The following is a 96,857-nucleotide window of genomic DNA, read 5'->3' as shown; positions in this document are numbered from 1 at the left end:
TCACTGAACACCACCTTCGCCAGCAAGCCGGCTCCTACACAGGTATTCGAAACCTCCTACATCCCTCGCAGCACAAGCCCTGCAGCACTTTGTAACAAAAACTACAGACTTTCTGTATACAGGTTTCGTTCCGATTTTTAATAACAAAATCGAATATAACTTTTGTTTTCAGAAATAAGAACACAGAGTACGGTGTCGCTCCCTTTGCGCATGTCCATGGAGAGTGACCTTGCTCGTACGCAACACATTCAAACGTTTTTTCCAGTTGGAGGCGGCTGGCGGTCTCCTGTTGATCGCTGCGGCCGCGCTTGCCCTGCTGGTCAATAACTCGCTCCTTTCTTCGCTTTACAACGGGTTACTCGAAGTGCCGGTGGTGGCGCAGATCGGCGCCCTGAAAATTGCCAAGCCGCTACTGCTGTGGATCAACGACGGCCTGATGGCACTGTTCTTCCTGCTCATCGGGCTGGAGGTCAAACGTGAGGTGATTCAGGGGCATCTGTCCCGCCCTTCGCAGATCGTCCTGCCTGGCGCCGCAGCGATTGGCGGCATGGTGGTGCCAGCGCTGTTTTTCTGGGCCTTGAACAAGCACAACCCCGCTGCCATGAGCGGTTGGGCGATTCCCATGGCGACCGACATCGCCTTTGCTCTCGGCGTGCTGGCCTTGCTCGGCAAGCGCGTACCAGTGTCGCTCAAGCTGTTCCTGATGACGCTGGCCATTATCGATGATCTGGGCGCGATCATCGTCATCGCGCTGTTCTATTCGGGCGAATTGTCCAATCTGTCCCTGGCACTCGCCGCTGCATCGATTGCCACATTAATCGGCATGAACCGGCTGGGCGTGGTGAAACTCGCACCGTATCTGCTCGTAGGTCTGGTGTTGTGGGTCTGCGTACTCAAGAGTGGGGTCCACGCCACGTTGGCGGGCGTGATTCTGGCATTCTGCATTCCACTCAAGACAGCGAGAGACGTACCCTCTCCCCTGCAACAACTTGAACACGGGCTGCATCCCTGGGTCGCGTACGGCATCCTGCCACTGTTCGCCTTTGCCAACGCCGGGGTGTCGCTGAGCGGCGTGACCCTGGACAGCTTTACCCACCACGTGCCGATGGGCATCGCGCTAGGGCTGCTGTTGGGCAAAACACTGGGCGTGTTCGGCCTAACCTGGCTGACGATCAAGACCGGCGTGGCGGCGCTGCCGACCGGGGCGAACTGGGGTCAGGTGATGGGCGTGTCGATTCTGTGCGGAATTGGCTTCACCATGAGCCTGTTCGTTGGCTCCCTGGCGTTCGTACCGGGACAAAGCGAGTTTGCCGGCATGGACCGCATGGGCATCCTCACAGGTTCCGTCTTCGCCGCCTTGATCGGCTATGCCGTAACGGCGATAGCCAGCCGAAAACCGGTGGTCCGAAAACATTGATCCGCGGACAAAACCCTGAATCCAGAAACGAAAAACGCCCCGACTGATCGGGGCGTTTTTGTGTAAGCAGGTACTACATTCAACCCGCTTGGTGCATCTTCAAGGTGGATCAGCGAGTGACGCGGCTGGTGCCATTGACGGTCACGATGCGTACACGATCACCAATGCGGAAGACTTCGTTTTCCTGCACCTGCTGCACATACGCACGCATGCTGCCGTCATCTTCACGCACGGTAATCTCGACGCCCTGAGTACGTGTCAGGCCTTCTTCGGTCATCGAACCGAGCAGACCACCGGCTACCGCGCCAATGACCGCAGTCACGATACTGCCGCGCCCGCCACCAATGGCACTACCGCCAACACCACCGACAATCGCACCGGCACCGGCGCCGATCGGAGTTTTGGTCCCCTCGATCTTCACTGGACGCAGCGATTCGATGGTGCCCAGGCGCACGGTCTGCACTTGGCGAGCTTCTTCACGGGAATACGAGTCGCCGGTCAGGCTCGAGGTACAGCCGCCTAGCGTCAGCGCCATAGCGGTGAACGACGCAACCAACAGAACAGACTTACGCATAACAATTGCCTCCAGAGGAACAGGTGGTCATTAGACTCTGCAGCACCGAGCGGTGTCACGATCCTGTACCGATAATTTACGTTCATTCAGGCGCCATACAGAAAGCCGCCGACGTCTATAAGTATGGACGACGGCTTGCCGTATAGATTCAAAGAAAACGTCTTCCAAGCCGCTGATCTGTTACGGCGCAAGACGCTCGCGGATCCACTGCCCATCAATCAGGCGGTAGTTCAGGCGGTCATGAAGACGACTTGGGCGGCCTTGCCAGAACTCGATGCGGTCCGGTAGCAGGCGATAGCCACCCCAGTGATCCGGGCAGTCAGGCTGAGTGTCGCTGAAACGTTCTTCGGTGGCCTTGAGCAAACCTTCGAGTTCCGCGCGATCAGCGATCACCTGGCTCTGCGGCGAGGCCCAGCCCCCCAGACGGCTGCCCAGCGGACGAACCTGGAAGTAAGCGTCGGATTCTTCATGGGAGACTCTGACGACCTTCCCTTCAATGCGTACCTGACGCTCCAGAGTTGGCCAGAAGAAGCTCATGGCCGCATAAGGCCGAGCTTCCAACTGCTGTCCCTTGGCACTCTGGTAATTGCTGAAGAAGGTAAAGCCTTGAGCGTCGACGCCCTTGAGCAACAGGACCCGACAGTGAGGACGACCATCAGTGTCGACGGTCGCCAGTGTCATGGCATTGGCCTCGACCGGCGCCTGTTCGGTCTTCACCGCCTCGTCGAACCACTGATGGAATAACGCAAAGGGTTCTTCAGGCGCCTGCGATTCGGTCAAACCTTCGCGAGCATAGTTGCGACGCATATCAGCCAGACGCTGGCTCATCACTGCCTTCCTTAATCGGTATCCGTAAGCGGGATACCGATATTACCCTCAGTTGGCGTTCGCTTGAGCATCGGCAGCCGGTTTCTTGGTGGCTGCCTTGGCTGGAGCGGCCTTGGCCTTGGCGGGCGCTGCTTTCTTGGCCGGAGCCTTTTTGGCAGCTGGCGCCTTGGCGGCAGCAGCTTTCTTCGCCGGTGCCGCCGATTTGGCCGGTGCGGCGGCAGCCGCTGGAGTGGAAGCAGGAGCAACGGCAGGCTTGGCTTGCTGAACGGCGACCAGCGTTGGCGACGGCGGCAGGTTGTACCTGGCCATCAACGCGACCATGGTGTCCTGCGGCGTCATGATGATTTCTACACGGCGATTCAGCGCACGACCTGCTGCACTGTCGTCCGCCGCGCGCGGCATTACCGCACCCATGCCGCGCAGGTTCAGGCGATTGCGCTCCAGACCGCTCAGACGAAAGATCGCGGCGACCGACTGTGCGCGTTGCTGGCTGATCTTAAGGTTGGTATCGCTGGCGACGTCGCTGTGACCCAGTACCAGAATCGCGGTTTTCTGATCACCTTCCACGACCTTGGCCATGCGGGTGATCGGGCCGAGGTTGATCGGCAGAAGCATTTCCGGTCGGTCAGGGTTAAAGGTGCTGTCTACCGGGGCGGTCACGACCAACACGTCCTCGCGGCGTTCGAACTGGAATTTGCTGTCCTTGATGGCTTCACGCACCTTTGGCTCGTACTGGTCGAGCCAGGCCTGGGTGACTTTAGGGTCAACCTTGGGCACCTGCGCTGCATCTTTCTTGGCCTCAGCGTTACCGAACGGCCACCACCACTTGCTGCCGTCATCGGCCTTGGCTACCGCTGGCTTGGCGGTAGGCTGGGTGGCAGCCAGCTCAGGTTTCTTGTCGGTGGTGCCATGGTCGGAACCGAACGGCCAGTACCAGTGTGTGCCCGTTTCGGCTTCTGTCTTGGCGACTTCGGCGGCGGCCGGGCTGACGGGTTTCACTGGCGCCGCAGCAGGTGCAACATCGGTGCTTTTGCCGGAGCCGAACGACCACCAGTGATCGTTGCTGGCAGATTGATCCTGAGGCGTTTGTGCGCAGCCGGTAACGGCGAGGCACAGGGCAAATGCGAGACTTTTATTGGCAGACATGAGTGGCTCACACAAATAATTGATCAGAAAATGAACGAAGCAGCGCCCATATAACACGCATAAACGCCGATTTGGAAAAGGAAACTGCCCTACGGTTCCGATATGGGCGATTTAACTGACAGTCGGTAGAACAAGCACTTATCGGCGATAGTTATTGCAAACACTCACCAAGCGCGCGGACCAGACCCTGTGCTCGAGGATCCATTAGCACGTAAGGGCCGAGAGTGTTGGTCACGAAACCGAACGCCACATCATGCTCAGGGTCGGCGAAGCCCACCGAACCGCCTGCGCCCGGATGCCCGAAGGATTTGCCACCCAGCCCGAAGGTCGCGTTGGGAACCGTCGACTGGTCAAGCATGCAGCCCAGTCCGAAACGGGTCTGGGTGAGCAGGGTCTTGTCCTGACCCAAGCTGTGTTCGCGCGTCAGCTCGTTGATCAGGTCGGCATCGAGCAAACTGCCGTCAAGCAGCGCGGCGTAGAATCCGGCGAGGCTGCGGGCATTGCCGTGGCCGTTGGCGGCAGGCTGTTGCATGCGTCGCCACTCCGGTTTGTTGGTGCTGGTCATGATCGATGGCGGATTGGTAAATGCTCGTGCCGTCATGGAGGTTGGCTCGCGCATGGTGGCCTGCAGCAGACGCTGGGCGGCTTCATCGCCGACACTCCCTTTGCCACGTGCGATATGGGCGACGCGATGAAACTCCTCATCGGGCAGGCCGACATGGAAATCCAGCCCCAGCGGACGCGAAATGCGCGCGGCAATGGACTCACCCGGTCCACGCCCGTCCGCGCGGCGAATGAGCTCACCGACCAGCCAGCCATAGGTAATCGCAGCGTATCCGTGGCCTTGGCCCGGCGTCCACCAGGGTTCTTCGGCAGCCAGCGCGTCGGTCATGGCGTGCCAGTCGTAAAGTGCCTCGGCAGCCAGCATGTCGCGGATCGCTGGCAGACCGGCCTGATGGCACAACAACTGACGCAAGGTGATGGACTGTTTGCCAGCGGCTGCAAATTCGGGCCACAGGCGCGCGACGGGTTCGTCCAGATTCAGTTTGCCCTCGCCGACCATCTGCAACGCTGTGACGGCGGTGAAGGTCTTGGTGCAGGAAAACAGATTCGCGATTGTGTCGCTGTGCCAGACCTCGGCACCGTCCTTGTCAGCAGTACCCGCCCACAGATCCAGCACGGTCTGTCCGCCGACCTGCACGCACAACGCCGCGCCGCGCTCTTGCGGATCGTCGAAAAGCGCCGCAAATGCCTCGCGTACGGCTTCGAATTGAAGTTCGAAATGACCTTGAATCTGCACGGTATCTCTCTCCGGCGCGGCTGCACAAAATGTCGTGCATTGTTCCAGCGATTGGGAGATTTGGGAACAGCGACGCGTCGTCGGGCGCACAGCAAAACCTGTAGGAACCGGCTTGCTGACGAACATGTCAGGTCAGACACATCGATGTGGACTGATCCGCCGCGTTCGCCAGCAAGCCGGTTTCTAAGGGATCAGCGCGCTATTACTTCCCCAACCTGCCCATTGGCCTTGCGCACGGCCTCGATGAAGCCCTGATAAGGCACATCGGTAATCCCTACCAGCCCCAGATGCCCGTTTTCGCCGTCGAGCAGGCGCCCGGTCGCGGGCTGGTCCAGGTACTGGAACCAATGCACGCCGACGATGGAAGGGTCTGAAAAGGCGCTCTTCAGAAAGCTGGCGTAAGCCGGGCCACGATCCTCCTCGCGGGGGACCTCCATGACGCCACCCCAGAACGGTCCGCGATCACGCGAACCGAAGTGGAATTCGCTGACCAGCACCGGTTTGTCGAGCACGCGCAGTTTGGCGAAATCCACGCCATCCTGCGGTTTGGGCGTGTAGAGGTTGAAGCTCAGAACGTCGCAATATTTGGCGCAGGCCTCAATCGCTTCCGGCGTACTGACACTAAAGCGACCGCCCAGCAGCAGGTGGTTCGGCGCGTGCCATTTCAAGGCGTCGGAAATGGTCTTGAAGTAAGTTTCGGCGAACACGCGCTGGAAGTACTTGAGGTCATTTTCGATTTCCGGATGCTCCGCGCTTGGTAATGGCGGCTCGAAGCCCGGATCTTCCATCAATTCCCATGCAGGCAATTCGATGCCCCAGGCTTTGGACAGCCCCTCCTGATTACGGTACTTGTCGCGCAACTGTTTTAGAAAAGCACGCTTGGCCGGGACATCCGTGGTCAGTTTCAGGGTGCCGTAGGCCAGCGCATAGCGGTCTTTCGGGCCATCGCCCGGCGCGGCCCACGCCAGTTCGTTGTCCGCGAAATAACCGATCAGCCAAGGATCGTCGCGATGATCGCGGGCGGCAATGGCGACGGCACGTTCAGTTGCCATGGCGAAGCGCGGGTCGAACGGATCGGGCATCCCACCCCACCAATCGTGGCCGGTGCTGATGCTGACGTAATCGCCGACAATGGACAGCGGCAGGGTAAAGGGCACGCGCTCCCTGCTTTCAAGGGCAGGTTCGCTCCAGTTGCCGATGGTATTGAAGCCCCAGGCCTGCAGGCGTTGCAGGGTGTGATCGACCCAGCGTTTGCTGTCCAGATTCACCGGTTTGCATTCCACGGAGGGTTGTGGCGCGGCGGGTTCTTCAGGCGAAGGCGCAGGATTCTTCTGATCGTCAGGGGCGTCGGTGATCGAGGTTTCGGGGTTTTCATCTTCGTCGACCACAGGTGCAGGTCTGAAAACCTCGACGCACTTGGGCACACCATAAGTGCGTTGCAGATTGGCGCCGTAGAAATCGAACCAGCGCCCCTGATCGAACTGCCGATCCTTGTTGGCACCGGTGTTGCGGTTGTCATCATTGGTGCCGTAAAACGCTGCCAGCGGATCGTCGTTGCCAGGCAGGCTGGCAAACATCGATTCGCGGCCTTCGACATAGGTTTGACTGTCATCAGCAGCGATGGCATTGATCCCCAGCGAATAGAACGGATGGCCCTCCGGGGTCACCAGATACCAGCGATCATTGCGTTTCTCGGCGCGGAAAAAACCTTTGGCCTCGAAGACTGGTCCTTTCAACAGCCCGCCATATTTGTCGTGGGCCGGACGATCCTTCAACCATGCCTTGAGTTGTTGTTGCTCCTGACTTGCCAGACTCTTGAGCTGATCGTCGCGGGTGATCTTTTCCGGCCATTTGCCACGGGTGTACTGGCCGTATCCATCGAGCAGATTACTGTAGGCAGCCTTTTGAATCATGTCGTCTTCCTGTACCCCGAACTTCTCGATCAGCACGCTTTGCGCGACTTGGGGTTGCGACATGGACACCGTGACCGACGTTACCTGACTCGCATTCAACTCGCCGTTGGTGTTGGCCAGTAACACGCGCTGGCCTTCATAGGTCCACGGCATTGGCGGTCCGATACGCATGCCTTCGCTCAGCGCAGAACTGGCCTTGAGCGGCACAATCAGGGTTTGCGCAGGGCCAGCGGGCAGGTCGATTCGGCTGTTGAGGGTTTTGCCGTCACTGCTCTGGACTTGTACATAAAGCGTCAGCGCCCAATCCATCGCGCTTTGCACGCGCAAGGTCATGGCACTCTCGCCACTCCAGTCCCAGACGCCGCTTTGCGGTGACAGGCGCAGGCTGGGTCTGGTGACGGGATTGAACGTCACACGACGCAGTACCTCGCCCTCGGCCGTCTGCTCGGCGTTGGCCTGGGGCAAACTCGCATCCTGGGTCGTGACCTGCACCACATCAGCCGGCCGGACGAAATTGAACAGCGTCTGCTGGCCGTCGGGCGCGGCACGTACGGATCCTGCGCAGGCAATGGCCAGGGCGGCAGACAACCAACGACGAACCATGTGATCTTGTGCTCCTTGATGATGGGCGGGCCCTAACCTCAGCTCACTTGCACAGATCGGATTCCGTTAGATGCAAAATCGAAGGCGCCACGCACTGTGAGAGTGAGTTTGCTCACGAAGAGGCCATGACTGACTCAACAGGATCAAGACCACTCGGCGCCAGTTAAGACCCGATCAAGTGCGTTTAATCCCGAACACCACTCAGGAAATTTCCCGGCGAAACGGCGGTAATGCGTTGAGGATAGCCTTGCCGTATCGCTGGGTGACCACGCGCCGATCCAGCAGGGTAATGATCCCGCGGTCCTTCTCTGTACGCAGCAGCCGACCGCAGGCCTGAATCAGACGCAGTGAGGCATCGGGTACGGCGATTTCCATGAACGGATTGCCGCCCCGGGCTTCGATCCATTCGGCCAACGCGGCTTCGACCGGGTCGTCCGGCACAGCGAACGGAATCTTGGCGATAACCACGTGCTCGCAGTAGGCGCCCGGCAGGTCGACACCTTCGGCGAAGCTGGCGAGGCCGAACAGCACGCTCTCGTCGCCGCCATCGACCCGCGCCTTGTGCTTGTTGAGCGTTTCCTGCTTGGACAGATTGCCCTGAATGAACACCCGCTTGCGCCAGTCGCGCTCCAGGCCGTCAAAGACTTCCTGCATCTGTTTACGCGAGGAGAACAGCACGAGCGTGCCCTTGGAGCCCTCTACCAGATCCGGCAGTTCGCGAATGATCGCCGCCGTGTGATCGGCAGCGTTGCGCGGGTCGGCCTTGAGGTCCGGCACCCGCAGCACGCCGGCGTCGGCGTGATGAAACGGGCTTGGCACCACTGCGGTGACCGCGTCCTTGGGCAGCCCGGCGCGCATGCGGAAGCGGTCGAACTTGCCCAACGCGGTCAGGGTTGCGGAGGTTACCAGCGCACCGTAGGCCACATTCCACAGGTTCCGGCGCAGCATCTCAGCTGCGAGGATCGGGCTGGCGTTGACTTCGATATCGAACAACGAACCACTTTCGGCCAGCGTCAGCCAGCGCGCCATGGGCGGACTGTTTTCCGGGTCTTCAGCGGTGAATGCGGTCCATAGCTCCCAGTTGCCGTGAGCCCTGGCCAGCAGGCTGCCGAATAGCGGATACCACTCCTCGGCCTGATGGCTGGCGATGCCGATGTTGACCTCGCCGTCCATCCCTTCCTTGAGCAATTCGGTCAGACGGGTGAACAGGTCATCGAGTCGGGCAAAACCTTTTTTCAGCTCGATGCCCATCTCGCGCATGTGCTCGGGAACCACGCCACCGACGAAGCGATGACGCGGGCGCTCACGGCCTTCCATGTCCTCGCCGGCCTTGAAATCGGCCAGCTGTTCGCAGGCGGTGAACATGAACTGCTGATGGGTCTTGATCTCACGGGCGAGTTCCGGCACCTGCTCGATCAGCTTGCCCAGATCGCCGGGTAGCGGGTGTTGGGCCAGCAATTTGGTGAGATTCTTGGCAGTCTGCTCCAGCCAGTCCGCAGTCGAACGCAGGCGACTGAAATGCGCGAAGTGGCCGATGGCTTTGTCGGGCAGGTGATGACCTTCGTCGAACACGTACAGCGTGTCGCGCGGATCAGGCAGCACCGCCCCGCCGCCCAGCGCCAGGTCGGCCAGCACCATGTCGTGGTTGGTGACGATGACGTCGACTTTTCCCATGCCTTCGCGAGCCTTATAGAAGGCGCACTGCTGAAAATTCGGACAATGCCGGTTGGTGCATTGGCTGTGATCGGTGGTCAGCCGCGCCCAATCCTGATCGGCCAGCTCCTGGGGCCAACTGTCGCGATCACCGTCCCATTTGTTACCGGCGAGCTTTTCGATCATGTTGGTGAACAGCTTCTGGCTGGCTTCATCGACCTCGATCTTGAAGCCTTCTTCCTCGAACAGCTGGGCGGTGGCGCTCTGCGCGTTACCCTCCTGCAGCAGCATGTCGAGCTTGGACAGGCACATGTAGCGGCCACGCCCCTTGGCTAACGAGAAGGTGAAACTCAGGCCGCTGTTGCGCATCAGGTCGGGCAGGTCCTTGTGGACGATCTGCTCTTGCAGCGCGACGGTTGCCGTGGCGATCACCAGACGCTTGCCCGCTGCCTTTGCTGTGGGAATCGCAGCGATCGCATAGGCCACGGTCTTGCCGGTACCGGTCCCCGCCTCCACCGCGACCACCGCCGGGTCGCCCGAACGTCGGCCTTCCTCGTCGGTGTCTATATCTCCCAGCACCTTGGCCACCTCGGCGATCATCAGACGCTGGCCGTAGCGAGGCTTGAGGCTTTTGGCTTCGAGGAAACGCGAATACGCGCCCTGAATCTGGGATTTGAGTTCGGTACTGATCATGGGCTGGGTCGTTGGCTCGGCATCACACGGTTACAAGTAAAAAACTGCTGGATAAATTATCAGTGGTTGCAGCGGGCGGCTATCATACCGCGCTAATTCTTTCTTCGCAGATCGGAGTTCTCGATGTCACCTGTAGCCTTTGTCTACGTCTTGCACGTGCTATCCGCTGTTTTGTGGGTAGGCGGGATGTTTTTTGCATGGATGGTTCTGCGACCAGCGGTCATCGCCGCTCTTGAAGGCCCGGCCCGGTTGAAGCTGTGGGTGCAGGTCTTCCCGCGATTTTTTGCCTGGGTGTGGGGCGCGATCATCATGCTGCCAGTGACCGGGATCGGCATGATCAACATTAACTTCAGCGGTTTTCAGACCGCACCGCGCTACGTGCAGGCGATGATCGGGCTGTATGTGGTGATGGTGGCGTTGTTCCTGAGGGTGTCGACGCTGAACCTGCCGCAATTGCGCAAAGCCGTGGCTGCCGAGCAGTGGGCTGAAGGGGTTGCCGCGCTCGGGCGGATTCGGCGTTTGGTGGGGATCAATCTGCTGGTGGGCATTGCGGTGATTGCGATTGCAGCGGCCCGACCTGGGTTCTGAGTGCTTGTTGGTATTGTAGGAGCCGGCTTGCTGGCGAACGCAGAGTGCCAGACAACACGTCGATATCTGACCCACCGCATTCGCCAGCAAGCCGCTCCTACGATTTGACGCTGTGCCTTACAGCCTGCGCAGGCTCACCGAACCCGCCGGCCCGACGGCGCCTGACTGACCCTTCTCACCGTTCTTGCCGGATTTGGCCCCGTCGGCGCGATAGACGAGACAGCCCTTGGACGCCCCGCCCTTGCCGCCGCGACCGCCTTCGCCGCCAATACCGCCGGCACCGCCCTGCACATCGACCTTCACCCGCTCATCGGGGAACGTCTGAGGTAGTTCCAGCCGTACCAATGCGCCGGCCGCGCCGTCATGACCATTGCCGCCGTCATCGCCATCGAAACCCCGGCTGGCTGCGCCCCAGGTACAGCCCGGATCCTCACCGTTGCCGCCGTCCAGCCCTACGTAACCGGGCGATCCCGCACCGCCACGGGCATCGATGGACAGCACGTCGGCATTCAACTCCTCGAGCCGCAGGTTCAGGTTACGGCCGGGCGACGGCGCTTTCTCGAACGTCCCCGGTGCGCCGCGCGCAGTGATCTGCGCACCACTGCCCAGATCGCCCTGCTTGACCTGCAACTTGAACGGCTCGGCGCTTGGCACGATAGCGATGCGCGACTCATGACCCATCACCAACTGTCCGACTCGCACTTCGGTCAATCCGGCCGGGATCAGCAGGGTTCCGTAATCGGCCACTTCCAGACGGTCCAGTTGCACGACGCTGGCATTGCTCGGCAGGCGCATCAGCGAATGCGACTCCACCGAGATGCTCTGAGCCATGACCAGGGAGCTGCTCATGGCCGACAGCAGGCCTGCCGTCATCAGTAACGCGTTACGCATGGTGAACCTCCGCCTGGCGGCGACCGAAGGATTGCAGGTGGAAAATACCGAAAATCAGAATCTGCACGCGGTCGAACCAAGGATGCGAACGCCCTCGCAGGCTGCCGCTGAAGAGAACCAGTTCCATTACATGGGTCAGCAGCAAAAGGCTACCGGCCAGTTTGATCAACATATCGAAGGGAATCGGCAAAACGGCGGTCTGGTTGACCAGTACCACCGCCCAGAATCCCAACGTCAAGACTTTCCCCAACCCCCAAACCACCTTCATGACACGCCCCTGCTGTTTTTTTATTTCAGTGCTGCAAAAAATGCTTTGCGCACAGTACGGCGACGGGAGCGACTATGCCAGAGGATGGTTTCAAATGCCGCAGGTTTGATGGGGATGCGGGGTGAGAACGATCTTCGCGCGGCGCAGTATCTGCAGGGGCCGGCTTGCTGGCGAAGGCGGCGACTCAGATACATCAACGTTTAATGACCCACCGCGTTCCCCTGCAAGCCGGCTCCTACAGTAAATCGGGGTGATAGCGAGAGTTGTGTTCGGCATTAAAGTGGTGAAGAGCGTTAGCTCCAGCCCGTATTGCTCTTCTTACGCGATAGTCCAAACGACACAAAGACGCAGAAAAAAGAAAACCCCGGCACAAAGGCCGGGGTTTTCCTGACAACACAAAACTCAATCAACGATTGATCTTGATCTCAACGCGACGGTTCAAGGCACGACCTTCAGCAGTCTTGTTATCTGCGACAGGACGACTCTCACCATCACCCTCCACCGACACAAACGTGCTGCGAGCAATACCCGAACTGATCAGATAATCAGTCACCGAATGCGCACGTTTTTCCGACAGCTTCTGGTTATAGGCATCGCTGCCCACGCTGTCGGTATGGCCACTCACATGCAGCTGCACATTAGGCGCCTCGGTTTTCAGCTTGGTCGCCACCATATCCAGCTGCTGCTTGTCGCCCGGAGTCAGCGTCGCCTTGTTGAACTCGAAGTGCACGTCACGGATGGTGATCACTTCTTCTCTCGGAAGCACGACTGGAGCAGCTACCGGCTCGGGCGCAGGTGTCACGATCGGGCAGCCAGTGGCATCGACCGGTGTACCTTTCGGCGTATCCGGGCACTTGTCGACGCTGTTCAGCACGCCGTCGCCGTCATCATCGCCATCACCATGAGCCCAGCAGTAGGCACCCGCCATCACACCGACTGCACCACCCAGGCCTGCGGCTACGGAAGCCGACTGGAATGCGCCAATCGCCGCACCGCTAAGCACGCCGCCAGCAGCACACAGTGGCCAGTCGGTCTTTTGCAAGCCGGCACAACCCGTCAATACACTGGTAACCAAAATCAGAGGTAACGCTGTCCGAATCATGCTCATACAGTTCTTCTCCTTTGGTATCGGCTAAAACCGACTGAAATGGAGTAAAGACGCCGTTGGGGCCACTTGCCACCCTGAAATCAGGGGTTTTATGGTTTTCAACGAGCAGAGGGGCGGGTTCTTTTAGAAATAGCCTTTTGCCTTCACTCCGTAGGCTTTGTCATGGTGATCGATTAAAAAGTTCAAGCGTGGGGCTGTTCCCTATGCCACGAAGATTCGGCAGGCTACCCTTGCTGGCTCAATTGAGGGATTTCGATGACCGACAGTTTTTCCACCCGCACGCCACAACAGGCGTTGGCCGCCCTGCTCGACCGCTATGCGCCCAAGCGTTTGCTGCTGATTGGCGCGAACAGCTTTCCGGCCCTGCAAGCCTTTCAGGATGCCCACCCGGACACCGAACTGGCGCAAGCGGCACCCGGCGTATTGCCTGCTGACATCGCGGCCCAACGTTTTGATCTGGCGCTGGTCGTCGATTGCCTGGAGCACATCCCCAAACGCGCGGGACTGGAACTGCTGGGCGGGATTCGCAACCTCAACGCCAGCCGGATGGCCGTACTGGCCGACATGAAGGCGTGCGGCTGGCAGACCACGGATTTTTATTCGCTGGCGCTACAGGCCAGTGAACGTTTCGCCAGGGACGAGCAGGTGCTGACCCTCTTCACCTACGACCTGCGCGAGTACAAACAGGTGCCGGACTGGCTGAACGCGAAGTTCTGGGCGAATCCGGAAAATTTCGGCAAATATTGGTGGTGAGACCCGCATCATGAGCAGTGCAATTTGTCCTTGTGGCAGCGGCAATCTTCTGGACGGCTGCTGCGGCCGTTATCACGCTGGCTTGCCTGCGCCGTGCGCCGAGGCGTTGATGCGCTCGCGCTATAGCGCCTATGTATTGGGGCTGGTGGATTACCTGCTCGACACAACGTTACCGGCGCAAAAGAACAGTCTGGATCGCGAATCGATAAGCCAGTGGAGTGCGCAAAGCACCTGGCTAGGGCTTGAGGTAGAGAGCGCGGAGCTGCTGGGTGGCAAGCCGGAACACGCCTTCGTCACGTTCACCGCGCGCTGGCACGATGCGGCAGGCGAACACAGCCACCGGGAGCGTTCAGCGTTCGTGCAGAACAACGGCCGCTGGTATTTCATCGACCCCACCGTGCAACTCAAGGCAGGACGCAACGATGCGTGCCCGTGTGGCAGTGAGCAGAAGTTCAAGAAGTGCTGCTCGGCCTATATGGCCTGAACCATGCTGAACCTGTAGCAGCACGGCGTGCCGGCGGTGGTGCCTCTCGAATTGCTGCCGCCGGCAAGCCGGAATGCAACAGAGGACGCGCGGCACTGCGTCAGGCCAATTTGAGGTGGGAGATATCGGGCACTATCACATGCTCGACCGATTTGATCTCGCCCATGTCGCTGCCTTCAGGCGCCAGGCTCAGGCCTGACAGATCCAGGCGGGGCGGGACCGGCGCGGCCTTCGGATCCTGGACATTCTTGCCCAGTTCAGACAGCGTGAAGTCCGGCGCCTCGACGTCGGCAAACGCCGCCATGTAGACATCCCGCGGCTTGAGTTTCGAGGCCCTTTCGGACTTCGCCCCGGATGCAGGTGCGGCTTGCGGAGCGCGACGTGTCCAGCTCGGCTCATCGGGCGGCGGAGCCAGCTCGACTTCTTCGACCTCGACCTGTTGCGATTGCGACTCGACTTCAACCTGCCCTGGCATCGCCACCACTTCGGCCCGCGCCCCGGCGCGCTCCAGGGTCGAGCGATACTTCTCGGCACCTGCCTGATCGAGGTTGTTCTTCAGCACCAGGCGCCGACCGGAGAACAGTAGCGCGATGCGTTGAGCGTCGGCCTGAAACAGCTTTGCCAGGTTGGCCTTGACCCGCTCGACTTGTGCACCAGGTATCAATTGGCCAGAAAAAACAATTTCGTACAGCTTCATGGGTCAATACTCCTTCGACACATAGCGTGAGTATGGCGCAGGCTCTATGGAACAGCGAGTTGCCCTGCACCGGGCGCTTGCTAGACTCAAGCCCGACAGGGAGTGAACCAATGGTGTTTCAGGCAAGCGTAATCAGAGTCGTCGGCCTTTTCATGGCGCTGGCATTATCCGGGTGTTCGTCGCTGCTCACCGGGGGTGCCGAAGACCCCGAGGTCAAACTGCTCAAGGTCGACGTGGTCAAGGCCAAGCTGCTCAAGCAGGACTTGAAGCTGCGATTTCGCGTGGACAACCCTAACGACTCCAGCGTACTGGTGCGTGGATTGCGCTACAAAGTAGTGCTCAACGACATCTTGCTCGCCGACGGCGATTACAGCGACTGGTTTATCGTCAAGGCCAACAGCCACCGGAATTTCACGGTGCCGATCCGCACTAACCTCTGGGAACATCTAAAGGAGGTCACACAGATGCTCGGCAAAACCAATCAGCCTATTCATTACCGGCTGGAAGGCAAGCTCAAGACCGGATTTTTATTCGGGCATAACGTGCGTATTGGTCGCAATGGCGACATAATCCCCGCCGATTTGATTCCGGAGTGACCCCATGAACCAGCAAGCCCACGTGCACGGTCCTGATTGCGACCACGATCACGACCACCACGATCATCACCATGACCACGGCCACGTTCACGGCCCGCATTGCAACCATGAGCCTCAGGAGCCGGTCCGCAACGCGCTCAAGGACGTGGGTCGCAACGATCCTTGCCCATGCGGCAGCGAGAAGAAATTCAAGAAGTGCCACGGCGCTTGATCGCTCCGTGATCCCTGTGGGAGCGAATTCATTCGCGAAACTGTTTCAGGCGACAGACAAGACGTCGCCCGTGCTGGCCCTCGCGATGAATTCGCTCCCACAGACGTTTTGCAATCCCTCACGATCTCGAAAATCCTGAAATAAACTCCCCACCCCCGCTTGCTTAGCGACTACCTGCTCTCTAACGTAGCGCGTTTCCAATGCCTACCCCCCCGCAGGAGCTACATCATGGCCTCGCCAGCCCTCTCCCCCCTGAAGACGCGACTCAGCACGACCGCTGCCATGTTGGGGCTGTTGAGCCTCGCAGGCTGCCAACTGGGCGGCGAAGACCGTGACAATCTGCCGCCCACCAGCGGTGTTTACGCTATCAAGGGCCTGGCGCAGAACGTTTCCGTGCGCCGCAATAACCTGGGCATGCCGCTGATTGAAAGCAGCACCTTCCACGACGCGCTGTTCACCCTCGGCTACGTTCACGCCAGCGATCGCATCTCGCAAATGGTGCAAATGCGCCTCTTGGCCCAGGGCCGCCTGTCGGAAATTGCCGGTCCCGGCGCGCTGGATCTGGATCGCATGATGCGTGCCGCCAATCTCAAGCAAACGGCGGGGGATCTGTACAACGCCTCGTCGCCGCGCCTGAAACGCTTTTTCGAAGTCTATGCCCGGGGCGTCAACGCCTACCTGTTCCGCTATCGGGACAAACTGCCGTCCGATCTCGTGGATGCGGGTTACAGGCCTGAATACTGGAAGCCCGAAGACTCGGCGCTGATCTTCAGCCTGTTGAACTTCAGCCTGTCGGTGAACCTGCAAGAGGAAATCTCCTCCCTGGTGCTGGCGCAGAAAGTCGGCGCCGACAAGCTCGCCTGGCTGCTGCCGACCTATCCCGACGAAGAACTGCCGTTTGCCGAAGCCGACAAACTCAAAGGTCTGAATCTGGGCAATCAGATGCCGGGCCTCGGCGATCTGCAAAAGGCCGCGCTGCAACTTTCCGATCTCAATCTGCTGGGGGTTTCGGCGTCCAACAACTGGGTAATCGCCCCGCCACGCGCTCGCGCTGGCAAGAGTCTGTTGGCTACTGACAGCCAACTGCCGGCGACGCTGCCGTCGATGTGGAATTTCGTGCAGATCCGTGCGCCGAAGTACCAGGCCGCAGGCGCCACTGTCGCCGGTCTGCCGTTGGTGCTCTCCGGTTTCAATGGCAAGCTGGCCTGGGGCATGGGCCCGGCGATGGGCGACAACCAGGATCTGTTCCTGGAAAAGCTCAAGCGCGAAAACAATCGCCTGATGGTCTTGGCCGACGGCAAGTGGGTTGCCGCGGGCGCCCACGAGGAAACCTATTTCATCAAAGGCCAGAGTCCGGTACGCGAGCCCGCCTACGAAACCCGACATGGACCGCTGCTCAACGCCAGTTCCGCGCAACTGGCCAGTGGTCTGGGCATCGCATTGCAAACCCCGAACGCCAAGGACGACAAGTCCCTCGATGCGCTATTCGACCTGACACGTGCGCAGAACGTCGAGCGGGCTTTCGACAACACCCGGGAAATTCGGGCGATTACGTTGAACATGGTTTTCGCCGACGCCTCGAACACCGGTTGGCAGGTCACCGGGCGCTATCCGAATCGCCGGGAAGGCCTGGGGCTGATTCCATCACCGGGCTGGGACGGTCGTTTCGACTGGGACGGGTACGCTGACGCCATGCTTCATCCATACGATCAGGACCCGCAGCAGGGCTGGATCGGCACTGCCAACCAGCGCACCGTGCCAAAGGGTTACGGCATGCAGCTGTCCAACTCCTGGGACTATCCGGAACGTGCCGAGCGCATTGCCGAGCTGGCCAACAGTGGCAAGCAGGACACTCGCAGCACGATCGCCATGCAGTATGACCAAACCACGACCTTTGCCGCCAAGCTGAAGAAGATGTTCGAGGCGCCCGGCATGGCCAGACCTCTGAAGCAAGCCATCGACGCGCTTCCTCCAGCGGATCGCGAAAAGGCGCGAGAGGCGCTGAGCCGCTTGATGGCGTTCGATGGTCGCTTGTCGCCAGTGTCGTCCGATGCAGCGATTTATGAGCTGTTCCTGCAAGAGAGCGCCAGGCAGATCTTCATCGATGAACTGGGTCCTGAAAGCAGCCCTGCATGGAAAGCGCTGGTGCAAAGCGCGGACCTTTCCTACTCGCCCCAGGCCGATCACCTGCTTGGTCGTGAGGACAGCCCGTATTGGGACGACGTGAAAACCCCTCAAAAGGAAGACAAACCCGCAATTCTGGCGCGCAGCCTCGCTGCCGCTATCACTGCAGGCGAGAGTCAGTTGGGGGGTGATCACAAAGCTTGGCAGTGGGGCAAACTGCACCAGTACAGGTGGACATCGCAGAGCGCTCAGTTGACGGCAGCCATCGGTGGCAGCAAGGCCAGCGTGGTCAAAGGGCCAATGGCGGCGGGTGGCGATCACACCACGCTGAACGCATCGGGCTTTCACTGGGGGCAGGATTTCGACGCGGCGGTGATCCCGGCGATGCGCATGATCGTTGACTTCGCCCAACAGGAACCGATGATGGCGCAGAACGCGGCGGGGCAGTCGGGTAATCCGGCGAGTCCGCATTTCGCCGACGGGATCGATCCGTGGGTGAAAGGGCTGTACATGTCGGTTCCGATGCAGCCGGAGAATTTTGAGAAGGTGTATGGGAAGCAGCGGTTGACGTTGACACCTGGGAAATAAGGCTGGCGCTGCGGTCTCGGGCGGCGCTGCGACGGCGGCGTCAGCGAGATCGCTACCACCGGCGAGCCGGACTGCTACGGTTTTTTTATGGGTTCGCAAGGTTGAGCGAAACCGCAAAACCTGTAGGAGCTCTGGTGAACGCGGTGGGCAGTCGTGGATGCGTTGTCTGACACACCGGGTTCGCCAGCAAACCGGCTCCTACGGTCGGCCCCATCCGGACGTCAGGGCATATCCCGCAACATTGGCCCCTCCTTGCACCCCAAAAAACAAACCGAACTTCCCCCGATTTCTGCCGCTCTACCTGACAAGCCCCCAAACCGGTCATGCCCATGGATCTTGTCATCGCCCGCCCCGAAGGCCTCTACTGCCCGCCGGGGGATTTTTATATCGATCCCTGGCGTCCGGTCGAACGCTCGGTCATCACCCATGGCCATGGCGATCATGCCCGTACCGGCAACCAACGTTACCTGGCGGCCGCCCCCGGCGAAGGAATCCTGCGCTCGCGTCTTGGCCAGGACATCAACCTGCAGACCCTGCAATACGGCGAATCCCTCACCCACCACGGCGTAAAACTGAGCCTGCATCCCGCTGGGCACGTGCTCGGATCAGCCCAGGTTCGATTGGAATACCAGGGCGAGGTCTGGGTCGCGTCAGGCGACTACAAAGTCGAACCCGATGGCACCTGCGAGCCGTTCGAGCCGGTGCGCTGCCACACCTTCATCACCGAATCCACCTTCGGCCTGCCGATCTACCGCTGGCAGCCGCAATCTGAAATATTCACCGGCATCAACGACTGGTGGCGCGCCAACGCCGCGGTCGGCAAGGCCAGCGTGCTGTTCGCCTACTCCTTCGGTAAAGCCCAGCGCATCCTGCACGGCATCGACCCCGGCATCGGCCCGATTCTGGTCCACGGCGCGGTCGAGCCGCTCAACCGCGTCTACCGCGAAGCTGGCGTGCGAATTCCCGAAACTCAATACGCAGGTGACTTCAAGAAGACCGACCCGGCTTTGCGCCAGGCCTTGATCGTCGCCCCGCCATCAGCCGGCGGAAGCACTTGGATGCGCCGCTTCGGCGAGTTCAGCGATGCCTTCGCCAGCGGCTGGATGATGCTGCGCGGCACCCGTCGGCGGCGTGGCGTGGATCGCGGTTTTGCCCTTTCCGACCATGCCGACTGGCCCGGTCTGTTGTGGGCTATCGAAAACACCGGCGCCGAACGGGTGATGGTCACCCACGGCTCAGTCGCGGTTCTGGTGCGCTACCTGCGCGAACTGGGCCTCGACGCTCAAGGCTTCACCACCGAATACGGCGATGAAGAAGACGACGCACCGGCCAAACCCGAAGCCAGCGAGCAAGAGGCCGCGTCATGAAGGCCTTCGCCGAACTTTACGGGCTGCTGGACGCCACCACTTCAAGCAATGCCAAACTCGCCGCGATGCAACGTTATTTCGCCCACGCGGCACCGGAAGACGCGGCTTGGGCCGTGTATTTCCTGTCTGGCGGTCGTCCGCGGCAATTGGTCCCGACTCGTCTGTTGCGCGAACAGGCCATGTTGCTCTCCGGGCTACCCGAGTGGCTGTTCGAAGAGAGTTATCAAGCGGTCGGCGACCTCGCTGAAACCCTGTCGCTGCTACTCCCGCAGGCCGAGCACAGTTCCGATGAGGGCCTGGCCAGTTGGATGGAAAACAAGCTGCTGCCGCTTCGCGGTCTGCCACCCGAAGAGTTGCTGGAACGGCTGCCGACCTTCTGGGCGCAGCTTGATCGCCAGAGCCTGATGGTCTGCCTGAAGCTGATCACCGGCAGTTTTCGCGTCGGCGTATCGAAACTGTTGGTCACCCGCGCCCTCGCAGGATTGGCCGACATCGACAGCAAGCGCGTGGCCCAGCGGCTGGTGGGCTATACCGATTTGTCTCATCGCCCGAGCGCCGAAGGCTATCTCAAGCTGATCGCAGAAGAGTCAGAAGACGAACACGCCCAGCGTGGTGGCCAACCTTATCCGTTCTTCCTCGCCCACGCGCTTCAGCAGCCAGTGGATCAGTTCGAAACGTTGCTCGGCCCGGTCGAGAACTGGCAGGTGGAGTGGAAGTGGGACGGGATTCGCGCGCAGGTGGTCAAGCGCGAGGGGCGGCTGTGGATCTGGTCACGCGGCGAGGAACTGGTCACCGATCGCTTCCCGGAGCTGCACAGCCTGGCCCAATGCCTGCCAGATGGCACCGTGATCGATGGTGAAATCGTGGTCTGGAAGGCGCCCACGCTCCAAACCCCGGAAGACGACGCTTTCGAACTCAGTCCCCCCGCGCCGGGCACTCCTGACCTATCGACCCCTTCCGTTCAGCCCTTTGCCTTGCTGCAACAACGCATCGGTCGCAAGACACTGGGCAAGAAAATCCTCGAGGATGTTCCTGTGGTGGTCCTCGCTTATGACTTGCTCGAGTGGCAAGGTCATGACTGGCGCAGTCGTCCGCAACATGAACGGCGTACGCAACTGGAGCAGGTGATCACTGAGGCGCAAAGCCCGGTTTTGATGGCCTCCCCAGTCCTGAGCGGCCAGGATTGGCTCGATCTGGGCCAGCAGCGCGAGGCGTCCCGCAGCCTTGGGGTCGAAGGCATGATGCTCAAGGCACGAGATTCGCTGTACGGCGTTGGACGAACCAAGGACATGGGCGTTTGGTGGAAGTGGAAAATCGATCCATTCAGCGTCGATGCAGTACTGATCTATGCCCAGCGCGGCCACGGTCGCCGCGCCAGCCTGTACAGCGATTACACATTCGCCGTGTGGGATGGCCCGCCGCAGTCGAGCGAGCGCACGCTGGTGCCGTTCGCCAAGGCCTATTCGGGGCTGACCGACGAAGAAATGCGCAAAGTCGATGCGATCATCCGCAAGACTACCGTCGAGAAATTCGGCCCGGTCAGAAGTGTTACCCCAACCCTGGTTTTCGAGTTGGGGTTCGAAGGCATTGCTCTGTCGAAGCGCCACAAGAGCGGGATCGCGGTGAGGTTTCCGAGAATGCTCCGATGGCGACAGGACAAGCCTGTGGCCGAGGCTGACAGCCTGGCAACCTTGCAGGATCTTTTATCGTGAGCACCATTTCAGTGCGCCAGATCGAAAAGCGCCCACGCTCGTGCTCTCTGTCGCAGCATGGCTTGCGCCCCTTGATGCATCGGCAATCGCTACTTCCGGCAAGCCGGACTGCTACAAATCTATGCAAATCGGCACTAAGGCGGGAACACACCTCTGTGATGAAGATAATTTCCGCACTCTTATCAGCCGTTTCGGCTACTCTCCCCCCTGCCTCCGGCGCCTGAAAAAAGACAAGAGATGGCTCAAAGTCATCATTGCGACAACTCCGTACATTTAAAACGCACGTTCGTCTCTTTGGTTCGGAAATTGCTATCTTTTTGCGGTCTGGCACCTGCCGGTAGCAAGCCTTCGCGTGTTCCCAACGCTCAATTTGGTTTTAAGGACTGAACGATGAAAAAAGCATGGCTGACCCTTTCCGCACTCGCCATCTGTCTGGCCGCTGGCAACGCAATGGCCAAGGAATACAAGGAGCTGCGTTTCGGCGTCGATCCTTCGTACGCTCCATTCGAATCGAAAGCCGCTGACGGCAGCCTGGTTGGCTTCGACATCGATCTGGGCAATGCGATCTGTGCTGAACTGAAGGTCAAGTGCAAGTGGGTCGAGAGCGATTTCGACGGCATGATTCCTGGCCTGAAAGCCAACAAGTTCGACGGCGTGATCTCATCGATGACCGTGACCCCGGCGCGCGAGAAAGTCATCGACTTCTCCTCCGAGCTGTTCTCCGGCCCCACCTCGTTGGTGTACAAAAAAGGTTCCGGCCTGAGCGCTGATGTTGCTTCGCTCAAAGGCAAAACCGTCGGCTACGAGCAAGGCACCATTCAGGAAGCCTACGCCAAGGCCATCCTGGACAAGGCTGGCGTGAAAACCCAGGCCTACGCCAACCAGGACCAGGTTTACGCTGACCTGGTATCGGGCCGTCTGGACGCTTCCGTACAAGACATGCTGCAAGCCGAGCTGGGTTTCCTGAAGTCGCCACAAGGTGCTGATTACGAAGTCAGCAAGCCAATCGACGATCCACTGCTGCCAGCCAAAACCGCAGTCGGTATCTCGAAAGGTAACAAAGACCTGAAAGCGCTTTTGGATAAAGGTATCAAAGCGTTACACGATGACGGCAAGTATGCCGAGATCCAGAAAAAGCACTTCGGTGATCTGAATCTGTACAGCGGTAAATAAGTAAACAAGCGCCCGTGTCTTCAGCGATCATCCGAATCCCCCGCTGAAGTTCATGGGCGTTTTTATTGACTGTATAGGTTGCACATGTTCGAAACTCTTCTGCAAAACCTGGGACTGTCCGCGTTCAGCCTCAAAGGCTTCGGCCCGTTGCTGCTTCAGGGCACCTGGATGACCGTCAAATTGTCGGTAATGTCGTTGCTGCTGGCCATCGTGCTCGGCCTGCTGGGCGCCAGTGCCAAACTCTCGAAAACCGCGATCCTTCGCGTTCCGGCACAGGTCTACACCACACTGATCCGTGGCATCCCGGACTTGGTGCTGATGCTGCTGATTTTCTACAGCCTGCAGACCTGGCTCACGACCCTCACCGAAGCGATGGATTGGGACTACATCGAAATCGATCCTTTCGCTGCCGGCGTCATCACCCTGGGCTTCATCTATGGCGCGTACTTTACCGAGACCTTCCGTGGCGCGATCCTGTCGGTGCCCCGCGGACAAGTCGAAGCCGCCACCGCTTACGGTTTGAGTCGCTCCCAGCGTTTCCGCTTCGTGGTGTTCCCGCAGATGATGCGCTTTGCCCTTCCCGGTATCGGCAACAACTGGCAAGTGGTGCTCAAGGCCACTGCGCTGGTGTCGATCATCGGTCTGGCCGATCTGGTCAAGGCCTCTCAGGATGCAGGCAAGAGCACGTATCAACTGTTCTATTTCCTGGTGCTCGCGGCGTTGATCTATCTGGTCATCACCAGCGTTTCCAACATTGCCCTGCGCTGGGCTGAACGGCGTTACGCCGCAGGCAGCCGGGAGGCTCAACGATGATCGAATTGCTTCAAGACTACTGGCGCGCCTTCCTTTATACGGACGGCCAGAACATCACCGGACTGGCCATGACCCTGTGGCTGCTCAGCGCCTCCATCGCCATCGGTTTCATCGTTTCGATCCCGCTGTCCATCGCCCGGGTTTCACGTAACCCGCTGGTACGCTGGCCAGTGCAGTTCTACACCTACCTGTTCCGTGGCACGCCGCTCTATATCCAGTTGCTGATCTGCTACACCGGCATCTACAGCATTGCGGCGGTACGCGAACAGCCAATGCTCGGCGCGTTCTTCCGGGACGCGATGAACTGCACGATCCTGGCGTTCGCCCTCAATACCTGCGCCTACACCACCGAGATTTTCGCCGGTGCGATTCGCAGCATGAACCACGGCGAAGTCGAAGCGGCCAAGGCCTACGGTCTGACCGGCTGGCGTCTGTATACCTACGTGATCATGCCGTCCGCGCTGCGTCGTTCGCTGCCCTACTACAGCAACGAAGTGATCCTCATGCTGCACTCGACCACCGTGGCGTTCACCGCCACCGTGCCAGACATCCTCAAGGTCGCCCGCGATGCGAACTCGGCGACCTTCCTGACGTTCCAGTCGTTTGGCATCGCCGCGCTGATCTATCTCACTGTCACCTTCATACTGGTCGGCCTGTTCCGACTGGCCGAACGCCGCTGGCTGGCCTTCCTCGGCCCGTCTCACTAGGACCTGCTCATGCGACACCAGACCCATGACTTGCTGTCGCCGGTGCCAGGCACCGCGCGGCAGATTCATAGCTTTCACTACGGCCCGGAAAACGGCGCCTGCAAAATCTATATTCAGTCATCCCTGCACGCAGACGAACTGCCGGGGATGCTGGTGTCCTGGTATTTGAAACAGCGTCTGGCGGAGCTTGAAAACGCCGACCAACTGCTGGGCGAAGTCGTCGTGGTGCCGGTGGCAAACCCCATCGGCCTGGAACAGGTGCTGATGGACATCCCGCTGGGCCGCTACGAGCTGGAAAGCGGACAGAACTTCAACCGCTGGTTCGTCGATCTGAGCGTGCAGGTAGGCGATGAGATCGAGCCGCTGCTGACCGATGATCCGGAACATAACGTCGGCCTGATCCGCAAACACCTGCGCGCGGCGCTACTGGCACGTACTGGCGCCACGCAGCTGGAATCGCAACGCCTGGCCTTGCAACGGCTGGCCTGCGACGCCGACATGGTGCTGGACCTGCATTGCGATTTCGAATCGGTGGAGCATCTGTACACCACACCCGAGGCCTGGTCGCAGGTCGAGCCGCTGTCTCGTTATCTGGGTGCGCAAGCCAGTCTGCTGGCGACCGACTCCGGCGGGCAGTCGTTCGACGAATGCTTCACGCTGGTGTGGTGGCAATTGCAGCAACGCTTTGAAAAGCGCTTTCCGATTCCACTGGGCAGTTTTTCCGTGACCCTGGAATTGCGCGGCCAGGGCGATGTGTGTCACGCCCTCGGCAGTCGCGACTGCCAGGCGATCATCAGTTACCTGATGCAGTACGGCGCCATTGCCGGAGAACCGGCGGCGCCACCTGAATTGATTTACCCGGCGACGCCATTGGCGGCGGTCGAACCGGTTGCCACGCCTGTCGGCGGCCTGCTGGTGTTCTGCACACTGCCGGGCGAATACGTCGAAGCGGGGCAACTGATTGCTGAGGTCATCGACCCGATCAGCGATGCGGTGACCCCGATCCACACGGCCAGCGCTGGCCTTATGTACGCCCGCTCCTTGCGACGCATGGCGACCGCTGGCATGGTCGTCGCCCATGTCGCCGGCACCGAAGCCTTTCGCAGCGGCTACTTACTTTCTCCTTAAGGATTGCCAGTCATGTACAAACTGACCATCGATGGCCTGCATAAAAGCTACGGCGACCACGAGGTGCTCAAAGGCGTGTCGCTCAAGGCCAACGTCGGTGACGTGATCTGCCTGATCGGCGCCAGCGGCTCGGGCAAGAGTACCTTCCTGCGCTGCATCAACTTTCTCGAACAACCCAACGACGGTGCCATGAGCCTGGACGGCCAGCAGGTGCGCATGGTCAGCGATGCCACCGGTATGCGAGTGGCCGATCCTGCTGAACTGCAGCGCATTCGCACCCGTCTGGCGATGGTGTTCCAGCACTTTAATCTGTGGAGCCACATGACGGTGCTGGAAAACATCACCATGGCGCCACGACGAGTGCTAGGCGTGTCGAAGGCCGAAGCCGAAGACCGCGCTCGCAAGTATCTGGAAAAGGTCGGCCTGCCGGCACGGGTTGCCGATCAGTACCCGGCGTTCCTGTCCGGCGGCCAACAACAGCGCGTGGCGATCGCCCGGGCGCTGGCAATGGAGCCGGAAATCATGCTGTTCGACGAACCGACCTCGGCGCTCGACCCGGAGCTGGTGGGCGAAGTGTTGAAGGTGATTCAGGGCCTGGCCGAAGAAGGCCGCACCATGATTCTGGTGACCCACGAAATGGGTTTCGCCCGCAAAGTCGCCAACCAGGTGGTGTTCCTGCATCAGGGGCAGATCGAGGAAATCGGTCACCCCGACGAAGTGCTGGGCAGCCCGAAGAGCGAGCGGTTGAAGCAGTTCCTTAGCGGGAACCTGAAATAACTCATCGCACCAGCAAACGGGCGTGGTGCTCTGTGGGAGCGAATTCATTCGTGATGCGCTAGTGCAGTCGACAGGTCTCTGTCGTCTGAGCAATCGTTCGCGAATGAATTCGCCCCACAGAAAAGCGCCCACCGGATCACCGCGAACAGTCATCTAAACCAAACTAATCCCCTCCCCCGACGGTCTCTGACTTATCCCCCATCAGAGCCTGCGCATGCCCAAGAACGTCAATTTTGCCCAGCGCTGGTTCGCCGCTCGTGGCTGGAAGCCATTCCCGTTTCAGAAAGACGTATGGGCAGCGGTGGCACGTGGGGAGTCCGGACTGCTGCACGCCAGTACCGGCGCGGGCAAGACCTATTCGGTGTGGTTCGCAGCGCTCAACCGCTTCGCTAGACTGGCTCCTGCCCCAAGCGACGATAAACCTCGCAAACGCAAAACCCCGGCCGCCCCGCTGAGCGTGCTGTGGATTACGCCGATGCGTGCCCTGGCGGCCGACACCGCACGTGCGCTGCAAGCACCACTGTCGGACTTGCACATTCCCTGGAGCGTCGGCCTTCGAACCGGCGACACCAGCAGCAGCGAACGCGCCAAACAGGGCCGTCGCCTGCCTACGGCGCTGATCACCACGCCTGAGAGCCTGACGCTGCTGCTGACCCGCGCCGATGCTCAGACGACTTTCTCGACCCTGAAGATGATCGTGGTCGACGAATGGCACGAGCTGATCGGCAACAAGCGTGGCGTGCAACTGCAACTGGCGCTGGCGCGTCTGCGGCAGTGGAATCCGCAGCTGATCGTCTGGGGTCTTTCGGCAACGCTTGGTAATCAAGAGCACGCTCAACAGGTGCTACTGGGTGACGGCGGTACGGCTGTGCAAGGCAAGGTCGTCAAAGAGTTGATCGTCGACACCTTGATCCCGCACGGCATCGAGCGTTTTCCGTGGGCGGGGCACATGGGGTTGCGCATGCTGCCGCAAGTGCTGACCGAAGTGGACAGCAGTACCAGCTGCCTGCTGTTCACCAACACCCGGGCGCAATCGGAAATCTGGTATCAGGCCCTGCTCGAAGCCCGCCCCGATTGGGCCGGGCTGATCGCCCTGCACCACGGCTCGTTGTCCCGCGAAGTGAGGGACTGGGTCGAACGCGCGCTGAAGGAGGGACATCTCAAGGCCGTCGTCTGCACGTCCAGTCTCGATCTGGGTGTGGACTTCCTTCCAGTGGAGCGCGTGTTGCAAATCGGCTCGGCCAAAGGCGTGGCGCGACTGATGCAACGCGCCGGACGCTCGGGCCACGCCCCCGGCCGACCTTCCCGCGTGACACTGGTGCCGACCCACAGCCTGGAGTTGGTGGAAGCCGCGGCTGCACGCGCTGCGGTCGAGGCACGATTGATCGAACCCAGAGAATCGCCGCACAAGCCACTGGACGTTCTCGTACAGCACTTGGTGAGCATGGCGCTTGGCGGAGGCTTTTTACCTGACGAGTTGCTGGCGGAAGTCCGCACTGCCTGGGCCTATCGCGAGCTGACCGATGAGGAATGGCAATGGGCACTGGCTTTCGTTCGGCATGGCGGTCTGTCGCTCACTGCCTACCCCGACTACCGCCGCGTCGAGCCCGATGAACACGGCGTCTGGCGCGTACCCGACGCTCGACTGGCACGCAGGCATCGCATGAGCGTCGGCACCATCGTCAGCGATGCCAGTATCAACGTGAAATATTGGAGCAAAGGCGGCGGCGGTGGTTCGCTGGGAAGCGTCGAAGAAGGATTCATCGCTCGGCTCAAACCGGGTGATGGCTTCCTGTTCAGCGGTCGGTTGCTGGAGCTGGTGCGGGTCGAGAACATGACCGCCTACGTGAAAAGGGCTACGAGCAAGAAAGCCGCAGTCCCACGCTGGAATGGCGGACGTATGCCGCTCTCCAACGAACTGGCTGACGCGGTAGTCGACAAATTCGATGCCGCCGCGCACAACCTGTACGACAGCCCAGAGATGCACACGGTCAGCCCGCTGCTCGAAGTACAGCGCGAATGGTCGGCGCTGCCGCGCAAGGACACGCTTCTGGCCGAGGTACTGAAGTCCCGAGAGGGTTGGCATCTGTTCCTTTACCCGTTTGCTGGACGCCACGTTCATCTGGGGCTGGCGAGCCTTTTGGCTTGGCGCCTGAGCCGTGACACGCCACTGACCTTCTCCATCGCCGTCAACGACTACGGTTTCGAATTGCTGAGCGCGACCGAAGTCCAATGGTCCCAACACCTGAATGCAGCGCTGTTCAGTGAGGACAATCTGCTGGCCGACATCATCGCCAGCCTGAACGCTGGCGAGCTGGCCCTGCGCCGCTTCCGTGAGATCGCCCGAATCGCCGGTCTGGTGTTTTCCGGCTATCCCGGCGCGCCAAAGAGCAATCGCCAGTTACAAGCTTCGAGCGGGCTGTTCTTCGAGGTATTCAAACAGTACGACGCAGGCAATCTGCTGCTTAGCCAGGCTCAAGAAGAAGTCATGCGTCAGGAGTTGGACGTCGACCGCCTGGAGCAGACGCTACGGCGCATCAACGAACGCACGCTGGATCTGCACATGATCAAACGTCCGACGCCCATGGCGTTTCCCCTGCTGGTCGAGCGCATGCGTGAAAGCCTGAGTACCGAAAAACTCTCGGATCGCATCGCACGCATGGTGCGCGACCTCGAGAAAGCCGCTGGCCCTGAGGTAACCGTGTGAGACCCTATTTATCGATTCAACTGGCAGGCGCAGAACTGTGGCTGCTGGCCGAAAAAGCCATGTATTACCCTGCCGAACGCGCCTTGCTGATCGCCGATGCGCATTTCGGCAAAGCCGCAGCCTATCGCAAGCTCGGGCAACCTGTGCCCCACGGCACCACGGACGACAATTTGCAACGTCTGGACAATCTGCTGGCAGGGTACGACTGCGAACGCCTGATATTTCTCGGCGACTTCCTGCACGCCCCCGAATCCCGTGCCGCAGGCACTTTGTCAGCGATACAGGCATGGCGCGACAGGCATGATGCATTGGCCATTACGCTGATTCGCGGCAACCACGACAAACGCGCCGGTGACCCGCCCGCCGATCTGCGCATCGAGGTCGTGCCGGAGCCGCTGCTGCTCGGCCCCTTTTCTCTGCAACACGAACCTGATCCGCATGGGACTCATCATGTCCTGGCCGGGCACGTTCACCCCGCTTACAGGCTGGTCGGCAGAGGGCGACAACGCCTGCGTCTGCCCTGTTTTTACCTGCAAACGCACATCAGCTTGCTGCCCGCATTCGGCGCATTCACCGGTGGGATGAACATCGACAGGGCAGAAAACAGTAGGGTGTTTGTGGTCGGAGAAGGTGCAGTCTGGGAAGCCTTGTAGCGAGGGTGCCGAAGGCGATCCGCAGAGAGGTTCCGATGAGAGACGCCTGCCGATGCCGCAATACCGGATCGGCAGGCTCTCGGGAGTCAGGCGACAGGAGCAGGAGGTGGCTCGTCAGGCAACGTGGGTTCGCCTGGCTCTTCGGGCTGAGGGAATTCATTAGGAGTATCAGGATTTGGTTGGCCTGGAATGCCACCCGCAACCATGTTGTTCAAATGGGGATGCGCTAACAGCGACCACGCCAGCAACCCGACCTGATTCTGTCCGGGGTCGGCTTCCTTGCTGCTGGTATTGATTTGTCTCTTCATAGGGCACTCCTGAGCTTTGGCCCCATCCGCATAGTGCGGATGGGAACAGTTCAGTCAATAGAGTGCGGTTTTCGCGACTAATTCAGTTTCGAAATGACCAACGGTGCAATCAGGTGCGCGGAAGGGTGACGCCGCGTTGACCCTGGTACTTGCCGCCACGGTCCTTGTAGGACACTTCGCATTCTTCGTCGGATTCTAGGAATAGCATCTGTGCGACGCCTTCATTGGCGTAGATTTTCGCCGGCAGCGTGGTGGTGTTCGAGAACTCCAGCGTCACGTGGCCTTCCCACTCCGGTTCCAGAGGGGTCACGTTGACGATGATGCCGCAGCGCGCATAGGTGCTTTTGCCCAGGCAGATGGTTAGGACATTGCGCGGGATGCGGAAATATTCGACGGTACGGGCCAGCGCGAAGGAGTTGGGCGGGATGATACAAACGTCGCTTTTGATGTCGACAAAGCTCTTTTCATCGAAATTCTTCGGATCGACGGTCGCCGAATTGATGTTGGTGAACACCTTGAATTCGTCGGCACATCGTACGTCGTAGCCATAGCTGGAGACGCCGAAGGAAATCAAACGGTCGGCGCCCTCGCCGCGCATCTGGCGTTCCACGAAGGGCTCGATCATGCCGTGCTCTTGCGCCATGCGGCGAATCCACTTGTCCGATTTGATGCTCATGGCGGTGTCCTGAATAGCGAGGTGAAAAAAGATGTCCGGCATCTTACCGGGCGAAGGCTCCGGGTTCAAAGACTGCGCATAGCCCGCATCGCGTGCTTTTCCCCGTCTGTCGAAATAAACGGGACATGCCCATTGGCACATTCCTAAAAAACGGTTAAGGTGGGTCCACTGTGTTGCTTGTGTCACTGAGAATCTCTACACGATGTTGAATTTCGATCCAACCATCTCCAAGAATTTTTCCTGCTCTTTGCACTCAGTCTCGGCCAGGGTTCTTCCTGAGTCGCAGTTAACTTTGTCCAAGGAGATACACCATGTCTAATCGCCAAACCGGTACCGTTAAGTGGTTCAACGATGAAAAAGGCTTCGGCTTCATCACTCCACAATCCGGTGACGACCTGTTCGTTCACTTCAAAGCTATCCAATCCGACGGCTTCAAAAGCCTGAAAGAAGGCCAACAGGTTTCTTTCATCGCTACCCGCGGTCAGAAAGGCATGCAAGCTGAAGAAGTTCAAGTTATCTAACTTGTACTGAATCGCTTGAAAGACCCCGCCCTCAAAAGCGGGGTTTTTTTATGCCTGCAGGTTTTTCGTTCTTTCTGGAAACGCTGTCGTGGATCCGCCGGCCAGCGTCGCCGCTGGCCGGGGTATCACGCATCAATCGTCGCTGATGGAAATGTTCGGCATCGCGGGCGAAGCTGCTTCCTGCAATACGATCCGCGCGCCCACGTGGCGGGCCAGTTCCTGATAGACCATCGCAATCTGACTCTCGGGCTCGGCAATAGCCGTTGGCTTGCCGCCATCGGCCTGTTCGCGAATCAACATCGACAGCGGCAGTGAAGCCAGCAGCTCCACGCCGTACTGCGACGCCAACTTCTCCCCACCGCCCTCACCGAACAGATGCTCGGCATGGCCACAGTTCGAGCAAATGTGAACCGCCATGTTTTCCACCACGCCCAGCACTGGAATGTTGACCTTACGGAACATTTCCACGCCTTTTTTCGCATCCAGCAATGCCAGATCCTGTGGGGTAGTGACGATAACGGCGCCTGCGACCGGGACCTTCTGCGCCAGAGTCAGCTGAATGTCGCCGGTGCCGGGTGGCATGTCGATGACCAGATAATCCAAGTCATTCCAGGCGGTCTGGGTAATGAGCTGTAGCAGGGCGCCAGAGACCATCGGCCCGCGCCAGACCATCGGTGTGTTGTCGTCGGTCAGGAAGGCCATCGACATCACTTCGATGCCGTGGGCCTCGATCGGCACGAACCATTTCTGGTCCTTGACCTTTGGCCGAGTACCTTCTGCAATGCCGAACATCACCCCCTGGCTCGGGCCATAGATGTCTGCGTCGAGAATACCGACGCGCGCGCCTTCGCGGGAAAGCGCCAGCGCGAGGTTGGCTGCAGTGGTGGATTTGCCCACGCCGCCCTTACCCGACGCTACGGCGACGATGTTCTTGACGTTGGCCAGCCCCGGAATCTGCCCCTGAGCCTTGTGCGCGGTGATCAGCGTGTTTACCTGGACCTTGGCGGAAGAAACCCCGTCCAGGCCTTCGATAGCCATTTGCAGCGTCTGGGCCCAACCGTTCTTGAACAGATCAGCGGCATAACCCAGTTCCAGTTGCACGTTGACGCGCTCACCCTCGATATCGATGGCACGTACACAACCGGCACTGACCGGGTCTTGGTTCAAATAAGGATCGGTGTACTGGCGAAGGACGGCTTCCACCGTTGCGCGATTCACAGCGCTCATGGGTCACTCCCGAAAAAGACTGAGCAAAACAGGCGGCTATCCTACCGCGTTCGCCGGATCAGAGGGGGGTGGGTTTTACAGCGGTGAGAGCTTTCAGTACGTTGAGCTTGCCGTCGGTGGGATTTCGCGACCGCCACCGCCGGCTCGGCGGACTGCTGCAGGAATCCTGCGCGCCACAATCTGCGGGATGAAAAAAAACGCTCAGACCTTTATAGTGGCCGACCTCCGTTTCACTTCAAGTAGCCGAGCCCCATGTCCGAGCCACGCAAAATTCTCGTCACCAGCGCCCTGCCCTATGCCAATGGTTCCATCCACCTTGGCCACATGCTCGAGTACATCCAGACCGACATGTGGGTGCGCTTTCAGAAGCACCGCGGCAATCAGTGCATCTATGTGTGCGCAGACGACGCCCACGGCTCGGCAATCATGCTGCGTGCGGAAAAGGAAGGCATCACCCCGGAGCAACTGATCGCCAACGTCCAGGCCGAACACAGCGCCGACTTTGCCGACTTCCTGGTGAACTTCGACAACTTCCACTCGACCCACTCCGAAGAAAACCGCGAGCTGTCGAGCCTGATCTACACCCGCCTGCGCGACGCCGGGCACATTGCCACGCGTTCGGTGACCCAGTATTTCGACCCGGAAAAGAAAATGTTCCTGGCCGACCGCTTCATCAAGGGCACCTGCCCGAAATGCGGCACCGAGGACCAGTACGGCGATAACTGCGAGAAGTGCGGCGCCACTTATGCACCGACCGACCTGAAAGATCCGAAATCGGCGATTTCCGGCGCGACCCCGGTGCTTAAGGACTCCAAGCATTTCTTCTTCGACCTGCCTGCCTTCGATGCCATGCTGAAAAGCTGGACCCGCAGCGGCACTCTGCAGGACGCCGTGGCGAACAAGCTTTCCGAGTGGCTGGACTCCGGCCTGCAGCAGTGGGACATCTCCCGCGACGCGCCGTATTTCGGTTTCGAGATTCCGGGGGAGCCAGGCAAGTATTTCTACGTCTGGCTGGATGCACCGATCGGCTACATGGCCAGCTTCAAGAACCTGTGCGATCGCACGCCGGGTCTGGAATTCGACGCGTTCTGGAACCAGGATTCGACCGCCGAGCTGTATCACTTCATCGGCAAGGACATCGTCAATTTCCATGCGTTGTTCTGGCCAGCGATGCTTGAAGGCTCGGGTTTCCGTAAGCCAAACGGTATCAACGTCCACGGCTACCTGACCGTCAATGGCCAGAAGATGTCCAAGTCCCGCGGCACCTTCATCAAGGCGCGCACTTACCTTGAGCACCTTTCGCCGGAATACCTGCGCTATTACTACGCAGCCAAGTTGGGCCGTGGCGTGGACGATCTGGACCTGAACCTCGAAGATTTCGTGCAGAAGGTCAACTCCGACCTGATCGGCAAGGTGGTCAATATCGCCAGCCGCTGCGCTGGGTTCATTCATAAGGCCAATGCAGGTGTGTTGGTGGATGGCAATGCCGCGCCGGAACTGACCGAGGCTTTCCTCGCGGCCGCGCCGAGCATCGCCGAGGCCTATGAAGCCAGAGATTTTGCCCGCGCCATGCGCGAAATCATGGCGCTGGCCGACCGTGCCAACGCGTGGATCGCAGATAAAGCGCCGTGGTCACTGGCTAAACAGGAAGGCAAGCAGGACGAAGTTCAGGCGATCTGCGCGCTGGGCATCAACCTGTTCCGCCAGTTGGTGATCTTCCTCAAACCGGTACTGCCGAATCTGGCGGCCGACGCCGAGCAGTTTCTCAACGTCGCTCCTCTGACCTGGAACGATCACCTGACCCTGCTCAGCAATCATCAGTTGAACCCGTTCCAGGCGCTGATGACCCGCATCGACCCAGCCAAGGTGGAAGCCATGACCAACGCATCAAAAGAAGACCTGGCAGCCAGCGCCACCGATACCGGCGCAGCCCAGGGCAATGGCGAGTTGACCAAGGATCCGTTGTCGCCGGAAATCGACTTCGATGCCTTTGCCGCTATCGACCTGCGCGTCGCGCTGATCGAGAAAGCAGAACACGTCGAAGGCGCTGACAAGCTGTTGCGCCTGACCCTGGATATCGGCGACGAGAAGCGCAATGTGTTCTCTGGCATCAAGAGTGCGTACCCGAACCCCGCCGAGCTGGAAGGTCGTCTGACCATGATGATTGCCAACCTCAAACCACGGAAAATGCGCTTCGGCATTTCCGAGGGCATGGTGATGGCCGCAGGTCCAGGTGGCGAAGAGATCTACCTGCTTAGCCCTGACAGCGGCGCCAAGCCGGGCCAGCGTATCAAGTAACCGCGAGCGTGGCCGACAATCCTCTGGATCGTCGGCCACTGGTCAAAGCATGAACCTGATTCAGCGCATCGACGCCCTGTTGCCGCAAACCCAATGTGGCAAATGCGGCCATCCCGGCTGCAAGCCTTACGCCGAAGGCATAGCCAGTGGCGAAGCGATCAACAAATGCCCTCCTGGCGGCGATGAAACCCTCGCCGCTTTGTCGCACCTTCTGAACGTGCCTCTCATTCCCCTGGACACCGAACGTGGCAGCGCGCCGGCTCAGGTGGCATTCATTCGCGAGGCAGAATGCATCGGCTGCACCAAATGCATCCAGGCCTGCCCAGTGGATGCCATCGTGGGCGCCGCCAAGCTGATGCATACCGTGATCATCGACGAATGCACCGGATGCGACCTTTGCGTCGCGCCCTGCCCGGTTGATTGCATTGACATGCTGCCCCTGCCGTCACCCGCCGTGGTGCCGATTGTGGGTGGGTTGGTATTCGATGAGGCGCAACGAATGGCGCGAGCCGCCAAACGTGGCCACGCACGCCAGCGTTTCGAAGCCCGCAATGCCCGCTTGGAGGCTGAAGAGCAGCAACGGCAGGCCGAACGTCTTGCACGTCAACACAAGCCAGATACGCCGGTGCCAACTCAGGTAGACGCAGTTCATGCAGCCCTGGATCGGGTTCGCGTACAGAAAGCCGCTGACAGTGACGCTGCACTCAAGCAGGCCCGCATCAACGTCACAATGAGCCGTGCACAGCTGAACAAGTCACTTAAAGCCTTCGGTCATCCGCCTATTGCGGAGCAGGCAGCGCGTTTGGTTGAGCTGCAGAGGGAGCTCGACGAGGCTGAGCACACGCTGACGGCGCTTCAGGAGACAGCCCCCGCCCATCTCCCATCGGCAGTAGAGACAGGCGTTAAGACCGAAGCGATAGCAAAGCCGGACAAGGCAGCGCTGAATCGGGCGAAGATCCAGTTGGCCATGCGCCGTGCTGCATTGAAGAAGGCTCAGACTGCAGGACTGCCGCCTGAACAGATTGCGGCCTTGAGCGATGAGGTCAGCCAAGCTGAACAAGCGCTATGCGCTCTTGAAGACACGTAAACTTACCGACCCCAGCCATCAGGCTCGAAGCCCCACACGATCTGACCGTTTCTCAGGGAAAGCGCACTTCATGAATGCAGCCAAACGTCTGGAAATCTTTCGTCGTCTTCACGAGGACAATCCCGACCCCAAAACCGAATTGTCCTACAGCAGCCCCTTCGAACTATTGATTGCGGTAATCCTTTCGGCCCAAGCCACCGATGTCAGCGTCAACAAGGCCACAGCGCGGCTGTACCCGATCGCCAACACTCCGCAAGCCATCTACGCACTGGGTGTCGAAGGTCTCTCGGACTACATCAGGACCATCGGCCTTTACAACAGCAAAGCCAAGAACGTGATCGAAACCTGCCGGATGCTCATTGAACTTCATGGCGGTGAGGTGCCGCAGACGCGTGAGGCATTGGAAGCCCTGCCGGGCGTGGGTCGCAAAACTGCGAATGTCGTGCTGAACACCGCGTTTCGGCAGTTGGCCATGGCCGTGGACACGCACATTTTCCGGGTCAGCAACCGGACGGGAATCGCCCCCGGCAAGAACGTCATCGAAGTTGAAAACAAGCTGATGAAGTTCGTTCCGAAGGACTACCTGCTGGACGCCCATCACTGGCTGATTCTCCACGGCCGCTATGTTTGCGTGGCTCGCAAACCCCGCTGTGGCAGCTGCAGGATCGAAGACCTCTGCGAATACAAGGAAAAAACCTCAGACGATTGAGCGATAGGATTTCTCTCGACTGATCGATTGAAAAAATCTTTTTTACCCAGCCGAGGTTTGTCGCTATAAGGTGCGCCAAAGACAGCCTAAGCTGGAGTCAACGTTAATGAGCACTGACAAAGAGCAGATCGACGCAGATGACGACTTCGTTTCCGGAGACTCCGACGAAGCCGCGCAAGTACCCGTAGAAACTGCGAAGACCAATCTCAGCAAGCGCCGCACCATCGACAACCTGCTGGAAGAACGTCGCCTGCAAAAGCAATTGGCAGACTACGATTTCGACCTTTGATGAGCCCTCCGTTCAAAGCCTCTCTTAACTTGAGAGGCTTTAGCCTGTCGGCGTGAATTCAATTGAAACAACCTGCGAAATTTCGATCAAGGTGACATCGGCCCCGGCGTATGCCTGACTCTTCAAACCAGCCCGTTGCGTTGTGCGAGTTCAATGAGATCAACCAGCGAATGAGCGTTGAGTTTCAGGAGCAAGCGCGTTTTATAGGTACTCACCGTTTTATTGCTCAGAAACATTCCATCGGCAATTTCCTTGTTGGTCTTTCCCCGGGCCAATTGCTGTAGGACCATCATCTCCCGCCCCGATAGCCGATCGACCATTTCCGCCTCACTGGCGTTGCCCAGGCTCGAACGCACGGTATGCAGCGCCTGATTGGGGAAATAGCTGTATCCAGACAGCACCGCCTTGATGGCGCTCAACAGCTCGGTCAGATCTTGCTGCTTGCAGACATAGCCTGCCGCACCGGCCTGCATGCAGCGCATCGAAAAATGCCCGGGCGCCTGTGATGTCAGGATCAGTACCTTGAAAGGCAGCGTCATCGCCGTGAGTCGTGCAATAACCTCCAGACCATCGAGCTTGGGAATGCCAATGTCCAGAATGACGATATCGGGCAGATGCTCACGGGCCAGTTGCAGCGCATCGACTCCGTTGTCCGTCTCCGCAATGACTTCATAACCGTGCCGTTCCATCAGCATGCGTACGGCAAGCCGAATGACAGGGTGATCATCCACGATCAACACTTTATTCATGTGCAGTCCATTCTTTAGCTGTTCGAATTTTTCAGAGCCCGCACAATAGCTTAGTCGTTTAGTGCTTTGCATGGCGCTCCTCCCCGCAGAATGGCAGGCAGAGACCTTTCCCACTTAAGCAACAGAAAGATCCTACAAAACCCGCCTTATCCGCCTTCACTTTCAGGCCTGTCATCAATTTTCCTGGGACAACGAAGACCCGGTGAGCCTGTCGAAAAATCTGAATTCACAATCCTTGAAAGTGCTGAAACTAATCAATACATCCTGTCTTGGCACCAACCCTTATGCCTCGCTGCGCTAACCAGCCGGATCAAATACCCTCCTATGAGTATATTCCGGGCCGCTTGACTGACTTGCGCCGACCCAGCAGTTAATACGTTTGAGTAAGCTATACCTCCCTCATCAAGGTATCGCTGCGTCGGGCTATTGGCGAGGCATTGTCCTACATGAAGTTTTCGCCTTCAGAATAAGCTGATCTGTCAGACATGCCATACAGTATCAATCATAAAACATTGCAAATTACAACCCGCCCTAAAGGTCAGTGGCGTTGTTGAAAAAATACACATTAAAAAAGAAGATTTTCCATATATATATATTTCGCGAATGCTCCTACAGGACATTCGGACCATTCCTAGACACCTGAATTTGCCAGCGATGAGGTCCTTTGGTGGGCTACCCAGGCACGGCACAAGAGCATGGGAGAGCCCTGCAATTGACCAAAATATAATTATCAGAACATAAAATTAAAGTGATAGTCTTATTAGCTCGGATTAGTGATGGCTCTTCCGACTTTCACGTAATACTATCCCGCGCTGTAAATCCAGTAAACTTCCTCCAAAGCAGAAAAATACTACAACACTAACAGACCTTAAGCTCGCGCATGTAAGACTTCAAAACAACAACAAAAACAAATCAGAGAAATTTGATTTTTTACTTGCCAAACCTATTCTCAATCGTTACTTTTTTCTTCAACCAGCCGCTCAATTTTGGCAACTATAATTCTTCAACGTCATCAATTATTTAATTGATGCCTGTCACTATCGGTTTCTTACTTCTTTGCCTGGACTTCAAGCGTGAGCCGGGTTCGGCTGAAATGAACATACCCTGCCCGGCGCGGAACACTCATTTGATCAAGGAATTCGGCCCGATGGCGTGTCGTATATATCAACATGTTCAAAGGAATAAACCATGACTAAAAAAGCAGGGGTTTCTTCAGCAATCGATAATCCTCCCCTTCAACTAGCTGAGGCCATAGAGGAATACGTCGCCCAAGGCGGTGTCATCAACGTCGTGCCGGAAGGAGAGACAGGTGACACAGCTCTTGAAGCCGAGAAAAGCACGCCGCAAGCCAATGCCGACGCGCTGCTAAGCGCGAAGATAGAGCAGCTCAAGGGCCTGGTAGCCAAAGGCGCCGGCGTGTCGGCACTTCAGTACTCGCTGCGAATGAACCGCAAGGAAATCAAACGCCTGGCCAATGAGAACGGATTAAAGATTCTTTACAGCCGGCCAGTCAGGAAATCACGAATGGCGCGCAGCCGTGATACGCCGGCGATCGATGACACCGTTGCGGGCCATGCGATGCACTATTCCACGCTCGGCTATACAGTGCCCGAAATAGCCCAATTGCTGGATCTCAGTGTGAGAGATGTCTGGAATATCGGTAAGGCATACCGCTTCGAATTCAACAATGCGTCCATCTTCGACTCTCTGGCTCATTCGCTTTCCGACGTGCCCGATCCGTGAAGCAAACAGGCTCTTCGCGCTGCTGTTTACACACGCGGCAAAGGCCGGGGCAACCTTCAATGAATGCGACTGTCACTGAAGAACCGGCGCGCGACAAGTGCAGCGGGGCTCTACAGGCTTGATCAGCCTCGAACAAAACAGCAAAGGAATAGATTAAAGGTGCAGTCCCGGACGGGACTGCACCTGAGCGCGTCAGAACCTTAGAGTCACTACTGCGATTAGAACAACTTGCGGTTCTTGTTCGCGGCAATGCGCATGCGCAGGGCGTTGAGCTTGATGAAGCCTGCGGCGTCTGCCTGGTTGTAAGCACCACCGTCTTCTTCGAAGGTTGCGATGTTGGCATCGAACAGCGAATCGTCGGACTTGCGACCGGTGACGATAACGTTGCCCTTATACAACTTCAGGCGGACGACACCGTTCACGTGGGCCTGGGAGGCATCGATCATCTGTTGCAGCATCAGACGCTCAGGGCTCCACCAGTAGCCGGTGTAGATGAGGCTGGCATATTTCGGCATCAGCTCGTCTTTGAGGTGAGCGACTTCACGGTCCAAGGTGATCGACTCGATGGCACGGTGCGCCTTGAGCATGATGGTGCCGCCTGGGGTTTCGTAGCAGCCGCGGGACTTCATGCCGACATAGCGGTTTTCAACGATGTCCAGACGGCCAATACCGTGCTCGCCACCGATACGGTTCAGGGTCGCCAGTACAGTGGCCGGGGTCATTTCGACGCCGTCCAGCGCAATAATGTCGCCGTTGCGGTAGGTCAGCTCCAGATATTGCGGCTTGTCTGGAGCGTTTTCCGGCGAAACGGTCCAGCGCCACATGTCTTCTTCGTGCTCGGTCCAGGTGTCTTCCAGCACGCCGCCTTCATAGGAGATGTGCAACAGGTTGGCGTCCATCGAGTACGGGGATTTTTTCTTGCCGTGACGCTCGATCGGGATCGCGTGCTTCTCGGCGTAATCCATCAGTTTCTCACGGGACAGCAGGTCCCACTCACGCCAGGGAGCAATCACTTTCACGCCTGGCTTAAGGGCGTAAGCGCCCAGTTCGAAGCGAACCTGGTCGTTACCTTTGCCGGTTGCGCCGTGGGAAATGGCGTCAGCGCCGGTTTCGTTGGCGATTTCGATCAGGCGCTTGGCGATCAGAGGACGTGCGATGGAGGTACCCAGCAGGTACTCGCCTTCGTAGACGGTGTTGGCGCGGAACATCGGGAATACGAAATCACGCACGAATTCTTCGCGCAGATCGTCGATGTAGATCTCTTTCACGCCCATGGCTTGCGCCTTGGCGCGTGCTGGCTCGACTTCCTCGCCCTGACCCAGGTCAGCGGTAAAAGTCACCACTTCACAGTTGTACGTATCCTGCAGCCACTTGAGGATTACCGAAGTATCCAGGCCACCGGAATACGCGAGAACTACCTTGTTAACGTCCGCCATGCCATCACTCCAACGCGTTGTACGGAAAACCGCTGATTCTACCGTTCAAACACGTGAATTTACAGTGTCGCGACAGCTTCTGACGACGAAGCGACAGAATCTGTCAAACACACGACTATCGAAATGACGCTCAGGAAGCCTTTGGCGCGGGGACGGCAGGTACTGGCGCGGGGGCGGCGGCTGGAATCGGAGCCGAAACAGGGGCTGGGTCAGGCGCCGGAACTGCTGTTGGCGCGACGGCAGGTGACTGCTTGGCGACGCGGTCGAGATGGATGTTCACTCGACGGTTGCGCGCGCGATTGGCGTTGTTGGTATTAGCCACCAGCGGATACTGCTCGCCATGGAAGCGCACAGTGATCTGCTCTTCAGGCACGCCTTGCGCCTTGAGGTAGTCCATGACCGCCAGCGCACGACGGCGCGACAGATCGCGGTTGGTCAAACGGTTGCCGCTGTTGTCGGAATGCCCGTCCAGTTCGACGCGATTGACGCTCGGGTCTGCCTTCATATAAGCCAACACCGTATCGAGCCGACGCCTGGCACGGGCATCCAGATCGATGCCCCCGCCGGGAAAGCCGATTTCGGCCTGACGTACCTGCTCGAAGTTCATGGGGAGCAGTTTGGCGGTGCATTGCTGAAAGTCGCCATACGCCTTGGTGAACTTGACCGGCAGCAGGCGGACTTCCATAGCCCCGCCATCGCGCGAGGCATGGCGGATCACCGGGCTGCGGCCTTCCATCAAACCGGCGATCAGCCGTCCGGCCTGCGCCTGGTTGGTGTTGAAAGGAATTTCTCCATTGCCGACTTTCACCGCGCCCAGGTTGAGATCGCCCCTGCCTGGCTGCCATGGCGCCGCGGCAGCAATCAAGGTCGCCGACCCCGACGCCAGGCTGTAGCCGGTGGCCTTTAGTCGGAAAGTCGCCTGCTCACCCGCGCGACGCACGAATTCGCCCGCGCCGAAATCGGTAACTGACTGGCTTAAACGGCATTCGAACTGGTCGCCTTCTACCTTCCACTCAATGTTCTCCAGACGCGTCTGGAATGTGAGAGCCATGGCCGGCAGGCTGGCAAACACGCTGAGCATGGCTAGATATCGTTGGCGCACGGGAGGCTCCACAAAAAAATTCACCGCGTAACAAATTTATCGCTTACACGTGTCTATCGGTAACTTCCTACAAAACTTGATAGCGAGTGCCTGGATGAGTCTTTTCCGGTAGCATTCCCAGCGAGTTTGCCCGCCTGGAATCCCCCAATGTCCGACCGCCTGACCCTCCTGCGCCCCGACGACTGGCATATCCATCTTCGTGATGGCGCCGTTCTGCCCCATACCGTCGCTGACGTTGCGCGCACCTTTAGCCGCGCCATCATCATGCCGAACCTCGTGCCGCCGGTACGCAACGCGGAGCAAGCCGATGCCTATCGTCAGCGCATCCTCGCCGCTCGCCCGCAAGGCAGCCGCTTCGAGCCTTTGATGGTGCTTTACCTCACCGACATCACTCAGCCCGAAGACATCCGCGCCGCCAAGGCCAGCGGCTTCGTGTACGCCGCCAAGCTGTACCCGGCCGGCGCCACCACCAACTCCGACTCCGGCGTGACCAGTATCGACAAGATCTTCCCGGTGCTCGAAGCGATGGCCGAAGTTGGCATGCCGCTGTTGATCCACGGCGAAGTGACCCGCGGCGACATCGACGTGTTCGATCGCGAGAAAATCTTTATCGACGAACACATGCGCCGCGTGGTCGAGCGTTTCCCGACACTCAAAGTGGTGTTCGAACACATCACCACCGCCGATGCCGTGCAGTTCGTCAACGAGGCTTCGGCTAACGTCGGCGCGACCATCACCGCGCATCACCTGCTGTACAACCGCAATCACATGTTGGTTGGCGGTATTCGTCCGCACTTCTATTGCCTGCCGATCCTCAAGCGCAATACCCATCAGGTCGCCCTGCTGGACGCCGCCACCAGCGGCAACAGCAAGTTTTTCCTGGGCACCGACTCGGCGCCTCACGCGCAGCACGCCAAGGAAGCCGCATGCGGTTGCGCCGGCTGCTACACAGCCTTCGCGGCCATCGAGCTGTACGCTGAAGCATTCGAACACCGCAACGCGCTGGACAAGCTGGAAGGTTTTGCCAGCCTCAATGGCCCGGCGTTCTACGGCCTGCCAGCCAACACCGAGACCATCACCCTGGTTCGTGAAGAATGGACCGTCCCTGCCAGCCTGCCATTCGGTGAGCTGTCCGTAATCCCGCTGCGCGCCGGTGAGAAACTGCGCTGGCGCCTGCTGGAGGAACACGCGTGAGTGAAGACCATTACGACGACGAACAGGAAGGCTCTGGCGGCGGTACAGGCTCCAGACATCCAATGGCAGCGCGCTTTCGCGGCTATCTGCCGGTCGTTGTCGACGTAGAAACCGGTGGGTTCAACTCAGCTACCGATGCTTTGCTGGAAATTGCAGCGACCACCATCGGCATGGACGAAAAAGGCTTCGTGTTTCCGGAACACACCTATTTCTTCCGTGTGGAGCCATTCGAAGGGGCGAACATCGAAGCGGCGGCGCTGGAGTTCACTGGCATCAAGCTTGATCATCCGCTGCGCATGGCGGTGAGCGAAGAGACAGCGCTGAACGACATCTTCCGTGGCGTACGCAAGGCGTTGAAGGCCAATGGCTGTAAACGGGCGATTCTGGTCGGGCACAATGCCAGTTTCGACTTGGGCTTCCTCAACGCTGCCGTCGCGCGGCTGGACATGAAGCGTAACCCGTTTCATCCGTTCTCCAGTTTCGATACCGCTACCCTGGCGGGTCTGGCCTACGGTCAGACTGTGCTGGCCAAGGCATGCCAGTCGGCGGACATCGATTTCGACGGGCGTGAAGCCCACTCGGCTCGCTACGACACCGAGAAGACCGCCGAGTTGTTCTGCGGGATCGTGAACCGCTGGAAAGAAATGGGCGGCTGGCACGACTTCGACGATTGAGGTCTGTTAGCGCTGAGAGAACCGGTCCATGTGGCCGGTTTTTTTTTACCCTCGTTTTGCCCAGGCATGCATTGCTGCGGTTTCGCACGCATCATTTGCAGGGCCGGCTTGCAGCGGGCCGCGATTGGACGAGCATGTTGTGTCAGATGACTCGACTTGGCTGACACGCCGCTTTCGCCAGCAAGGCTGGGCCTACAGGTTCGTGCGGACAAGGAATCTGCCAAGCCAAGTAGCATGACTGCTGCTCGGAACACACGCGTTGAACAACCACTCATCGGGCTGCATCTGATGTTCAGGAAGTAGTTTTGACAAGCATTCTCATTAACATTAGTATCCGTCGCACATGAGCAAATAACTCAGCGACGGTCCTTATTTATGTATGTCTGCCTCTGCCAAGGTGTCACCGACGGACAGATCCGCGAAGCAATCATGGAAGGATGCTGTAGCTATCGTGAAGTGCGCGAGACCTTGGGTGTCGCCAGTAAATGTGGGAAATGTGCCTGCCTTGCGAAGGAAGTGGTGCGTGAAACCCTGACTGAACTACAAACTTCTCACTCCGCCCTCGCCTATCCCGCGGAATTTTCTGCCGCCTGATTCATCGTATTCCAAGGAACCGGACCCAGTGTCCGGTTTTTTTATGCCTGTAATTCAAGTGCTTAGGGATAAGATGCGGAACACAAACATTCTTATTCCTATTTATTTTCACTTATTATTCAATAACTTAGGTTTGACAGGTGTTTATAGGAGGCCCAGACTTGCGGCCTATATATGAACATCTTTCGACAGGACCTCGATCATGAAAGGCGACATTACAGTCATCCAGCATCTCAACAAGATCCTCGGAAACGAGCTGGTCGCGATCAACCAGTACTTTCTGCATGCGCGCATGTATGAAGATTGGGGTCTGAACAAGCTGGGCAAGCACGAGTACCACGAATCCATTGACGAGATGAAACACGCTGACAAGTTGATCAAGCGCATCCTGTTTTTGGAAGGCCTGCCAAACCTGCAGGACCTGGGCAAGATCCTGATCGGCGAGCACACCAAGGAAATGCTGGAGTGCGATCTGAAGATCGAGCGCAAAGGTCATGCGGATCTGAAAGCAGCGATCGCTCACTGCGAAACTGTAGGCGATTTCGGCAGCCGCGAGCTGCTGGAAGACATTCTCGAATCCGAGGAAGAGCATATCGACTGGCTGGAAACGCAGTTGGGTCTGATCGACAAGGTCGGCATCGAGAACTACCTGCAATCGCAGATGGGTGAAGAAGACTGATTCAGCCTTCGCCCCACAAAAAGCCCCGCCTGGTGTTGAGTCAGGCGGGGCTTTTTTGTATCGGGGGTCGTGGGTTTGTTGATATTGGTTCTGCCTTCGGCAAGTTGCCTGGAAAATCCGGAATGCCGGACCACCCCCAGGTAATCAGGGGTGCTTGCTCCTGATTTGGCCCTCCTTCGTCGGGTTCCCTCACGCAGGCTTAGCTCCGTGGGCCCCGCGCCACAGCCCCTTGTCCTGACAGCGCTCTCGCGGCATTCATGCCGGTCGAAGCTGTGCGCACCGCGTGTGATCGGCCTGCACCCAGGTTGCGTTCGGCAGGTGTTTGGACTATCGCGTAAAAAAAGGCGTAGCAGCACGGCTTGCCGCCGGGGGGTATTGGTGAGATCGCTGCCGTTCGCAAGGCGACTGCTACCGGATTGTGCTCACGCGCAAAATCTTCGTACGCCGCAAAACCTGTAGGAGCTGGCTTGCTGGCGAATGTGATGGGGCAGGCGCAGATGCGTTGTTTGACACTCCGCATTCGCCAGCAAGCCGGCTCTTACAGTAGATCGGCTACAGCGAATAATCGCACTCGGCATCTGGACGCGAAGGGCGTTAGCCCCAGCCGCATTACTTTTCATACGCGATCCCAGCGCCAACCCAAGCCCCCCAAAAAACCATGCCCATAAAAAAACCCCGAATCTCCAAAAGACCGGGGCTTTTTCGTCAACCGCCCAATCAGGCCGTTGCGTTCTTCTCTACCGCTTCCTTGACCAGCTTCTGCAGCGAGCCATCAGCTTGCATTTCTACGATGATGTCGCTGCCGCCAACCAGCTCACCATCAACCCACAGCTGCGGGAATGTCGGCCAGTTAGCGTACTTCGGCAGGTTTGCACGGATTTCCGGGTTCTGCAGAATATCGACGTACGCGAACTTTTCGCCACACGCCATCAATGCTTGGGACGCCTTGGCCGAGAAGCCGCACTGCGGGGCATTCGGAGCGCCTTTCATGTAAAGCAGAACGGTGTTATTGGCAATCTGGTCTTTGATCGTTTCGATGATATCCATGGAGCACCTCGGCTTAACTTTACGACTGTATGAGTCGACACGGTGGCGCATTCTAACCGATTCCCGAGCGTAACGCTCGGGCTTGGCTTTAGTCGATTCGATAAATATGATGAGCGTCATGCCGCCGCGACAGTCACCGGCACCCCGTTAAGCACAGCGTTGCCGGACACAGCGTCCATCTGCCGTTCGTCGGTCAAGTCATTGGCGCTCACCCCCGGCTGACCGCGGGCAATGTCCATTTGCACGCCGGGGCGAGCATGCCCCCAGCCGTGAGGCAAGCTGACAACACCAGGCATCATGTCGCTGCTGCCCATTACCTCTACCTCGATCATCCCCACCCTAGAACTCACGCGAACCCGCTGGCCGTCGCTCAAACCGCGACTCGCAAGGTCGTTCGGATGCATCAGCAAATGATGGCGCGGCTTGCCCTTCACCAGACGGTGATAGTTGTGCATCCACGAGTTATTGCTGCGCACGTGACGTCGCCCGATCAGCACCAATTCGTCGGCTCGCGGCAAGACTGCCGTAGCAAAGCGTACCAAGTCGGCCAGGATCACTTCCGGCGCGGCCTGTACGCGTTGATTGGCGGTTCGCAAGCGCGATGCCAGATTGGGCTTGAGGGCGCCTAGATCCAGCCCATGCGGATGGTTGTACAGTGTTTCCAGTGACAATTTGAATTCTGATCCATCGCCGTAGAGCCCGGCCCGCAGTCCACGATCAACCATCTGCGCGGGCGAGAGGGTCGGCTTCAATTCCCGCTCGGCTTTCCTGGCAAACGCGTTGGCCAGACCGACGAAGATCTCCCAGTCATGCAAAGCACCATCAGGTTTGCCGAGGATCGCGCGGTTGAAGCGGGTTACGTTGCGCACCGCGAACATATTGAACGTGGTGTCGTAGTGGTCGTTTTCCAGCGCCGAGGTGGACGGCAGGATCAGATCGGCATGGCGCGTGGTTTCGTTGATGTACAGGTCGACGCTGACCATGAACTCCAGCCCGTCGAGCGCCTCATCCAACCTGCGGCCGTTAGGGGTCGACAGCACCGGGTTGCCTGCCACGGTGATCAACGCCCTGACCTGCCCTTCGCCATCGGTGAGCATCTCTTCGGCCAGTGCCGACACTGGCAACTCGCCGCCGTACTCTGGCAGCGCGGAAACGCGGCTCTGCCAGCGGTTGAATCCGCCGCCGGAGGTCGACGCCACCAGATCCAGCGCCGGCTCGGTGCACAACGCGCCACCCACACGATCAAGGTTGCCGGTGACCAGGTTGATTAGCTGCACCAGCCAATGACACAAGGTGCCAAACGCTTGCGTGGAAATTCCCATGCGCCCGTAACACACTGCACTTTCGGCGTTGGCGAAGTCCCGCGCCAGTTGCCGAATCTGCTCGGCCGGGACGCCGCAACGCAAGCTCATCGCCTCGGGATTCATATGCGCGATGGCCGCGCGTACTTCTTCAAGGCCGTCGACTGGCAAGTGACTGTCGCGGGTCAGGCCCTCGGCAAATAGCGTGTGCAAGAGACCGAGCAGCAACGCAGCGTCACCACCAGGCCGGATGAACACATGTTTATTGGCGATCGCCGCTGTTTCGCTGCGTCGCGGATCGACCACCACGACCTTGCCGCCACGAGCCTGAATTGCCTTCAGGCGTTTTTCCACGTCGGGCACGGTCATGATGCTGCCGTTGGACGCCAACGGGTTGCCGCCGAGGATCAGCATGAAGTCTGTGTGATCGATGTCGGCAATCGGCAGCAGCAGGCCGTGGCCGTACATCAGGTAGCTGGTCAGGTGATGCGGAAGCTGATCCACCGACGTCGCCGAGAAACGATTGCGGGTCTTCAGTTGGCCCAGGAAATAATTGCTGTGGGTCATCAACCCGTAGTTATGGACGCTCGGGTTTCCCTGGTAGACCGCGACCGCGTTCTGCCCGTGACGCTGCTGGATGTCGGTCAGACGCTCAGCCACCAGATCGAACGCCTCCTGCCACGGGACCGGGTGCCACTCACTGCCAATTCGGCGCATGGGCTGGCGAAGGCGATCGGGATCATCCTGAATGTCCTGCAAGGCCACCGCCTTCGGGCAGATATGCCCGCGGCTGAACGTGTCTTGCGGATCACCCTTGATCGAGCTGATGCGCACCGAGGCGTCGTCTTCAAGGGTGGTCTCGATGGTCAGGCCGCAGATGGCCTCGCACAGATGACAGGCACGGTGGTGAAGAGTCTTGGTCATCGCCAGTCTCATGTTTTTGTATGGCGATCGGTGTGATCGCGGAAACAAAACTATGGAGGCTGTCGTACACTTCGCCAGAAACGTCAGTACCGTGAATCGGACAGCATCAGGTGAGCCGATAGCTCACCTGAACGCTAACGAAGGTATCAGGAAGCCGAGCCACCAATGGGCGTGACGACCTTGCGCTGCAGCTGGATCTCGTGGACGGTCTCGACCTGCTCCTGGGACACCTGCACGCCGGTCAGCTCACCGATCAGACGCCAGTGATCGTCCAGACCAGAACTGATGGTCGCCATGCGATCGATCATGCGGCGGCCGGCAGAGCGGGTTACTTCGTCTTCACTGCGCATCAGCTCGAACGACATCGATGTCATGGAAGCGGTGAGGTGCGTGAGGGTACGAGCCGTGAGCCCGAGCAGTTCCGTCAATTGTTTCTCTTTTGAATCCATTCCCCACCCCTTCAGGAGGACATAAGCGGCCTTTATAACTCACGCCACTGGTTTAAGAAACGCTCGGGTTTGCGCGGCGTGAAGTATGTCGCATAAGGTTCAGCAGCATTTTGAAACTGTTGCAGAATCGGCAGTAATTGCCAGCCCCTGTCTGGGCGGTGTACAACCTTCGCCCGTCTAGCCGGGCGGGGATGGCGAACTGCCGTCGCAATGTACGAAACTGTAGCACTTCGTTACATGAAAAGCGTCTAGAACGCATCACTTTGACGCTACCGGACGTCTGACCGTCATTTTCAAACACACCGGGCCTTGGCACGAGGCGACATTTTCTTATACCCTCGCGCCTTCCCTATTCGTCGCCCCGAGCGGCTTTTTGCCGCAGGTCTCGCCCGTTTTCCCGATAAAACCCGGCTTTGAGGATCTGCGGTCTGTTGCAGACAAGGTAGTTAATGATGAGCGCAAGGCACTTTCTCTCGATGATGGATTACACGCCAGATGAACTCGGCGGCGTGATCCGTCGAGGCATTGAGCTGAAGGACCTGCGAAATCGCGGCGTGCTGTTCGAGCCGCTAAGAGGCCGGGTGCTGGCGATGATCTTCGAGAAATCTTCGACTCGGACGCGAGTTTCGTTCGAAGCCGGAATGATTCAACTCGGCGGGCAGGCCATCTTCCTGTCGCCTCGGGACACCCAATTGGGCCGTGGCGAGCCGATTGCCGACGGTGCGCGCGTCATGTCGCGCATGGTCGATGCAGTGATGATCCGCACGTTCGCCCACAGCAACCTCACCGAATTTGCCGCCCACTCTCGCGTGCCGGTGATCAACGGCCTGTCTGACGATCTGCACCCGTGCCAATTGCTGGCGGACATGCAAACCTTCCTGGAGCACCGCGGCTCGATCAAAGGCAAGACCGTGGCCTGGATCGGCGACGGCAATAACATGTGCAACAGCTATATAGAAGCCGCGATCCAGTACGACTTCAAATTGCGCGTCGCCTGCCCGGAAGGCTATGAACCCAATCCGCACTTCCTCGCGCTGGCCGGTGATCGTGTGACGCTCACTCGCGATCCACATGAAGCCGTCAAAGGCGCTCATCTGATCAGCACTGACGTCTGGACCTCCATGGGCCAGGAAGAGGAAGCCGCCAAGCGCATCGCGCTGTTCAAGCCGTTCCAGGTCACCCGTGAGTTGCTCGACCTGGCCGCCGATGACGTCCTATTCATGCACTGCCTGCCGGCGCACCGTGGCGAAGAAATCAGCGGAGACCTGCTTGACGACGCGCGCTCGGTCGCCTGGGATCAGGCCGAAAACCGCCTGCATGCGCAGAAGGCCCTGCTGGAATTTCTCGTCGCGCCGGCCTACAGACCGGCATGAGTGAGCCGTTGCTGCTGAAACTGCATGACCTCGCTTGCGGCTATCAGGATCAACGCGTGGTACAGAGCCTGAATCTGCACCTCAACGCTGGCGACATCGGCTGTTTGCTCGGTTCTTCCGGCTGTGGCAAAACCACGACGCTGCGTGCCATCGCCGGTTTCGAACCGGTGCATGAAGGCGAGATCGTGCTGGCGGGAGAAGTCATTTCCAGAGCCGGCTTTACCCTTGCACCGGAGAAGCGCCGGATCGGCATGGTGTTTCAGGATTATGCGCTGTTCCCGCACCTGACAGTGGCCGACAACATTGCTTTCGGCATCCGCAACCATCCGCGCCTGGCTCAGGTGGTCGGAGAGATGCTGGAGTTGGTCAATCTCGGTGCGCTGGGCAAGCGTCATCCCCATGAACTTTCCGGCGGTCAGCAGCAGCGCGTGGCCCTGGCTCGCGCTTTGGCACCGGAACCGCAACTGCTGTTGCTCGACGAGCCCTTCTCCAACCTCGATGGCGAACTGCGTCGGCGTCTGAGCCATGAAGTGCGGGACATTCTCAAGGCCCGCGGCACCAGCGCCATTCTGGTGACCCACGATCAGGAAGAAGCCTTCGCGGTCAGCGATCAGGTGGGCGTGTTCCAGGCAGGTCGTCTGGAGCAGTGGGATACGCCTTACAACCTGTATCACAAGCCGGCCACGCCCTACGTCGCCAGTTTCATTGGTCAGGGCTATTTCATTCCGGGGCGGTCGATTGACGGCGCCTGGGTGCAGACCGAACTCGGCAGGCTGCAGGTCAACAGCGTCTATGCAGTCGCTGCCGGGACGTCGGTGCATGTGCTCCTGCGACCGGACGCTATCGCCTATGCGCCAGACAGCCCGCTCAAGGCCCGGGTCTTGAGCAAGACATTCCAGGGCGCTGTGTCGTTGTATCGGTTGCAACTGGCGGCTGATATCCAGTTGCAAGCACTGCTCCCAAGCCATGTGGATTTGCGTTTGGGGAATGAGGTGGGTATTCAAGTGGTTGCCGAGCATCTGGCGCTGTTCCCGGCGGAGTGTAAGGCGCCGGTGCATCACTGACAGATCACGTGTGGGTCTGCTGACACCTGTCTGTGTGGGAGCGAATTCATTCGCGAGAGGCCGGTACACTCGACAGATAGCTATTCATCGCGAATGAATTTGCTCCCACAGGTCATATATCCAGCCACAAACCTCACGCTCCGCCCAGCGTCAACACCCCACTTGCCACCAGCGTCGCATAGCCGCCGATCTTCACCCGGTCCCCTTCCAGACGACAGAACAATTCCCCACCTCGTGCCGAGCTCTGATGCGCGGTGAGGCTGAACTTGTTCAAACGCGCTGACCAATAGGGAATCAGGCTGCAGTGGGTCGAGCCGGTCACCGGGTCTTCGGGAATGCCAATCGCCGGCGCGAAATACCGAGAGACGAAATCGTAGTGTTCACCATCGCCCTTGGCGGTCACGATCACGCCAGGCCAGGGCAACCGGGCAATGGCGGCGAAATCGGGTGTGCATTCACGAACCGCCTGTTCGGATTCCAGCACCACGAGCAGTTCCGCCGAACCCAGCACATCCACCACTTCGGTATTCAGCGCGCGCTCGATATCGACGGTGACCCCCACCTCACTCGGCGGCATGGCGGGAAAATCCAGCAGCAGCCGGCCATTTTCACGCGTCACGCTCAATGCGCCCGACTTGCTGAAAAACTCGATGTTCTCGGACGCCTCGCCATATTTCTCAAACAGCACAAACGCGCTCGCCAGGGTCGCATGCCCGCACAGCGGCACTTCATTGGTCGGGGTGAACCAGCGGATATGCCAACCCTGAGCCTCGCGCACGACAAAGGCGGTTTCGGACAGGTTGTGTTCCGTCGCGATGCGCTGCATCAGCTCATCCGACAGCCAGGTATCAAGGCGATAGACCATCGCCGGGTTACCTGCGAACGGTCGATCACTGAAAGCGTCGACCTGATGAAATTCAAGCTGCATGGAAGGCGTCCCCAATCGTTATTGTTCGGCAGCGCCCTCTCCGGTTGCTGCGGATAGTCACTGCCAATTATCGCTGTATGAACGGCTCGGGCATTTCCGGCGACGCCTTCGGATCATTCACGGCCAATCTGCGCAAAAGTCCCACGAGTGTGTTCTGCAAGTACCGCGGCCGGCAGTTCGACCTCAAGCCCGCGTCGACCAGCGCTGACAAAAATCGTCGCGAACGGTTGAGCAGACTCGTCAATGAAAGTTCGCAGTCTTTTTTTCTGTCCCAGCGGACTAATGCCGCCCAACAAATAACCCGTCGCACGTTGCGCGGCAGCCGGGTGAGCCATTTCCGTTTTCTTCACACCAGCCGCTTGCGCCAACGCCTTGAGGTCCAGCGATCCCACGACCGGTACCACGGCCACCAGCAACTCGCCCTTTTCAGTGCTCGCCAACAACGTCTTGAACACTTGAGCAGGCTGCAAATTCAGCTTTTCCGCAGCTTCCAGACCGTAGGAAGCGGCCTTGGGATCATGTTCATAACTGTGCACACGGTGTTCGGCGCGAACTTTTTTCAGTAAATCCAATGCGGGGGTCATGCAGCACTCCAGGCGACCAGGATGTTTCTCGTTAGCTGCCGTTACTTTAGGCCATCTGTATTCGAAACGCCTGCGTTCGCCGAGCGGATGGCTAAAGTCATTGAAATGGACGAAATAAGAGAAAGCCGTTCATTTTCGACCTTTGACAATGTTCGTTTACGTCTATATTTTTTCGAATACGAATATCGAGCTTTCGGCGAGACGTATCGGCGCTCCTGACGCGCTTTCGCACGTAGACTGATGGCCGTTCCCGGATACCCGCTTTATCACCAGGCAATTGACATGACAGACAACAAGAACTACATCATCGCCCTCGATCAAGGTACGACCAGCTCACGCGCGATCATCTTCGACCGGGATGCGAACGTGGTGAGTAGCGCCCAGAGCGAGTTCGTTCAGCATTACCCGCAGCCCGGCTGGGTCGAGCATGACCCGATGGAAATCTTCGCCACCCAGACCGCCTGCATGACCAAGGTTCTGGCCCAGGCAAACCTGCATCACAACCAGATAGCTGCCATTGGCATCACCAACCAGCGCGAGACTACGGTCGTCTGGGAAAAGGACACCGGTCGGCCGATCTACAATGCCGTTGTCTGGCAATGCCGCCGCAGTACCGAAATCTGCCAACAGCTCAAGCGCGATGGGCTTGAGGACTACATTAGGGAAACCACCGGTCTGGTGATCGACCCGTACTTTTCCGGCAGCAAATTGAAGTGGATTCTCGATCACGTCGAAGGCAGCCGCGAACGCGCCCGGCGTGGCGAGCTGCTGTTTGGCACGGTCGATAGCTGGCTGATCTGGAAATTCACCGGCGGCAAGGTTCACGTTACCGATTACACCAACGCATCGCGCACCATGATGTTCAACATCCACACCCTGGAGTGGGACCAGCGGATGCTGGACGTGCTCGACGTGCCGCGAGAAATGCTCCCGGAAGTGAAATCCTCTTCAGAGGTCTACGGCCACAGCAAGAGCGGCATCGCCATCGCCGGTATTGCGGGCGATCAGCAATCGGCGCTGTTCGGCCAGATGTGCGTGGAACCCGGCCAGGCCAAAAACACTTATGGCACCGGCTGTTTCCTGCTGATGAACACCGGCAAAAAGGCGGTCAAGTCGAACCACGGCTTATTGACCACCATCGGCTGCGGCCCGCGAGGCGAAGTGGCCTATGCGCTGGAAGGCGCGGTGTTCAACGGCGGCTCGACCGTGCAGTGGCTGCGTGACGAGCTGAAGATCGTCAACGATTCAATGGACACCGAATATTTCGCCACCAAGGTGAAGAACAGCAACGGAGTGTATCTGGTCCCGGCGTTCACCGGTCTTGGGGCGCCGTATTGGGACCCCTACGCACGGGGCGCGCTGTTCGGCCTGACCCGTGGCGTGAAAGTCGACCACATCATCCGCGCCGCGCTGGAGTCGATTGCCTACCAGACCCGCGACGTGCTCGATGCCATGCAGCAGGACGCAGCCGAACCGCTCAAGGCGCTGCGTGTGGACGGCGGCGCGGTGGCGAACAACTTTCTCATGCAGTTCCAGGCGGACATTCTCGGCACCCAAGTGGAACGTCCGAAAATGCGCGAGACCACCGCATTGGGCGCGGCCTATTTGGCGGGTCTGGCGATCGGTTTCTGGAGCGGGCTTGATGAGCTCAAGGATAAAGCCGTGATAGAGCGCAAATTCGAACCTCAATGCGACGAAGCGGAGAAGGAAAAGCTCTATGCCGGCTGGCGCAAGGCGGTCGAGCGCACGCGGGATTGGGAGCCGCACGAAGACGCGGAGTAAAGAGCCACACCGAGATTCACCTGCTTACCTGTTTAACCGTGGGAGCGAATTCATTCGCGAGGCCGGTATAGTCATTGATGTCTATCGACTGGACTGCCGCATCGCGAATGAATTCGCTCCCACCGGTATTGATCGCCTTACTTCCAGAGATTCTTTTTCCGGCTGACAGGTAATGGCTGCCTGCGGCATCATGGGCGCTCTTGCCCGAAGGAAGAAAAATGAATCTGCCACCCCGTCAACAGCAGATCCTCGAGCTGGTCCGTGAGCGCGGCTATGTCAGCATCGAGGAAATGGCCCAATCGTTCGTCGTGACCCCGCAAACCATCCGTCGCGACATCAACCAGCTGGCGGAAATGAACCTGCTGCGTCGCTACCACGGCGGCGCTGCGTACGATTCCAGCATCGAGAACACCGCGTACGCCATGCGTGCCGATCAGATGCGCGATGAGAAACAGCGAATCGCCGAGGCGATTGCCGCGCAGATTCCCGATCATGCCTCGCTGTTCATCAATATCGGGACCACCACTGAGTCCATCGCCCGCGCACTGCTCAACCACAATCATCTGAAAATCATCACCAACAACCTGCATGTCGCGTCGATCCTCAGTGGCAAGGATGACTTCGAAGTGCTGCTGGCCGGCGGTAACGTGCGCCGTGACGGCGGTGTCGTGGGTCAGGCGAGCGTGGATTTCATCACCCAGTTCAAGGTCGACTTCGCGCTAGTGGGCATCAGCGGCATCGATGAAGACGGCAGCCTGCTGGATTTCGATTATCAGGAAGTGCGCGTTTCCCAGGCGATCATCGCCAACGCCCGCCAGGTGATCCTGGCCGCCGACTCCAGCAAGTTCGGTCGCAACGCGATGGTGCGCCTGGGCCCTATTACCCTGATCGATTGCCTGGTCACCGATCAGGCCCCAGTGCCTGCGCTAGCGCAATTGCTGACGCAGAACAAGATTCGGCTGGAAGTGGTTTGAATCCCGGACAGCAGATTCACCGCGCGCCCTCCTGATTCTGCCCGGAGGGCGTAGGAGCAAGCTTGCTCGCGATCTGCCGGGAACCGGCAGCAAAGCCTGACGCCCCGATCTGCCTGACACAACCAATTAGCCCCGTTTACTGCCGCTTCGCGGCAGATCGCGGGCAAGCCTCGCTCCTACTGCCTCCGGCCAGAATCAAAAGCCCTTACGGCCAAGCTACGGTTCGTTAAGCCGTCTCCGATGTTCGTTTTTGTTCCTTTCCCCTCCCTCCAATCAGTATTTTCAATCAATACCGAGTGGTGAGGTGCGCCCTATTGCGTTATCATTTTCGAAAATGAACATAAATGTTCGAATTCGCCTTTCATAGTTCTCAGCAGTCAAGGCGAGATCAGATATCAGACAGGAGGCCCCAATGGCCCATTCCGCCTTGCCAACCCCACCCCTCTCCGAGGTTTACGACATTGCCGTGATCGGCGGTGGCATCAATGGTGTCGGGATCGCGGCGGATGCTTCGGGGCGGGGGCTCTCGGTATTCCTTTGCGAAAAAGACGACTTGGCCAGCCATACATCGTCCGCCAGCAGCAAGTTGATCCACGGCGGCCTGCGCTATCTGGAGCATTACGAATTCCGTCTGGTGCGCGAAGCGTTGGCCGAACGTGAAGTGCTGCTGGAAAAGGCCCCACACATCGTCAAACCCATGCGCTTCGTTTTGCCTCATCGCCCTCACCTGCGTCCGGCGTGGATGATTCGCGCCGGTCTGTTTTTGTATGACCATCTGGGTAAACGGGAAAAACTGCCCGCCTCGAAAAGCCTGCGCTTCGGTGCGAACAGCCCGTTGAATGCAAACATTACCCGCGGTTTCGAATATTCCGACTGCTGGGTCGATGACGCGCGGCTGGTGGTCCTGAACGCCATGGCCGCTCGGGAAAATGGCGCGCACATACACACTCAGACCCGCTGCATCAGCGCACGTCGCAGTGGCGGGTTGTGGCACCTGAATATGGAACGGGCCGACGGCAGCCTGTTTTCCCTTCGCGCCAAGGCCCTGGTGAACGCAGCCGGACCGTGGGTGGCCAAGTTCATTCGCGAAGACTTGAAGCTTGAATCCCAGTACGGTATCCGCCTGATTCAAGGCAGCCATCTGATCGTGCCAAAGCTGTACGAGGGCGAGAACGCTTTCATTCTGCAGAACGAAGATCAGCGCATCGTTTTCGCCATTCCGTACCTGGAACGCTTCACCATCATCGGCACCACCGACCGCGAATACACCGGCGATCCAGCGAAGGTGGCGATCACCGAAGGCGAAACCGATTACCTGCTGAAGATCGTCAACGAGCACTTCAAGAAGCAGCTCAGCCATGACGACATCATTCGCACTTACTCCGGTGTGCGTCCGCTGTGCAATGACGAATCGGATAACCCATCGGCGATCACCCGCGACTACACCCTGTCGCTGTCAGGCGGTGCGAGCGAGCCACCCATTCTTTCGGTTTTCGGCGGCAAGCTAACGACTTATCGCAAGCTTGCCGAATCGGCGATGCAGCAACTGGCACCGTTTTTCACGCAGATGCGCCCAAGCTGGACCGCCAAAGCGAGCCTGCCAGGTGGGGAGAACATGTCCACGCCTGCCGCCCTGGCTGCTGAGTTGCAACAGCGTTGCCCGTGGCTGCCTGCGGAAGTCGCCAAGCGCTGGGCGATCACCTATGGCTCGCGCAGCTGGCGCATCGTCGAGGGCGCGCAAGGCTTGGCTGATCTGGGCGAACATCTGGGCGGCGGGTTGTACAGCCGTGAGGTGGATTACCTGTGCAGCGAGGAATGGGCGACCACCGCCGACGACATCCTGTGGCGCCGGACCAAGCTGGGCCTGTTCACTACGGCGGAAGAACAGCAGAGCGTAAAGGCGTATCTCGACAAGCTGGCGCGTAATAAAAGCGCTATCGAAGCTGCCTGATCAGGGTCCGCTGACTCGCCGCAATCCTCTGTGGGAGCGAATTCATTCGCGATGGGGTTGTACATCCGACAGATCGGTATCGGATGTACTGGCCAATCGGGGATGAATTCGCTCCCACGGGTCTGTGTGACTTCCGGAGAAATCGCCCCCTCGCCCTCATTCGGTTTTCCGAACGCTCCTCTCGTTCCGATTCGGCATCCCGGACGGCAGAATTCCCTCCCCGCATCAATAAAAGACCAAATTCCCTTTATTTTCAGCGAGTTATCCGTTTTCACGTGCTTGGCATGACTCATGCTCTACACTCATCACGATTGCTCCGATGTAGCGTGCCGCCTGATTGGGCCGCCGTTGTAGCGTTCTGAAACGATAGGGCCGAACCAACACCGGCCCCATAAAAAAAACAAAGTCGAGGATTAAAAGATGCGTATCGTTCCCCACGTTCTGGGCGCAGCCATTGCGGCCGCCGTTTTGATCAGCACCCCAGTGTCCGCCGCCGAGCTGACGGGCACCCTGAAGAAAATCAACGAATCCGGCACCATCACCCTCGGTCACCGCGACTCGTCGATTCCGTTCTCCTACATCGCTGACGCTTCCGGCATACCGGTTGGCTACTCCCACGACATCCAGCTGGCCGTCGTCGAAGCGATCAAGAAAGACCTGAACAAGCCCGATCTTAACGTCAAATACAACCTGGTTACCTCGCAGACCCGTATCCCGCTGGTTCAGAACGGCACCGTCGACATCGAATGTGGTTCGACCACCAACAATGCCGAGCGCGCACAGCAAGTCGACTTCTCGGTCGGCATCTTCGAAATCGGTACCAAACTGCTGACCAAGGTCGGCTCGCCGTACAAAGATTTCGACGACCTCAAAGGCAAGAACGTCGTGACCACCGCGGGCACCACGTCGGAGCGCATTATCAAGTCCATGAACGCCGACAAGCAGATGGGCATGAACGTCATCTCCGCCAAGGACCACGGCGAGTCCTTCCAGATGCTGGAATCGGGTCGTGCCGTTGCTTTCATGATGGACGACGCGCTGCTGGCAGGTGAAATGGCCAAGGCCAAGAAGCCTACCGACTGGACCGTGACTGGCACCCCGCAATCCTACGAAATCTATGGTTGCATGGTTCGCAAGGATGACCCGGCGTTCAAGAAGGCAGTGGACGACGCCATCGTCGGCCTCTACAAGTCGGGCGAGATCAACAAGATCTACGACAAGTGGTTCACCCAGCCGATTCCTCCAAAAGGCCTGAACCTGATGTTCCCGATGAGCGACGAGCTCAAGGCCCTGATCGCCAATCCGACCGACAAGCCGGCGCCAGACAAGAAGGCCTGAGTCCTTCGCCGCAAACCATAAAAACGTAAAAGCCTGATTCCCGGGAAAGCCACGTGCTTTCCCGGGAGCCGCTGCAAAGCGAATGCGTGCATAACGATCGATCAGAGGGGAGACCCTGATGAATTACAACTGGGACTGGGGCGTGTTCTTCAAGTCCACTGGCGTTGGCAGCGAGACCTATCTGGACTGGTACATTGCCGGTCTGGGCTGGACCATCGCCATCTCAATCGCCGCCTGGATCATCGCGTTAATCCTGGGCTCGGTGCTCGGGGTAATGCGTACGGTGCCCAATCGCATCGTGTCTACAATCGCCACGGTCTACGTAGAAATCTTCCGTAATGTGCCACTGCTGGTGCAGCTGTTCATCTGGTACTTCCTGGTGCCGGACCTGCTGCCTGAAAACCTGCAAGAGTGGTACAAGCAAGACCTGAACCCGACCACCTCGGCCTTCCTGAGCGTTGTCGTATGCCTGGGTCTGTTCACCGCCGCACGGGTTTGCGAACAAGTGCGCACGGGTATCCAGGCGCTGCCAGTCGGCCAGGAGTCGGCCGCGCGCGCCATGGGTTTCAAACTGCCGCAAATCTACTGGAACGTCCTGCTGCCGCAGGCTTACCGGATCATCATTCCGCCGCTCACCTCTGAATTTCTCAACGTGTTCAAGAACTCGTCGGTGGCTTCGTTGATCGGCTTGATGGAGCTGCTGGCACAGACCAAACAGACCGCTGAATTTTCCGCGAATCTGTTCGAAGCCTTCACCCTCGCCACCCTGATCTACTTCACGCTAAACATGAGCCTGATGCTGTTCATGCGTGTGATCGAGAAGAAAGTCGCGGTGCCGGGCCTGATTTCCGTGGGAGGTAAATGATGGACTTCTCTGGAGTCATTCCGGCCATTCCGGGCCTGTGGAACGGCATGCTCATGACCTTGCAATTGATGGTCATGGGCGTGATCGGCGGCATCATCCTCGGCACGCTTCTGGCTCTGATGCGCCTGTCGTCGAGCAAATGGATGTCGCGCATCGCCGGCGCCTACGTCAACTATTTCCGTTCGATCCCGCTGCTGCTGGTGATCACCTGGTTCTATCTGGCGGTGCCGTTCGTGCTGCGCTGGATCACAGGGCAAGACACTCCGGTCGGCGCGTTCACCTCCTGCGTCGTGGCCTTCATGATGTTCGAGGCGGCGTACTTCTGCGAAATCGTCCGTGCCGGCGTGCAGTCGATCTCCCGCGGCCAGATGGGCGCCGCGCAGGCGCTGGGTATGACCTACGGACAGATGATGCGCCTGATCATCCTGCCGCAGGCGTTCCGCAAGATGACCCCGCTGCTGCTGCAGCAGAGCATCATCCTGTTCCAGGACACCTCGCTGGTCTACACGGTCGGTCTGGTCGACTTCCTCAACTCGGCCCGCTCCAGTGGCGACATCATTGGCCGCTCCAATGAGTTCCTGATCGTCGCGGGTCTGGTGTACTTCACGATCAGCTTCGCGGCCTCGCGTCTGGTCAAGTTCATGCAAAAAAGGTTAGCCGTATGATTTCCATCAAAAATATCAACAAGTGGTATGGGGACTTCCAGGTGCTGACCGATTGCAGCACCGAGGTCAAGAAAGGCGAAGTGATCGTGGTATGCGGGCCGTCCGGTTCCGGCAAATCGACCCTGATCAAATGCGTCAACGCCCTTGAGCCGTTTCAGAAAGGCGACATCGTGGTCGACGGCACGTCCATCGCCGACCCGAAGACCAACCTGCCAAAACTGCGCTCGCGCGTCGGCATGGTGTTCCAGCATTTCGAACTGTTTCCGCACCTGACCATTACCGAGAACCTGACCATCGCGCAGATCAAGGTACTGGGCCGCAGCAAGGAAGAAGCCACCAAGAAAGGCCTGCAACTGCTTGAGCGCGTCGGTTTGTCTGCTCACGCCCACAAACACCCTGGCCAACTGTCCGGCGGCCAGCAGCAGCGCGTGGCGATTGCCCGTGCGCTGGCGATGGATCCGGTGGTGATGCTGTTCGACGAACCCACCTCGGCGCTGGACCCCGAGATGGTCAACGAAGTGCTTGACGTGATGGTGCAGCTCGCCCACGAAGGCATGACCATGATGTGCGTGACCCACGAAATGGGCTTCGCCCGCAAAGTGGCTGATCGGGTGATCTTCATGGACAAGGGCCAGATCATCGAAGATTGCGTCAAGGAAGAGTTTTTCGGCGACGTCAGCGCGCGTTCCGAGCGTGCTCAGCACTTCCTGAACAAAATCCTGCAGCACTAATTGATTCAATGCCCCATAAGGGCAAAAAACCCTCCGGCCGCTCATGTCGACATCCATGACACGAGCGGCTGGTCGGTCCAGGACGACTGTGATGAAATGCGATCCACCTCTTAGCGCGCCGCCATCACTTGCCGTGAAACCCCGCCTGATCCGCCATCTGTTCCTGCCGCCGCTGGTCATCCTGCTGATGATCGCGCTGGGCTATGTCACCTACCTGTACAGCGAAAAGAATGGCATCAAGGCTCTCGGCGAAAACGGCGAGCGACAGCTTGAGCTGCACGCCCGTACCGTAGAAAGCGAAATCAACAAGTACAACTACCTGCCCAGCGTGCTGGAACTCGAATCCAATGTTTCCGAATTGCTCAACGAGCCGTCGCCGGAACTGCGCGGCAAGGTCAACGACTACCTGGAAGGCCTGAACCGCCGCAGCCGCAGTCGTGCGATCTATGTACTCGACACCACCGGTCGCGTGCTGGCCACCAGTAACTGGCGCGATGCCGACAGTTACCTGGGCGAAGACCTGTCCTTCCGCGCCTACTACCAGGATGCGATCCGCGGGTTGCCCGGCCGTTTCTATGGCATCGGCAGCACCACCGGCGAGCCGGGCTATTACCTGGCGCACGGTCTTGAAGAGAAAGGCAAGATCATCGGCGTCGCGGTGATCAAGGTACGGCTGGAAGCCCTCGAAGAGCGCTGGCAACGGGCGCGCCTGGAGGCCTTCGTCAGCGACGAAAACGGCATCATCATTCTGTCCAGCGATCCGGCGCGGCGCTTGAAATCGGTTCGCCCGCTGACCGCGCAAACCAAGGAACGCCTGGCCCGCAGCCTGCAATATTACTGGTGGCCACTCAACGAGCTGGTGCCACTGGAGCGCCAGTCGATCGCCGAGGGCATCGAGAAGCTGACCTTCCCGGCCAATAGCAGCGTCGACCATGAACACACCGTGGTCAGTTATCTAGCGCAGACCCGCGACCTGGCCGACACACCGTGGCACCTGACCTTGCTGACACCACTGGAAGACCTGCGTCGCGAAGCGGCGAATCAAGGCATGTTGGTGGCGGTGGCCTGCGCGCTGGCAATGTTCTTGCTGATCGCCTGGAACGAGCGGCGCAAGGTCATTTCCACACGTCTGGCGGCGCGGGAAGCGCTGGAAGAAGCCAATAACGAACTGGAGCGTCGGATTACCGAACGTACCGCCGACCTGCGCGCCAGCAATGAACGCCTCAAGGGCCAGATTCGCGAGCGACGTCAGGCCGAAGAGACTTTGCGCCAAGCCCAGGATGAACTGGTTCAGGCCGGTAAACTGGCAGCTATCGGGCAGATGTCGACCAGCATCGCCCATGAACTCAACCAGCCGCTGGCGGCATTGCGCACGCTGTCCGGTAATACCGTACGCTTCATCGAGCGGGGTGCGCTGGACACAGCGAGCACCAACCTGCGAACCATCAACGATCTGGTCGACCGCATGGGCCGCATCACCGCCAGCCTGCGTTCCTTTGCCCGACGTGGTGAGGACAAGGGCCAGGCGTCGTTGCTCAAGGCGGTTGAAGCGGCCTTGCAGCTGCTGGCAGGGCGTCTTGAGAACAGCGCGCTGGATCTTCATCAGGCGTTCGAGGATGTCGAACTGGCGATCGATCAGACGCGACTGGAGCAGATCCTGGTCAACCTGATCGGCAACGCACTGGACGCCATGCAGGCGCAACCGCTACCCGTGCTCTGGTTGCAAGGCGATGTGTTCGAAGGCCGCTACCGCCTGCGTGTACGGGACAACGGGCATGGCATCGACGCCGAAGCGCGCAAGCATCTGTTCGAACCGTTTTTCACCACCAAACCCGGCGAGCAAGGGCTGGGGCTGGGTCTGACGTTATCCGCCAGCCTGGCCGCAGCGGCCGGTGGCAGCCTCAATGCGGAAGACCCGGCCGAGGGCGGCACCATGTTTGTGCTGGTTTTGCCGTTGGTTGACCGTGGAGCAGCGGTATGAATCAACATTCGGAAATCATCGTCGACTGGAAGATTTTCGCGAATGAATTCGCTCCCACAGAAGAACGCATTTCGTCTGTGAGAGCGAGTTCATTCGCGATGAAGGCAACGCTGACGTATTGGACTTACTCATGAATACTGAACTGACCGTCCTCATCGTCGAAGATGACCCTCATGTCCTGCTCGGATGCCAGCAGGCGCTGGCACTGGAAGACATTCAAAGTCAGGGCGTGGGCAGTGCCGAGGAAGCGTTGGCGATGGTGAGCGATAACTTCGCCGGTATCGTCATCAGCGACATTCGCCTGCCGGGCATCGACGGGCTGGAATTGCTCAAGCGCTTGAAAGAGCGTGACCGCACGCTGCCGGTGGTGCTGATCACTGGCCACGGCGACGTTTCGATGGCGGTCGGGGCGATGCGCGACGGCGCTTACGACTTCATGGAGAAGCCCTTCTCTCCTGAACGTCTGGTGGATGTCGCCCGACGCGCGCTGGAGCAGCGCAGGCTGGCGCGGGAGGTCTGGTCGCTGCGTCGCCAACTGGCCGAACGCGATTCGCTGGAAGGCAAGATCATCGGTCGTTCGGCGGTCATGCAGAACCTGCGGGCACTGATCGCCAACGTCGCCGACACCTCCGCCAACGTGCTGATCGAAGGCGAGACCGGCACCGGAAAGGAACTGGTCGCACGCTGCCTGCACGATTTCAGCCGTCGTCATTCCAATCAATTCGTTGCGTTGAACTGCGGCGGGTTGCCCGAAAACCTGTTCGAAAGCGAAATCTTCGGCCACGAAGCCAACGCCTTCACCGGCGCGGGCAAGCGCCGCATCGGCAAGATCGAGCACGCCCACAACGGCACACTGTTCCTCGATGAAGTGGAAAGCATGCCGATCAATCTGCAGATCAAACTGCTTAGAGTGTTACAGGAGCGCACTCTGGAGCGACTGGGTTCCAACCAGAGCGTGGCGGTGGATTGCCGGGTGATCGCTGCTACCAAGTCTGACCTCGACGAGCTGAGCAAGGCCAGCCAGTTCCGTAGCGACTTGTATTACCGCCTGAACGTGGTGACTTTGGAACTGCCGCCGCTGCGCGAACGGCGCGAGGACATCCTGCAACTGTTCGAACATTTTCTGCAGCTGTCGTCACTGCGTTTCGATCGCGAGCCGCCACAATTGGACGCGCAGACTCTGTCGTCGTTGATGAGCCATGACTGGCCAGGCAACGTGCGCGAACTGCGCAACGTCGCCGAGCGGTACGCGCTGGGTCTGCCTGCGTTCAAGAAATCCGGGGCCATGGTCAGCACCCAAAGTCTGGGCTTCTCCGAGGCCGTGGAAGCGTTCGAGAAGAACCTGCTCAGCGAGGCCCTGCAGCGCAGTGGCGGTAACCTGAGCCAAGCCAGCCAGGAACTGGGCATGGCCAAGACGACGTTGTTCGACAAGGTGAAGAAGTACGGCTTGGGTTGACGCTGGCGTCAGCGACTTTTTCAACGCCACCGTCGCGACGCATCAACGCGCCTCTGTGGCAGCGAAGTCATTGGCGACGCGGTGTTTCAGACCATGAACATGTATCGACTGAACTGCCCTATCGTGAATGAATTCGCTGCCACAGGTTAATCGGTGTTGGCCTTGAGCAGTGCATCCACTTCATCGGCCAGCGGCGCCGTCGCTGGCCCCCAACGGGTGACGGCAATGGCTGCGGCCGCATTGGCGCGCAATGCCGCTTGTTCCGCTGAAAGCCCCGCCGCCAAGCCTGCCAGCAATACCCCGGCATGGGCATCGCCGGCGCCATTGGTGTCGATCGCGGTCACCGGAAAACCGCGCACCTGCCGCGTCTGACCACCCTGCCCGATCCAACAGCCCCGCGGCCCGTCACGCACGACGATCAACGCGTCATCATTCAACCAATGCGCCAAGCGATCCAGCGCATCGGCAATCGCCTCGCAGCCGGTGAATCTCAGCGCCTCTTCGCAATTGCTGGTCCACAGCGTGATCAGTGGCAACACGGTCCGCATCTCGGCGCCGTCCGGGGAGTTGATCAGCGGCCCCGGATCGAACACCACGCCCGCGCTTTTGGACAACTCACCCAGCCACTCCAGCAGCGTCGACACCTTGTGCTGGTGCAACAGGCTGTAGCCACTGACAAACACATAGTCCTCTGGCTGCACCGTGACGCTGTGCAAGTCTTGGAGGGACAAGCTGCCCTCCGCACCGACGTAGGAGATGAACGAGCGCTCGGCAGACGCTTCAATCAGCGCCACCGACAGGCCCGTGTCCTGATCATCCGAGCGCGGCGTCGCGACTTCGATCCCTTCAGCCGTCATCGCCTCACGCGCCAGATCGCCGAAGCGTCCCTTGCCATGGCGACCGAGGTAGACCGTCTGCATGCCATTACGGCAGGCAGCGGCCATCACATTGAAGCCACCGCCAGCCTCGAACGTTGCCGAACTGGCGAGCACATCGCCCCCGGAGCGTGGCAAGGCATCGAGCCCCATGACCAGATCAACCACGACCTGGCCGGTGTATAGCAATCTAGCGGGCATGAGCAGCCTCTTCAGCAACGACGCGACGGTCGCGCGAACCACCGAGAATGGCATACAGGCCGCCGGCGACCACGAAGATCACGATCCAGCCCAGGCCGTTATGACCGAACCAGGAGTCGGACAGAAAGCCTTTGAACAACACGTTTTCCGGCGTGGTTGCGACCGTGGTAAAGCTGAAACCGAGCACGATCGCCAGGGCCCAGGCGCCCAGCGCACGCCACTCGATGCCGCCGCTGTACCAATAGGCGCTACGTGGCGAGACGTCCATCAGGTCCCTGGCGGAATAGACATGGCGATGAATCAGGTCGACGACGAAGATCCCCACCCACGCGGTGATCGGCACCGCCAGCATTGAAATGAACGTGATGAACGGGCCATAAAAACTGTCGGCAATCAGCATGAAGTAGATCGAACCAGCAAAGATCGCCACGATATCGACGATGACCGCATGCACGCGTTTGATCTTCAGCCCCAGGGTCAAGGTGGTCAGACCTGCCGAGTACACCGACAGATTGTTCGACAGCAACAGGCCGCCGAAGGCCGTAATCAGATAAGGCACGGCCATCCAGGTCGGCAGCAACTGGCGAATGGCGATGATCGGGTCAGTGGCCGACGCCAGATGGTCGTTGCCCACCGACAGCAGACCGCCAAGGGTGATCAGCAGTATCAACGGGATACCTGCACCGAATGCCGCCGAGGCCACCAGCCGAGTGGCCTTGACGCTGCGGTGCTGGTAGCGCGACATGTCGGCGCCAGCGTTGGCCCAGCCGATGCCCGTGCCTGCCGCCATGGTGCCGACGCCGATGATCATCGCGCTCACCGGTGCTGGCGCGGCGTTGAATACGGCACTCCAGTCGATGTGCGCGATCAGGAAGCCACCGACCACGATGTTCAGCGCGCCGAAGATGTAGGTCGCCCATTTCTGGATGACCAGCAGGGTCGCATGGCCCAGGCCGGAAACGGTGAGGGTCATCAACACGAAGACGGCGATGAATACCAGTGTCAGCCCCGGCGCGCTCTTGGCCTCGACAGGGGTTTGGAACAGGATCGAACACAGCGACAGCAGGACGAACGCCGCCGTAGTCGTGTTGACCGTTTCCCAACCCAGGCGCGACATCAGCGACACGATGGTCGGACCGATGTTGCCGCGAACACCGAAAATGGCGCGAGAGAGTGTCAGGCTCGGCGCACGCCCCCTACGGCCTGCGATGGAAATCACCCCGACCACGGCGAAGGAGCCCGCCGCTCCGAGAATGGCCACGATGATGGCTTGGCCGATCGACAACCCGCGAAAGGCCACCAGAGTTGCGCCTAGCGGCAGGCCGAGAATGCTGATGTTGGCCGCGAACCAGACCCAGAACAGCTGCAGCGGATGGCCGTTGCACTCGTTTTCCGGAACCGGCTCGATGCCGCGTGTTTCAAGTTGTCCTGCGCCCTGGTTGGCGGGGGATGACGTCATGGGAATGCTCCTGTTGCCGTTTGTTCTGGTTGTGGGCAGTACGCAACGCAAGTGACGTCCATGTCGGGTGGGTCCTCGACCGCTTTCAAGAGCGAACGAACCCCGGATCCCCAATTAATCAGGGCAATGTTGGATCTCTTTTATTCGATTCGGCAGACCCCGATGCCAGGATCAGTGCCGGCGCGGGTCAGACGGTACGCAAAGACAGCAAATGCTCGACCAGCGGGGAAAGCTCCAGGGCACTCACGATCCTGATCTGTTCGATCAATTCGACCGGCCATACCGACATGCCGCTGGAAGCACCCAGCATCGCGCCGAGAATGGCGGCGATGGTGTCAGTGTCTCCGCCGAGACTGGCCGCCATGCACAGTGCATCGAACGGCAACAACTGTCCTGAGGCGACTTGATGCGCAAGGGCGAACGCCGCGATGACCGACTCCTGAGATGCCACCGACGTACCTATCACGTCGTAGATCAAGCCGGGCAACCGCTCATTGCTGACGCCGGCGCAGAGACTTTTCGCCCAGACGATCCGGGCCGAAATCCGCGCACCGGCGATCCAGTGACCATGACGCTCGGCGCGCAGAGCGATACGTGCGCCGACATCCAGCGCTTCGCCGAGATTGACGCCGTTGATCCCCGCCGAAACCACCGCCGCGACAGCTGCCGCGCTGGAAATCCCCAGTGTGGTGTTATGTGTCACCTGGCAGGCCTGCATCACGGATTCGACGAACTGCTGCTCGTCACGCACATCTGCTGCGATACCCACCGGGGTGATGCGCATGGCTGCACCATTGGTGGTGCCAAAACGACCGGCCTCTTCGGGGCTATGGCCTGCCAGGATCATCTCAATAGCGCGCTTGGTCGACGGGCCAAGCAGATCCTGCGAGCCCTTGGCTTGCATTACGGCTTCCCAGTCGATAAGGCTTTGCGCCAGGTCTGAAGGCTGAATGAGCCCTGCCCCGGCGACCAGCAATTCCGCGACCAACACGGCCTGCTCGGTGTCATCGGTAATCGACCCGGCGGGCATGTTCGGCGCAATCGGCTGGTCGGTGTCCGCTGCGGTCAACGTGGTGATCCGGTCAAAGCGTTGCTTGATCTGCTCGCGACTGAGCGATTGCGTGGGCATGCCCAATGCGTCGCCCAAGGCCAGGCCATAAAAAGCGGCCAGAGCGCGGTCGCGATTGTCGATCAATGCAGTCATGTAGACGATCCAAATGCCAGATGCAGACGAAAATGCACGGGGTCCAGAAGGCTTTCCACGTGCTCCATGAAACGTTCGCGGCGATCGAAAGTGGTACGGATCGCCTTGAGAAATACAGTGCCGGGCTCACGCAACATCAGCACGGCATCATCGTTGTTCAGCGGTTCGGCGCCGATCCATTGATCGCCGCGATCGCCAACGTAACCGTGGGCGGCCATGGTCACGGTCAGCGAGTCGTCGATCAGTCCGTCGCGGGGCAGGTTTTCCAGGCCATCGACCGCCGGAATCAGTACCCGCTCCAGCGACACCACGTTGCCGTCAGCGGCTGTGCGGCGGCGATCCAGGGCAATGAAATCCGCCGTGCCGAAGCGCCCGGCCAGATCGGGCCGCTGCACCGCGACCAGCCGCAGGACCTCGGTGTTGACCCTGGCGCCGGTATCGGCCAGTGCCTGCGCCCAGCCTGCGCGCTGGTCCAGCGAAATGCCGTCGTAGGTCACGATCGAACCGACGCCGGTCTGGGTCGCAATGTAGTTGCGGCGCTTGAGTTCGGACAGCGCCTCGCGCAACGTGCCGCGACTGACGTTGAATTCCTGTGCCAGCAGGTTTTCACCCGGCAGCAATTCTCCCGCGCCCATTTGACCGGTTTCTATACGCCGGGCGAGTTCATCGATCACGCGCTTTTTCTTGTCAAATCGAACCTGTCTAATCATGTACAAATTGATATCCGAAAAGAGTTATAGGGAGCAAGTCATTTTTAAATCGCAATCGAAAATTTGTTACGTGTGTTACGTCGCATTGCGAGCAAGTTCGTGCTGCGATTCACGCCGCTGAAACTGTAGCAGCCGAGCTTGCTCGCGGTATGCCGTGCCAGACAGGCCAGTCACTCGGCGGGATTAACCAGGCTCGATTGCTCGCGGATGATCTGACGAATGGCGCTGACGAACACGTCCACCGGTTGCCCGCCGGACACCGCGTACTGGTCGTTGAATACCATGGTTGGCACCGAGCTCACGCCGCGGGAGACCCACAGCTGTTCCAGTTCGCGCACCTCCGCGGCGTATTCCCCGGATGCCAGCACCGCTTCTGCGCGCGTGCGGTCCAGTCCGACCTTCTGGGCGACGTCGGCCAGGACTTTGTGGCTGGAAACATCGGCGTGCTGGCTGAAATACGCCGTGAACAGGGCCTCTTTCAAGGGCTGCTGCTTGTCCTCCAGTTCCGCCCAATGCAACAGCCGATGGGCGTCGAAGGTGTTGTAGATCCGTCGCTCGCCCGGCGTGAATACGAAACCCAACTCGGCGCCACGCTGCCGGATATTTTCGGCATTTCCCTGAAATTGCTCGCGGGTGGAGCCGTATTTTTCAGCGATGTGTTCGAAGATTTCCTGACCTTCAGGACCCATTTTCGGATTCAGCTCGAACGGTTGAAAGTGAATCTGTGCCTGAACTTCGTCACCCAGATGCTCAAGCGCCTGATCCAGCGCGCGCAAGCCGATGATGCACCAGGGGCAGGAAACGTCGGAGATGAAATCAATTTTCAGCGCAGTGCTCATGGCAGCCTCGTGCAAAAGAGGGAAAAGTGCACGATACGCTGATCAAGTCGGCGCACAACCCTCGGCGAACGAAGGTGCAAAAAGATCGCTGTGGCAGCGCGGCTTGCCGACGGTGGCGCTTTTGAGATCGCTGCCGCCGGCAAACCGTGCTGCTACAGATTCGATGCAGTTGCGGATCTGCGTCGTATAAAGCGCGCCCCTGCAGGGTTACGCATTACGTCAGTTCGCTACGCAACTGCCGAGCCGCCGCCACCATGTTCACTAACGCGGCCTCGGTTTCCGGCCAGGCGCGGGTCTTCAGGCCGCAGTCCGGGTTGACCCACAGCCGATCGGCCGGAATCCGCTGTACAGCCTTGCTCATTAACTTGACCATCTCGGCCTTGTCCGGCACCCGCGGCGAGTGGATGTCGTAGACGCCGGGGCCGATGTCGTTCGGGTAGTCGAACGCCTTGAAGGCCTGCAGCAATTCCATGTCCGAGCGCGAGGTTTCGATGGTGATCACGTCAGCATCCATCGCGGCGATGGACTCGATCACATCGTTGAACTCGCTGTAGCACATGTGCGTGTGAATCTGCGTCTCGTCCCGCACGCCGGAGGCGCACAATCGGAAGGCCTCAACCGCCCAATCGAGATACTCGTGCCACTGCGCGCGACGCAGCGGCAAGCCTTCACGGAAGGCGGCTTCGTCGATCTGCACGATCTTGATCCCCGCGCTTTCCAGGTCCACCACTTCGTCGCGAATCGCCAGCGCCAGTTGCTGCGCCTGCACCTTGCGCGACACGTCTTCACGCGGGAAGGACCACATCAGCATGGTCACAGGGCCGGTCAGCATGCCCTTCATCACCTTGTCGGTCAGGCTCTGGGCGTACTCGATCCAGTTGACAGTCATGGCCTGCGGACGGCTCAAGTCACCGAAGATGACCGCCGGTTTCACGCAGCGCGAACCGTAACTCTGCACCCAGCCAAAACGGCTGAACACATAACCGTCCAATTGCTCGGCAAAGTACTCGACCATATCGTTGCGCTCGGCCTCGCCATGTACCAGCACGTCCAGCCCCAAACGCTCCTGAATTTCCACCGCGTGGCGAATCTCGGCGCGCATGGCATCGTTGTAGTCGTTGGCCGACAATTTGCCCTGCTTCCACGACTGGCGCGCCAGACGAATCGACGCCGTTTGTGGGAATGAACCGATCGTGGTGGTCGGAAATGCAGGCAAATTCAACCGCGCGCGCTGCACTTCAATACGTTCGGCAAATGCCGACTGACGCTGGCTGTCCGCCGCCGTGATGGCCGCCAGACGCGCCTGCACTTCCGGTTTGTGGATACGTGGAGACAGCTTGCGGCTCTGCTGGACCGCGCGGCTTTCGGCCAGCGCGTTTTGTACACGCGGTGCCGCTGGATCATTGAGCGCTGCGCTGAGAACCGAGATTTCCGCGCACTTCTGCTTGGCAAAGGCCAGCCAGCTTTTCAGTTCGGCATCGAGCTTGTCTTCCCGCTCCAGATTGACCGGGCTATGCAGCAGCGAGCACGACGCGGCAATCCACAGGTTGTCGGCAAAACGCAGTTGGGCCTCGATCAGTTGCTCCCGTGCGGCTTCAAGATCGCAGCGCCACACGTTGCGGCCGTTGATAACACCCAGGGATAACACTTTGTACGTCGGCAGGCGATCAAGCAGCGCCGGCAGTTGTTCGGGGGCGCGCACCAGATCGACGTGCAGGCCATCGACAGGCAGCGAAACCGCCAGACCGAGGTTGTCTTCCAGACCGCCAAAGTACGTCGCGATGAGCTTTTTCAGCGGCGAGTACTGCAGGCTGTGATAAGCCCGTTCGAAGGCGCTCTTCCATTCCTGGGGCAGATCCAGGCAGAGAATCGGCTCATCGATCTGCACCCATTCCACACCCTGCCCGGCCAGGCGGCCAAGGATTTCGCCGTAAATCGGCAGCAGGCGATCGAGCAGTTCCAGTTTATCGAAACCCTCGCCCTTGGCCTTGCCCAGCCACAGATAGGTCAGTGGGCCGATGATCACGGGCTTGACCTTGTGACCTAGCGCGCGCGCTTCTTCAACTTCGTCGAACAGCTGTTCCCAGCTGAGTTTGAAGCGTTGATCCTGGGCGAATTCCGGGACCAGATAGTGGTAGTTGGTATCGAACCACTTGGTCAGTTCCTGAGCGTATTGCGCCTTGCCCTGACTACCGCCGCAGCAAGTGTTGCTGGCGCCCCGGGCCATGGCGAACAGCGTGTCGAGGGTTGGCAGTCCTCTCTCGTCGCGCACTTGGGTGAAACGCTCGGGGATCACGCCGAAGGTCAGAGAATGGGTCAGTACCTGGTCGTACCAGGCGAAGTCACCTACCGGCAGCAGGTCGATACCGGCGTCTTTCTGCAGCTGCCAGTGGGTGGCGCGCAGGTCGCGTCCTACGGCTCGCAGGGTGGTCTGGTCAATATCGCCTTTCCAGTAGGCTTCGAGGGCTTTCTTCAGTTCACGATCAGCGCCGATGCGCGGGAATCCCAAGTTGTGGGCCAAGGCCATGACGACTACTCCATTCAAAATATGCCGCCATTGTCGACACCACCCCCGACATGAGACAAACTCATTGTTTTCGTGTTGATCACAAAATCTATTCATGGAGCGCCGAGGTGCTGGAAATACGTCACCTGAAAACCCTGCATGCGTTGCGCGAGGCTGACAGCCTCGTGGATGCCGCCGACCGGCTGCATTTGACCCAGTCCGCCCTGTCCCACCAATTCAAGGAACTGGAAGAGCGCATGGGCATGCCGCTGTTCGTGCGCAAAACCAAGCCGGTGCGCTTTACCAGTGCGGGTTTACGCCTGTTGCAACTGGCCGACGCGGTGCTGCCGCAGTTACGCAGTGCCGAGCGCGACATTTCGCGTCTGGCTGGAGGCGTTGCCGGACGTCTGCATATGGCGATCGAATGCCACAGCTGCTTTCAGTGGCTGATGCCGACCATCGACCAATTCCGTGATGCCTGGCCTGAAGTGGAACTGGATCTGGCCTCCGGTTTTGCTTTTGCCCCCCTCCCCGCCCTGGCCCGTGGCGATCTGGATCTTGTGGTGACGTCCGACCCGGTGGATCTGCCGGGCATTACCTATGTGCCGCTGTTCACTTACGAAGCGATGCTGGCGGTCGCCAATCAGCATCCGCTGGCGAGCAAGCCATTCGTGGTGCCGGAAGACTTGGCGAGCGAAACGTTGATCACTTATCCGGTAGAGCGGGATCGTCTGGACATCTTCACGCGTTTTCTGGAGCCGGCCGACATCGAACCGGCGCAGGTTCGCACGTCCGAGCTGACGGTCATGATGATGCAACTTGTCGCCAGTGGCCGCGGCGTGTGTGGGATGCCGCACTGGGCGCTGCATGAATACAGCTCACGGGGTTACGTGAAAGCCAAGCGACTGGGTGAAAAAGGTCTGTTTGCCACACTGTACGCAGCGATCCGTGCCGACATGCTGGATGCGCCGTACATGCGCGATTTCCTGCTGACGGCCAAGGACACGTCGTTCTCGACGCTCGATGGGGTAAGCGCAGTCAGGTGAGATACCACGTGTTTGTGTTTGAACGGTGGGGCCTCCCGCCGCCGCGCTGTCGCGTGGGAGAGGCATACTCTGTAGGAGCGAATTTATTAGCGATTGGCCAAAACAGGCGATACAAATCCTTCGTCTGTAATACCGCATCGCGAATGAATTCGCTCCCACAGGTTTGATCGGCGGTGGTCTCAGTTCAGCGCTAGGCAGATTGCAGCGAGCGATAAAGTGGCAAAATCGAATCCCGGGTCAACGGCGCCAGATGCAGTTCATCAGTGCCACCCGCATCGACCCAGACCACCTCCTCTATCTCTGCCGCCGGCATGACATCCTGTGCAACGTCCAGTCGATACAACTGGCAGTTCACCTCGAACCCCGGCTCATTGGCGGCGATAGCGGAAAACTCGCCGAGAAACTGTGCCTCGGTCGGATCTACGATCAAGCCCAGCTCTTCGTTGAGTTCCCGCACCAAAGCAACGGCAGCGGACTCACCCGCGTCGATCTTGCCACCGGGCTGCATGAACGCCTGAGTGCCACGCTTGCGCACGAGTAAGGTTCGTCCATCCGGCCCGATCAGCAACGCGGCGGCGATGCGGATCACCTTCACAGCGTCACCTCGGTTTTCAACGCGCGGGTTTCTTCGGCTCGCTCCAGTGCCAGCACGATCAGGCGATCGATCAGCTCCGGATAGCTCAAACCGCTGGCCTGCCAGAGTTTCGGGTACATGCTGATGGATGTGAAACCCGGCAGCGTGTTGACCTCGTTGATGATGATTTCCCGCGCCTCGGTGACGAAGAAATCCACCCGCGACAAACCGGCGCAACCCAATACGCGATAGGCCTGCAACGCCGCTTCACGGATTTCATCGCTCAGATCGGCAGACAAGTCGGCCGGAATCGCGATACGCGCCTGACCGTCGTTCAGGTACTTGGTGTCATAGGCATAGAAATCGTCATTGGCGACCACTTCACCACAGACGCTGACCTGCGGCTCATGGTTGCCCAGGACCGCGCATTCGACTTCACGACCGACAATGCCCTGTTCCAGCAACACTTTGTTGTCGTAATCAAAAGCCAGCTTCAACGCTGCGGCATAGGTGGCTTCATCGGTGACTTTGCTCACGCCCACCGAAGAACCCTGGCTCGCGGGCTTCACGAACAGCGGCAGCCCCAGTTGCGCGGAAACGCTGACGAAGTCCACTGACTCGCCACGGTGCAGCACGGCGAACGGCGCCACCGCGATCCCGGCATCGCGCAACAGACGCTTGGTGACGTCCTTGTCCATGCACACCGCCGAGCCCAGTACATCGGGGCCTACGCATGGAATGTCGAGCAGGCGCAGCAGGCCCTGTAACGAACCGTCTTCGCCGGAGCTGCCGTGAATCAACGGGAACACCACGTCGATGCGCGGGACTTCCAGACCGGTGTCCACTTCGATGAATTGCGGACCCTTGGCGCCCGGCATCAGCGAAAGCAAACGGCCTGATTCACTGAGTTTGATGTGCGCGGGATCGTTGGCATTCTGCAAGTAATCGCGTTCGTCGAAACGCAGCCAGTGGCCCTGTTTGTCGATGCCGATCAGGGTGATGTAGTAGTTGTTGCGATCAATCGCGTTGATCACATTGCGCGCCGATTGCAACGACACTTCATGCTCGGAGGATTGCCCGCCGAAAACGATGGCGACTGACTTTTTCAAAGTGGGAAGCTCCTGGATTTCAGGTCGCAGAGCTAAAAGCAATTTGCGTCGTTAGTCCAGTCCCAAGGGCATTGGGTTGACGGAATGCAGAGGGAGAAACGGGATCGTGCCTTACCCAGATCGCGATTTATGGTGTCCGGGCTACTGCGTAAGAAAAGCAGAATCAAAAGCTGGGCGCTTCGGGCACTTTTTTGATTCCATGCTCGCCGCCGCCCCAAAGGAGCCGGCTTGCTGGCGAATGCGGTGGGTCAGTTACAGATGAGCCGTCCGACACACCGGATTCGCCAGCAAGCCGGCTCCTACAATAGGTCGGAGATAGAGCGAAGAATTGTATGCAGCACGAAAAATGCGAAGAGCGTTAGCTCCAGCCGCGCGCTTTGGTTTTTATGCGCGATAGTTCAGGGAACGCAGAATGCGACTTGGGCGCAGGCCGAACCGTCATCATCGACACCACAAATAACGGATCTACTCCGAAATAGCGCCTCCCAAAAAACCCAAAAAAATCCCGCGTGTCGGGCCATCGCAAATCGATCGCCCAACACGCGGGAGGTATCGCTTCCATCAGTCCTTCTTCGCACCAGATCCAAAAGTCGCAAAGCGCTTGTTGAACCCTGCGATGCGGCCTTCGGTGGTCGTCTTGCGCTGCTGCCCCGTATACATCGGATGCGACGCACTGGACACGTCTAATGCAACATACGGGTACGTATTGCCATCACTGTGTTGCTGCGTGCGATCCGTATCGACCGTCGAACCGATCAGGAAATACACATCGGCCGCTGTGTCGTGAAACAGGACCTGGCGGTACTCGGGATGGATATTGGCTTTCATGGCGCTCTCCTGATTTAGGTAATCATGTAATACGTTATACAGTAACAATTGGAAAAAGTTCAACCTGCAACTTTTTTGTAACCGTTACAACTTTCGTCTTTGCTCGCGACGCAAGGGCCGCTAACGTTCGCGCCGCTGACAAAAGCACCACCCGATACCCGTCGGGAATGGAATAACAAATACCACCAGGAGGTTGTGCAATGCAGTTGATAGATCGCTACGAAATGACCCTTCCCGGTCACATGCGGCTGGTCGATGCCCGAAGTGCGCTGAATTACCTGGAACGCTTCATCCAGAGCATCGACGGCCCGGTCGACAGCGAATTGCTGGAAGAGAAGATGGAGCCGTTGGTAGAGGCTCTCAACGATGCCGCCGACGACGCACGTCCGGTGAGCGGGGACGAAGCCTTTCAACTCAAGGCTTGTGAATGGGGTTACATCGCCCTGTCGCCCAAAGAGCGTGACATGTTGCACCTCATCCGCTGCTGCACCGAGGAAGGACAAGAGGACATCTCGCGCCTGATCACCGAAACCCAGCAGCGCAAGCCTCGACCGGATCTTCGGTAAGCGTCCGCGAGCAGCCCGATGAAGCACGCCATCGATCAGACAAGGAGGCCTTTGAAGCAACGAGGCGCGCCATTGCAGCGCGCCTCGCTCTACATCATGCCGCTTCCTGGAAATCCATTTCAGGCGGCTGACGACGGAAACCGCCGGTGAGCCAAGCCAGGTAGACGCAGCCTATAGCCAGCCAGCTCAAGCCGAGAATGATCGCCATTCTGTCCAGACTGATCATCAGCCACAGGCAGGCTGCAGCGCCTATGAGCGGGAAGATCAGAAATAGCACCGCTTCGCGCAATCCGCGATTTTTGGCCCCTATCCAGTAATGAAAGATCACCGACACGTTGACCAGAGTGAAGGCCAGGAAAGCACCGAAGTTGATGAAGGAGGTCGAGGTTGTGACGTCCAGCTTCAACGCCATCAATGCCACCACACCGCACAAAAGTATGCTGTTGACCGGTGTACCGAAGCGCTCGCTTACACGTCCGAAGAATGACGTCGACAGGACGCCGTCGCGGCCCATCGCATAGAGCAACCGTGAACCGCTCGCCTGTGCCGCCAGACCCGACGCAAACTGACCAACGACCATGCCGATCATGAAGAAACTGACGAACAGATCGCCACCTATGTTTTTCGCAATTTCATAGGCAGCCGAATCCGAGTTTTCGAAAACGATCGACGGGTGCGCCAGTTGTACGAAGTAGGACACCGCGATGAAGATCAAACCGCCAATCAGCGTGATCAACATGATTGCCCGGGGAATGGTGCGCACTGGATCTCGGGTTTCTTCAGTCAGGGTACTGACCGCATCGAAGCCCAGGAACGAATAGCAGGCGATCGCCGAACCGCCCATGATCAAAGGCAGCTTCATGTCCCCGGAAATAAACGGCTTCAGTGTCCACAACGGCGTGCTCGCATCCCCACCGATGTAATGAATGCACAGCACCACAAACGCCACTAGCACCAGCATTTGAATGAGCATTAACAAGGCACTGACCTTGTTGGCCAGTTTCAGCCCGACAATGTTGATGACACTGGTAATTATGATGAACGCCAGCACCCAGACCGGCTGGGGCACCGAAGGAAATGCCGAGCCCAGATAAGCCGCGCCAATCAGCCAGATGGCCATCGGAAGGAACAGGTAATCGAGCAGGACTGCCCAGCCGGCGAGGAAGCCCAGTTTCGGGCTGATGGCCTTGCGTACGTAGCTATACGCGGAACCAGCGACGGGAAAAGCCGCCGCCATATGGCCGTAGCTCAATGCCGTGAAAAACATCGGGACCAACGCCGCCAGATACGCCGCGGGAACCATGCCGTTGGTGGATGTTGCGAGAATACCGAACGTTGCGAGAACGACCGTAGGGGTCATATAGGCAATGCCGAACAGCACCACCGCCCCTAATGAAAGAGTGCGTTGCAGACGAGCCATGAGCTATTACTCCGGATTATTGGTTTTATGGCAGAGAAAACTTCGGCAGAACAAAAGTTGTTTTTATAGGTACTGAATGACCGCTCCAACGTGTGGCGCAGGAACGATCATCGGGTAGAAATCAGGGAATCAGCAGCTCACGCCGGCCGTCCGCATGTTCAATGACATTTCCCGGCAGGCGGATGCGTTGATCGTTCAGGTACCGGTAGTCCTGACGCGCGGCCAGCAATTGGCTGAAATCCAGCTCGGCACTGAACTGGGATTCCTCACGACCGGCTTCCTGCAACAGGGTGCCAAACGGGTCGACCAACGCGCTGCCGCCAGCAAATACCAGACTGCCGGTACCCGCGCCAACTCGGTTTACCATTACCGCCAATGCTTGGTTTTCCTGGGCGCGGGCCATGATGGCGGTCCGGTGCGTCGGACCGTAGGGGTCCATGTTGCCGTTGGTGACGATGAGCAAATCTGCGCCCAATTGGGCAAGCGCGCGTGCCGTCTCCGGGAACTCGATGTCGTAGCAGATCAGCAGACCGATACGAACACCATTCCACTGGCAAGTCGCGAACCGGTCACCAGGCTCGAACACACCCCGCTCCGAGGGCCAGAGGTGCGTCTTGCGATAACGAAGGGCGATACCTTCGGGGGTAATCAATAGCGTGGTGTTGTAGAACCGGCCACCATCGTTTTCCGCAAAACCAATGACCACAGCGAGGTTTCGCTCACGGGCGGCACGCTGTACGGCCTGCACGGTGGGACCGTCCTCCGGTTCTGCAACAGCGGCTACCGTATCGATGGTAGGAAAACCCATCAGATAGGTTTCCGGGAATACGACCAGCTGGGTATCACTGTCGCAGGCGGCAATCGCTGCGAGCGCGCGTTGCAGGTTATAGGCGGTATCGCTGTCACGGCCTGCCAGTTGCGCGAATTCGACCTTCATGGGTTCTCCTTATCGAGTCACGTTGCCGATCAGGCACAAAATGCTGGCCTGATCATTGGCTCTGCGGGCAGTATGCGCATCAGCAAGTGTTACGGGGTATTACGCAGCTGTAGTAACCCAATAGGGGTAGATCAATGACAATCGCACTTCAGGACATCGCCTGGCATCGCTCGGTCGCGCAGTTGATCGAAGCGCTGGACCGGCCGAACTTCTGGGCCCAACTGGTGCGCCTGCTCAATCAATACGTCAGTTTCGATAGCTGGGTGGTACTGCAATTCAGCTCCGGCCAACGCCCGCAAGTCTTCGCCGAATGCCCCGGTGAGGACGGCAGCCCCGATCAGCTGTTTCAGGACTACCTCAAGGGTCTGTACCTGCTCGACCCCTTCTACATCGCCAGCCGCGAGCGCTCGCAAGGCGGCCTGTTTCGCCTGGCCGAAGTGGCGCCAGAGCACTTCGAACTGACCGAGTACTACCAGCGATACTTTCGGCTGAACGTGGTGGCCGATGAAATCCAGTTCAATTGCCAGCTCGACAGCGACCGCACCCTGTGCCTGTCACTGGGCTCGACCCAACGTTTCAGCGCCGAGCAGATCGCCTTGCTGTCGATGATCCAGCCCTGGGTGATCGCTCTTCTGCGTCAGCGGTTACCTTTCGAGTTGGCCGAGCCTGTGTCCGATCACGAACCGGCCAGCCAGCAACTGCCGACGCCTGACTGGCGCACGCAACTCGAAGCCTCGGTTCAGCAAAGCCGCGGCGCTCAACTGACGGCGCGAGAACTGGATGTCGGACGCCTGATGCTCAGCGGCTGTTCGAGCAAGGAGATCGCGCGCAAACTGGACATTTCTGCCGAAACCGTGCGTGTACACAAGAAACATATCTACAGCAAACTGGGGATCAAATCGCAGTCCGAGTTGTTTTCGATCTTTCTTCAGGCGCAAAGCGCTTGAGCGCAGAAAGTCTTGCCGAACAGGAGCGCGGCGCATGCAGGATCCCGGCGAACACTGCACCTTGTCTTCACCCCATCGGCGACTTCAAAGCACGCTGGCGACGGGCGATAACCGATTATCTGCTGCTCGGGCATGTCCTTGAGGACCTCCACAACCTTGCGATCCAGCAAACGGAAGTCGCCGACGTTTTCTTCGATCCGGGTAGCCGATATCTGCCGCAGAAGCTTGTAGAACAACCCCGCCGAATGACGCTTGAAGAAGCCGTCTTCACTGCGATGCCGACGCTTGGCCAGATATCGGCGCCGTCGCACCAAGCCTCGATGAGTTGCGCGATTACACTGATCGGGTCCTGAAGATCGACATCCACAGGGATCACCGCATCGCCCGTGGCGTATTCCAGTCCAGCGAGCAGGGCTGCTTCCTTGCCAAAATTTCGCGAAAAGGTCAGTAACGCGACATGGCGATCTGCGGCGACGATGGACTTGGCGATCCGGTTAGTCGCGTCTTGGCTGCCGTCATCGACGAAGACGATCTCGATCGACCAGTGCTGCAACTGTGGATCGTCGCGGACGGCCCGATGGAACATTTCCACGGCCTGTTCTTCGTTGTAGACCACCTGTCGGGTCGCAACGCGCGCGAGAACTTGGGTCTATATCCCCGCCTGCTCGCAGCTGGAGACATTCTGTAATACCGATCCTTTGCATTTTTGTTACGAAAGCGCCACCCTGCGCGCCGCCGATCAGCACCCCCTTGTGGGGTGGAACCAAGGTCAGATATGACCCTCTTCTCTATACAGACTTTCAAAGAGTTCACCGTCATGACGAACGGACGCGACCATCGAATCGATTTCTTTCGAGGTCTGGCGCTGATCTTCATCTTTTGGGATCACGTACCGGAAAACCCTTTCGCGCAACTGACCCTGCGCAACTTCGGCTTTAGCGATGCTGCTGAAGTTTTCGTGTTTCTGGCGGGGTATGCTGCCGTTCTGGCCTATGGACGCGTCGCGGCGCGTGACGGATATCTGGTCGCCTGTGTGCGGATCCTGCGCCGTACGTGGGTGTTGTACGTCGCGCACATTTTCCTGCTGACGTTGCTCATGGGTATCGTCTTCATCGCCAATAACCACGTCGAAACCCGCGACATGGTGCGCGAAATGGGCCTTGAATATTTCGTCGGCAACCCTCAGCAGGCGTTGACGGACGAATTGCTGCTGCGCTTCAAACCGAACCTGACCGACCCGCTGCCACTGTACATCCTGCTGATGGGCGCCCTGCCGCTGGTACTGCCGATCGTGTTGCGCAACGCGGCTGTAGCAGTGGGCCTGTCGATTTCGCTGTACCTGATGGTGCCGTTGTTCGGCTGGAACCTGCGCGCTTACGAAGGCGGTGGCTACTGGTACTTCAACCCGGTGGCCTGGCAGCTGATTTTCGTGCTCGGTGGCGCTTTCGCGATGTACACCCAGCAGCCGTCAACCCGGTCAGTGAAACCACGCCCGCTCTGGCGACAACCGCTGTTTCTGCTCGCCGCCGTTTACATGGTGATGTCAGGCACCATCGCCTTCCTGTGGAAATTTCCGGCCATCCACGACGCGCTGCTGCCCCAGGCGTTTACCGACCTCATCTACCCAATCAGCAAGACCGACCTGTCACCACTGCGTCTGCTGCATTTCGTGGCACTGGTCTATTTCGTAGCCAAGATACTGCCATCTTCCCATGCATGGCTGGATAACTGGCCCGCTCAGCAGACCTGCCGCATGGGCCGTTATTCACTGGAGATCTTCTGCCTTGGCGTGCTACTTGCCCCGTTGGCCGACATGGTCAATGCCCTGGCCGATGATGCTTGGCAAATGCGCGTAATCACGGCGTTGCTGGGTCTGGGGATCATGCTGCTGTTGTCCAATTGGCTGGAGCTGAACAAGCGGCTGGGAAGCCCGAAAGTCCCGCAGGTGGCGAGGGTGTGACCGAGATCGAACACCTCGCCCTGTAACAGCACGGCTCGCCGGCTGTGGCGTACTTGAAATCGCCACCGCCGGCGAGCCGTGCTGCTACAGAATCGGTGTTTGCAGCCTTTCGTTCGTGACTGGCCGTTACATCGCGTTCACAAATCCTTCCCCATCCCCGCCCAGCGTCTAAGCTTGTAGCCAGGTGCGATTAACAGGTTTAACCGGGCCAACGATATGGGCGCTTTGTGGCATTCCGATGTGAAGAAGGCTGCGGTCAAGGCTGACAGTCAGGGGAACGTTCCAGTATCCGCACGGCCAGGCTATCGGCGTTATGCGTGGCGGGTGCTGCTGATTCTGCTGCTGATGGGGTTGCTGATCCTGGGATTTGCCGTTTCATCGGAGGTTCGCAGCTCGAAATTCCAGGCCCGCGAGTTCAGCCAGCTTGCCCATGATCTCAACTACACCGTTGCACCCGGTGCCAGCGACGAGATTCTGTATCCGGGCAACGGCCCCTTCGACAAACGCCTGGGGTATTCGGCGCTGGGTGAATTCCTGCCGAGGTTGCTCAAGCGTGACTATCGGATCACCGAGCAATCACGCTTCTCTCCCGAGCTGATTTCCTATGCCAAACGGGGCTTTTTCGTGCCCTACCAAGAGAAAAGTCAAGCCGGCCTGACCATCGCTGACTGCCGAGGCGATACGCTTTATCAATTCATCTATCCGCAGCAGTTGTATCCGACTTTCACCTCGATACCGCCTGTGGTGGTCAACAGCCTGCTGTTCATCGAGAACCGCGAGTTGCTGGATCCGCGACAACCGTTGGCCAACCCCGCCGTCGACTGGCCGCGTTTTCTCAAGGCGGCGGTGTCGCAAGTGGCGAAGCTCGTGGGTTTACCGGGGCAGTCGGCGGGCGGCAGTACGCTGGCCACTCAGCTTGAGAAATACCGCCACTCTCCTGATGGCCTGACCCAGTCCGGCGGCGAGAAGATCCGCCAGATGGTTTCAGCCAGCGTACGTGCCTATCAGCCGGGGCCGCAGACGCTGGATGCGCGCCAGCGCGTGGTACGTGACTACCTCAATAGCGTTCCGCTCTCGGCAGTGCCGGGGCACGGTGAAGTGCATGGCATGGCTGAAGGGTTACGCGTCTGGTACGGCGCCGACTTCGATCGCACCAACCAGTTGCTGGCCTCCCCCGCCAACGACGCCAAAACCCTCGCCGCGCAGGGGCTGGCCCTGCGTGAGGTGCTGTCGCTGGTCATCGCCCAGCGGCGTCCATCGCACTACCTGGCCAAAGGGCGCAAGGAATTGGCGGACCTGACCGATAGCCACATCCGCCTGCTGGCACAGAACAAGGTGATTGAGCAGTCGCTGGCCGACGCCGCGCTCGGCGCCACCGTGACCTATCGCGACTGGGTGCAACAGCCCACCGTGCAGCCTATCGAGACCAATAAAGGGATTACCGTGGCGCGCACGCGCCTTTCCAACATGCTCGACCGGCCGCTGTACGATCTGGATCGCCTGGACCTCTCGGCCACTACTACGCTGCAGAACGATCTTCAGGTCAGCGTCGGTCAGTACCTTCGCGATCTGGCCGATCCGGCGTTTGCCGGCAAGCTGGGGCTGCTCGGCGAACATCTGCTCACGCCGACCAGCACCAAGGCAGTGCGTTACAGCTTCACGCTGTTCGAGCGCGATATTGACGGCTCGCGCGTACGGGTGCAGACCGACAGCACCGATCAGCCGTTCGATATCAATGAAGGTAGCAAGCTGGAACTGGGCTCGACTGCAAAAATGCGCGTGCTGACCACCTATCTGCAAGTCATCTCCGAGCTGCACGACAAGTACGCCGACATGAGCAACGCCGAGCTGAAGAAGGTGCCCGTCGAGGAACCTGATCGCCTGAGCCGCTGGGCGCTGGATTACCTGATGCAGAACCCCGACCGCGATCTGTCGAAAATGCTCACTGCCGCGCTGGATCGCAAGTATTCGGCCAGCCCCGCCGAGAATTTCTTCACAGGTGGGGGGATGCACCACTTCAACAACTTCCGCCGTGAAGACAACGAGCGCAACCCGACGCTTCGCGACGCGCTGCGGGAATCGATCAACCTGCCGTTCATTCGCCTGATGCGCGACCTGGTGCGCTACACCACCTACCAAGGGCCCAATAACAGCGCCGTATTGCTCAAGGACGACAGCGATCCACGGCGTCAGGAATACCTGGCCGATTTCGCCGACCGTGAGGGCACGTCATTCCTGCTGCGGTTCTGGAAACGCTACAAGAACAAGACTACCCAGGATCGACTCGATACCTTCCTCGACGGCGTCCATCCCTCGGCCAGCCGCATGGCCGCCGTGCATCGCTACCTGCTGCCGGATGCCAGCCAGAGCGCATTCAACGCGTTCGTCCGCGCGCATGTCGTGGCCGACAAGCGCCAGCCGCCACTGAGCGAAAAGCGCCTGGACGAGCTGTATTACGCGTATGGGCCAGGTAAGTTCGACCTGCCGGATCAGGGCTATATCGCTCGCGTTCACCCACTAGACCTGTGGCTGGTGGGCTATTTGTTGCAGAACCCGGATGCCAAGTTCAAGGAAGCGGTGGCGGCCAGTCGTTTCGAGCGTCAAGAGGTGTACAGCTGGCTGTTCAAGAGTCGGCACAAGAGCGCTCGCGACAGCCGGATTCGCACGATGTTGGAGATCGAAGCGTTCCTTGATATTCACCAGCGCTGGCAAAAACTGGGCTATCCGTTCGACCATTTGGTGCCCTCGCTGGCTACTGCAATCGGCAGCTCGGGGGACCGCCCGGCAGCCTTGGCCGAGCTGATCGGGATCATCCAGAACGACGGCATTCGGCAGCCGGTGCTGCGCATCGACAGCCTGCACTTCGCCGCAGATACGCCTTACGAAACTCTGCTGAACAACAACCCTGAACTGGGCAAACGGGTGCTGCGTTCGGAGGTCGCCACGGCGATGCGCGAGGCGTTGTCGCAGGTTGTGGATGCCGGGACTGCCCGGCGTGTATCCGGCAGTTTCAAGTCCCAGGATGGCACCGTGCTGGCCATGGGCGGCAAGACCGGGACGGGTGATAACCGCATCGAGAGTTTTGGTTCAGGCGGGCGGATTCTGGCGTCCAAAGCGATCAACCGGACCGCAACCTTTGTGTTCTACATTGGTGACAACCACTTCGGCACGCTGACCGCCTACGTGCCGGGGCGCGCGGCTGAAGCCTTCAAATTCACCTCGGCGCTGCCGGTGCAGGTGCTCAAGGGCATGGCGCCGATTCTCAATCGCTATCTGGAGCCGGGAACGTACACCCAGTGCAAGGCTCCGGCGGCGACACAGGTGGCAAGCGTTCTTTGACTCGTTTGAACCACCATTGGCGGTGTAGGACCTGTGGAAGCGAATTCATTCGCGAGGGGCCGATACATCCGATGGACATGTGGCTGCTGAACAATCGATTCGCGAATGAATTCGCTCCCACAGAGTGGCCCAGTTTCGCAGGGCTGCATCCGCAAAAATTGCACCTCTCACTTCCCACAGATGAGAACCGTTCGTCTTGACGCATCTTGCAGACACATTAAGATATATCTTAAGGTATATCTAACTTGTAACGAGAGATGAAGAAAGATGAGAGACCACTCACACGATCACCCCCATCACCACCGCCCTCACTTCGGTGATCATGGCGACGGCCGCGATGGTTTTGAAAAACGTACCGGGCGCGAACGCGGTGGGCGGGGGCCCCGAGTGTTTGCCCCTGGCGACCTGAAACTGCTGCTTCTGGCTTTAATTGCCGACCAGCCCTGCCACGGCTACGACCTGATCCGTCAAATCGAAGGGTTGTTCGACGGTGCCTACAGCCCGAGCCCGGGCGTGATCTATCCGACCCTGACGTTTCTGGAAGAAAGCGAGCTGATCGCGGGTGATGCCGAAGGCGGCAAGAAGCGTTATCAGATCACTGCTGCCGGTCAGCAATTTCTGATCGAGCAGGCTGTGGCCCTGGACGGCGTGAAGATGCGCATCGACGTCAGCAAACGCTCGCTACGTGGCCATGATCGTCCGCCGGAAATTCACGAGGCTGTGCATAACCTGCGCCACGCCCTGCAGATGCATCATGGCCGCTGGAGCCCGGAAGAAATCATTCGCGTGCGCGATCTGCTGAACGAAACCGCCAAAGCCGTCGTCGACGGCCCACATAATCCGTCGGAGAAATCCGTATGAATTCACCGCAATCGATCCACCGCGTCAGCCACGAAATCAAACGTCGCAAGCTGCAGGTATTGCGTGTCACCGACATCACCCCGCGCATGCGCCGCGTTACCCTGCACGGCCCGGAACTGAGCGGATTCATCAGCCTGGGCACAGATGACCACGTAAAGCTGCTGTTCGCCACAACGCCAGAGGAACAGGCCGCGCTGGACAACTTCGTGCCGAGCCCCGACGCCAAAGGCCCGCGTCCTGCGATGCGTGACTACACGCCGCGCCGCTATGACGCCGAATCGGGTGAATTGGACATCGATTTCGTCCTGCATGGCGACGGCCCCGCAGCGACCTGGGCAGCTCAGGCTCAAGCCGGGCAGTTTCTGCATATAGCCGGGCCACGGGGTTCGATGATCGTGCCGGACATGTTCGACAGCTACCTGCTGATTGGCGACGAAACCGCCCTGCCCGCCATCGCCCGTCGTCTGGAGGAGCTCGCCGATAACCGCCGCGCACTGGTGGTGGTCGAGATCGAAGACAACGCTGAACGCCAAGCGCTGACGAGCAAGGCACAGATCGAAGTGATTTGGGTGGTGCGCGGCGAACGGGATCTGCTGGACGTAACCCGCCAACTGACGCTGCCGGAAGGCGATCTGTATGCCTGGGTGGCGACTGAATCGGCGCTGTCGCGCAAGGTGCGCCGGGTGCTGCTCGATGACTTCAAGCTCAATGAAGCGGCGGTCAAGGCTGCCGGATATTGGCGTCTGGACATTACGGACGAGGAATAAGCTCGGCCGAAGTCACCCTACTAGCAGCCCGGCTTGCAGGCGGTAGCGATCTTGATGACGCCCCCGCCGGCAAGCCCCGGACTGCTACAGGTACCTATGGCGCAGGGAGAGTCAGCGTTTCGAGGCGCGAAACCTGTCGATCCAGACGATCACCAACCCGATTCCCACAAACCCCGCCAACACCCCGAACGCATTGATCAATGCGCTCTTGATCCCTATCGTCCCGATATCCAGAAACGGATACAGATAATCGCCAAGCAGGTTTCCTCGAACCAAGAGATAGCCAAAGTACAGCATCGGGTACAGCATCCACGCCAGCAGGTGTTTCAGCCCCAGCACGCCCTTGCGCACAAACAGCCACCAGTAGCCGAGAAACACCAGCGGCATGACGTCGTGCAGCAATTCATCAGCCAGTCGTTGCCAGCCCTCCGGGCTCCACAGATGCCGCAGCAGCACGTTGTAGGCAATGCTGACCAACAGGATGCTGGTGGTAATACCCGCGCAGACCACGGGCGATCTGAAAAACCGGTGGACTGCCGACTGTCGGTCGGTGACTGCGCAGGTCAGCGCCACGGCCACCAGGGTATTGGTCACTATCGTGAAAAAACTGAAAAACCGCACCAGCCCCCCCACCACGCTGGCCTGATCGATCCACCGCCCCCAGAGAATCAGATACAGCTGCACCGCCAGCGCGAACCAGCCGAGCAAAGCGCCGACAGCCGCATATCGCTGCAGGCCGCGCGTCAGTTGCAGCATTTGGCTGGGCATCTCGCTCGATCCTTTATGACGGCGAAACGTAGCGCGATCACCACCCTTTGGATCGGGCAAGCTTTACGTACAAGGCCTCGACTTTCTCCCGCGCCCAAGGGGTCTTGCGCAGGAACGTCAGGCTCGACTTGATGCTCGGATCGCTCTTGAAGCAGCGAATATCGATGCGCTCCGCCAGCCCCGACCATTCGTAATGCTCGACCAGCGCGTTGAGAATCTGCTCCAGCGTCACGCCATGCAGCGGGTTGTTGTTGGGTGTGGTCATGCCTGGCCTTTTGTTTCTGATGAAGAGGGACGTTCTCGCGAGGTGCGCACCTTAGCGGAGGCACTCATTCGTGTGAAGCATTCCTATGCGCCACCGTATGACCCCTTTGAGAGCGAATTCATTCGCGAGAAGTCAGGACATCCGACAGATGCTCCGAATACACCGCCGTCTTGCGAATGAATTCGCTTCCATAGGGTTAAGACAGCGCGTTCGAGAAGCGTAGCCACTGCCGAGGCCGATTCCAAAATGATTGCATTTTTGTTGTTATGTTATAACAATACACAGCCAAATCTTTGTCTAACCCTGCCAAGGAAACGCTGCATGTCCCGTCCATCCACTTCCCGAATCTGGCATCTGAAGCCACTGGCGGCTGCCTTGCTGATCGCCTCCCCTGCTTACGCAATCGAGCTCGAACAGCAAACCATCACCGCCAACCCGCTGGGCAGCGATCAATTGGCGTCGCCCAGCACCGTGCTCACCGGCGATGATCTGACGTTGCAGCAAAAAGGCAGCCTTGGTGAGACGCTGAACAAACAGCCGGGGGTGTCCTCTTCGTATTTCGGGCCGGGCGCCAGTCGACCGATCATTCGCGGTCTGGACGGCGATCGCATTCGCCTTCTACGAAATGGCGTTGGCGCGCTGGATGCCTCCTCGCTTTCCTACGATCACGCCGTGCCGCTGGACCCGGTCAACGTTGACCGCATCGAAATCGTTCGCGGCCCCGCTGCCCTGCTCTACGGCGGCAGCGCCATTGGTGGCGTGGTCAATACCTTCGACAACCGCATCCCGACCGAAGCCATTGAAGGCATCCACGGTGCCGGTGAATTGCGCTATGGCGGCGCCGACACCACGCGCAGCAGCGCCGGCAAACTGGAAGCGGGCAACGGCACGTTCGCCCTGCACCTGGACGCCAACGCCCGGGAATTCAATGACCTGAAAATCCCCGGCTATGCCCGCACCGCCGACGAACGCGCCCGAGATCCAGATGGTGGCGACAAGAAGCACCGCCTGGGCAACAGCGACGGGCGTCAGGACGGCGGCGCGATCGGTGGTTCGTACACCTGGGACGACGGTTACGCCGGGCTTTCCTATAGCAATTACGATTCCAACTACGGATCGCCTGCCGAACAGGACGTGCGCATCCGCATGAAACAGGACCACTACGCTTTCGCCTCGGAAATTCGCAATCTCTCGGGCCCCTTCAGCTCGGTGAAACTCGATGCCGGTTACACCGAATACAAGCACATGGAGATCGAGGACGGTGAAATCGGCACTACGTTCAAGAACAAGGGTTACGAGGCCCGTGTCGAAGCGCGGCATCAGCCCATCGGTCCGCTCAACGGCGTGATCGGGGCGCAGGTGACACGCAGTGAATTCTCCGCTTTGGGTGAAGAAGCCTTCGTGCCACAAACCGATACCGACGCAGGCGCGCTGTTCATTCTCGAAGAGCTGCAGGCCACCGATCGCTTGAAGCTGAGCCTGGGCGGCCGTCTGGAACACACCACCGTCGACCCGGATGGCAAAGGCAATGAGCGCTTCGCCAATGCCGATCGCTCCAGCAGCTTCACCGCCGCAAGTCTCTCATCTGGTGCCGTGTATACGCTGACTCCGGTCTGGTCGCTGGCGGCGACGCTGGGTTACACCGAGCGCGCCCCGACATTTTATGAGCTGTACGCCAATGGCGCCCACGTCGCCACCGGAACCTATGAGTTGGGCGATGCCGACCTGTCGAAAGAAAAAGCGGTCTCCAGCGATCTGGCACTGCGCTTCGACAATGGCACGCACAAAGGTAGTTTCGGCATGTTCTACAGCCACTTCTCCAATTACATCGGCTTGCTGGGGACGGGTCGTACGCTGAATGACGATGCCGAGGAAGACCCGAACGGCATTCCGGAATACACCTACTCCGGTGTGCGCGCACGCTTTGCAGGATTCGAAGCGCAGGATCATTGGAAATTGGGCGAGAACCAGTACGGAAAACTCGCGCTGGAGTTGTCGGGCGATTACACCCGCGCCACCAACCTCGACACCGGCGAAGCCCTGCCGCGCATTGCCCCGCTGCGTCTGAACAGCGGGCTGTTGTGGGAATTGGACAAATGGCAGGCGCGGATCGACGTTGAACATAGCGCGTCTCAGGGTCGCGTGCCTGACAATGAAACGGGCACCGACGGCTATACAACGCTGGGCGCCAGTGCCGGTTACACGTTTGATCTTGGCGGTAGTCAGTGGCTGGCATTCGTGAATGGCGAGAACCTGACCAACCAGACCGTGCGTTATGCCAGTTCGATCCTGCGTGACATCGCACCGGCGCAGGGCCGGAGTATTGAGATGGGGTTGCGTACGACGTTCTGATGGTCCCGACATGACGTCAGGATAAACGCGATCTGTAGAGGCCGGCTTGCCGGCGAATACGGTGTGTCAGGCAACATATTTCTCGCTGCCCCACCAGTTCGCCAGCAAGCCGGCTCCTACAGATCCGCGCTACTCGCAAACATTTCTCCATACAACCCATGCAATGGTCATCCTTCCCGCACCCAATCAGAGAACCCTCCTAACCCCATGAATACTGGAGGATAGCGCTACCCCACTTTTGTGCAACTGTTACTAAAACCGCAACTATTCATGTCGCGATTTCGGCTTTTTAAAAGATCGTTAGGGCCCTATCATCGCCGTCCTAGACGCTGAAACGTTTAATCCGTCTCTTATTCAGATTCTCGCCGCGCTCGCAGAAGTGTCGCGAGCAGCGTGCCTGTTGCTTTCCCATAACTCGAAAAGAATGCCCTGCCTTATGCCTAATCCCCCGAAACGTCCCGCTTTCACGACTTCCAGAATGCCCGGTGCAAAAAGCGCACTGGGGCTCGCGGCTCTGAGTTTTGCAGCTATGGGTCTGACGACCTGCGCCCAGGCAGCGCCGGCTTTTGACAGTGGATCGCCTTGGATGCTGGGGGATTGGGGAGGCAAGCGCCGCGAGCTGTCGCAACAGGGTTATGACTTCAAGCTCGACACAGTAGTGGAAGTCGGCTCGAACCTGCATGGCGGTTACGACCACGACAAGGCGACCCGCTACAGCGATCAGTTCGCCCTGGGCGCGCACATGGATCTGCAGAAGATCCTCGGCTGGCATGACGCCGAGTTTCAACTGACGCTGAGCAACCGCAACGGCGACAACATCAGCAACGACCGCATTGGCGACCCACGCGTCGGCACCATCTCCTCATCCCAGGAAGTCTGGGGCCGAGGCAGCATCACCCGCCTGACCGACCTGTGGTATCAGCAGAAATTTCTCGATCAAAAGCTAAGCCTCAAGGTCGGCCGCTTCAACGAGGGCGAAGACTTCAATACCTTCCCCTGCGACTTCCAGAACCTGGCACTGTGCGGTTCGCAGGTCGGCAACTGGGGCGGCGGCATCTGGTACAACTGGCCGGTCAGTCAGTGGGCGATGCGCGTCAAATACCAGCTCAACCCTGAACTGTTCGTGCAGGTCGGCGCCTTCGAGCAGAACCCGTCGAACCTGGAAAACGACAATGCCTTCAAACTCAGCGGCAGTGGCACCAAGGGCGCGGTATTGCCGGTGGAACTGGTCTGGACGCCGAAGGTCAACGACCTGCCGGGCGAATACCGCCTCGGTTACTACTACAGCACCGCTGACAGCAGCGACGTCGACAAAGACAGCAACGGTCGCTATGCCGCACTGAGCGGCGCAGACTACGCCTCCTCGTCGAGCAAACACGGCATGTGGCTGACTCTGCGCCAGCAAGTGACAAGTGGGGCGAGCGACAACAGCCGCGGCCTGAGCCTATTCGCAAACGGCACCCTGCATGACAAAAAAACCAACATGGTCGACAACTTCGTCGCCCTTGGCGCGACCTACACCGGCCCGCTCGACGCGCGTCCCAAGGACGACATCGGCGTGGGCATCAGTCGCATCCACGTCAATCCGGCGTATCGCAAGAACATCAACCTGCGCAATCAGGCAAACGATGTCAGCGACTACGATGACCCGACCTTCCTGCCGGTGCAGCACACCGAATACAACGCCGAGCTGTACTACGGCGTGCACGTCGCCGACTGGCTAACGATACGTCCCAACCTGCAATTCATCCGTCATCCAGGCGGTGTGAGTCAGGTGGATGACGCCCTCGTTGCCGGACTGAAGATTCAATCCTCGTTCTGATCGGTTTATTTCACCTTTCTGAATCGCGTTTCAGGAACTAGCGTCAATGAAGCGGATTCAAACGGTTCGAGACAAAAATTGAAAAGAACAAAGCGTCAACCACTTAATCGTTACGGAGTACGACACTATGAGCACTGACGGTGCTTTCGGTAAGGGTCGCCTGCTACCGAGCTTGCTCGGGCTGGTGATTCTGATCATGGGTCTGGCCTTGCTGGCCGGGGGTATCAAACTGCTGACACTGGGCGGATCGCTGTATTACCTGCTGACAGGTATCGGCTTCGTCATCACTGGCGTGCTGCTGATCATGGGCCGGCGTTCGGCCTTGGGCCTGTTCGCGCTGGTGCTGTTCGCGAGCACGGTCTGGGCGTTGTGGGAAGTCGGCCTGGACTGGTGGCAGCTGGTGCCACGTCTGTCGCTGTGGTTCGTACTGGGCATCGTCATGCTGCTGCCGTGGTTCCGCCGTCCTGTGCTGCGCGGCCAGCCTGGCGGTCTGCCGACCGTCGCACTGAGCATTGCTGTGGTCCTCGCCGGTCTGACCGCAATTGCCAGCCAGTTCACCAGTCCTGGTGAAATCAAAGGCACGCTGGATCGCGATGACGCGGGCGTGGCTTACGATCCCCAGCCAATGCCCGATGGCGACTGGCAGGCTTATGGCCGCTCCGAGCACGGCAATCGCTACTCGCCGCTGAAGCAGATCACGCCGCAGAACGTCGGCAAGCTGCAGGAAGCCTGGCGCATCCGTACGGGCGATCTGCCATCTGCCGAAGACCCGGTGGAGCTGACCAACGAGAACACCCCGCTCAAGGTCAATGGCATGGTTTACGCCTGCACCCCGCACAGCAAGGTGCTCGCGCTGGACCCTGACACCGGCAAGACGATCTGGTCGTACGACCCGCAGATCTCCAAGGAAGGCGCGAAGAACTTCACCGGCTGGGCACACATGACCTGCCGTGGCGTCTCGTACTACGACGAAGCTGCCTACGCCAAATCCGACGTCGGCGCACCTGCTGCCGCGCTGTCGGCTGCTGGCACTGCCATCGCAACTTCGTGCCCACGTCGCCTGTACCTGCCGACTGCCGATGCGCGTCTGATCGCGCTGAACGCCGACACCGGTAAAGTTTGCGAAGATTTCGCCAACAAAGGTGCAATCGATCTGCGTGCCAACATCGGTCCGTTCACGGCGGGCGGCTACTACGCCACGTCGCCAGCGGCCATCACGCGCAACTTGATCATCATCGGCGGCCACGTCACCGACAACGAATCGACCAACGAGCCATCGGGCGTGATCCGCGCTTACGACGTGCACGACGGCAAGCTGGTGTGGAACTGGGACCCGAACAACCCGGATGCCACCGAGCCAATCGCTGCCGATCAGTTCTATTCGCGCAACGCGCCGAACATGTGGTCGCTGGCCAGCGTCGACGAGAAGCTCGGCCTGGTGTTCCTGCCTCTGGGCAACCAGATGCCTGACCAGTACGGCGGCGATCGCACCCCTGGCGCGGAGAAGTACAGCGCCGGTCTGGTGGCGCTGGACGTCAACACCGGCAAGGTGCGCTGGAACTATCAGTTCACTCACCATGATCTGTGGGACATGGACGTACCGAGCCAGCCAACGCTGATCAACCTGAAAACCAAAGACGGCGTGAAGCCGGCCGTAATTCAGCCGACCAAGCAGGGCAGCCTGTACGTACTGGACCGTCGCGACGGTACGCCAATCGTGCCAATCGACGAAATTCCCGTGCCGTCCGGCGCTGCTCAAGGCGACCACACCTCGCCGACTCAGGCTCGTTCGCAATTGAACATGCTGCCACCCGAGCTGACCGAGAAATCCATGTGGGGCGCCACCGCGTTCGACCAGATGCTCTGCCGTATCCAGTTCAAGGAACTGCGTTACGAAGGTCAGTACACGCCTCCGTCCGAACAGGGCAGCATCATCTATCCAGGTAACGTCGGTGTGTTCAACTGGGGCGCGGTCTCGGTCGATCCGGTTCGTCAGCTGATGTTTACCAGCCCGAACTACATGGCCTTCGTTTCCAAGCTGGTGCCACGCGCCCAAGTGGATGCCAACAGCAAGCGTGAAAGCGAGACCAGCGGCGTGCAGCCAAACACCGGCGCGCCATACGCGGTGATCATGCACCCATTGATGTCGCAGATCGGCATGCCGTGCCAGGCGCCTTCGTGGGGTAACGTTGCCGCTGTCGACCTGACCACCAACCAGGTGGTGTGGAAGCACAAGAACGGTACCAGCCGCGACAACACCCCTGTGCCAATCGGCCTGCCGGTCGGTGTTCCAAGCATGGGTGGTTCGATGGTCACTGCCGGCGGCGTCGGCTTCCTGGCCGGTACCCTCGACCAATACCTGCGCGCCTACGACGTGAAAACCGGCAAAGAGCTGTTCGCCGGACGTCTGCCAGCAGGCGGCCAGGCCACCCCGATGACCTACACCGGCAAAGACGGCAAGCAATACGTGCTGATCGTTGCCGGCGGCCACGGCTCGCTGGGCACTCGCATGGGCGACTACATCATTGCCTACAAACTGCCGGAGTGATCCGGTAGTGCGGTAATGCTTGAAGTCATGCGGTAAACAAAAAGGCGGTCATCGAGAGGTGACCGCCTTTTTTATTGCTCTCAAGTCATGCCTGTGCTCAATCAGCATCCATATGCATGGCTATTGACCGCGACTATTGAAACCTGAGCCGGTTTGCCCCATCTAAGCCTCATCTCCATTTATGCAGGTGCCCCATGAGCGACCAGCAAGCAGACGCTACCCACCCGTCCGATGACGGCGATCACGAACACGAAGTCATCGGCTCAGACCACAAGCGCCTCGCCCTGCCGGGCCAGAATCTCCCGGATCAGGTCTACATCATCCCGATTCATAACCGCCCGTTCTTCCCGGCTCAGGTCCTGCCGGTCATCGTCAATGAAGAACCGTGGGCCGAAACCCTGGAGCTGGTGAGCAAATCCGATCACCACTCCCTGGCGCTGTTCTTCATGGACACGCCGCCCGACGATCCGCGCCACTTCGACACCAAGGCCCTGCCCGAGTACGGCACGCTGGTGAAGGTGCACCACGCCAGCCGCGAAGGCGGCAAGCTGCAATTCGTCGCCCAGGGTCTGAGCCGGGTACGCATCAAGACCTGGCTCAAGCATCATCGCCCGCCGTTTCTGGTGGAAGTCGAATACCCGCACCAGCCCAATGAGCCGACCGATGAGGTCAAGGCCTACGGGATGGCGCTGATCAACGCGATCAAGGAACTGCTGCCGCTCAACCCGCTGTATAGCGAAGAGTTGAAGAACTACCTCAATCGCTTCAGCCCCAATGATCCCTCGCCGCTGACCGACTTCGCCGCCGCCCTGACCTCCGCCACCGGCGTTGAGCTGCAGGAAGTGCTCGATTGCGTGCCTGTGCTCAGGCGCATGGAAAAAGTCCTGCCGATGCTGCGCAAGGAAGTCGAAGTCGCGCGCCTGCAGAAGGAGATCTCCGCTGAAGTGAACCGCAAGATCGGCGAACATCAGCGCGAGTTCTTTCTCAAGGAACAGCTCAAAGTCATTCAGCAAGAGTTGGGCCTGACCAAGGACGACCGCAGCGCCGACATCGAACAGTTCGAGGAGCGGCTGACGGGCAAGACCCTGCCGCCCCAGGCTCGCAAGCGTATCGATGAAGAGATCAACAAGCTTTCGGTGCTGGAAACCGGCTCGCCGGAATATGCCGTCACTCGCAACTACCTGGACTGGGCCAGCTCGGTGCCGTGGGGCGTGTATGGCGAGGACAAGCTCGACCTGAAACACGCGCGCAAGGTGCTCGATCAGCATCACGCCGGGCTTGATGACATCAAGAGCCGCATCCTCGAATTCCTCGCGGTTGGCGCCTACAAAGGCGAAATCGCTGGCTCCATCGTATTGCTGGTCGGCCCTCCGGGCGTCGGTAAAACCAGCGTCGGCAAATCCATCGCCGAATCCCTTGGCCGTCCGTTCTATCGCTTCAGCGTCGGCGGCATGCGCGACGAGGCCGAGATCAAGGGCCATCGTCGCACCTACATCGGCGCCCAACCGGGCAAGCTGGTACAGGCGCTCAAGGACATGGAAGTGATGAACCCGGTCATCATGCTCGACGAGATCGACAAGATGGGCCAGAGCTACCAGGGCGACCCGGCCTCGGCTCTGCTGGAAACCCTGGACCCGGAGCAGAACGTCGAATTCCTCGATCACTATCTGGATTTGCGTCTGGACCTGTCGAAAGTATTGTTCGTCTGCACCGCCAACACCCTGGATTCGATTCCCGGCCCGCTGCTGGACCGGATGGAAGTCATTCGCCTGTCCGGCTACATCACCGAAGAAAAACTCGCCATCGCCAAGCGCCACCTGTGGCCCAAGCAACTGGACAAGGCCGGCGTGTCGAAAAACAGCCTGACCATTAGCGACAGCGCCTTGCGTGCCGTAATCGAGGGCTACGCCCGCGAGGCCGGTGTTCGCCAGTTAGAGAAACAGCTGGGCAAACTGGTGCGCAAGGCTGTGGTCAAGCTGCTGGACAACCCCGATACGGTAGTGAAAATCGGGCCGAAAGATCTGGAAGCGTCGCTCGGCATGCCGGTCTTCCGCAGCGAGCAAGTGCTGTCCGGTATCGGTGTGATCACGGGGCTTGCCTGGACCAGCATGGGCGGTGCAACCCTGCCGATCGAAGCGACGCGGATTCATACCCTCAACCGTGGCTTCAAACTCACGGGGCAATTGGGCGACGTGATGAAGGAATCCGCAGAAATCGCCTACAGCTATGTCAGTTCGAATCTGGCGAAGTTTGGCGGCGACAAGGGTTTCTTCGACGAGGCCTTCGTTCACCTTCACGTGCCGGAAGGCGCAACCCCCAAAGACGGACCGAGCGCTGGCGTAACCATGGCCAGCGCTCTACTCTCGCTGGCGCGCAATCAGGCGCCGAAAAAAGGCGTGGCCATGACCGGCGAACTGACCCTGACCGGTCATGTATTGCCGATTGGCGGCGTACGGGAGAAAGTCATCGCCGCGCGTCGACAGAAGATCTTCGAGCTGATCCTCCCCGAAGCCAACCGGGGTAATTTCGAAGAACTGCCGGACTACCTGAAAGAAGGCATCACCGCGCACTTCGCCAAACGCTTCACGGACGTGGTGAAGGTGTTGTTCTAAGCACAGCGCACCGGCTTCACAGGGCCAAACCCCAATCTCCTGTGGAAGCCGGCTTGCTGCCAAGGCGCAGAACCCTGTAGAACCCGGCTTGCTGCCAAGGCGCAGAACCCTGTAGGAGCCGGCTTGCTGGCGAACGCGGCGTGTGAGCTACGGAAATGCAAACTGACACAC

At 59.2% G+C, this 96,857-nt stretch carries 82 protein-coding genes and 1 pseudogene; 48 read left to right on the top strand and 35 right to left on the bottom strand.

Annotation, left to right across the window (positions count from 1 at the left end):
- Window positions 1-229 precede the first annotated feature (229 nt).
- A complete protein-coding gene (nhaA, locus tag ACRER8_RS16185) occupies window positions 230-1,417 on the top strand; it encodes a Na+/H+ antiporter NhaA (RefSeq protein ID WP_431747242.1) in 1,188 nt (395 codons plus the stop codon).
- 109 nt (window positions 1,418-1,526) lie between these two features.
- Here the strand turns inward: nhaA and ACRER8_RS16180 are convergent, their stop codons facing one another.
- The 6 genes from ACRER8_RS16180 to dinG all read right to left on the bottom strand — a co-directional run bounded on the left by ACRER8_RS16180 (window position 1,527) and on the right by dinG (window position 10,127).
- Window positions 1,527-1,991: a glycine zipper 2TM domain-containing protein gene (locus ACRER8_RS16180; RefSeq protein ID WP_431747241.1), complete on the bottom strand. Its 465-nt coding sequence runs from the start codon at window positions 1,989-1,991 to the stop codon at window positions 1,527-1,529.
- A gap of 180 nt (window positions 1,992-2,171) precedes the next feature.
- A complete protein-coding gene (gene pdxH / locus ACRER8_RS16175; RefSeq protein WP_431747240.1) occupies window positions 2,172-2,819 on the bottom strand; it encodes a pyridoxamine 5'-phosphate oxidase in 648 nt (215 codons plus the stop codon).
- A gap of 48 nt (window positions 2,820-2,867) precedes the next feature.
- The gene (locus ACRER8_RS16170) at window positions 2,868-3,965 is read right to left on the bottom strand and encodes an OmpA family protein (RefSeq protein ID WP_431747239.1); all 1,098 of its coding nucleotides are present in this window, start codon (window positions 3,963-3,965) and stop codon (window positions 2,868-2,870) included.
- Between the two features lie 151 nt (window positions 3,966-4,116).
- Complete coding sequence (locus ACRER8_RS16165) at window positions 4,117-5,265, bottom strand: serine hydrolase domain-containing protein (RefSeq protein ID WP_431747238.1); 1,149 nt, start codon at window positions 5,263-5,265, stop codon at window positions 4,117-4,119.
- Window positions 5,266-5,456: 191 nt separating this feature from the next.
- Complete coding sequence (locus ACRER8_RS16160; protein ID WP_431747237.1) at window positions 5,457-7,781, bottom strand: beta-agarase; 2,325 nt, start codon at window positions 7,779-7,781, stop codon at window positions 5,457-5,459.
- 201 nt (window positions 7,782-7,982) lie between these two features.
- Window positions 7,983-10,127: an ATP-dependent DNA helicase DinG gene (dinG, locus tag ACRER8_RS16155; RefSeq protein WP_431747236.1), complete on the bottom strand. Its 2,145-nt coding sequence runs from the start codon at window positions 10,125-10,127 to the stop codon at window positions 7,983-7,985.
- Window positions 10,128-10,250: 123 nt separating this feature from the next.
- On the opposite strand from dinG, the gene ACRER8_RS16150 reads away from it, so the two are divergent.
- Window positions 10,251-10,715: a CopD family protein gene (locus ACRER8_RS16150; RefSeq protein ID WP_431747235.1), complete on the top strand. Its 465-nt coding sequence runs from the start codon at window positions 10,251-10,253 to the stop codon at window positions 10,713-10,715.
- Window positions 10,716-10,832: 117 nt separating this feature from the next.
- On the opposite strand, the gene ACRER8_RS16145 is transcribed toward ACRER8_RS16150, so the two are convergent.
- The 3 genes from ACRER8_RS16145 to ACRER8_RS16135 all read right to left on the bottom strand — a co-directional run bounded on the left by ACRER8_RS16145 (window position 10,833) and on the right by ACRER8_RS16135 (window position 12,982).
- On the bottom strand, window positions 10,833-11,606 hold the full coding sequence (locus tag ACRER8_RS16145; protein ID WP_431747234.1) for a collagen-like protein: 774 nt from the start codon (window positions 11,604-11,606) through the stop codon (window positions 10,833-10,835).
- On the bottom strand, window positions 11,599-11,874 hold the full coding sequence (locus tag ACRER8_RS16140) for a DUF1145 domain-containing protein (protein WP_431747233.1): 276 nt from the start codon (window positions 11,872-11,874) through the stop codon (window positions 11,599-11,601). Before ACRER8_RS16140 ends, ACRER8_RS16145 begins: the two co-directional genes overlap by 8 nt.
- Window positions 11,875-12,280: 406 nt before the next feature.
- Window positions 12,281-12,982: an OmpA family protein gene (locus ACRER8_RS16135; RefSeq protein ID WP_431747232.1), complete on the bottom strand. Its 702-nt coding sequence runs from the start codon at window positions 12,980-12,982 to the stop codon at window positions 12,281-12,283.
- 255 nt (window positions 12,983-13,237) lie between these two features.
- Between ACRER8_RS16135 and ACRER8_RS16130 the strand changes: the two genes are divergently transcribed.
- Both ACRER8_RS16130 and ACRER8_RS16125 read left to right on the top strand, forming a co-directional pair.
- The gene (locus ACRER8_RS16130) at window positions 13,238-13,735 is read left to right on the top strand and encodes a DUF6231 family protein (protein ID WP_431747231.1); all 498 of its coding nucleotides are present in this window, start codon (window positions 13,238-13,240) and stop codon (window positions 13,733-13,735) included.
- Window positions 13,736-13,745: 10 nt separating this feature from the next.
- The gene (locus ACRER8_RS16125; RefSeq protein WP_431747230.1) at window positions 13,746-14,219 is read left to right on the top strand and encodes a YchJ family protein; all 474 of its coding nucleotides are present in this window, start codon (window positions 13,746-13,748) and stop codon (window positions 14,217-14,219) included.
- Between the two features lie 100 nt (window positions 14,220-14,319).
- Here the strand turns inward: ACRER8_RS16125 and ACRER8_RS16120 are convergent, their stop codons facing one another.
- A complete protein-coding gene (locus tag ACRER8_RS16120) occupies window positions 14,320-14,916 on the bottom strand; it encodes a hypothetical protein (protein ID WP_431747229.1) in 597 nt (198 codons plus the stop codon).
- Between the two features lie 110 nt (window positions 14,917-15,026).
- Here ACRER8_RS16120 and ACRER8_RS16115 point away from each other — a divergent pair, with 110 nt between their 5' ends.
- The 12 genes from ACRER8_RS16115 to pdeM all read left to right on the top strand — a co-directional run bounded on the left by ACRER8_RS16115 (window position 15,027) and on the right by pdeM (window position 29,472).
- Window positions 15,027-15,512, top strand: coding sequence for an LEA type 2 family protein (locus tag ACRER8_RS16115; protein WP_431747228.1), 486 nt, complete (start codon window positions 15,027-15,029; stop codon window positions 15,510-15,512).
- Window positions 15,513-15,516: 4 nt separating this feature from the next.
- Window positions 15,517-15,723 (top strand): SEC-C metal-binding domain-containing protein, encoded by a 207-nt coding sequence (locus ACRER8_RS16110; protein WP_110950055.1) that lies wholly within the window; start codon window positions 15,517-15,519, stop codon window positions 15,721-15,723.
- A 228-nt stretch (window positions 15,724-15,951) separates the two neighbouring features.
- On the top strand, window positions 15,952-18,435 hold the full coding sequence (locus ACRER8_RS16105; protein WP_431747227.1) for a penicillin acylase family protein: 2,484 nt from the start codon (window positions 15,952-15,954) through the stop codon (window positions 18,433-18,435).
- A gap of 329 nt (window positions 18,436-18,764) precedes the next feature.
- Entirely contained in the window at window positions 18,765-19,802 is a 1,038-nt protein-coding gene (locus tag ACRER8_RS16100) for a ligase-associated DNA damage response exonuclease (protein WP_431747226.1), read from the top strand.
- Window positions 19,799-21,514, top strand: coding sequence for an ATP-dependent DNA ligase (locus tag ACRER8_RS16095; RefSeq protein ID WP_431747225.1), 1,716 nt, complete (start codon window positions 19,799-19,801; stop codon window positions 21,512-21,514). The genes ACRER8_RS16100 and ACRER8_RS16095 overlap by 4 nt, the downstream gene beginning before the upstream one ends.
- Before the next feature lie 390 nt (window positions 21,515-21,904).
- Window positions 21,905-22,687, top strand: coding sequence for a transporter substrate-binding domain-containing protein (locus ACRER8_RS16090; RefSeq protein WP_431747224.1), 783 nt, complete (start codon window positions 21,905-21,907; stop codon window positions 22,685-22,687).
- An 84-nt stretch (window positions 22,688-22,771) separates the two neighbouring features.
- Window positions 22,772-23,500: an ABC transporter permease gene (locus ACRER8_RS16085; RefSeq protein ID WP_431747223.1), complete on the top strand. Its 729-nt coding sequence runs from the start codon at window positions 22,772-22,774 to the stop codon at window positions 23,498-23,500.
- Window positions 23,497-24,207: an ABC transporter permease gene (locus tag ACRER8_RS16080; RefSeq protein WP_431747222.1), complete on the top strand. Its 711-nt coding sequence runs from the start codon at window positions 23,497-23,499 to the stop codon at window positions 24,205-24,207. Before ACRER8_RS16085 ends, ACRER8_RS16080 begins: the two co-directional genes overlap by 4 nt.
- 9 nt (window positions 24,208-24,216) lie before the next feature.
- Complete coding sequence (locus ACRER8_RS16075) at window positions 24,217-25,335, top strand: succinylglutamate desuccinylase/aspartoacylase family protein (RefSeq protein ID WP_431747221.1); 1,119 nt, start codon at window positions 24,217-24,219, stop codon at window positions 25,333-25,335.
- Between the two features lie 12 nt (window positions 25,336-25,347).
- Window positions 25,348-26,112, top strand: coding sequence for an ABC transporter ATP-binding protein (locus tag ACRER8_RS16070; protein WP_431747220.1), 765 nt, complete (start codon window positions 25,348-25,350; stop codon window positions 26,110-26,112).
- Window positions 26,113-26,326: 214 nt separating this feature from the next.
- Window positions 26,327-28,819: a ligase-associated DNA damage response DEXH box helicase gene (locus ACRER8_RS16065; protein ID WP_431747219.1), complete on the top strand. Its 2,493-nt coding sequence runs from the start codon at window positions 26,327-26,329 to the stop codon at window positions 28,817-28,819.
- Window positions 28,816-29,472 (top strand): ligase-associated DNA damage response endonuclease PdeM, encoded by a 657-nt coding sequence (gene pdeM / locus ACRER8_RS16060; RefSeq protein ID WP_431747218.1) that lies wholly within the window; start codon window positions 28,816-28,818, stop codon window positions 29,470-29,472. Before ACRER8_RS16065 ends, pdeM begins: the two co-directional genes overlap by 4 nt.
- 86 nt (window positions 29,473-29,558) lie before the next feature.
- Here the strand turns inward: pdeM and ACRER8_RS16055 are convergent, their stop codons facing one another.
- Both ACRER8_RS16055 and dcd read right to left on the bottom strand, forming a co-directional pair.
- Complete coding sequence (locus ACRER8_RS16055) at window positions 29,559-29,780, bottom strand: hypothetical protein (protein WP_431747217.1); 222 nt, start codon at window positions 29,778-29,780, stop codon at window positions 29,559-29,561.
- 109 nt (window positions 29,781-29,889) lie between these two features.
- The gene (gene dcd, locus ACRER8_RS16050) at window positions 29,890-30,456 is read right to left on the bottom strand and encodes a dCTP deaminase (protein ID WP_017126297.1); all 567 of its coding nucleotides are present in this window, start codon (window positions 30,454-30,456) and stop codon (window positions 29,890-29,892) included.
- Between the two features lie 311 nt (window positions 30,457-30,767).
- On the opposite strand from dcd, the gene ACRER8_RS16045 reads away from it, so the two are divergent.
- Entirely contained in the window at window positions 30,768-30,977 is a 210-nt protein-coding gene (locus tag ACRER8_RS16045; RefSeq protein WP_002554837.1) for a cold-shock protein, read from the top strand.
- A gap of 132 nt (window positions 30,978-31,109) precedes the next feature.
- Here ACRER8_RS16045 and apbC read toward each other — a convergent pair whose 3' ends face one another.
- A complete protein-coding gene (apbC, locus tag ACRER8_RS16040; RefSeq protein WP_431747216.1) occupies window positions 31,110-32,204 on the bottom strand; it encodes an iron-sulfur cluster carrier protein ApbC in 1,095 nt (364 codons plus the stop codon).
- A 252-nt stretch (window positions 32,205-32,456) separates the two neighbouring features.
- Here apbC and metG point away from each other — a divergent pair, with 252 nt between their 5' ends.
- From metG to ACRER8_RS16020, 4 genes are all read left to right on the top strand, one after another.
- Window positions 32,457-34,502, top strand: coding sequence for a methionine--tRNA ligase (gene metG, locus ACRER8_RS16035; protein WP_431747215.1), 2,046 nt, complete (start codon window positions 32,457-32,459; stop codon window positions 34,500-34,502).
- A gap of 49 nt (window positions 34,503-34,551) precedes the next feature.
- Window positions 34,552-35,589, top strand: a complete 1,038-nt coding sequence (gene rsxB / locus ACRER8_RS16030; protein ID WP_431747214.1) for an electron transport complex subunit RsxB — start codon at window positions 34,552-34,554, stop codon at window positions 35,587-35,589.
- Window positions 35,590-35,659: 70 nt separating this feature from the next.
- Window positions 35,660-36,298, top strand: a complete 639-nt coding sequence (gene nth, locus ACRER8_RS16025; protein WP_431747213.1) for an endonuclease III — start codon at window positions 35,660-35,662, stop codon at window positions 36,296-36,298.
- Between the two features lie 106 nt (window positions 36,299-36,404).
- Entirely contained in the window at window positions 36,405-36,587 is a 183-nt protein-coding gene (locus ACRER8_RS16020) for a PA3496 family putative envelope integrity protein (protein ID WP_431747212.1), read from the top strand.
- 122 nt (window positions 36,588-36,709) lie between these two features.
- Here the strand turns inward: ACRER8_RS16020 and ACRER8_RS16015 are convergent, their stop codons facing one another.
- Window positions 36,710-37,336: a response regulator transcription factor gene (locus ACRER8_RS16015; RefSeq protein WP_074753141.1), complete on the bottom strand. Its 627-nt coding sequence runs from the start codon at window positions 37,334-37,336 to the stop codon at window positions 36,710-36,712.
- A gap of 1,188 nt (window positions 37,337-38,524) precedes the next feature.
- Between ACRER8_RS16015 and ACRER8_RS16010 the strand changes: the two genes are divergently transcribed.
- Window positions 38,525-39,079: a hypothetical protein gene (locus tag ACRER8_RS16010; protein ID WP_431747211.1), complete on the top strand. Its 555-nt coding sequence runs from the start codon at window positions 38,525-38,527 to the stop codon at window positions 39,077-39,079.
- 218 nt (window positions 39,080-39,297) lie between these two features.
- Here ACRER8_RS16010 and ACRER8_RS16005 read toward each other — a convergent pair whose 3' ends face one another.
- Together ACRER8_RS16005 and ACRER8_RS16000 are read right to left on the bottom strand one after the other, a co-directional pair.
- The gene (locus ACRER8_RS16005; protein WP_431747210.1) at window positions 39,298-40,515 is read right to left on the bottom strand and encodes an argininosuccinate synthase; all 1,218 of its coding nucleotides are present in this window, start codon (window positions 40,513-40,515) and stop codon (window positions 39,298-39,300) included.
- 130 nt (window positions 40,516-40,645) lie between these two features.
- Complete coding sequence (locus ACRER8_RS16000; protein ID WP_431747209.1) at window positions 40,646-41,617, bottom strand: flagellar protein MotY; 972 nt, start codon at window positions 41,615-41,617, stop codon at window positions 40,646-40,648.
- 147 nt (window positions 41,618-41,764) lie between these two features.
- Between ACRER8_RS16000 and pyrC the strand changes: the two genes are divergently transcribed.
- The 4 genes from pyrC (at window position 41,765) to bfr (ending at window position 44,758) form a co-directional block, all read left to right on the top strand.
- Window positions 41,765-42,811: a dihydroorotase gene (pyrC, locus tag ACRER8_RS15995; protein ID WP_431747208.1), complete on the top strand. Its 1,047-nt coding sequence runs from the start codon at window positions 41,765-41,767 to the stop codon at window positions 42,809-42,811.
- Window positions 42,808-43,485 carry a ribonuclease T gene (gene rnt / locus ACRER8_RS15990; protein WP_166593463.1) on the top strand — a complete coding sequence of 226 codons (678 nt, stop codon included), beginning with the start codon at window positions 42,808-42,810 and terminating at the stop codon, window positions 43,483-43,485. The genes pyrC and rnt overlap by 4 nt, the downstream gene beginning before the upstream one ends.
- 375 nt (window positions 43,486-43,860) lie before the next feature.
- A complete protein-coding gene (locus ACRER8_RS15985; RefSeq protein ID WP_431747207.1) occupies window positions 43,861-44,079 on the top strand; it encodes a bacterioferritin-associated ferredoxin in 219 nt (72 codons plus the stop codon).
- Between the two features lie 202 nt (window positions 44,080-44,281).
- Window positions 44,282-44,758, top strand: coding sequence for a bacterioferritin (gene bfr / locus ACRER8_RS15980; protein ID WP_296178727.1), 477 nt, complete (start codon window positions 44,282-44,284; stop codon window positions 44,756-44,758).
- Window positions 44,759-45,475: 717 nt separating this feature from the next.
- Here bfr and grxD read toward each other — a convergent pair.
- The 3 genes from grxD to ACRER8_RS15965 form a co-directional block, all read right to left on the bottom strand.
- Window positions 45,476-45,805 carry a Grx4 family monothiol glutaredoxin gene (gene grxD / locus ACRER8_RS15975; RefSeq protein ID WP_431747206.1) on the bottom strand — a complete coding sequence of 110 codons (330 nt, stop codon included), beginning with the start codon at window positions 45,803-45,805 and terminating at the stop codon, window positions 45,476-45,478.
- Window positions 45,806-45,921: 116 nt separating this feature from the next.
- Window positions 45,922-48,030 carry a molybdopterin oxidoreductase family protein gene (locus ACRER8_RS15970; RefSeq protein WP_431747205.1) on the bottom strand — a complete coding sequence of 703 codons (2,109 nt, stop codon included), beginning with the start codon at window positions 48,028-48,030 and terminating at the stop codon, window positions 45,922-45,924.
- A 146-nt stretch (window positions 48,031-48,176) separates the two neighbouring features.
- Window positions 48,177-48,479, bottom strand: coding sequence for a hypothetical protein (locus ACRER8_RS15965; RefSeq protein WP_431747204.1), 303 nt, complete (start codon window positions 48,477-48,479; stop codon window positions 48,177-48,179).
- A 452-nt stretch (window positions 48,480-48,931) separates the two neighbouring features.
- On the opposite strand from ACRER8_RS15965, the gene argF reads away from it, so the two are divergent.
- Together argF and ACRER8_RS15955 are read left to right on the top strand one after the other, a co-directional pair.
- On the top strand, window positions 48,932-49,852 hold the full coding sequence (argF, locus tag ACRER8_RS15960; protein ID WP_431747203.1) for an ornithine carbamoyltransferase: 921 nt from the start codon (window positions 48,932-48,934) through the stop codon (window positions 49,850-49,852).
- Window positions 49,849-50,916, top strand: a complete 1,068-nt coding sequence (locus ACRER8_RS15955) for an ABC transporter ATP-binding protein (protein WP_431747202.1) — start codon at window positions 49,849-49,851, stop codon at window positions 50,914-50,916. The genes argF and ACRER8_RS15955 overlap by 4 nt, the downstream gene beginning before the upstream one ends.
- Window positions 50,917-51,049: 133 nt before the next feature.
- Here ACRER8_RS15955 and ACRER8_RS15950 read toward each other — a convergent pair whose 3' ends face one another.
- Window positions 51,050-51,844: a PhzF family phenazine biosynthesis protein gene (locus ACRER8_RS15950; RefSeq protein WP_431747201.1), complete on the bottom strand. Its 795-nt coding sequence runs from the start codon at window positions 51,842-51,844 to the stop codon at window positions 51,050-51,052.
- Between the two features lie 113 nt (window positions 51,845-51,957).
- Window positions 51,958-52,428 (bottom strand): Cys-tRNA(Pro) deacylase, encoded by a 471-nt coding sequence (ybaK, locus tag ACRER8_RS15945; RefSeq protein WP_431747200.1) that lies wholly within the window; start codon window positions 52,426-52,428, stop codon window positions 51,958-51,960.
- 282 nt (window positions 52,429-52,710) lie between these two features.
- Between ybaK and glpK the strand changes: the two genes are divergently transcribed.
- The 9 genes from glpK to ACRER8_RS15900 all read left to right on the top strand — a co-directional run bounded on the left by glpK (window position 52,711) and on the right by ACRER8_RS15900 (window position 64,171).
- Complete coding sequence (gene glpK, locus ACRER8_RS15940; RefSeq protein ID WP_431747199.1) at window positions 52,711-54,210, top strand: glycerol kinase GlpK; 1,500 nt, start codon at window positions 52,711-52,713, stop codon at window positions 54,208-54,210.
- Between the two features lie 218 nt (window positions 54,211-54,428).
- Window positions 54,429-55,184 carry a DeoR/GlpR family transcriptional regulator gene (locus tag ACRER8_RS15935; RefSeq protein ID WP_431747198.1) on the top strand — a complete coding sequence of 252 codons (756 nt, stop codon included), beginning with the start codon at window positions 54,429-54,431 and terminating at the stop codon, window positions 55,182-55,184.
- Window positions 55,185-55,596: 412 nt separating this feature from the next.
- A complete protein-coding gene (glpD, locus tag ACRER8_RS15930; RefSeq protein ID WP_431747197.1) occupies window positions 55,597-57,135 on the top strand; it encodes a glycerol-3-phosphate dehydrogenase in 1,539 nt (512 codons plus the stop codon).
- 420 nt (window positions 57,136-57,555) lie between these two features.
- Window positions 57,556-58,473: a glutamate/aspartate ABC transporter substrate-binding protein gene (locus ACRER8_RS15925; RefSeq protein ID WP_431747196.1), complete on the top strand. Its 918-nt coding sequence runs from the start codon at window positions 57,556-57,558 to the stop codon at window positions 58,471-58,473.
- Between the two features lie 118 nt (window positions 58,474-58,591).
- Window positions 58,592-59,338, top strand: coding sequence for an amino acid ABC transporter permease (locus tag ACRER8_RS15920; protein WP_431747195.1), 747 nt, complete (start codon window positions 58,592-58,594; stop codon window positions 59,336-59,338).
- Window positions 59,335-60,003, top strand: coding sequence for an amino acid ABC transporter permease (locus ACRER8_RS15915; protein ID WP_431747194.1), 669 nt, complete (start codon window positions 59,335-59,337; stop codon window positions 60,001-60,003). The genes ACRER8_RS15920 and ACRER8_RS15915 overlap by 4 nt, the downstream gene beginning before the upstream one ends.
- Window positions 60,000-60,734, top strand: a complete 735-nt coding sequence (locus tag ACRER8_RS15910) for an amino acid ABC transporter ATP-binding protein (protein ID WP_120127607.1) — start codon at window positions 60,000-60,002, stop codon at window positions 60,732-60,734. The genes ACRER8_RS15915 and ACRER8_RS15910 overlap by 4 nt, the downstream gene beginning before the upstream one ends.
- A gap of 91 nt (window positions 60,735-60,825) precedes the next feature.
- Window positions 60,826-62,715, top strand: coding sequence for a sensor histidine kinase (locus tag ACRER8_RS15905; RefSeq protein ID WP_431747193.1), 1,890 nt, complete (start codon window positions 60,826-60,828; stop codon window positions 62,713-62,715).
- A 130-nt stretch (window positions 62,716-62,845) separates the two neighbouring features.
- Window positions 62,846-64,171, top strand: a complete 1,326-nt coding sequence (locus tag ACRER8_RS15900; protein WP_431747192.1) for a sigma-54-dependent transcriptional regulator — start codon at window positions 62,846-62,848, stop codon at window positions 64,169-64,171.
- A gap of 146 nt (window positions 64,172-64,317) precedes the next feature.
- On the opposite strand, the gene ACRER8_RS15895 is transcribed toward ACRER8_RS15900, so the two are convergent.
- The 6 genes from ACRER8_RS15895 to metE form a co-directional block, all read right to left on the bottom strand.
- Window positions 64,318-65,247: a PfkB family carbohydrate kinase gene (locus ACRER8_RS15895; RefSeq protein WP_431747191.1), complete on the bottom strand. Its 930-nt coding sequence runs from the start codon at window positions 65,245-65,247 to the stop codon at window positions 64,318-64,320.
- Window positions 65,237-66,706 carry a purine-cytosine permease family protein gene (locus tag ACRER8_RS15890; protein WP_431747190.1) on the bottom strand — a complete coding sequence of 490 codons (1,470 nt, stop codon included), beginning with the start codon at window positions 66,704-66,706 and terminating at the stop codon, window positions 65,237-65,239. The genes ACRER8_RS15895 and ACRER8_RS15890 overlap by 11 nt, the downstream gene beginning before the upstream one ends.
- A gap of 187 nt (window positions 66,707-66,893) precedes the next feature.
- The gene (locus tag ACRER8_RS15885) at window positions 66,894-67,910 is read right to left on the bottom strand and encodes an ADP-ribosylglycohydrolase family protein (protein WP_431747189.1); all 1,017 of its coding nucleotides are present in this window, start codon (window positions 67,908-67,910) and stop codon (window positions 66,894-66,896) included.
- Window positions 67,907-68,620 (bottom strand): GntR family transcriptional regulator, encoded by a 714-nt coding sequence (locus ACRER8_RS15880; RefSeq protein ID WP_431747188.1) that lies wholly within the window; start codon window positions 68,618-68,620, stop codon window positions 67,907-67,909. The genes ACRER8_RS15885 and ACRER8_RS15880 overlap by 4 nt, the downstream gene beginning before the upstream one ends.
- 170 nt (window positions 68,621-68,790) lie before the next feature.
- Complete coding sequence (locus ACRER8_RS15875) at window positions 68,791-69,459, bottom strand: DsbA family oxidoreductase (RefSeq protein WP_431747187.1); 669 nt, start codon at window positions 69,457-69,459, stop codon at window positions 68,791-68,793.
- 214 nt (window positions 69,460-69,673) lie between these two features.
- Window positions 69,674-71,986 carry a 5-methyltetrahydropteroyltriglutamate--homocysteine S-methyltransferase gene (gene metE / locus ACRER8_RS15870; protein ID WP_431747186.1) on the bottom strand — a complete coding sequence of 771 codons (2,313 nt, stop codon included), beginning with the start codon at window positions 71,984-71,986 and terminating at the stop codon, window positions 69,674-69,676.
- Window positions 71,987-72,093: 107 nt separating this feature from the next.
- Between metE and metR the strand changes: the two genes are divergently transcribed.
- Window positions 72,094-73,011, top strand: coding sequence for a transcriptional regulator MetR (metR, locus tag ACRER8_RS15865; RefSeq protein WP_431747185.1), 918 nt, complete (start codon window positions 72,094-72,096; stop codon window positions 73,009-73,011).
- Between the two features lie 190 nt (window positions 73,012-73,201).
- On the opposite strand, the gene ACRER8_RS15860 is transcribed toward metR, so the two are convergent.
- From ACRER8_RS15860 to ACRER8_RS15850, 3 genes are all read right to left on the bottom strand, one after another.
- The gene (locus ACRER8_RS15860; RefSeq protein WP_431747184.1) at window positions 73,202-73,606 is read right to left on the bottom strand and encodes an NUDIX hydrolase; all 405 of its coding nucleotides are present in this window, start codon (window positions 73,604-73,606) and stop codon (window positions 73,202-73,204) included.
- On the bottom strand, window positions 73,603-74,694 hold the full coding sequence (gene ddlA / locus ACRER8_RS15855; RefSeq protein ID WP_431747183.1) for a D-alanine--D-alanine ligase: 1,092 nt from the start codon (window positions 74,692-74,694) through the stop codon (window positions 73,603-73,605). The genes ACRER8_RS15860 and ddlA overlap by 4 nt, the downstream gene beginning before the upstream one ends.
- Window positions 74,695-75,255: 561 nt before the next feature.
- Window positions 75,256-75,522, bottom strand: a complete 267-nt coding sequence (locus ACRER8_RS15850) for a type B 50S ribosomal protein L31 (protein WP_431747182.1) — start codon at window positions 75,520-75,522, stop codon at window positions 75,256-75,258.
- A 200-nt stretch (window positions 75,523-75,722) separates the two neighbouring features.
- Between ACRER8_RS15850 and ACRER8_RS15845 the strand changes: the two genes are divergently transcribed.
- Window positions 75,723-76,088, top strand: coding sequence for a hypothetical protein (locus ACRER8_RS15845; RefSeq protein ID WP_431747181.1), 366 nt, complete (start codon window positions 75,723-75,725; stop codon window positions 76,086-76,088).
- Window positions 76,089-76,182: 94 nt separating this feature from the next.
- Here ACRER8_RS15845 and ACRER8_RS15840 read toward each other — a convergent pair whose 3' ends face one another.
- Together ACRER8_RS15840 and ACRER8_RS15835 are read right to left on the bottom strand one after the other, a co-directional pair.
- Window positions 76,183-77,508, bottom strand: coding sequence for an APC family permease (locus tag ACRER8_RS15840; RefSeq protein ID WP_431747180.1), 1,326 nt, complete (start codon window positions 77,506-77,508; stop codon window positions 76,183-76,185).
- A gap of 121 nt (window positions 77,509-77,629) precedes the next feature.
- Complete coding sequence (locus ACRER8_RS15835) at window positions 77,630-78,445, bottom strand: carbon-nitrogen hydrolase family protein (RefSeq protein ID WP_431747179.1); 816 nt, start codon at window positions 78,443-78,445, stop codon at window positions 77,630-77,632.
- A gap of 134 nt (window positions 78,446-78,579) precedes the next feature.
- On the opposite strand from ACRER8_RS15835, the gene ACRER8_RS15830 reads away from it, so the two are divergent.
- A complete protein-coding gene (locus ACRER8_RS15830; protein ID WP_431747178.1) occupies window positions 78,580-79,392 on the top strand; it encodes a response regulator transcription factor in 813 nt (270 codons plus the stop codon).
- Window positions 79,393-79,508: 116 nt separating this feature from the next.
- Here ACRER8_RS15830 and ACRER8_RS15825 read toward each other — a convergent pair.
- Window positions 79,509-79,978: pseudogene (locus tag ACRER8_RS15825) on the bottom strand (glycosyltransferase family 2 protein); the annotation flags it as partial.
- Between the two features lie 231 nt (window positions 79,979-80,209).
- On the opposite strand from ACRER8_RS15825, the gene ACRER8_RS15820 reads away from it, so the two are divergent.
- The 4 genes from ACRER8_RS15820 to ACRER8_RS15805 all read left to right on the top strand — a co-directional run bounded on the left by ACRER8_RS15820 (window position 80,210) and on the right by ACRER8_RS15805 (window position 86,319).
- The gene (locus ACRER8_RS15820) at window positions 80,210-81,352 is read left to right on the top strand and encodes an OpgC domain-containing protein (RefSeq protein WP_431747177.1); all 1,143 of its coding nucleotides are present in this window, start codon (window positions 80,210-80,212) and stop codon (window positions 81,350-81,352) included.
- A gap of 216 nt (window positions 81,353-81,568) precedes the next feature.
- Complete coding sequence (locus ACRER8_RS15815; RefSeq protein WP_431747176.1) at window positions 81,569-84,691, top strand: transglycosylase domain-containing protein; 3,123 nt, start codon at window positions 81,569-81,571, stop codon at window positions 84,689-84,691.
- Between the two features lie 267 nt (window positions 84,692-84,958).
- Entirely contained in the window at window positions 84,959-85,552 is a 594-nt protein-coding gene (locus ACRER8_RS15810) for a PadR family transcriptional regulator (protein ID WP_431747175.1), read from the top strand.
- Window positions 85,549-86,319 carry a siderophore-interacting protein gene (locus ACRER8_RS15805; RefSeq protein WP_431747174.1) on the top strand — a complete coding sequence of 257 codons (771 nt, stop codon included), beginning with the start codon at window positions 85,549-85,551 and terminating at the stop codon, window positions 86,317-86,319. The genes ACRER8_RS15810 and ACRER8_RS15805 overlap by 4 nt, the downstream gene beginning before the upstream one ends.
- 111 nt (window positions 86,320-86,430) lie before the next feature.
- On the opposite strand, the gene ACRER8_RS15800 is transcribed toward ACRER8_RS15805, so the two are convergent.
- Together ACRER8_RS15800 and ACRER8_RS15795 are read right to left on the bottom strand one after the other, a co-directional pair.
- Window positions 86,431-87,087: a Pr6Pr family membrane protein gene (locus ACRER8_RS15800; protein ID WP_431747173.1), complete on the bottom strand. Its 657-nt coding sequence runs from the start codon at window positions 87,085-87,087 to the stop codon at window positions 86,431-86,433.
- Between the two features lie 37 nt (window positions 87,088-87,124).
- Window positions 87,125-87,352: a VF530 family DNA-binding protein gene (locus ACRER8_RS15795; RefSeq protein WP_431747172.1), complete on the bottom strand. Its 228-nt coding sequence runs from the start codon at window positions 87,350-87,352 to the stop codon at window positions 87,125-87,127.
- Between the two features lie 321 nt (window positions 87,353-87,673).
- Between ACRER8_RS15795 and ACRER8_RS15790 the strand changes: the two genes are divergently transcribed.
- From ACRER8_RS15790 to lon, 4 genes are all read left to right on the top strand, one after another.
- Window positions 87,674-89,704, top strand: a complete 2,031-nt coding sequence (locus ACRER8_RS15790; RefSeq protein WP_431747171.1) for a TonB-dependent receptor — start codon at window positions 87,674-87,676, stop codon at window positions 89,702-89,704.
- Between the two features lie 478 nt (window positions 89,705-90,182).
- Window positions 90,183-91,526 carry a carbohydrate porin gene (locus ACRER8_RS15785; protein WP_431747170.1) on the top strand — a complete coding sequence of 448 codons (1,344 nt, stop codon included), beginning with the start codon at window positions 90,183-90,185 and terminating at the stop codon, window positions 91,524-91,526.
- 127 nt (window positions 91,527-91,653) lie between these two features.
- Window positions 91,654-94,074 carry a glucose/quinate/shikimate family membrane-bound PQQ-dependent dehydrogenase gene (locus tag ACRER8_RS15780; RefSeq protein ID WP_431747169.1) on the top strand — a complete coding sequence of 807 codons (2,421 nt, stop codon included), beginning with the start codon at window positions 91,654-91,656 and terminating at the stop codon, window positions 94,072-94,074.
- 194 nt (window positions 94,075-94,268) lie between these two features.
- A complete protein-coding gene (gene lon / locus ACRER8_RS15775) occupies window positions 94,269-96,686 on the top strand; it encodes an endopeptidase La (protein ID WP_431747168.1) in 2,418 nt (805 codons plus the stop codon).
- The last annotated feature ends 171 nt before the right edge of the window (window positions 96,687-96,857 follow it).

The sequence above is a fragment of the Pseudomonas sp. genome (genome assembly GCF_050739935.1).
Lineage (GTDB): Bacteria > Pseudomonadota > Gammaproteobacteria > Pseudomonadales > Pseudomonadaceae > Aquipseudomonas.
The sequence above is the reverse complement of the archived record's forward strand: the minus strand, read 5'-3'. Positions and strand labels throughout refer to the sequence as shown.

Coding starts and splice junctions, on each gene's coding strand:
- metG (WP_431747215.1), top strand. CDS start 32,457: ATGTCCGAGCCACGCAAAATTCTCGTCACCAGCGCCCTGCCCTATGCC.
- ACRER8_RS16065 (WP_431747219.1), top strand. CDS start 26,327: ATGCCCAAGAACGTCAATTTTGCCCAGCGCTGGTTCGCCGCTCGTGGC.
- ACRER8_RS15880 (WP_431747188.1), bottom strand. CDS start 68,620: ATGATTAGACAGGTTCGATTTGACAAGAAAAAGCGCGTGATCGATGAA.
- ACRER8_RS16020 (WP_431747212.1), top strand. CDS start 36,405: ATGAGCACTGACAAAGAGCAGATCGACGCAGATGACGACTTCGTTTCC.
- ACRER8_RS15790 (WP_431747171.1), top strand. CDS start 87,674: ATGTCCCGTCCATCCACTTCCCGAATCTGGCATCTGAAGCCACTGGCG.
- pyrC (WP_431747208.1), top strand. CDS start 41,765: ATGTCCGACCGCCTGACCCTCCTGCGCCCCGACGACTGGCATATCCAT.
- ACRER8_RS16105 (WP_431747227.1), top strand. CDS start 15,952: ATGGCCTCGCCAGCCCTCTCCCCCCTGAAGACGCGACTCAGCACGACC.
- ACRER8_RS16045 (WP_002554837.1), top strand. CDS start 30,768: ATGTCTAATCGCCAAACCGGTACCGTTAAGTGGTTCAACGATGAAAAA.
- ACRER8_RS16125 (WP_431747230.1), top strand. CDS start 13,746: ATGAGCAGTGCAATTTGTCCTTGTGGCAGCGGCAATCTTCTGGACGGC.
- ACRER8_RS15920 (WP_431747195.1), top strand. CDS start 58,592: ATGAATTACAACTGGGACTGGGGCGTGTTCTTCAAGTCCACTGGCGTT.
- ACRER8_RS15915 (WP_431747194.1), top strand. CDS start 59,335: ATGATGGACTTCTCTGGAGTCATTCCGGCCATTCCGGGCCTGTGGAAC.
- ACRER8_RS15935 (WP_431747198.1), top strand. CDS start 54,429: ATGAATCTGCCACCCCGTCAACAGCAGATCCTCGAGCTGGTCCGTGAG.
- ACRER8_RS15845 (WP_431747181.1), top strand. CDS start 75,723: ATGCAGTTGATAGATCGCTACGAAATGACCCTTCCCGGTCACATGCGG.
- ACRER8_RS16130 (WP_431747231.1), top strand. CDS start 13,238: ATGACCGACAGTTTTTCCACCCGCACGCCACAACAGGCGTTGGCCGCC.
- ACRER8_RS15965 (WP_431747204.1), bottom strand. CDS start 48,479: ATGGATTCAAAAGAGAAACAATTGACGGAACTGCTCGGGCTCACGGCT.
- ACRER8_RS16110 (WP_110950055.1), top strand. CDS start 15,517: ATGAACCAGCAAGCCCACGTGCACGGTCCTGATTGCGACCACGATCAC.
- ACRER8_RS16140 (WP_431747233.1), bottom strand. CDS start 11,874: ATGAAGGTGGTTTGGGGGTTGGGGAAAGTCTTGACGTTGGGATTCTGG.
- ACRER8_RS16080 (WP_431747222.1), top strand. CDS start 23,497: ATGATCGAATTGCTTCAAGACTACTGGCGCGCCTTCCTTTATACGGAC.
- ACRER8_RS15900 (WP_431747192.1), top strand. CDS start 62,846: ATGAATACTGAACTGACCGTCCTCATCGTCGAAGATGACCCTCATGTC.
- ACRER8_RS15890 (WP_431747190.1), bottom strand. CDS start 66,706: ATGACGTCATCCCCCGCCAACCAGGGCGCAGGACAACTTGAAACACGC.
- dinG (WP_431747236.1), bottom strand. CDS start 10,127: ATGATCAGTACCGAACTCAAATCCCAGATTCAGGGCGCGTATTCGCGT.
- ACRER8_RS15830 (WP_431747178.1), top strand. CDS start 78,580: ATGACAATCGCACTTCAGGACATCGCCTGGCATCGCTCGGTCGCGCAG.
- ACRER8_RS15800 (WP_431747173.1), bottom strand. CDS start 87,087: ATGCCCAGCCAAATGCTGCAACTGACGCGCGGCCTGCAGCGATATGCG.
- ACRER8_RS16160 (WP_431747237.1), bottom strand. CDS start 7,781: ATGGTTCGTCGTTGGTTGTCTGCCGCCCTGGCCATTGCCTGCGCAGGA.
- glpK (WP_431747199.1), top strand. CDS start 52,711: ATGACAGACAACAAGAACTACATCATCGCCCTCGATCAAGGTACGACC.
- ACRER8_RS16170 (WP_431747239.1), bottom strand. CDS start 3,965: ATGTCTGCCAATAAAAGTCTCGCATTTGCCCTGTGCCTCGCCGTTACC.
- ACRER8_RS16180 (WP_431747241.1), bottom strand. CDS start 1,991: ATGCGTAAGTCTGTTCTGTTGGTTGCGTCGTTCACCGCTATGGCGCTG.
- ACRER8_RS16135 (WP_431747232.1), bottom strand. CDS start 12,982: ATGAGCATGATTCGGACAGCGTTACCTCTGATTTTGGTTACCAGTGTA.
- ACRER8_RS16075 (WP_431747221.1), top strand. CDS start 24,217: ATGCGACACCAGACCCATGACTTGCTGTCGCCGGTGCCAGGCACCGCG.
- ACRER8_RS15910 (WP_120127607.1), top strand. CDS start 60,000: ATGATTTCCATCAAAAATATCAACAAGTGGTATGGGGACTTCCAGGTG.
- glpD (WP_431747197.1), top strand. CDS start 55,597: ATGGCCCATTCCGCCTTGCCAACCCCACCCCTCTCCGAGGTTTACGAC.
- ACRER8_RS15780 (WP_431747169.1), top strand. CDS start 91,654: ATGAGCACTGACGGTGCTTTCGGTAAGGGTCGCCTGCTACCGAGCTTG.
- ACRER8_RS16145 (WP_431747234.1), bottom strand. CDS start 11,606: ATGCGTAACGCGTTACTGATGACGGCAGGCCTGCTGTCGGCCATGAGC.
- ACRER8_RS16015 (WP_074753141.1), bottom strand. CDS start 37,336: ATGAATAAAGTGTTGATCGTGGATGATCACCCTGTCATTCGGCTTGCC.
- ACRER8_RS16005 (WP_431747210.1), bottom strand. CDS start 40,515: ATGGCGGACGTTAACAAGGTAGTTCTCGCGTATTCCGGTGGCCTGGAT.
- ACRER8_RS15970 (WP_431747205.1), bottom strand. CDS start 48,030: ATGACCAAGACTCTTCACCACCGTGCCTGTCATCTGTGCGAGGCCATC.
- bfr (WP_296178727.1), top strand. CDS start 44,282: ATGAAAGGCGACATTACAGTCATCCAGCATCTCAACAAGATCCTCGGA.
- ACRER8_RS16115 (WP_431747228.1), top strand. CDS start 15,027: ATGGTGTTTCAGGCAAGCGTAATCAGAGTCGTCGGCCTTTTCATGGCG.
- ACRER8_RS15950 (WP_431747201.1), bottom strand. CDS start 51,844: ATGCAGCTTGAATTTCATCAGGTCGACGCTTTCAGTGATCGACCGTTC.
- ACRER8_RS16150 (WP_431747235.1), top strand. CDS start 10,251: ATGTCACCTGTAGCCTTTGTCTACGTCTTGCACGTGCTATCCGCTGTT.
- ACRER8_RS16090 (WP_431747224.1), top strand. CDS start 21,905: ATGAAAAAAGCATGGCTGACCCTTTCCGCACTCGCCATCTGTCTGGCC.
- ACRER8_RS15875 (WP_431747187.1), bottom strand. CDS start 69,459: ATGAGCACTGCGCTGAAAATTGATTTCATCTCCGACGTTTCCTGCCCC.
- grxD (WP_431747206.1), bottom strand. CDS start 45,805: ATGGATATCATCGAAACGATCAAAGACCAGATTGCCAATAACACCGTT.
- ACRER8_RS16095 (WP_431747225.1), top strand. CDS start 19,799: ATGAAGGCCTTCGCCGAACTTTACGGGCTGCTGGACGCCACCACTTCA.
- ACRER8_RS15985 (WP_431747207.1), top strand. CDS start 43,861: ATGTATGTCTGCCTCTGCCAAGGTGTCACCGACGGACAGATCCGCGAA.
- ACRER8_RS16100 (WP_431747226.1), top strand. CDS start 18,765: ATGGATCTTGTCATCGCCCGCCCCGAAGGCCTCTACTGCCCGCCGGGG.
- ACRER8_RS16085 (WP_431747223.1), top strand. CDS start 22,772: ATGTTCGAAACTCTTCTGCAAAACCTGGGACTGTCCGCGTTCAGCCTC.
- ACRER8_RS16070 (WP_431747220.1), top strand. CDS start 25,348: ATGTACAAACTGACCATCGATGGCCTGCATAAAAGCTACGGCGACCAC.
- ACRER8_RS15810 (WP_431747175.1), top strand. CDS start 84,959: ATGAGAGACCACTCACACGATCACCCCCATCACCACCGCCCTCACTTC.
- ACRER8_RS15885 (WP_431747189.1), bottom strand. CDS start 67,910: ATGACTGCATTGATCGACAATCGCGACCGCGCTCTGGCCGCTTTTTAT.
- argF (WP_431747203.1), top strand. CDS start 48,932: ATGAGCGCAAGGCACTTTCTCTCGATGATGGATTACACGCCAGATGAA.
- metE (WP_431747186.1), bottom strand. CDS start 71,986: ATGGCCTTGGCCCACAACTTGGGATTCCCGCGCATCGGCGCTGATCGT.
- ACRER8_RS15785 (WP_431747170.1), top strand. CDS start 90,183: ATGCCCGGTGCAAAAAGCGCACTGGGGCTCGCGGCTCTGAGTTTTGCA.
- ACRER8_RS15815 (WP_431747176.1), top strand. CDS start 81,569: ATGGGCGCTTTGTGGCATTCCGATGTGAAGAAGGCTGCGGTCAAGGCT.
- ACRER8_RS15895 (WP_431747191.1), bottom strand. CDS start 65,247: ATGCCCGCTAGATTGCTATACACCGGCCAGGTCGTGGTTGATCTGGTC.
- ACRER8_RS16010 (WP_431747211.1), top strand. CDS start 38,525: ATGACTAAAAAAGCAGGGGTTTCTTCAGCAATCGATAATCCTCCCCTT.
- ACRER8_RS15850 (WP_431747182.1), bottom strand. CDS start 75,522: ATGAAAGCCAATATCCATCCCGAGTACCGCCAGGTCCTGTTTCACGAC.
- ACRER8_RS15805 (WP_431747174.1), top strand. CDS start 85,549: ATGAATTCACCGCAATCGATCCACCGCGTCAGCCACGAAATCAAACGT.
- ACRER8_RS15925 (WP_431747196.1), top strand. CDS start 57,556: ATGCGTATCGTTCCCCACGTTCTGGGCGCAGCCATTGCGGCCGCCGTT.
- lon (WP_431747168.1), top strand. CDS start 94,269: ATGAGCGACCAGCAAGCAGACGCTACCCACCCGTCCGATGACGGCGAT.
- ACRER8_RS15795 (WP_431747172.1), bottom strand. CDS start 87,352: ATGACCACACCCAACAACAACCCGCTGCATGGCGTGACGCTGGAGCAG.
- ACRER8_RS16055 (WP_431747217.1), bottom strand. CDS start 29,780: ATGAAGAGACAAATCAATACCAGCAGCAAGGAAGCCGACCCCGGACAG.
- rsxB (WP_431747214.1), top strand. CDS start 34,552: ATGAACCTGATTCAGCGCATCGACGCCCTGTTGCCGCAAACCCAATGT.
- ACRER8_RS15955 (WP_431747202.1), top strand. CDS start 49,849: ATGAGTGAGCCGTTGCTGCTGAAACTGCATGACCTCGCTTGCGGCTAT.
- pdxH (WP_431747240.1), bottom strand. CDS start 2,819: ATGAGCCAGCGTCTGGCTGATATGCGTCGCAACTATGCTCGCGAAGGT.
- nth (WP_431747213.1), top strand. CDS start 35,660: ATGAATGCAGCCAAACGTCTGGAAATCTTTCGTCGTCTTCACGAGGAC.
- ACRER8_RS15820 (WP_431747177.1), top strand. CDS start 80,210: ATGACGAACGGACGCGACCATCGAATCGATTTCTTTCGAGGTCTGGCG.
- apbC (WP_431747216.1), bottom strand. CDS start 32,204: ATGAGCGCTGTGAATCGCGCAACGGTGGAAGCCGTCCTTCGCCAGTAC.
- ACRER8_RS15835 (WP_431747179.1), bottom strand. CDS start 78,445: ATGAAGGTCGAATTCGCGCAACTGGCAGGCCGTGACAGCGATACCGCC.
- ACRER8_RS15905 (WP_431747193.1), top strand. CDS start 60,826: ATGAAATGCGATCCACCTCTTAGCGCGCCGCCATCACTTGCCGTGAAA.
- ACRER8_RS16120 (WP_431747229.1), bottom strand. CDS start 14,916: ATGAAGCTGTACGAAATTGTTTTTTCTGGCCAATTGATACCTGGTGCA.
- ybaK (WP_431747200.1), bottom strand. CDS start 52,428: ATGACCCCCGCATTGGATTTACTGAAAAAAGTTCGCGCCGAACACCGT.
- dcd (WP_017126297.1), bottom strand. CDS start 30,456: ATGAGCATCAAATCGGACAAGTGGATTCGCCGCATGGCGCAAGAGCAC.
- ACRER8_RS15840 (WP_431747180.1), bottom strand. CDS start 77,508: ATGGCTCGTCTGCAACGCACTCTTTCATTAGGGGCGGTGGTGCTGTTC.